Below are 115343 nucleotides of genomic sequence, written 5' to 3'. Positions count from 1 at the left end.
GGGCTGCGCGGATGAAACCTGACGGCGCCGCGCCGGCGCTGATCAAGGGATCGCTGACCGTCACCGGTGTGCTGTCTTTCCTGCGCGAGAACGGCCGGCGCATTCTGACGCTGGCGGTGGCGCTGTTCGCCCTCGGCGTCGTCGTTCTGATGATTCTGCCGGTCCGGTACGCCGCGACCGCCCTGGTCGTGCTCGATCCCCGGGAGCTGCGCGTGACCTCGGATCAGGAGGTGCTGCCGGGCATCGGCCAGGACGCCGCGGCGCTTCAGAGCCAGATCGAGATCGCCAAATCGGACGGCTTTCTCCGCCCCCTGATCGAGCAGCTCAAGATCGCCGATGACGATGACATCGCGGGCGGTCATACCGACATGACGCGCCTGCTCGAGAAATTCCGTAACCGCCTCGAGATCACGCGGCGCGGGCTCACTTACGTCATTGCCATTTCCTTCACCTCGAACCGCTCCGAGCGGGCCGCTTACTACGCCAACGCCATCGCCGCGGCGTTCGTTGCCAGCCAGGGCCGCGTCCGCACCGAGGCCACGGACGAGGCGGCCGATTGGCTCAAGGACCGGCTGAAGACGCTGAACGAGCGGCTGCGCGCATCGGAAGACGCCGTCGCCGCCTTCAGGCTCGAGCACAAGATCCTCAATGCCGGCAAGGATTCAACCACGCAGCAATTGCGGGTGACCGATCTCAATCAGCAGGTCTCCGCCGCCCGTCTTCGCACCGAGGAAGCCAAGGCGCGCTACGAGCAGGTGCAACGCGATCTCAAGGCCAATGTCGAAGGTCCCGTGAAGCAGGACCTGCTGAGCATGCTGCGCGCGCAGCGCTCGACCCTAAATGACCAGATCGCGCAGAAGAAGGCGGTGTACGGCGAGCGCCATCCCGACCTCGCGATCTCCTACAGCCAGCTGGCCGATATCAACCGGCAGATCGAGGTCGAGCGGAAGAAGAACATCGACACCGCCAAGTCCGAATATGAGGCTCAGCTGGAGCAGCAGAACGCGCTGGAAAAGCAGCTCAAGGCGGTCGAGACGCAGATGCTGGTCGACGGCCAGGCGCTGGTGAAGCTGCAGGAGCTGCAGCGGGACGCCGATGCCAACAGGAACATTTACGAACAGTTCCTGTCGCGGTTCAAGACGACCAATGAGCAGCGTCAGCTGCAAAACTCCCAGACCAAGATCGCTTCGCCCGCCATTCCGCCGTTGCGCTCGACCCGTCCGCCGCTCGCTTTGCTGCTGGCGGCGCTGGGGATCGGCTCGCTGCTGACATCGACCGCCGCCACAGCGGCGATGACGAGCATGTCCGGCGGGCCTGGGCCTGCCGAGGCCGCCGTGCATGCGGGGGCGCAGGACACGCAAGTCCAGCAGCAAGCCCAAACTCAAGTCCAGCCTTCCGCCGCTGCCGCGCCCCGGCCCGAGGCGATGCCGCGCCTTCCCGTCTGGGCCCGCATTCCTGATCTGGCGTCCGGGACTGCGACCAACACCGTCTGGCAAAGTCCGATCGCCGCCTCGGTCGAGCTCGATCTCGGCGCCTATCTGCGGCCGCTGCTCGAGCGGATCGATCGCGTGCCGGTGCGCGGTTGCAAGGTCGCCCTCGTGCTGTCGGTCGGCAAGAGTGCTGGCGGCAACACCGTTGCGCGCTCGCTCAATCGCGCCGCCGTGAACCGCGGCATGATGAGCGTATTGATCCGGCTGCAGCCGGAATTCGCAGGTCACCAGCCGCCGGTGACCGAATGGAACGACGGCTCGACCACGGCGGGACTTCAGTCGATCGACGAGCTTCTCAGTGCCGGCCGAAAGGCAGACGCGAGGCCCGAGGACGATATTCGTTCGGAGTTCGATCTGATCATCGTCCATGCCGGCAATCTCGCCTTGCAGCCCGACGCCATCGCGCTGGCGGCGCATGCGGACCTGATCGTCCTCGTGGCGCGCGCCGGCGAGCTCGGTTCGGCGGCGATGCGCCGGGTGACCGCGGCGTTGTCGCGGTATGAGGCCGTGCCGACGGGTCTGGTCGTCAATCACGCGCCTGCGGGTTCGCAGGCGCCGCACCCCGAGGACGGCGCATTGGGTCTTGCGGTTTGACGATGACAGCGTCGCGCCGTCGTTGGCTGACTGCTGCGATGCTGCTGTCGATCTCATTCGGAGCGCCGGCCTTCGCCGACACTTGCGTGCCCGTGCCGCAGACGGTTGCGCCGGAGAGGCTCGCTGCACTGTCGCGCGGCTTCAATGCCGACGGCTGGATCAACGGTGAGGTGCCAAGCCGCGAATTGCTGCAGCAATTGCGCCGCGCTGGAATGACTCACGTCCGGTTGCCGGTGCCGGCAGAGCGCGTGATGCCTCGTTTCGCTGCAAAGGCCGAGCGCGACGAGACGCTGCGTGTGCTCGACAAGGCGCTGAAGCAGCTCACCGCACTCGGCTACGTTACGTCAGTCGATCTTCATCCCGGCGAGCGCTTCAATCGCCTGCACAAGGAGGATCCGGACGCGGCGCTGCGCGAGATGCAGGACGCCTGGAGCGGTCTTGCAGAGGTCATTCGCTCCTATCCGGCCGACCGCGTCTTCGCCGAGCTGCTCAACGAGCCCGATATCGACGCCGACACATGGCAAAGGCAGGTCGAGACGCTCGCCGGCTTCGTCCGCAAATTGCTTCCTGCCACGACCCTCGTCGTCGGCCCCGTCAACTGGCAGCGCGCGGATTCGCTGCCGCGGTTTCGTCCGCTGGACGATCCCGACATCGTCTATGCCATCCACTTCTATGATCCCATGGTGTTCACCCATCAGGCCCACTGGGATGCGAAGGATCCGCTGCACGACATCATCGATCTGCCTTATCCGATCAATGCCGGCGATCCCAAAGTGCAGGCGCTGCGCCAGGATCTGCAGGCGAGGGGCGCGACCCAGGCGCTCGGCATGCTCGACGTCGCAATCGCCGCCGCCAAGGACAAGCCGCAGGCCGATCGCTGGCTCGCACCGGCGCTCGCATGGCAGCAGCAATTCAAGCGACCGATCATCGTCAACGAGTTCGGCGTGCTGAAAGCCGGCGCGCCGAGACAAAGCCGGTTGCGCTGGCTGGCGGACGTCACCGCTTATGCCAGGGAGCATTGCTGGGGCTGGACGCATTGGGAGCTGGCGCAGGGCTTTGGCCTCGTCGATCGCAGCACCGGCAGGCCCGATCCCGACGTGATGCGGGCGCTGCTCGGCGCGCCCCGGCCCGGCCGGCGCTGACATCGCACCGGTTCGCTATCGTTAAGGAATCCTTTCACATCGCCCCGCTATCGTGCTCGACGCGCGCTGCCAAAGGACGATTGATGGGGGCCGGTGACTTAACCCAGGTTCAGACCGTGCCGGCCGAGCCATCGCCGCCGGCCTGGCGCGAGCTGGTTCCGACACTCTGTATCGCCGTGGCGGCGATCGGCTTTGCTCCGGTCCTGCATTTGGCCTATCCGGCCCTGGCCATCGTGGTCGAGGTCCTCATCGGTATCGCCATCGTGCTGGCGGTCCCGACCTACGCGCCGGCCATCGCCATCTTCGTCCTGTTCTTCCAGAACCTGTTCGTCTCGATCCTGTCGCCGCTGGTCCCGCTGCCGTCCGATCTCGACTTCATCAAGGGCTACAATTTCCTCGTTTGCTCCGTGATGTGGCTGGCGACGTTCGGCCTTTACGTGCTGGGCCAGAGGAATCAATCGGCTGAGGTGAACCAGATCATGCGCTGGGGTGTCGTCACCCTCGCCGTGGTGTCGCTGTATTTCGCGATCGGCTTCATCCAGGACGGACAGCCGGCTGCGGTCTATCTGCGCAATATCGTGCTGCCGCTGTTCCTGTTCCAGCTCTCGCTTCTGACGGCCGCGACCTATGAGGTGCGCATCACCCCGTTCCTGGTGACGCTCGCGGTCATCCTTCTGCTGTGCGGGTATGTCGAACTCGTCTTCCGCGATCTCTGGCTGGCCATCACCAACAGCTATACGTTCTGGGGTTTCGACGAGCTCAAGGCGACCCATTCGGGTGTCTGGGAAGCCCAGATGCGGGCCACCGGCAACGTGCCCGTCGACCTCAAGGACCGCTTCAGCTTCGATTTTCTGAACACGCCCTTGCTCGAAGGGTTCGGCCTGTCGAAGATGCTGCGCATCAACGGTCCGAACATGCACCCGATCAGCTTTGCTTACGGCGTCGGCTTTCTCGCCCTGTTCCTGTTCTCGGTGGGACGGCCGCTGCTGGCCCTCGCAGCACTGCCGCTGCTGATCTTTTGCAGCGTGAAGGGCGCACTCATCGTGGTGATCTTCGTGGTCGCGGCCTGGATCGCGACCCGTCTGATCGGCGCCGTGGTGACGTTGTTGCTCGGCTTCCTCGGCATGGCCGCCTTCGCGGTTCTGGCGATCCGCCTCGGGCTGCAGATCGGCGACTATCACGTCATTGGACTGATGGGTGGTTTGGACGGATTCGTGCAGAAACCTTTCGGCCGGGGCCTCGGCATTGGTGGCAATTTGTCGGAGAGCTACTTTTCCATCGACTGGAGTGCCGCACAGGCCGCCGGGACGATCGACGGCGCGGTCGAGAGCGCGATCGGCGTGCTCCTGTACCAGATGGGCTTTGGCGCCTTCGTGCTGCTGGCCTTCTATTTCGCGATGGCGCTTAGGGCATGGCGCCTCTACGCCTCATCGGGCTATCTGACGCAGGGTCTCGCCGGCTTCGGCGTCATGGTCGTGCTGCTCAACGGATTGTTCCAGGAAGAGGCCTTGTTCGCGCCACTCGCGCTCGGGCTCATGCTCTCGCTCACCGGCCTCGTCATCGGCAGCCATGTGAGAATGCAGGCCGTCGCCCGCGAGGGTGCGGCAGTCGAGCAGCTCACCGGCTACCAGTCCGTGGCGTAGCTCAGCGTCAGGCGCGCGCACCTGAACGCTCTGACGCAGGAACTTCCACTTTTTCCCGGCGTTGGTCTCGCGGGTCGCAGCACAAACGGCCGGCTCCGCACGATGAAGAACTTCTCCAACGCTGAATTTTCACCCGAGGTGATCGCGATCATGACGGGCGCCCTGGAAGCCGCGGTTGCGAGCCTGCCGGAGCCCGTGCAAGCTTCGCACGTCAACATGCTCGCCGAATCCATCCTGCGCACGGCCGCCTCGGGCGAGCGCAACGTCGCCAACCTGCAAAGGATCGCCTTGATGGAGCTGCAACTGGTGCCGCGCGAGTGATGAGGTGGACATGAAGACGACATTCGCAGCTGTCGCAGCGCTCCTTGCCACGCTGTCTGCCGCCCAGGCAGAGAGCTGGACGGCCTACCGCATCGCCGAGTCCGGAACATCGGTGGACATTCCCGTTTCGCTCTTCACGGAGTTGGCAGGCAAGCCCGACGGCTTCGGCCAGCAATTTCGCACCTCCGACGGCAGAGCTGATCTCACCGTACAGGCCGTTTCCAACAGCCAGGGTCTTTCGCCGGCTGCATTCCTGGCCACGAAGAGTCCGCCGTCCGGCATCATCTACAAGCGTGTCGCCCCGAATTTCTTCGTCGTCTCCAGCATCAAGCGCGACAAGATCTGGTACGACCGCTGCAACTTTTCGCGCGGCTATGTGCACTGCGTGCTGATCAATTATCCCGCGGCCGAAAAGCGGCAATGGGACCGCGTTGTCACGCGGATCAGCCACAGCCTCAGCGGCGGTTGAACTCATCTGGAAAAGAGCTGCCCGAAACGAGCTCGTGCCCAAGTCACGAGGCGCCAGCTTGACGCGCTCTGATCGGCCCGGCTCTTGTGAATCGTCCTGATGGTTAGACTGCCGCCCGACTCACCGCCACCCCAGCGCCGGTGCGACATGTTTCAGGATCGCCTCGATCGCATGCGCGCAGTAATCGACCCCTAACTGGTTCGGGATCGTCAACAGCAGCGTGTCTGCCTCCGCGATCGCCTCGTCCTGGCGCAGCTGCTCGATCAGCGCATCGGGCTCGGCAGCATAACTCCGGCCGAAGATCGCCCGGGTCTGCGGGTCGATGAAGCCGATCTGGTCCTCGCCTTCGCCGCCCCGGCCAAAATAGGCACGATCGCGATCGTCCATCAGCGCAAAGATGCTGCGGCTGACGGAGACGCGGGGCTCACGGGTGTGGCCGGCCTCCTTCCACGCCGCGCGATAGGCGCGAATCTGCGCGGCCTGCTGCACGTGAAAGGCCTCGCCGGTCTCGTCGTTCTTCAGCGTCGAGCTCTGCAGATTCATGCCGAGCTTCGCCGCCCACACCGCGGTGGCGTTGGAGCCGGCGCCCCACCAGATCCGCTCGCGCAGGCCTTGCGCATGCGGCTCGATCCGCAAGAGCCCCGGCGGGTTGGGAAACATCGGCTGCGGATTGGGCTCGGCAAAGCCTTCACCACGGAGCAGGTCGAGAAAGACTTCCGCGTGGCGCCGGCCCATGTCGGCATCGCTCTGGCCGTCAGCGGGCCGATAGCCGAAGTAGCGCCATCCGTCGATCACCTGCTCGGGCGAGCCGCGGCTGATGCCGAGCTGCAGCCGGCCGCCGGCGATGAGATCGGCGCTGCCTGCGTCCTCCACCATGTAGAGCGGGTTCTCATAGCGCATGTCGATCACGGCCGTGCCGATCTCGATCCTGCTCGTCCTGGCGCCGACCGCCGCGAGCAGCGGAAAGGGCGAGGCGAGCTGGCGCGCGAAATGATGCACCCGGAAATAGGCGCCGTCCGCGCCCAGTTGCTCGGCCGCGACCGCAAGCTCGATCGATTGCAGCAGGGTGTCTGCGGCCGAGCGGGTCTGCGATTGCGACGAGGGGGTCCAGTGTCCGAAGGAGAGAAAGCCGATTTTCTTCATGAGGGCTAGGTATGCATGACCGGAAGAATTTGCGAGACGTTGGCCCGAGGGAAAAATGGCGGCGAGGCGTGTGGCCGTAAGTGCTGGGAGGAAGCAGGCCCGGGTTCGCACCACGACGTCAGGTCGTTCGACTTTGATCTGACGTGCCCGGAAGCGGCCTCAGATTTCGCAACCGGTCAAATTCAATGCCTTGAGTAGGCCACCGAACGCCTTCAGTCGACAGGGCTCGGTCTCGCTGGCGGCCTTTGCACGCTGAGCATTGGCAGCTCGCTTGGCAACAATTGCCTTTGGCTTCGGCTTGGGACGTTCGGCGGTCGCGATCGTCTTCGCATCGCGCCGATGACGGACGATCGGTTTCGGCGCGGTCGAATCGACTTGGATGTCTTGCGGAGCAACGGGGTTCTCGACCGGAGCAATTTGTGTCGGCATCGCGCTGCTCACAGCGGCAACCTCGAGGCGATCGGCCTTCGGCAACGTGTCAGGTGACGCAGAGACGGTTGCGCTCTGCTCGGCAAGGGGCGGGGCGATCGCGACGGCGCGACGCGGTGGAGCGCTCAGCTCCATTGCGGACAGCACCCCTGCACTCAACAGGATGAGGAGGCCCAACAACGCCATTTTCAGCATAAAGCGCCTCTAACCCGGGGTTAGTGCCGCTGAAAATTCTCCGCTGCAATAAGGCAACTTGTCGGCGATTGCCGACCTACGGCGAATCATTTGCCGACAGGGTTAACGTCGGTGCTGCTTCTGCAGACCGTACGTCGTCGTCGGAAAATGGTGTGTTCGCGGCCGCGACCTAAGCACAAAGAGAGCCAAAGAGAGCCATCGTCATGTCTCCTGCTTGAGGGAAGCCGGACGCCGCCTGACCAAATAGGCGGGCGCTGCTTGTGACCCAAAGCGGTCCTTCGCCGCGCCCTTGAAAGGCGCCCGGGAGCATCTAGATAACATCCATAGACCATCCATATGGATGGTAATAATGGATGTACCCATGGCCGATAATGTGCGCGAGCTGCGACCCAAGGCCCCCGACACCGAGAAGATCACGATCAACCTTGGCTATGTCGACCTCGGTCATGTCGATCTCATGGTGCAGGAAGGGTTCTATTCGAACCGGACCGATTTTATCCGGACAGCAATCCGGAACCAGCTCGAGCGCCACGTAGAGGTCGTCAGACGATCCACGGCCCGGAAGAACCTGGACCTCGGGCTGCGCAACTACACTCGCGAGGATCTCGAAGCGGCGCGGCGCGCCGGCGAAATGCTGCAGATCAATGTTTTGGGCTTAGCCACCATCGCCCAGGACGTCACTCCCGAGTTGGCTCGCGCCACAATCGCGTCGGTCTCGGTGCTGGGGGCCCTTCACGCCACTCCCGCGGTCAAGGCCGCTCTCGCCGACAGAACGAGGTGAACGATGCTGAATCAAGTCATAATCCGCGAAGCAACCCGCCTCACGCGTGCCGGCCAACTGGTCGAGGCCACCGCGCTCCTGCAGCGCATGCTCCGCGGCGGTAGCGCTCCAAAACCAGAGCATCGCAACGCCGCTCAGGCTCGGCTCCCGGGGCTCGATCCGCTTACCATCGACGCTACGGCCGACGTCGTCGAGGAGCGGGAAGCTCCGCAGATCTCGCCGGCCCGCTCTGATCAGCGACGCAGGCGCTCCTCACCGCTCGACGGCATGCGGGATTTTTCCGGGCTCGGCCTGCGAAGTCCGATCGCACGCGCTCCTCTGTCCCCGTCGGACATGGTGCCCGAGGGCACACGGTTTATCGCCGGTACCTTCAATAACGCCGCGGGAAGCCGGACCTACAAGCTGTTCATCCCAAGCCGCTGTGAGGGACGACGGCTTCCGCTGATCGTCATGCTTCATGGATGCACCCAGTCGCCCGACGATTTCGCGGCCGGCACCCGGATGAACTTCCTGGCGGAAGAGCAGAATTGCTTCGTGGTCTATCCTGAGCAACCGAACGGAGCCAACCCATCGAAGTGCTGGAACTGGTTTCGCACGGGCGACCAGCGCCGCGGCGGGGGCGAGCCCTCGATGATCGCCGGCATTACCCGCCAGATCATGCGCGACCATGCGATCGATCCGAAGCGCGTATATGTCGCGGGTCTGTCGGCCGGCGGGGCCGCCGCCGCCATCATGGGCGCAACGTATAGCGACCTGTACGCGGCGGTCGGTATTCATTCAGGCCTCGCGTGCGGAGCCGCGAGCGATCTTCCCTCCGCGTTCGTCGCCATGCGGCAGGGAGGCGGCTCCAAGGCAATTGCGGACGGCAAAACTTCTGTGCCGACCATCGTTTTCCATGGCGATCGCGACACCACGGTGCATCCAAAGAATGGCGATCAGATAATCGAGCAGTCCACCAGGGCAACGAGGCCGACGACGAAGGTACTTCGCGGACGCGTACCCCACGGCCATGCCTATACTCGCACCGTCCTGATCGACGGGGCCGGTCGGGCGATCTCCGAACACTGGAACATCGATGGCGCTGGACACGCGTGGTCAGGCGGCAGTCCCGCCGGGACCTACACTGATCCGCAGGGGCCGGATGCGACGAGGGAAATGCTGCGCTTCTTCCTCGAGCATTCGCTCGGTGGGTAATCTGGCTTCACCGCCCGATCCGAAGCTACCGGCACCGACAACGTCCTCCGGACGATAGGGCTGCTGCAACATCAGGGGGTACCGGGCGGGGCGCGACGGGCGAGAAATCGGTCTCAAAGATCACCGGGAGTTTGGGATCATCCTCCCGGCAACGTTCGGCGATCTGCCATCCGTCAATGCCCCATTTAGCTTGAGGTCCGTGATGAGACGTCGGCGACTCGCCGCGCGCACCATGCCCTCGCCGTCAGTCACACGGATGACGTCGTGCCCTTCCTCTCGCCTTCACCACGAACTGCTAGTGACCAGAGCATTCAAATTGCTCCAGCGATGCGGTCTATCAAGGGCCGATGCTGACCTCCGAAGGCTCGCTTCGAGGAAGTCTCGCGATCAAGGCATGACTGCTTGCGTAGTTGCCGCAACTTAAAGCGGTCTTTGGAGAGCACAACGAGCGAAGAGCTCATTGTTCTCAGGCCAACGCCCGTCGAACATAGGTCTGGAAGATCGCCAGCTAGACGTTTGTTGGTTGGAGTTGCTACCTGAAATCATCGTCCAGTCGCAGAACGTGCGATTGATCTCAGTTCATGCGGGTCTCCAACAATGCGCGGGTTTGGAACGCCACATCACGAAGCCTGTTGTCCGTTCAGAAATGACCGTTGTGGTCGCACCCTCATGTTCTTGGAGCGCCAGATGAGCAAACGCAAACCGGCACCAGCGTCAAAGCGCGCCCGCAATCCGAAAATGGCCGCGCGGGCCCAACGGAACAAGCAGGCCATTGTTAGAAGCCCGAAAGAGGAATTTCTTCGCTCTGCTGCGGCAGCCTCGATTGAACCGCCTCCTAAGCTTCATGATGATCCTGGACACGAGGTTCCTGTCATTGAGCCTCGGGTGGATGCCTTGCCAGGTGACCTCAGTCAGAGAATGATCGGCAGCGATCCAATGAAAGGCTTCGCTTTAGCCACGGCAAACATGCAGGCGTACCAAGCAAAGCTTCTTGAGATAGCCCAGGCCAACGTGCAGTTCACTTTTGATTTCGGCCTGAGACTTGCGACGATCGGGTCACCAACTGAATTTTTCGCCGTCATTACCGAGTTTACAAGCAGACGGGCCGAGATGTTCGGGCAGCATTCGAAAGAATTGGCGGCATATCCGTTCTGGCGCATCAAGCCGGCCCCAGAGCTCGCGGCTCTGCCGGGACGATAACTGCAAGCCGTACCCGCTGCGGCAAAGGATGGACGCAAACGCGAATCACGCACGCGCCGATCACGGTTGCTTGCTTTCGGCTGGGGAGCGCGGCTCACAACAACCCAGAGCGGGCTCGGTGCCGCCGATCCGAGGGACCCGCGATCAGGAATGTAGGTTGACACGATGTCCACAACAGAAGCCGTTCTGCTGATCGTTTTGGCGGGACTTGTCGTTCTGATCCTCGGCAACATCGCGTTTCAGGTGACAGCGGAGCGAAAGAATCCGCCTATCGGCGTCTTTACCGATTGCGACGGAGTGCGCCTTCACTATATCGAACGGGGCGATGCCGCTGCGCCTTGCGTGGTCCTGTTTCACGGGAACGGCACCATGATTCAGGATCTCGTCCTGAGCGGTTTGGTCGACCGCCTGGCCCACGACCATCGCGTCGTTTGCTTCGACCGGCCAGGGTTTGGCTACAGCGACCGTCCGCGCACGCGCATCTGGACGCCTACGACGCAAGCTTCCTTGTTCGCGAAGGCTCTTGATCAGCTTGGAGTGCGCAATCCCGTGGTGCTCGGCCACTCCTGGGGAACGCTGGTGGCAATCGCGCTGGCGCTGCGAAGCGGTTATGCCGTGAGTGGGCTCGTGCTTGTGTCCGGCTACTATTTTCCAACCTCACGGATGGACTTTTGGCTCATGTCAGGTCCGGCACTGCCGCTGCTCGGGGATCTGATGCGCTACACGATCTCGCCGATCATATCGTGGGCTATTGCGCCGAAGCTGATGCGCACGCTGTTCGCGCCGCGTGCCATTCCGCCGAAATTCAAGAATGAATTTCCGATCTCGTTGGCTCTCCGGCCCAAGCAGTTGAGGGCGGCCGCCGAGGAGAGCGCGTTCCTTATTCCTGCTGCCGCGCAATTGCAGCTTCAGTATCAGGGCATCCGGTGTCCCGTTAGGATCCTGCACGGAAAGGGTGACCGGCTCATCGAGGCCGACCAGTCGCGCCGCCTGCACGAGGCGTTGCCCCGCTCCTTGCTACATCTGGTCGAGGATGCCGGTCACATGGTTACCTATGCAGATTCGCCGGGAATAGCGGATGCCGTGGCTGCGCTGGCGCTCGCCGCACCGCTGAGGACCGCATAGGGTTTCCTTTTGCGATGCGGGCGTCCGGAAGTGGCCAGTGCATGACTTCAGCCCAGCGCGCGGGGGTCCGCTTCCCGAGTCAGACTGGACCGATGGGCCATGGTGGTCCGATGGTAGCTTTGACCCTGAAAGCGAAGTGACGCCGCTGGGCGCTGAGGTCAGTTCATGTTGGCACAGCGGACGGGATTTGCTCGGCCAGAGTTCTTCGCAGTTTGACCCAAACCGGTCATTTCCCTAGACAGGCTGCCTCGCCGGGGGAATGATGGAGCTCTAGGCGAACTGGGGCCGCCGTCATGGACCTGGGAGGTTGGCTACGGAGGCTTGGCCTCGAACAATATGAGGCGGCATTCCGCGAGAATGAGATCGACGATACGGTCCTGCCGAACCTGACGGCGGAGGACTTGAAGGACCTTGGTGTCGGAATTGTCGGGCATCGCCGCAAGCTGCTCGACGCCATCGCCGCCTTGCGTGCTGAAGCGGGCGCACGGGCGCCCCTATCCGACGCTTCTTCGGCAACCTGTAAAACCACTAAGGACACCGCCGAGCGCCGCCAAGTCACCGTGATGTTCTCGGACCTAGTCGGTTCGACGTCGCTCTCCGCACGTATGGACCCAGAGGACCTGCGCGAGATCATTTCGGCGTATCAAACGTGCATCGCCGATACGGTACGCCGCTTCGGGGGCTTCGTTGCGAAGTATATGGGCGACGGCGTGCTGATCTATTTCGGCTACCCGCAGGCTCACGAGGACGACGCTGAGCGAGCCGTTCGCGCAGGATTGGAAGCGATTGGCGCGGTTGGTGCGCTCGAGTTTTCAGTTCCGCTGCAAACCCGCATCGGTATCGCGACGGGCCTGGTCGTCGTCGGCGACTTGATCGGCACGGGATCGGCACAGGAGCGGGCGATCGTCGGCGAGACCCCAAATCTTGCTGCACGGCTTCAGAGCGTCGCCAAAGCGAACGCGGTGGTCATAGCTGAGAGCACGCGGAGACTGCTAGGGAACCTGTTCGATTTGGCGGACCTCGGATTGCACGATCTCAAGGGCATCGATGCGCCGACGCGAGCCTGGGCAGTGCTACAAGTGAGTTCGGTGGAAAGCCGTTTCGAGGCGTTCCACGGAAGTGGGCTGACCGAGCTAGTCGGACGGCAAGAAGAACTCGATTTTCTGCTACGGCGATGGCGGCGGGCGGCGAGCGGTGAAGGTCAGGTCGTACTGCTTGCTGGTGAGCCAGGTATCGGCAAGTCGCGATTGATAGCGGCGCTTCAGGAGCGCCTTCAAATCGAGCTGCACACCAGCCTTAGGTACTTTTGCTCACCGCAGCGCGTCGACAGTGCGTTCTATCCGATCGTTACACAGCTGGAGCGCGCTGCCGGATTTTTGCGCGAACATACGCCGGAGGAGCAGCTTGACAAATTGGCGGCGCTGTTAGCGCCGGCCTCACCTCCGCAAGAGGATCAGGCCTTGCTGGCTGAGCTGCTATCGATCCCGTTCAAAGGCCGTTTTCTGCCTTTCCAGTTAACGCCTAGGGGCAAAAAGGAAAAAACTTTCGAGGCGCTGCTTCGGCAGCTCCATGGTCTAGCGCTGCAACGACCGGTGTTGATGCTCTTTGAGGACGTGCACTGGATCGATCCCAGCTCGCGCGAACTGCTCGACCTTGTAGTCGAGCGGGTCCAGCATCTACCGGTGTTGCTGGTTATTACATTCCGTCCCGAGTTCGAGCGCATCTGGGCGGGGCAGGCGCACGTCACAATGCTGTCCCTCGACCGGCTCGACCGGCGCGAGGGCGCTGCGTTGGTTCAGCAGCTCATCGGCGAAGGGACGCTAACGAGTGATGTCGTTTCGGAGATTGTCGCGCGCACGGATGGGGTGCCGCTATTTCTCGAGGAGCTGACGAAGGCGGTGCTGGAGGCAGATGACCGCGGCGCCAAAACCGCACTCTCGCGTGTTTCAGCGACGGCGCTTGCAATTCCGGCCACTCTGCACGCCTCGCTGATGGCGCGCCTTGATCGGCTCGGATCACCCGTGAAAGAGGTGGCGCAGGTGAGTGCTGCCATCGGTCGAGAGTTCTCCTACGAACTATTACAGGCCGTAGCGCAGCGGAACTCAGCTGAACTGGATAAAGCGCTCCATCAGCTGGTATCTGCCGAATTGATTTTCCGGCGCGGAATGCCACCAGACGCGGAATACAGCTTTAAGCACGCCTTAGTGCAGGATGCGGCCTATAGCACATTGCTGCGCGGAGCCCGTCACAAGCTGCATGCACGGATTGGCAAAGCGCTCGAACAGCTCTTTCCTGAGCTTGGCAGCATCGAACCCGAGCTGCTGGCGCACCATTTCACGGAGGCCGGAGAGGCAGAGATCGCGATTTCATATTGGTTGAAGGCCGGGCGGCGTGCGGCGGGGCGCTCCGCCGACGAGGAGGCCGTGCGTCATCTCAGACGGGGCCTGGAGATGTTAATGATGCTGCCGCATTCGACACAGAAGGATCAGCAGGAACTCGAATTCCAGCTCGCCTTGGGCACGCCCTTGGCGGCTCAGCATGGCTATGGCAACCCACTCGTGGGGGCTGCACGCGATCGCGCGATCGCCTTGTGTGAAAAGTTGGGCGACACGGAGCACCTGTTGCCGAGCCTCTACGGGCAGTATGCCTATTGCATAGCGAGCGGCAGGATCCCGAAGGCACTTGAGTATTCGCAGCGCTGCCAATCGCTGGCCGCGCACACCGGTGACCGCGCGGCGCGACTGATCGCGCACCGCGCCATGGGCGCGTCGCTGCTTGAAATGGGCGAGTTCGAGGCCGCGAAAGCACAGCTGGAACAGATCCTTGCAATCGACAGGATCGAAATGGACCAAGCTCTTTCGGTGCTTTACCTCGCGGATCCGCACTCGTCAGGCCTTGCCTATCTGGCACTGAGCCTATGGGCCTTGGGATACCCCGACCAGGCAGTCGCAGCACGCCAGAAGGCAATTAAACATGCCCTTGACGCAAACCACGCGAATACGAGCGGTATCGTTGGCATCTATGCTGGCGCACAGTTGTCCGTGTTGCTCGGCAAGATGGCCGACGTCAAGAACTACGTTGAAAACCTGAACGCACAACTTGGATCGCGCGTGCCGCTCTGGGCCATTAGTTGCGGTCAAATACTGAGCGGTTGGGCAATCGGGTGTGCAGAGCGGCTGGAAGACGGCATTGCTCTAATGAAACACGGAATACATGCCGCCGAACAACAGGTTCGGTTTCATTCTCCGCACTACCATTCACTCCTTGCGGTCCTGCAAGCACGCGCAGGAGATATGCAGGGTAGCCTGAGCGCGATCAGAAAAGCCACCGAGCTGATAGCCGACACAGGCGAATATCTCTGGCAGGCCGACGTGCTCAGAATTGAAGGCGAACTCCGATTGCTTTTCGGAGCATCCATGGAAGCGGAAGCAATCCTTGTTCAAGCTCTCGAACTCGCCCGCAAGCAGCGGGGAAGATCGTTCGAGCTGCGCGTCGCTATGAGCATGGCGCGGCTCTGGCGCGATCGAGGCAAGCGAAACGAGGCTCGCGAACTGCTCGCGCCGATCTACGACTGGTTCACCGAAGGCTTCGATACCCGCGATTTGAAGGAAGCGAAGGCCCTGCTCGAGGAACTCACGTGAAAGGCGAAGACCTGCGACTTCCGGTGATGGCCCATCGGCGAAGTTGCGCCTCGGCGGTCGGTAGTCCGCTCGTTGAGCCAGAGCGGACCAGATTTGCTCAACCTGAGTTCTTCGCGTTTTGACCCTAAGCGGACCTGCGCCCATACCGCCTAATCGATCCCCTGCAAGTGCAACAACCATCGAGACGTGATACTCTGCGTCCCGTCGTCCTCAATCTGCGATGAGGATTGAATGAAGCGGCGAGAGTTCCTGGCGGGCACTGGGGCGCTGCTCGTTCAGCCGGGACATTTGCACGCGCAAGGGAAGCCTCGGCGGATGGGTTTCCTTGGCCTCTGGGCGGATGATCCGACTCGCGACCCCATTCACGCCGCATGGCTCAGCGGGTTGCGGGAGAAGGGTTGGATCGAGGGCAAGAACCTGCTTGTAGAATATCGTTACGCCCCGGATCGTTTGCCAGCTTTAGCCGCCGAGCTGGTCGGCTTAACTCCCGATGTGCTCGTCGCCCCTGGGCCGCTGGCAGTGCAAGTCCTGAAATCAGTAACCTCCACCATTCCGATTGTTTTCGTGGCTGTCGCCGATCCCCTGGGGCTGGGCCTCGTGCAAAGCCTTGCGCGACCAGGCGGCAACATCACGGGTGTTGCGACCATGGTTCCCGATGACTTCGGCGCGAAACGCCTCGAAATCCTCCGCGAGCTCGTCCCCAGTGCCTCGAAAATTGCTATCTTGATCAACCCGAACAACCCGATGCACAGACTTAACTTCGGAGAATTTTTGGCTCGCACCGCCCAGAGGCTCGGTGTCACTTTGCTGACAGTTGAGGCTACGGCGCCCGACGAACTTGACGTTGGATTTGCGTCGGCCGCCGCCCAACATGCCGACGCCGTGCTGGATATGGGTGACAGTCTGACCTTTTTCCAAGCTCCCCGAGTGGTCGCGCTCGCCGCGAAGTATCATCTGCCGACAAGCTACTTGTTCCGACGATGCGCCGACCTCGGGGGGTTGATCGTCTACGGCCCCGACTTTGTCGATCTGTACCGCCGTGCAACCGGATATGTCGATAAAATCCTCAGAGGCGCCAAGCCCGCCGATCTGCCGGTAGAACAGCCGACCAAATTCGCGCTGGTGATCAACTTGAAGACGGCAAAGGCGCTCGGCCTCACCGTGCCGCCCTCGTTGCTCGTTCGCGCCGACCACGTCATCGAATAGAGATGCCGTTCGCTGCGGTGCATGAGTCTGCTCCTGGCCCTTTTCGTCCGCGTTCGACGCTTGGCTCGACGTCAGCTCTCAGGGGCATGGCGGACTAGATTTGCTCATACCAAGTTCTTCGCAGTTTGGTGCGCATGGGTCTGCGTCTAGCTCAAAATTTCCGGGAACCATTTCCGTTCCGACCCATCCAACGGGAGCGCCGCAATCACCGGCAGCGCCTCCGGACGGCAACGCGCGCACGGCGGCAGTTGCGCGGGATGTTGGCTGCAATGCCTCAGGAAACCGATGTAAGGAGGTACCCATGGCAAGGCCTCGTTCGACTTCCATCAGCAGACGAAGTGTGGTCGCAGGACTGGCGCTGACAGCCGCCCCCGTCGCTTTGGCTGGAGCCAATCAAGCGCGTGCGCAGGCCCAGCAAACCACTCCGGATCAAAGCCTGTATGAACGACTTGGCGGCGTCTTCGCCATTGCAGCGGTCGTGGATCACTTCAGCGACGCTGTCGTAAAGAACGCCGTCGTCGGTCAGAAGTCAAAAAATCCGCAGTTGAGGGAATGGCACACCAAAAATCTGAAACGCTTGCCTGGTCTCAAGTTCATGCGAACACTTTGGGTCTGTGACGTTTCGGGTGGGCCGTTCCAGTTCAAGGCCACCAGGCCGGGGACGACGCCCCTTGGCCTTGAGGAGGCGCACCGGGCCTTGCGGATCTCCCCGGCGGAATTCGACGAGGTCGCTGCTGAACTCGGGCGGACACTTGACTTCGCCAAGGTCCCGAAGCGCGAGAAGACCGAAGTGCTGGCTGCGTTCGCCAGCCACAAAGATGAGGTCACCGCCGGTTACGTATCGAGAGCCAAGCGCGGTTGAAGCATCCCGTGGTGCCGAACGACGAATTGCGACCTCACGCGTAGGCGACCCAGCCGCGGAAGGCGAAGCCGGTATAGAACAGGGTTGGGTCCGAGAAGCCTGCCTCGCGCAAGATCACCTCATCCTGCGCGGGGGCGAGAATCTCCAGATGGTTGGTGACGGCGTTCCGCGCGGCCGCCGCCTGCTCGGGCTCGACGCCGGACGCAGCCAGGAACGCGGAGTAGCGCGACAGCCACAGCGGGCGCTCCTGCTCGCCGTCGGGCGCGCTCAAATGCGCGACCACGAACGGCGCGCGCGGCTTGAGCCGGCGGCGGATCTCCGAGGCGATGCGGCGCCGCTCGGCGACATCGACGAAGTGCAGGGTCAGCAGGCAGGTGGCACCGTCGAACGGTCCCTCCGGGGCATCGTCGATATAGCCTTGATGAAGGCGCGCACGGGGTGCGAGCGATCCCAGGGTTTGCCCGGCCAGCGCCAGCATCGCCGCGGACGGATCGACGCCGTCGAAGCGCCAACCGGGATGCGCTTGCGCAAACGCTTTCAACTCCAGGCCGCCACCCGCGCCGAGGACGAGCACCTGCCCATCGCTGGGGACGCTTTCGGCGAGCAGAATCGCCGTCATGGACTGCATGGCGTCATAGCCCGGCACGAAGCGCCGCGGCCCCTCCGTGTATCTCGCCACGAATTGCGGATCGGAGAATGCGGCTTGAATGTCGGTCATGATGTTGTCCCCGTGAATGGAGCCGTTCAGGCGCGATGCGCGCTGATGTCGTGGATCTTTCGAGACCCGATCCGCTTGCGCAGGTCCTCGCCCAGCATCGCCAGCGTCACCTCGCCGAGCCGCGCCAGCAGCAGCGCCTCGGCATCGTCAAAGGCCTGATCGAGCGCGGCATTGACGGCCTGCTCGACCAGGCAGCCGGGCGCCTCGGTCCGGTTGCCCATCGCCAGAAGCGGGGGATTGCCGAGCGCGGCATAGACGTCGCGCAGCGTCACCTTCGACAGGTCGCAGACGATCGTCCAGCCGCCGCCATGCCCCTTCTCGGAGCGCACGTAACCGATCTCCCGCAGGCCCGCCATGGTGCGGCGGATCACCACCGGGTTGGTGTCCATGGCCTTCGCCAGAGTTTCGGACGTGAAGGGACCGGGCTGCTGCGCCATGTGGAGGAGAACGTGCAGCACGCCGGAGAGTCGGGAATCTCGTTTCATGTAACTTTATATGTTACGTGATGACGAAAAGGTCAAGCGACTCTGCTGACGCCGACGCACGTAGCTCCCCGATGATCCCGCCATGCCCCTGTTTTGCCCGACGGAGCAACCTGTCCTTGCTCCGCACATCGAGCGTTTGCACGTCTCCTAAGCCATTGATCCCGCTCATGCCGTCTACTGTGCATGGGGTTGTTTTCGACATTTTTGTTCTGGCAGTCCCAAACAACCGAGGTCGCCATGCCGATTTGTCACGGTGACGCCCCTGCGTGCGAGGAGCACCATCTGGCCCGGGCGACCGTATGGAATTTTCGTCCTGTCCCTCGCGCGGCGCCGTTTTTCATCAGTCCATTTTTGGGAGGCGCATCATGCACGTCTATAATGTAGTCAGGTTCAAGGTGAAGCCGGGTGAGGAAGCCGCCTTCCTCGACGCGCACCGGAACGGCAAGGCGAAATGGCCTGGCCTGGAGCACGGCGTCATCATCAAGACCGGCGAGCGGACCTTCTGCCTGATCGGCACCTGGGCCAGCCAGGAGGCAATGGTCGCGGCACGATCGGCCATGATCAAGACCCTCGACAGTTTCAGGTCGGTGCTCGAAGACCAGGGCAACGGACGCGGTGTGACTGATGCCGTGTCAGGGGCAGTGGTGCTCGCGCTGTAGCAGGCGAGCGGCGCCCGCTACTTCATCACCCGCAGACCCTTGGTCGTGAAGCGCTGCGTCTTCTCGCCCGGCCGGACCGGGCGCCGCGTGCCGGCGGCCTTGCCGGTGCCGGGCGGCTGGTGCGCGGGGACGAGCTGGTGCGGCTGCGAGCCGATCAGATCGCGGCGGCCCATCTCGATCAAGGCCTCGCGCAGCACCGGCCAATTGTCGGGATCGTGGTAGCGCAGGAAGGCCTTGTGCAGGCGGCGCTGGCGCAGGCCCTTGATCGCCTCGACCTTGTCGCTGCCGCCGTGGCGGACGCCGCGCAGCGGGTTGACGCCGGTGTGGTACATCGCGGTCGCGGTCGCCATCGGCGAGGGCAGGAAGGTCTGCACCTGATCGGCGCGATAGCGGTTCTTCTTGAGCCACAGCGCGAGGTTCATCATGTCCTCGTCGGTCGTGCCCGGATGCGCCGCGATGAAATAGGGGATCAGGTAATATTTCTTGCCGGCCCGTTCGGCCGCTTCGTCGAACATCCGCTTGAACTTGTTGTAGGCGCCGATGCCCGGCTTCATCATCTTGTCGAGCGGACCGCGCTCGGTATGCTCGGGGGCGATCTTCAAGTAGCCGCCGACGTGATGGGTGACGAGCTCCTTGATGTATTCCGGGCTCTCGACCGCAAGGTCGTAGCGCACGCCGGATGCGACCATCACCTTCTTGATGCCCTTGGTCTCGCGCACCTTGCGATAGAGCCGGATCAGGTCGTCATGCGAGGTGTTGAGGTTCGGGCAGATCTCGGGGAAGACGCAGGACGGCCGCCGGCACGCCGCTTCGACCTTCGGGTCCTTGCAGGCCATCCGGTACATGTTGGCGGTGGGGCCGCCGATGTCGGAGATCACGCCGGTGAAGCCCGGGGTCTTGTCGCGGATCTTTTCGATCTCGCGCAGGATCGAGCCTTCCGAGCGGTTCTGGATGATGCGGCCTTCGTGCTCGGTGATGGAGCAGAAGGTGCAGCCGCCAAAGCAGCCGCGCATGATCGTCACCGAGAACTTGATCATGTCCCAGGCGGGGATTTTTGCTTCGCCGTAGGACGGATGCGGCGCGCGCGCGTAGGGGAGGTCGTAGACCGCGTCCATCTCTTCGCTGGTCAGCGGGATCGGCGGCGGGTTGAGCCAGAGGTCGCGATCGCCGTGACGCTGCACCAGCGGCCGCGCATTGCCGGGATTGCTCTCCCGGTGCAGCACGCGCGATGCGCGGGCATAGGCTTCCTTGTCCTGTTCGACCTGCTCGAGCGCCGGCAGCCGGATCACGGTCGCACCCTTCTGGCGCGTCGCGCCCTCGTCGGCGGAATCGAGATCGTCGGCGTGCAGCTCGGTGTAGTCCTCGGGCACCTTGCGGAACAGCGCGACGCCCCTGATGTCGTCGAGCGCGCGCGGCGCCTCGCCGGCCGCGAGCCGCTGCGCCACCTCGACCACCGCCCGCTCGGCATTGCCGTACAGCAGGAGATCGGCTTTGGCGTCGGCCAGCACCGAGCGACGCACCTTGTCCGACCAGTAATCGTAATGCGCGATCCGGCGCAGCGAGGCCTCGATGCCGCCGAGCACGATCGGCACGTCCTTGAACGCCTCGCGGCAGCGTTGCGCATAGACGACGGTGCAGCGGTCCGGCCGCTTGCCGCCTTCGCCGCCCGCCGTGTAGGCGTCGTCGCTGCGCAGGCGGCGGTCGGCGGTGTAGCGGTTCACCATGGAATCCATGTTGCCGCCGGTGACGCCGAAGAACACTTTTGGCTTGCCTAATACCCTGAACGGCTCGGCCGAATGCCAGTCCGGCTGCGAGATGATGCCGACCCGGAAGCCTTGCGCTTCCAGTAGCCGTCCGATGATGGCCATGCCGAAGCTCGGATGGTCGACATAGGCGTCCCCGGTCACCAGCACGATGTCGCAGGCGTCCCAGCCGAGCGCATCCATCTCGGCGCGGCTCATCGGGAGGAACGGTGCCGGCTTGCGCGGCTGCGCCTTGGCCATCAGCGGCTTTGCGGCGGTGATCATCTGGGTGTCCATGGCGCCTACGCATAGGACTCCACGCTCCTGAATACAACCGACGGACGCGTGAAAGATCGAGGTTCCCGGGCCGCAGTCCGGGCGCGTTAACGGGTCACGAGCGCGTGCCGCTTCGTCCTCTCCCAGCGTGACCCGCGTCAGCCATGGGGGTGTGACGCCCTCCACATACCGACCGGTGCCGTCGCGTCATGCTCTCTCCAGTCTTGAAGGAGAGCCCCATGTTTCTGGTCGATGCGCTGCTGATCCTGGCGATGTTGTTCTTCCTCTTTCTGCCGATCACCGATCGCCGGACGGTGCGGATGAGGCTCTGCATGCTGTGCGCGCTGCTGGCGGTGTTCTCGGTCTCGCTCAGCCGCACCCCTGTCGTGCCGGTGCTGCTCGCGAGCATCGCCGCGCCTCCCGGAATGCTGCGCGTGCCGCATATGCATGCCAGTGAGCCGTCGTCGGGGTTCTCACCGCGGCCGTCATCGGATATCCGATTGATCCATGGGCAAGGAAACGGGCAAGGAAACCTCTTGACGGCGGTCATGATGCGGTGACCGGCGTATCGCCGTCCACGAATGTCTGGCTCGGCGTGATTGCGCTGGTCGGCTTCATCCTGGTGGCGACCGCGCAGGCCTCCAATCAGATTCTGGCGCGCGGACTGGCCGGCTCCGTCCCGCCCTTCGCGCTCGCCTTCTTCCGCTGGAGCATCGTCGCAATCGGGCTCGCGCCGATCGCGCTCAAGGAGATTCTCGATGGCCGCGTGCCGCTGGCCGGGAACATCTGGTCGATCCTCGCCGCCGGCTTCATGGGCATGTTCCTGTGCGGCGGTCCGGTCTACGCCGCGGGCGTCTCGACGACGGCGATCCACATCGCGCTGATCATGGCGCTGTCGCCGATCACGGTGCTGCTGATCTCGGCCCTGCGCGGCATGGAGCATGTCGGCCCCTTGCAATGGCTCGGCACGGCGCTGGCGCTCGCCGGCGCGCTGCTCATCATCTCCGGCGGCCATCCCCAGACACTGATCGAACTTCAGACTGCAGCGGGCGACGGCCTCGTCGTGATCGCGATGCTCGGTTGGTCCGGCTACACGCTGCTGCAATCGCGCGCCGCGCCAAAGGCGTCGCTGCTGGCACGCATCAGCCTGTTCTCGGGCGCCGGCGCCCTGTTCTCGCTGCCGCTCGCGGCCATGGAGATGTGGGCGACGCCGGGGGTGGTCTTCAGCACCAAGGCGCTGTCGGCCTATGTCTTCGCCGGGATCGTTCCCGGCCTGCTCGCCTATGCCGGCTTTGCCTGGCTCGGCGGCAAGTTCGGCTCGGTGCGGACCTCGCTCGTGCTCTATCTCGGGCCGATCGCCAGCGCGCTGCTGTCTTTCGCCATCCTCGGCGAACCGCCGCAGCTGATCCATCTTCTCGGCGGTTTGCTGATTTTGGGTGGCGTCTGGGCCAGTTTGCGCCGCTAGTTCCATCCGCATGCGTCCGGGTTCACCCGCAGGAACCATCCGCCTTCGCGAACATTCTGATGGAGGGTTGCCGCGAGCCCGCCTCGCGCGCGCTCGCGATGTTCGCCTCTGGCGATGGGGGAGCTGTGAGTACAGTCATAGAGAACCTGCTGTTGCGAAAGCAGAAGCTCGTGGAGCAGCTCGAAAAGGTGCCATCGGTCGAGGACCGCGACAGGATCGAGCACCAGCTCGAGCAGATCAATACCGCGCTGGATTTTCTGGACAGGCCGGGACCGAGGGAAGGGCGCTAGAAGCGCTCATTCCACCTTCAGCGAGTCCACCTTCAACGCCCTGGCGTAGACCACGCCCGAATTGGTGATATGCGTGGTCATCAATTCTTGGAAGGCGGCGAACTCGCTGCGCGCGAACAAATCGAGCAGCCTGCGATGCTCGTCGAACGACGTGCGGGTCCGCACGTCGATCGGTGAGGTCAGATTGGTGCGGAGCGCCGCGACGCGGCCGGAGACCAGCTGATAGGATTCGGCGAGGTAGCGATTGCCGCAATGAGTGAACAGCGCCTCGTGAAATGCTGCATCGGCGCGGCCATAGGCGATGTTGTCCTTTGCCGCGACCGCCGGCTCCATCGCCGCGATCGCCTCGCTCATTGCGGCGATTGCACCGTCGCGATCGCAACGATAGGCGAGCTCGGCGGCCTTGGGTTCGAGTGCGATCCGGAAGGTGCAGAGCGCGTTGATGTCGTCCGCGCTCGGCGTGAAGACAAAGCTGCCGACCTGCGGGCGGATCACCACGAGGCCCTGCGCCTGCAGCTGGCCCATCGCCTCGCGCACCGGCGTGCGGCTGACGCCGAAGGAATTGGCCACCATCTCCTCGGAGATGGCAGCGCCGAGCGCGAACTCGCCGTCGATAATTGCCTGCCGCAGCCGCTGCATCACCCGCTGCGACAGCGATTTCGGCGTATCGAGCTTGAGCGAGCGCATTTGCGTTTCTCAGACCACCTTGCCGGGATTGAGCAGATGATCGGGATCGAGCGCCGCTTTCAGCGTCCGCATCAGCGCGATCTCGGCCTCGCTCCTGGCATGGCCCAGCCATTTCTTCTTCAGCGTGCCGATGCCGTGCTCGGCCGAGATGCTGCCGCCCATCTCGCGAACGAGACCGTAGATGATCGTGTCCATCTCTTCCTTCGGCTGCTGCTCGACGGAGAGGCCGGTGACCCATGAGACCAGGTGCAGATTGCCGTCGCCGATATGGCCGTAATAGACGCTCTCGCATCCCTCGATGCCGGAAGCGAGCGCCGCCTTGCAGCGCGTGACGAACTCGTCCATTCGCGCCACCGCAAGGCCGATGTCGTAGGAGATGTGCGGGCCCAGCACCTGGCCGAATTCGGCGCAGATGTCGCGCACGCGCCAGAAGCTCTGCGTCTGCGCCAGCGATTGCGCCACCGCGGCATCGGCCAGCAGCCCGCGTTCCATCAGCTCTTCGAGCCAGGCCTGGAAGCGCGGCGCGTCCAGGCTCTCGTCGGTGCCTTGCGCCTCGACCAGCACGTAGAGGCCGTGACCTGCGGCGACCGGCGGCTTCACGCCGGCGCGAGTCGTGATCACGTCCCAATAGTCCGGCCACATCACCTCGAACGCCGACAGCAGCGGCCCGAGCCCGCTGCGCGCCGCAGCGAGCAGCGCGATCACCGCGGCATAGTCCTTCAGCGCGCAGAGCGCGGCCATGGTCGAGCGCGGCTTCGGGAACAGCCGCAGCACCACGCGGGTGATGATGCCGAGCGTGCCTTCCGAGCCGATGAACAGATGCTTGAGATCGTAGCCGGCATTGTTCTTCATCAGCTTGTTGAGGCCAGTGATGATGGTGCCGTCGGGCAGCACGACTTCGAGACCGAGCACAAGCTCGCGCGTCATGCCGTAGCGGATCACGCGGTTGCCGCCGGCATTGGTCGAGAGATTGCCGCCGATGGCGCAGGAGCCGCGCGAGCCGAGGTCGAGCGGAAAGAAGAAGCCGGCTTCGTCCGCCGCCTTCTGGATCGTCTCCAGCGGCGTGCCCGCCTTCACCGTCATCGTCGCGGAAGCGCGGTCGATCTCCTCGATGCCGCTCATGCGCTCGAGCGAGATCGCGACCCAGCCGGCTTCGGGCGAGGCGCCTCGGCACAGCCCGGTCAGCCCGCCCTGCGGCACGAACGGCAGCTGCGCCTGCCGGCAGGTCGCAATCGCATCGGCCACGCCTTGCGCATCGACGGGACGGATCACCGCAAGCGGCGTCTGCGGCAGGCTGGCGCTCCAGTCGTTGCAGTTGCGCGCCGGCACGTCGGTGCCGATCAGGACGCCGGCTGCGCCAAGCTTGTCGCGAAGTGCGCCGAGCAATTGGTCGGGCCGCTTCACCGGGGTCACCATGTTCATGCGAGACCTCCCTAAATCTGGCTGCGCCCATGCGAGCCGTGACGGGGGAAAATATTTGCGTCTTTCTTGTATGTAAGGTACAAGACAGAAAGTAAAGCAAAAACAAGCTCGGAAGCCCCTTGGAGACCATTGGGAGATCAGAGGCTTGATCCGAGATCGCAGCTGAGAGGGCGGTGTGATGACAGAGGCAATTCGCGGGTTCTGGGTGGCATCGGCGACGCCGCTGGCGGCCGACGGCAGCGTGGACGCCGCCAAGCTTGCGGCTCACGCCAAGCAGCTGTTCGGCAAGGGTGTCGACGGCGTCGTGCTGTTCGGCACCACCGGCGAAGGCACCTCGTTCAATGTCACCGAGCGCGTTGCGACCATCGAAGCCGTGCTCAAGGCCGGTGTTGCGCCGGAACGCATCGGCATCGGTGGTGGCTTTCCCGCCATCACCGACAGTATCGCACTCTCGCGCGCGGCGCTCGGCCTCGGCCTGCGCCACGTGCTGGTGCTGCCGCCTTACTTCGACCGCAGCGTCGCGCCTGAAGGCATCGAGGATGCCTTTGCCGCGATCATCGACGGCGTCGCCGACGATCGGCTGCGTGCTTATCTCTATCACATCCCGCAGATGTCGGGCGTTGCTATCCCCACCGCCGTCGCCGCGAGCCTGCGCAAGCGTTACGGCAAGGTGATTGCCGGCCTGAAGGACTCCAGCGGTGACTTCAAGCAGTTCCAGGCATTCCGTGCGGCGGCTCCCGAGCTCGCCATCACCGTCGGCAATGAAGCCGATATCACCCGCGCGATCGCCGCCGGCGGCGCCGGCACCATCTGCGGCATGGCCAATGTCGTGCCCGAGCTGGTCAAGGGCATGGTCGAGGGCAAGGATGTCGAGGCGCGCATGCAGGCTGCGATCGAAATCGTGCTGAAGACGCCCTCGTTCACCGCGACGCTGAAAGCGATCCTGTCGGCACAGACCGGCGATGCGGCCTGGCAGCGCGTGCGCCCGCCGCTCCGCGCCTCGTCCGACGGCCCCGCGTTCAAGCGGAAGCTCGACGAGTTGACGGCTCCTGCCATCGCCTGAGACCGCACAAAATCGTGATACGCCGCCGCGAATTCGCGCGCTGCGTGTCGCGGCCGGCACGACGGCAATCGAAGATTGCCGTTCGATGCTGCTCCGTCCTTAGAACGATTCAACACTAGAGCGATTCAACTCTGCCTGCGGTTCTCTTCAATCGCTGCGGCTGTTAGACGCGCCAGCTTCAAGGCTACGTCTGACCGGGAAGTGAATCGAACGTGCGTGCTCATCTGGATGGCCAGCGCATCTGCGGCCATCGAACTCATGCCGGCAAGAGCCGTGCGGGTCTTCTCATCGGAGCGGCCGTGCTGCTCGCCGAATGCCCCTCCAACACGACGACCGCGCAGGCGCAATCGGCACTGCCGCCGGTGACGGTGGAGGCGCCGGCGCAGCGGCCGAAGCCGGTGCGGGGATCGGATCAGACGTCACGCCGCACGCAGGCCGCCGCGCGCCAGCGCAATCGTAACTCCGCGCCCGCCGCACCGACGCTCTCGGAGCGCGCGGCTGCGGAAGCCGCCGCGCAGCAGGCCGCAAAGCTCGGCTACCGCGCGATGCCGAGCGCGACGACGCTGCGCAGCGGCGCCTCGCCACTCGACACCTCTCAGTCCGTCAACGTCGTGCCCGAGCAGGTGTTGAAGGACCAACTGCCGCGCAACATCGACGACGCGCTGATCAATATCAGCGGCATCACCCAGACCAACACGCTTGCCGGCACCCAGGATGCCGTGATCCGCCGTGGCTTCGGCGACAATCGCGACGGCTCGATCATGCGCAACGGCATGCCGCTGGTGCAGGGCCGCAGCCTCAATGCCGCCGTCGAAAGCGTCGAGGTGCTGAAGGGACCGGCCTCGCTGCTCTATGGCATCATGGACCCCGGCGGCATCGTCAACACCATCAGCAAGCGTCCGGAACTCTATCAGCACGGTTCGATCACGCTGCTCGGCTCGGCCTATAGCTCGTCCAAGAGAGGCGCCGACGGCACGCTCGACATCACGGGCCCGATCGGCGACGGCGGTCTCGCCTATCGCTTCGTCGGCTACGGCGTCAGCGAGGATTACTGGCGTAATTTCGGCCGGCACAGGGAAATGCTGGTGAACCCGTCGCTGGCCTGGTACGGCGACACCACGACGGTTCAGCTCACCTATGAGCACCGTGAGTTCATCACTCCGTTCGACCGCGGCACGTCCTTCGTCAAGGGGGCGCCGCTGGCAATCCCGGCGACGCGCCGTCTCGACGAGCCCTTCAACAATATGTGGGGCACCTCCGACCTGGTGCAGGCTTCGGTCGAGCAGAAGCTCGACGACAATTGGAAGGTCACCGCGGCTTACAGCTACAACACCGAGACCTTCAGCGCCAATCAGCTCCGCATCACAGGCGTCAACGCCGCGACCGGCGTCGAGACCCGCAGCAACGATGGCACCCGTAACTCGCTGAGCAATGCCAGTTACGGCACCTCGTTTCTGCAGGGCGACGTCTGGGTCGGCGGCTTCCGCAACGAGATCCTGTTCGGAGGCGAGGCGCTCTATCGCACGATCGATCGCCACGATCTGATCCGCCAGGCGACGCCAAGCTTCAATTTCTACAACCCGGTCTACGGGCTGGTCGTGCCGGGCACGACCGTTTCGGCAACCGACAGCGAGCAGACCGACAAGCTCGGCACCCGCGGCTTCTTTGCTCAGGACACCTTCCATCTGACCAACTGGCTGTCCGTGGTTGGGGGCGTGCGCTGGATGGAATACGAGCAACTCGCAGGAAAGGGCCGGCCAGTTTTCGTCACGAACACCAATCTCGCAGGCGACAAGGTGTTGCCGCTCGGCGGCGTCATCGTCAAGCTGAACGACCAGCTCTCCTATTACGTGAGCTATACGCAGTCGCTGAAGCCGACCTCGACCATCGCGGCTTTCACCACCGGCTTCGTCGTCGACTCCACCATTGCGCCCGAAGAGGGAACGCAGTGGGAGACCGGGCTGAAGTTCGATGTCAACAAGCGGCTGTCGGGCACCCTGGCGGTCTACGACATCGAAAAGAAGAACGTGCTGGTGCTCGATGACATCGGCAACGGCAAGTCGGCGGCGCGCACCTCCGGAGCGGCCCGGTCGCGCGGCGTCGAATTGGACGTGACCGGCAAGCTGACCGACCACTGGAGCATGATTGGAAGTTACGGCTATACCGATGCGCGCCTGATCAATGATCCCGTCGTCGGCAACGCAAAATTGCTGAATGTCGCGATGAACACGGCCTCACTCTATCTCGTCTACGATTTCGGTGTCGCGCTCGCCGGACATCTGCGACTCGGCGGCGGCGCGCGCTATGTCGGTGACCGGCCGGGCGACGCCGCCAACACGTTCTTCATGCCGGCCTATACCGTCGCGGACATCTTTGCGACCTACGACACGAAGGTCGATAATCTGCCCGTGACCTATCAGTTCAACGTCAAGAACCTGTTCGACAAGGTCTACTATACATCCACCACCGGTAACGCCCTGAACGTCGCGATCGGCGATGCGCGGCGCGTCTCGCTGTCGGCCACAGTGAAGTTCTAGCCATGGCCGCGCGGCTCGGACACACCATCAAGGCGGTCCTGTTCCAGGTCCATTCCATCGCGGGCCTGGGCCTTGCTCTGCTGGTGTCCCTGATCGCGCTGACCGGCGCGATCATGAGTTTCGAGGACGAGATCGTCGATCATCTCAACGCCGGCATCATGCAGGTCGCGCCGCGTCAGGCGCCGGCGCTGATGCCTGATGTGCTGGTTGCCCGGCTGAAGGCCTCGCAGGACCTCGGCAAGGTCGCCGCCGTCACACTGTCGAGCGATCCATCTGCGGCGGTTCATGTCCGCTTTGCCCGTGACCACCGGGGCGACCGGCCGACTTCGCTCTATGTCGATCCCTATGACGCCCGTGTGCTCGGCTCGCCGCGCGGCGAAGCGTTTTTCGCGACCGTGCGCCGGCTGCATCGCTGGCTGCTCATTCCCGGCGACGGCAAGGGCTGGGGACGTCCGATCACCGGCACGGTCGCGCTCGGCCTGATCCTCATGCTGGTCTCGGGCCTCGTGCTGCGCTGGCCGCGTCGTGCAGGCAGCGTGAAGATGTGGCTGAAGCCGAATCTTGGGCTCGGTGGCCGCGCTCTGCACCGGTCGTTGCATACCGTGATCGGCACCTGGGTCCTTCCGGTCTATCTGACGATGACGCTCACCGGCCTGTATTTCTCATTCGAATGGTACAAGGACGGCGTGACCTGGCTGCTCGCGCGTCCGCACGTCACGGCAGTGAAAATGCCCGCAAAGCTGCCGCGTGCGGCCAACTCCGAACCGGCGCCGCCAATCGGATTTGATCAGGCCTGGATGACGTTCCAGCGTGAGGAGGGCGACCGATTCTCCAGGGTCTTGCTGACGCTGCCTGCGCAGGGTACGACGTTGCGCATCCGGTCGTGGGGGAAAGCCTCGTTGCTGGAAACCACGCGCGACGAATTCCGCATCGACGCCGTCACCGGGCAGTTGGTCTCAGCGGAGCGCTTTGCTGACAAGACGTTCGGCGAAAAGAGCATCGCGGCCATCTACGACATCCATCGCGGCGAGATCCTGGGCTGGCCGGGCAAGCTCGCATTCATGATTGCCGCGATGTCGATGCCGTTATTCGCGGTCACCGGCATCCTGCTCTATCTGTCGCGCCGCAAGCTGCGCCGTCCGGCACAGCAGCCGCTCGGGCGACTCGTTCCCGGCGAGTGAGCCGACGAGGCTAGCCAACGCGCTTCTAATCGGTCAAAAGCTCATGGCCCTCTTCTCAAGGTCCGCGCCATGAAGCTTCCGACCGTCACCCCCGCCGATATCCGCCGCGCACTGCTGCTGCGCGAAGAAATCGCGCTGCTCGATCTCAGATACGAGGCAGGCTTTGCGACGGGGCATCCCCTGTTCGCGGCCAACATGGCCGTGGATCGGATCGCGATCGAGGCCGAGGTGCGGCTGCCGCGCAAGGACGTGGCGATCGTGCTTTTCGATGACGGCGAGGGGCTGGTCGCGGCCGGCGCCGAACGCCTCTTCGCGCTCGGATATACCCATATCAGCGCGCTCGACGGCGGGCTGAAGGCCTGGCGTGCAGCGGGCTATGAGGTTTTCGAGGACGTCAATTCCTATTCGAAGGCGTTCGGCGAACTGGTCGAGGCGCGACGGCACACGCCGTCGTTCAGCGCCGACGAGGTGGCAAAACTCATCGCGGACAAGGCCAACATCGCCATCCTCGACGTCCGCCGCTTCGACGAATATGCGACGATGAACATTCCGGGCTCGGTCAGCGTGCCCGGCGCGGAGCTGGTGCTGCGGGCGGCGCAGGCCGCGCCCGATCCTGAAACCACCATCATCGTCAATTGCGCCGGCCGTACCCGCTCGATCATCGGCACCCAGTCGCTGATCAATGCCGGCGTGCCCAACAAGGTGCGGGCGCTGCGCAACGGCACCATCGGCTGGACGCTGGCGCGGCACACGCTTGGCCACGGCGCCGACAGGCGCGGCGCGATCGGCTCGTTCGAGGGCGGTCCGGCCAATGCGCGCGACGTCGCCTATCGCGCCGGTGTTCGCCATATCGGCGCAAGCGAGATGGCTGCACTCGTCGCGCAAACGGACCGCACCCTCTACCGTTTCGACGTGCGCGATGCCGAGGAATATGCGGCAGGTCACCTTGCGGGCTTCCGCCATTATCCCGGCGGCCAGCTGGTCCAGGAGACCGACATGGCCGCGCCCGTGCGTGGCGCGCGCATTCTCCTGACCGACGACAAGGGTGTCCGCGCCGATATGACCGCATCATGGCTCGCCCAGATGGGTTGGGAGGTTTATGTGCTGGAAGGAGGCTATGATGGCGCGCTCGAGATCGGCCCGCCGCGCGTGCTGCCCAAGCCCGATCCGGCCCACCGTTACCGCCGGCCCTATGAAGGCACCGACGTCGCGCAAGCCGCGATGCAGGCCTATCTCGATTGGGAATATGGGCTGGTCGAGCAACTCCGCCGTGACGGCACGCACGGATTTTATGTGATTTGACGGTGTTATCCGTCACCCTGAGGCGCTCGCCTCTTCGGCGAGCCTCGAAGGGCGACGGCCCGGCTCCCTCCGCGCGGCTGTATCGGGGCCGTCCATCCTTCGAAGCTCCCCGTGCGGTGCTTGGCACCGCACGTCTCGCACCTCAGGATGACAGGACGGCCGCCGCGGCCCGGCGCTGTAAACGTCTACCTCCCCGCCATTTTCTCCCCGTATCCGACCCCTATTGTGCCGCGCACCGTCCGCGGTCTATGAGCTGCGACAAAGCTCATCATCTATGGAGACACCATGCCAGCCCCAGGCCAAAGCCCTGAGCGGAGTGCCAAGGCCCTGCTGCTCGAAGGCGTCAACGACAGCGCTGTCGACCTTTTCAAGGGCGCGGGCTTCACCAATGTCGAGCGGCTGACCAAGGCGCTGGACGGTGACGATCTGCGGCGCGCGCTCCAGGGCGTGTCGCTGCTCGGCATCCGCTCGCGCACCCAGATCACCGATGACGTGCTCGCGGCCGCCGACCAGCTTCTCGCGGTCGGCTGCTTCAGCGTCGGCACCAACCAGGTCGATCTTGCGGCGGCGCGCAAGCGCGGCATTCCCGTCTTCAACGCGCCGTTCTCCAACACGCGCAGCGTCGCCGAGCTCGTGATCGGCGAGATCGTGATGCTGCTGCGGCGGATCTTTCCGCGCTCGGTGTCGGCGCATGACGGCGGCTGGGATAAATCGGCGACCGGCAGCCGCGAGGTGCGCGGCCGCACGCTCGGCATCGTCGGCTACGGCAACATCGGCTCGCAGCTGTCGACGCTGGCCGAAGCCATCGGCATGCGCGTGATCTATTTCGACCGCACCGACAAGCTCCGCCACGGCAACACCGAGCCGGTCGAGAGGCTGGAGGAGCTGCTGGCGCAGAGCGACGTCGTCAGCCTGCACGTGCCGGAGACGCCGGAAACCGCGGGCATGATCGGCGAGAAGGAGCTACGGACGATGAAACCCGGCTCGTTCCTCATCAACAACAGCCGCGGCACCGTGGTCGATCTCGACGCGCTCGCTCGCTCTTTGCGCGACGGTCATCTCGCCGGCGCGGCCGTCGACGTGTTTCCGGTCGAGCCGTCGTCGAATTCTGATCGCTTCAAAAGCCCCATACAGGGCCTCGAGAACGTCATCCTCACCCCGCATATCGGCGGTTCGACCGAAGAGGCGCAGGAGCGCATCGGCGGCGAAGTCGCGCGCAAGCTGGTCGACTATTTCATCACGGGCTCGACCATGGGCGCGGTGAACTTTCCGGAAGTGCAGCTGCATCTGCGTCCCTCCGGCGCGCGCTTCAGTCATGTCCATCGCAACGTGCCCGGCATGCTGCGCCGGCTCAACGAGGTCTTCCTCCAGCGCGACATCAACATCGCCGCGCAATATCTGGAGACCGCCGGCGATCTCGGTTACGTCGTGCTCGATGCCGATCTGGCGGGGCAGGATTCCGCGGCGCTGCTCCAGCAGATCCGCGCCCTCGACGGCACGGTCGGCGCGCGGCTGGTGTTCGAGCACTAAAGCATGATCCGGAAAAGTGCGCAGCGGTTTTCCGAAAAGATCATGCTTAAACAACGACCTAAAGCGCGATGACGATTCATCCTCATCGCATCGCGCTTTAGACGGCGCGGGGCCCACGTTCCGGTTGCATTTCTCCGCCAAGGCTCTCTAAACTACGCCATCGACTTCGACGCCCACGTACAAGTCGCGTCGAATTGAGCTTCAGTTGCGTGAGTGCCGCGATGGAACCGGACAGCGTACTGATTGATCTCGCGCTTCAAGGCGGCGGTTCGCATGGCGCCTTCACCTGGGGCGTGCTCGATCGCCTGCTGGAAGAGAAGCGGCTTACGATCGCCGCGATCTCCGGGACGTCTGCGGGCGCGATGAACGCAGCGGTGCTGGCGGATGGGTGGACGGCCGGTGGGGCCGAGGGTGCGCGTGACGCGCTCGAACGATACTGGCGCCGCGTTTCGAAGGCGGCGGCCTTCAGCCCGCTCCAGCGCTCGCCGCTCGACCGGCTGATGGGGCGCTGGACGCTCGATACGTCGCCGGCCTACATCCTGACCGACCTGATGTCGCGGGTGCTCTCCCCCTACGACCTCAATCCGACCGGCTACAATCCGCTGCATGCGGTGCTGGCTGAGAGCATCGATTTCGAGCGCCTCGCGCGCTCGCCGATCAAGCTGTTCATCACTGCGACGCGGGTGCGCACTGGGCGAGGACGCATCTTCCGCAACGCGGAGATCACGGTTGACGTGTTGCTCGCGTCGGCCTGCCTGCCAACCATGTTCCGCGCGATCGAGATCGACGGCGAACCGTATTGGGATGGCGGCTATGCCGGCAACCCGACCATCACACCGCTCATTCGCGAAAGCGACGCGCACGACACCATCCTGGTGCAGATCAATCCGACTGAAAAGCCGGAAGAGCCGCGGACGGCTGCGGAGATACTCAATCGGCTGAACGAGATTTCGTTCAACTCGCCGCTGATGAAGGAGTTGCGTATGATCGCGTTGCTGCGTCAGGCGGCCGACCCGGGAAGCGGCGAGGGCGCGCGCTGGGCGAAGATGCGGACCCACCGCGTCAAGAGCGACATGCTGGCGAAGTTCGGCGCCTCGTCCAAGCTCAACGCCGAATGGGAGTTCGTCTCGATGCTGCACGGCGAAGGACGTCAGGCGGCCGAAACCTTCCTCGACGAGCACGGCCCGGATATCGGTCGGCGCTCGACCGCCGATCTCGACATCCTGCTGTCGGAGTGCTGAGAGGTGGGGCTTCTCGGCATTCTCGTCGGGCTTGGCCTTCTCGTCCTATTCGCCTTTCGCGGCTGGAGCGTTCTTCTGCTGGCGCCGTTCGCCGCGCTCGTCGCGGCGCTGTTCGGCGGCGAGCCGCTGCTTGCGAACCTGACGCAGATCTTCATGGTGAATGCTGCTGCATTCCTGGCGCAGTTCTTCCCGATCTTCCTGCTTGGCGCCGTATTCGGGAAACTGATGGACGACAGCGGGGCGGTCGCGTCGGTTGCCACCTTCATGGCGAGACGTCTTGGCGAGCGCCGCGTGATCCTGGCGGTCGTGCTCGCCGGTGCGATGGTCACCTATGGCGGCGTCAGCCTGTTCGTCGCGTTCTTCGTGATCGTCCCCATGGCCCGCTCGCTGTTTCGTGCCGCCGCGATTCCGCGGCGATTGATTCCGGCCGCGATCGTGCTGGGCACATCGACCTTCACGATGTCGGCCTTGCCGGGCACGCCATCGATCCAGAACGCGATCCCGATGCCGTTCTTCGGAACGACGCCGTTTGCCGCACCCGGACTCGGCATCATCGCCTCCCTGATCATGGCTGGCGCGGGATTGTGGTGGCTGCGCCGCGCTGAAGCCGCGGCCCGCCGTGCGGGGGAAGGCTATGGCGAGGACATGGAGGGTGCGGCCGAACGTGCCGTCGACGACGAACTGGTCCGCGAATACGCGACCACCGCGCGAGAGTTCGATCCGGCCGAGATCCGGCATGGACGGCGCGGTGAACCTTCGGCTCCGGTGGTGAGTGCCATCCTGCCGCTGGCCGTCGTCGTGGCCGTCAATCTCGTGATGTCGCTGCTGGTGTTGCCGCGGCTCGATGTCTCGTATCTGAGCGAGCAGCGCTTCGGCGGTACATCGTTGGCGGCGGTCGCTGGTGTGTGGTCGGTCAGCACCGCCCTGGGCGCTGCCATCGTCACGACCATCCTTCTCAATTGGGCCCGGCTTCCCTCTCTGCGGCAGACCATGGACGCCGGTGCCAATGCATCGGTTCTGCCGGCGCTCAGCGTCGCCAGCCTCGTCGGATTCGGCGCGGTCATCGCGGCGCTGCCGGCTTTCGAAACGGTGCGAGACTGGGTGCTTGCGATCGAAGGTGGCCCGTTGGTTTCGCTCGCGGTTGCGACCAATATTCTGGCCGCGCTGACCGGCTCGGCATCCGGCGGCTTGACGATCGCGCTCGACGCGCTCGGCCAGACCTATGTCGAGATCGCCGCGCGCAGCGGCATCGACCTTGCGCTGATGCATCGCGTCGCGGTGATCGGTTCGGGGACGCTGGACATCCTGCCGCACAACGGTGCGGTGGTCAGCCTGCTCGCGATCTGCGGCCTGACCCATCGCGACAGCTATCTCGACATTGTGATGGTGGGCATCGTGACGTCGCTATTGGCGCTGGTGGCCGTGATCGCCTTGGGGAGCGCGCTCGGATCATTCTGATGAGCGGCTCGGCGTGAGCGATTGACGGGAGGACGAAGGTTGCATTGAATGCGGCCAGCCGTCGACGCAACAAATCGAGAAAGCCGGGTGGAAACGATGACGCGAAAGAAAGCGAAGCTGTGTGCGTTGCTTGTAAGCTCGATGGCGACACTGGGTGCGTGCACGGCGTCGGCGGCAACGCTGGCAGAGGACGCCGATGCGGTCTGCAAGGGTCTCGTCGGCGCTGCCGATGCCGTGAAGATCGATTCCGCGACCTTGCAGGCGCCCTCGCCGATCGCCGTCGCCGACCGCGGACCGACGCCGTCCGGGCGCATCACGCCGGCCAATCCCGGCTTCTGCAAGGTGCTCGGCCATATCGACCCTGCCGATCCCAAGGCCCCGCCGATCAAATTCCAGGTCAACCTTCCCGTCGAATGGAACGGCCGCTCGCTGCAGTATGGCGGCGGTGGTTTCAACGGTGTGCTGATCACCGGCCTTGCGCTGCCGCCGGCCTATCCGTTCGACAAGCCGTCGCCGCTGGCGCGCGGTTTTGTTACCTACGGCACCGATTCGGGCCACGAGACCAGGCAAGGCGAGCCGCCGCAGGTCTTTGCACTGAATGACGAAGCCTTCGTGAATTTTGCTCACCGCGCCTACAAGAAGGTGCGCGATGCGGCCGTTGGGCTGATGGAGCGCGCCTACGGCAAGAAGCCGGACAAGATGTATTTCATGGGTTCGTCCGAGGGCGGCCGCGAAGGCCTGACCATGGCGCAGCGCTACCCCGACGATTTCGACGGCATCTTCGCACGCGTGCCCGTGATCAACTGGGTCGGCCTGCAGCACGCCGGCACGCGCTCGGGTCTCGTCACCATGGGGGCGGGCTGGATCAATCCGGCGCAGGTCAAGCTCGTCGGCGAGGCCGTGCGGGCGGCCTGTGACAAGGCCGACGGCTCCGACGATGCGCTGGTGCAGGACCCCGTCGCCTGCAAGGCGGCATTCAAGGTCGAGACGCTGCGCTGTGAGGCCGGAAAGAGCGGCGATCAGTGCCTGACCGATGCGCAGATCAAGGCGATCGATACCTTGTACGGGACCTACAAATTCCCGTTCGCGCTCGCCAACGGTCTCGACGACTATCCCGGCTGGGGCGTGTCGGGCGAGGACACGCCGGCGATAGGTCCGACCGGCGGTTGGGTGGCGTGGTGGCTCGGCACCGCGCCGCCGGCGCAACCGCCCGCGCCCAACAACGGCATCGCCTGGATCTACGGCGCCGGCGGCATTCAATATGTCTTTGCGCGCGACCCCAAGCTCGATGTCACCACCTATAAGGTGGAGGAGCACAAGGCGCGGCTGCTCGAGGTCTCGAGCCTGATGGACTCGACCGATCCCGATCTCAGCCGCTTCCGCGCCCGCGGCGGCCGTCTGATCATGCTCGAGCACATGGCCGACTACGCGCAGAGCCCCTATGCCGGCATCCGCTATTTCGAGAGCGTCGAGCGCAAGCTCGGCAAGGGCGAAACCGCGGAGTTCGCGCGGCTCTACACCGCACCCGGCGTCGACCATGTCGGCTCCGGCGCACCGGCGAACGTCGACATGTTGAGCGTGCTGGTCGACTGGGTCGAGAAGGGCAAGGCGCCCGCCGATCTCGAAGTTGCCGAGCAGAAGGTCGAGGCGCCCTCATTCGCAACATTGCGCGCGCTGCCGCTGTGCCGCTGGCCGGCCTGGCCGCACTACAAGACGGGTGCGGTGACGGAGGCGGCGAGCTTCACCTGCGCGCCGTAACGAGGTGGCCCGTTTGACAACAAGCTTGCGTCCGGCTATCTATTTCGCATGCGAAATAAACCGACCGACGGGCGGCATCATCGACTGATCTACCTGCTGAGCGTCGCGCAACGCCGCTTGCAGCGCTGGATGGCGGCGCGGCCGGAGAACGAGGTGACGCCGGCGCAGGCGGGGCTGTTGTTCATCCTCGGCAAGCAGGACGGCGTCCTGATGGGCGAGGCGGGCGCAGCGCTCGACATGGGGCCGGCCGGCATTTCCGGCCTCGTCGACCGCACGGAGGCGGCGAAATTGATCGAGCGGCGGGCCGATCGCGAGGACGGCCGCGCCTGGCGCATCTGGCTGACGCTGAAGGGGCGGACCGCGTTGGCGCAAGCAAAGGCAGGCGCGGCAGAGGTCAACGCCGCGCTGACGGACGGATTCACGGCTGCGGAGATCGACATCGTCGCGCGCTGGCTGACCAGCATTCAGGACAAGTTTCCAAGACCTTCAGAAACAAGACCTTCCGAAACAAGACCTTCAGACGAATCCAGGGAGTAGAGCAATGACCGAGCACGTCCGGATCGAGAACAATGGCGGAATTCTCACCCTCACGCTGGCGCGCCCCGACAAGAAGAACGCGCTGACCGATGCGATGTACGGCATGCTCGCCGATGCCATCGAATCCGCCGAGTTCGATCCGTCGGCCCGCGTGATCCTGATCCGCGGCGAGGGCGACATGTTCACCGCCGGCAACGACGTCGGCGAATTCGCCGCGGTCGCAGCCGGCAAGTCCGAAGGCAGCCGTAACGTCGTGCGCTTCATCCAGTCGCTGGCCCGCTGCACCCGGCCGCTGGTCGCCGCCGTGCAGGGCCGCGCCGTCGGCGTCGGCACCACGATGCTGCTGCATTGCGATCTCGTCGTGCTCGCCGACAACGCGCAATTGTCGACGCCCTTCGTCAGCCTCGCATTGGTGCCGGAGGCCGCATCGAGCCTGCTGATGCCGGCGCGTATCGGCCATGCCCGTGCCTACGAGATGTTCGCGCTGGGCGAGACCGTGCCGGCGAAGGCCGCGCTGGAATGGGGCCTCGCCAACCGGGTGGTGCCGCTCGACAAGCTCGATGCCGAGGCGCTTGCGCTGGCGCAGCGTCTTGCCCGCCAGCCGGCCGGCGCGCTGACCGCCACAAAGAAGCTGATGCGCAACGGCGAGGCGCTGGTCGCGCAGATGCAGGCCGAAGGCGAGCAGTTCGCGCAGCGCCTGCGCACCGCCGAGGCGCGCGAGGCGTTTACGGCCTTTGCCGAGCGCCGTCCGCCGGATTTCACCAAGGTCGCGTGAGGGGATGCGGCCAGCCCAGGAGGCGCGGCCGCGCACAACCGCAGGTATTTGATTAAAGTCTTAACCAAACCTTGGCATGTCGCGATGCAAGGTGGCCGCTCGTGAAGAGTAGGCCCCCGACCCATGGCAATGTTTAAGAAATCGGTAAGCTCGCTTCTCCTGACGCTGATGGCCCTGCTGGCCGTCGGCGCGCTGGCCTCGACGGCGTTCCAGATGGCGGGGGCCTTGGGCCGCTACAGCGAGAGTCTCGAGACGGAACGTCTCGCGAATGCCGACAAGGCGATCTTCCACGGCGTGCTCGCGCTGCGTAACAATCGCGGCGATGCTCAGAGCGCGCTGCTTGGCGAGGACGATCCGCGCGCCAAGCTCGGTGCTGCCGAGAAGGCCGAGCAGGCCGGCCATGATTCCATCGTCGCGGCGCTCTCGACCGTCGACTTTGCCCGCCGCGACGAACTCGCAAGCACGCTGAAGCAGCGCTGGAGCGAGGCCGCCCCGAAATTCCAGCTGTTCTACGACGAGGCCAAGCTGCCGCGTGCCGAACGCAAGATGGAACGCACCGCACCCTGGTACGATGCCGTCACCAAGGTGATCGATACCGCCAACCTGGCGTCCACCGCGGTGTCGAACCGCGCCTGGATGAACGACCCCTTCATCGCACGCATGATCCAGGCCCGCCGCCTTGCCTGGCAGGTGCGCGACCGTTACGGCATCCAGTGCTCGACGCTGCGCCCGAACGTCAATGCCAGCAAGCCGCTCGACGAGACCCAGAAGCAGACCGTGGCGAGCTGGAACGGCATCGTTACCGCCGGCTGGACCGGGATGGAGGAGCTGCTGGCTGCGCCCGACGTGACGGCCGACCTCGTCAATGCGGCGAAGGAGGCGCGGGCCAAGACCGACGGCGTGCTCAAGCAGATCGGCGATCTCACCCGGAATTTCGACGGCAGCGGCAAGCCGGCGATGCCCGCCGCGGAATGGAACGCGCTGTGCCAGTCGCCCTTCGCGCCCATCGTCGCAGTCGCCAACAAGGCCCTCGACCAGTCGATCGCTCGTGCCGAGATGGTTCAGGCGAAAGCCCTCACCAACCTCATCGTCCAATCGCTCGCGTTTCTGCTCGCGCTTGCCGTGACGCTGACCGGTGTGTTCGTGGTGCGCAATCGCCTGATGCGCCCGGTGCGCGCCATTCTCGACGCCATCGCCCGCATCAGCGCGCGCGACTACGCGACGCCGGTGCCGCAATCCCGGCATCCCGACGAATTCGGCACCATGGCCGCGGCGCTCGAAAGCCTGCGCGAGAGCGCGGCGACCGCAGAGCGCCTGGGCCGGGAGCGCGAATCGCAGCAGGCCTTGCAACTGGCCCGCTCCGGCACCGTCGACGAGGCCTGCCGCAGTTTCGACGACACCGTGCAGGCGGTGATTCATAGCGTTGTGGCCTCGACGCGGGAGCTCGATGCCACCGCAACCGGCGTGCGCTCGCTGGTGTCGGAATCGAGCAGCCAGACCGCCGCGGTCTCCTCCGCCGCCGAGCAGGCCACCAATAATCTGGAGACCATCGCGGCGGCGACCGAGGAACTCTCCGCATCGGTCGGCGAGATCTCCGCGCAGGTGCAGTCGAGTGCGCGAGAGGCTCGCGAAGCCGTGTCGCAGGCCGAGCAGACCAATGCGACGGTCGAGATCCTCGACCAGACCGCAAGCCGCATCGGCGAGGTCGTGAAGATGATCAACGCCATCGCCGGCCAGACCAACCTTCTGGCCTTGAACGCCACCATCGAAGCCGCGCGCGCCGGCGAAGCGGGCCGGGGCTTTGCCGTGGTCGCGGGCGAGGTCAAGAACCTCGCCGCACAGACGGCGACGGCGACGGAAGAGATCTCGCGTCAGGTCGAGGAGATCCAGGGCGCCACCGGCCAGGCCGTGACCGCGATCCGCGCCATCGGCGGCGCCATCAGCGGCATTGACGAGAAGATGACGGCGATCGCCGCCGCCGTCGAGCAGCAGCGCGCGGCCACCACCGAGATCTCGCGCAACTTCCAGCAGGCCGCTCAGGGCACGCGGGAAGTCACCGACACCATCGGCAGCGTCGCCAGGCTCAATCAGGAGACCGGCAACGCCGGCACGGTCTTGTCGGAATCCGTCAAGAAGATGTCGGCCGACGCCGACCGCCTCCGCGTCGCGGTCGAGGGCTTTTTGGGCGCGGTCAAGACCGCGTAGTTTCGCTTCAGTTTCTCCATCTGACGTCGCGCGTTCGGCATTGCCGCAGGTCCCTCCGGCGGCTACATCTGTGCCGCCGCGTCACCTATGCGGCGCCAGACGTAAGACAGATCAGGGATGGAGAGTTCGATGCCGGTCACCCCACACAAGGCCCAGCGCCCCTATCGCGGCGTGTTCCCGGTCGCGCCCACCATCTTCGATGAGCGCGGCGAGCTCGACCTCGAGGGCCAGCGCCGCTGCATCGATTTCATGATCGATGCCGGCTCGAACGGCCTCTGCATCCTCGCCAATTTCTCCGAGCAGTTCGTGCTCACTGATGCCGAGCGGGAAACCGTGATGCATGCGGTGCTGGAGCATGTCGCGGGCCGGGTTCCCGTGATCGTCACCACCACGCATTTCAGCTCGGCCGTCTGCGCCGCGCGCAGCCAGCAGGCCGAAGCCGCCGGCGCCGCGATGGTGATGGTGATGCCGCCCTATCATGGCGCGACCTTCCGCGTCCCTGAGAAGGGCATTGTCGAATTCTTCAAGGTGCTCTCCGGCGCCATCACCATTCCGATCATGATCCAGGATGCGCCGGTCGCGGGCACGCCGCTGTCGGTCGAGCTGCTGGCGCGGCTGGCGCGCGACTTCGCCAACATCCGCTATTTCAAGATCGAGGTGCCGGGCGCGGCCTCAAAGCTCCGCAGCCTGATCGAGGCGGGCGGCAAGGACATCGAGGGCCCCTGGGACGGCGAGGAGGCGATCACGCTGCTCGCCGATCTCGACGCCGGCGCCACCGGCGCGATGACCGGCGGCGGCTATCCCGACGGCATCCGCCAGATCGTCGATCCCTATTTCGCCGGGAAGCGCGAGGAAGCGAAGGCCGCCTACGAGCGCTGGCTGCCGCTGATCAACTACGAGAACCGCCAATGCGGCCTGATCGCCTGCAAGGCGATGATGCAGGCCGGCGGCGTGATCAAGTCGGACGCGGTGCGCCACCCCTTGCAGCCGCTGCATCCGGCCACGCGCGCGGGCCTGCTGGAACTCGCCAAGGAGCGCGACGCGCTGGCGCTGCGGTGGGGGAAGTAGCGGTACCAAACACTCAGTGTCGTCCCGGACAAGCGCGCCTCAAGCGCGCGTAGATCCGGGACCCATAGCCACAGAGAGAAGTGTGGCGAAGACTCGGAGTTGGCAGCTCGCTTGATAACCACTCCCTGGGATTATGGGTCCCCGCGTTCGCGGGGACGACATCGAGTGTGAGGCCCGCCCTCCAGCCTCACTCGCCAGCTTCCCCAGTTGGCTGAAGGCGTCGAATTAGCGCGGTTCGGCCGTTTCCCGCAGCCCGGCGATGAAGTAGGGTACGTTCGCCAACCAGGCCCCGCGGAGCATCTCGAGACATCGTGTAACACCTCTTCATAATGCCGTTATCCCGAGCCAGGTTGGCGCGAACCGACAGAACAGGGAGGCAGTGCCATGACGATGAGGCCGGATCCCACATTTCACGCATCGCCCAGGCTTGCGATGGAAGCACCTGCGGAGAACTTCGCCTACACGTTGCTGCTCAGTCCGGATTTCTCGAAGCCGGATGCTCTCGCGGTCATCGACGTCAAGCCGGGATCGCCGACCTACAGCCAGATCGTCCACACCGTGACGATGCCCAACAAGGGTGATGAGTTTCACCACTTCGGCTGGAATGCCTGCTCCTCCGCTCTGTCGCCGCTCGCCGGACATGCCTTCATCGAGCGGCGCTATCTCATCATCCCCGGAATCCGTTCGTCGCGGATCTACATCATCGATACCAAGCCAGATCCGACCAAAGCCAAGATCCACAAGATCATCGAGCCCGAGGAAATCTTCAAGAAGACCGGCTATTCGCGGCCGCACACCATCCATTGCGGGCCGGACGGCATTTACGTGAGCACGCTGGGTGGTGGCGGTAAGGACGGCACCAACGGGCCACCAGGCGTCTTCATCATGGATTGCGAGACGTTCGAGGTCCTCGGACGATGGGAGATCGACCGCGGTCCGCAGGCGCTGCATTATGACTTCTGGTGGAATCTGCCGCGCGATTACATGGTGACGAGCGAATGGGCCTTGCCGCCGCAGTTCGAGAACGGGATCGTCCCGGAGGATCTGCTGGCGAATAAATATGGCCATCGTCTCCACTTCTGGGATCTTCGCGCCCGGCGCAACGTGCAGACCATCGACCTTGGCGCCAATCATCAGATGGCGCTCGAGGTGCGGCCTGCGCACGATCCGGTTCGCGAATACGGCTTCGTGGGCGTCGTGGTCGACACCACCAATCTCGAAGCATCGATCTGGACCTGGTGGCGCGAAGGCGGGAAATTCCACGCCGAGAAGACGGCAACGATCCCGCCCGAACCCGCGCCAAAGGAGAATCTCCCGCCGCTGCTGCAGGGATTTGGCGCCGTGCCGCCGCTCGTGACCGACATCGACCTGTCGATGGATGACCGGTTTCTCTATGTGTCGTGCTGGGGCACCGGTGAAATGCGCCAGTACGACGTCACCGATCCCAGAAAGCCGAAGCTTGCGGGCTCCGTCCACATCGGCGGCATCGCACGCCGTACAGCGCATCCGAATGGCAAGTCCTTTGCGGCCGGCCCGCAAATGGTCGAGATCAGCCGCGACGGCAGGCGCGTGTACTGGACCAATTCGCTCTATTCCACCTGGGACGACCAGTTCTATCCCGATGGGGTTCCGGGCGTGGAGGTGATGGCCAATGTCGGTCGCAACGGCGGCCTCGAGCTCGACAAGGACTATTTCGTGAGCTTCCCGGACGGCTATCGTGCGCACCAGATCAGGCTGGAGGGCGGCGATTGTTCGACGGACTCCTTTTGCTACCCGTCGGTCTAGATGGTGGGCACGCGAGCCCGGCGCTTGGCTGGCTGTGGCTCGCCCTTGTCGCGAGCGGCCTCTATCACGGAGTCAATCCGGGGATGGGATGGCCGCTTGCCGTTTCGGCCGGGCTCATGGACAAGAGCCCGCGCGCGCTCTTTCGTGCGTTGTGGGCCCTGTCGGCCGGGCATCTCCTGGCAACATTTCTCGTGCTGCTGCCATTCGCGTTCCTGCTCGTGCTGGCCGAGTGGCAGCGTTCGATCCAGATTGGCGCGAGCCTTCTCGTCATCGGCTTCGGCGTTTATCGGCTGATCGCGCGGCGTCATCCCCGCGCGCTGGCACGAATTCCGCCGACGCAATTGGCGCTCTGGTCATTTGCCGTCGCCATCGCTCACGGCGCCGCCTTGATGCTCGTGCCGATCTATCTCGGGCTCTGCCAGGCCTTCGAATTCGATGCCGGCCATGAAGCGGCGGGCGCGCTGATGAAGACAAGTCTGGGGATGGCGGTGCTGGTGTCCCTGGTGCATGTTGCCGCCATGGTCGGCGCCGGCGGATGTCTGGCGTGGCTGGTCTACCGCCATCTTGGATTGAGGTTCGTCTCGCGAAGCTGGTTCAATCTGGATGCAGTCTGGGCGGCCAGCCTCGTTCTGGTTGGCGCGGTGGCGCTCGCCTTGAATCTTGCGAGCTGGCGCTGAGGTCTATCGCGCCAGAGGCCACTCGTCGACGATGTGGAATCTTGCCGCCGCATCATCCTGCCGAAATAGCGCGATGCGGTCGATCGCCAGCGTATCGAGACCGAGCGTCGCAAACCGCGGCCTCAGCATCTCCAGGATCGGTCCGCGGCGCTCGGCATCCAGCCGCCCCGTCAGCGTCATGTGGAAGCGGAATTCTTCCATCACGTAAGGGTAGCCCCAACGGTCGAGATAGTCGCGCTGCCGCTCGCTGAGTTTCTCGGGTTTGCGCCGCGCCCGATCGCCCGCCGACAGCGCGGCGCGAAACGAGTCGAATTCGCGGACGCAATCGGCGGCGAGCTGCTGGAGCGCCTCGACCGGCTCGGCCGGAATGACGGCGATGAAGCCGCTGATGGCATCGACCACGGGCCGGATCACGGCAAGCGGCCGCGATTTGCCGGCGAATGCGGCGCAGGCGGCCATCAGTTCCGCTTCGGTCCTGTCTGATACGAGCGCCATCGGCGCCTTCAGCGTGGCGTGAAAGCCGTATTTGCGTGGATCGGCGCTGACGTCGCGCCAGTCCGGCGCGACATGCAGCGCATCACGCGGGAACGGCAATTCGTTGCCGGTGTAGGCATCGTAGCCGAGCAACTCGGCGCCGAAGCGGGACAGCGCGCTGTCACTGCCGGCGGCAAAATAGATCGCGTAGCGGGGAAAACCTGTCATCGCCTCAGCATAACCAATTTAGGCCGCGACGACAGCCTCGCGGGGCGTCGCCACAGCAGTGAGCAGCCGCGTCGCATCGGTGAGATGGACGAGCTTTCCGCCTGCGATCACCGCGATCAGCCGCGGCCGCAGCTTCACGCTGTCGTCGACCAACAGAATGTCGGCGCGGCGGCCTTCGGCGAGCACGCCGCGATCGGCAAGGCCGGTGGCGCGCGCCGGGCCGGCGGAGACCAGATTCCAGGCTTCCGTCAGCGGCAGCACGCCATCGGCGGCGAGGCGGAACGCGGCGAGCAGCTGCGCGGGATAATAATAGTCCGACGCCAGCACCGAGCAGAGCCCCTTGGCGATCATGTCGGAGGCCTTCGTCCAGCCTGTGTGGCTGCCGCCGCGCACGACGTTCGGCGCGCCGTAGACGATGGCATCGCCGTGGCTTGCTGCCGCCCGTGCCGTCTCCTCGTTGATCGGAAACTCCGCGATGTCAGCGCCGAGCTCGCGAAACTCCTGGCGCATCGCCGGCGTCGCATCGTCGTGCGAGAGCATCCGCACCTCGGCTGCGCGCGCCACAGCGGCCAGCCGCGCAACCGAAGCCGGCACTTCGTCGGCGCGCGAGACCACGCGTTCGACCAGCCGGTCGAATTCCTCAGCTGACAGCCCGGTGCGCTCCACCATGCGGTTGCGCTTGCGCGGCTTGGCCATGTCGGCGACCGTGCCGTCCATGTGGTCGTTGAAAGCGAACAGGTCGACCCGGCCTTCGTCGAGCCACTCGCTGATCTCGGCCTCGGCGCCGAGATTGTAGGTCTCGTGCCGCAGATGGAAGCGGGTGTCCGCGGCGAATTGCGGACGCTGCCGCTCGATGGCCTCCATCAGGCCGCGCGCGTTATCGGCGCTGCGCAGGCCCGGCTCCCACGAGCAGGTGGTGGCGTGAAAGACGGTGGTGATGCCGTTGCTGATCGCCTGGCGATCGCTGTCGGCGAGCGCGACGTCGATCGGGAAGTCGACACCGGCGCGCGGCATCATCTGCCGCTCGAAGGCATCGCCATGCAGATCGACGATGCCGGGCAGCACCAGCAGGTTGCGTGAATCGATTATCAGCCGCGCCCGGCCCCGTGAGGCATCGACCTGCGCGATGTCCTGTCCCGACACCGCCAATGACGTTTCGACGAGTTCGGCGCCGATCAGGGCCCGGCCGCCTTCAAGGAAAATGTCTGTCACGCGACCGCGTTTCGTTTGCTGGTAAGGGATCTGGTCAGGGGAGCCGCCCCTGCTTCGTATGTCGCAAGAAAATCTTCAATCCCGAGCTTGCGGAAATCGGGCAGCGCTTCACGCAACTTGTCGTGATCCCAGTCCCACCAGGCGAGCCGCGCGAGCCTTCCGGCGATCTCCTCGGAGAAACGCCGCCGCACGATGCGGGCCGGATTGCCGGCGACGATGGCGTAGGCCGGCACGTCCTTGGTGACGATGGCGCCGGCCGCGATCACCGCGCCGGTGCCGATGTTGCGGCCCGGCAGCACGATCGCGCCGTGGCCGATCCAGACATCGTGGCCGATATGGACGTGATGCTGGCGCCGCCAGTCGAAGAATTCGGCGTCGTCGCTCTCGCCTTCGAAGTAGGCGCTCGAGCGATAGGTGAAATGCGCCTGGGTCGCGCGGTGCATCGGATGATTGCCGGGATTGATGCGCGTCATGGCCGCGATCGAGCAGAACTTTCCGATGGTGGTGTAGGTGATCTGGGAATCGTTCACGACATAGGAGTAATCGCCCATCGCCACTTCATGCAGGATGGTGCGCGCGCCGACCTCGGTATAGGCGCCGAGCCTGGTCTCATGCAGCTTGGCCGAGGGATCGATGGTCGGCTGGACCGAAAGAGTTTTGGCGGCCATGTTGCATCCGGAAGTGCGAGGGCGGGCGTTCCTCTTCGAGCGGCTTGATGACGATGTCATGACGCGGTGATGACAGGGGATGAGGTGTGTAGCATCGCCGCACTGCAACGCCCGTGTCACACAAGTGTCAAGCGCGGGCGTTAGCGGTTGGCTCCAGCTAATCTGGAGTCCTGCATGCTGGTGGTGGAAGGTCTGACGTGTCGCTTCGGCGCGAAAGCCGCGGTGGACGACGCTTCGTTTCAAGTCTCCCCCGGCGGCTTCGTCGGTGTGATCGGACGGTCCGGCGCCGGCAAGTCGACGCTGCTGCGAACCATCAATCGTCTCGCGACGCCGACGCAGGGCCGCATCCTGTTCGACGGCATCGACGTCACCGCGCTGCGCGGCAAGGAGCTGCGGCAGTGGCGGGCGCGCTCAGCCATGATCTTCCAGCAATTCAACCTGGTCGGCCGGCTCGACGTCCTCACCAACGTCCTGATGGGACGGCTTGCGACGATGCCGGCCTGGCGCTCGCTGTCGCAAGTGTGGCCCGAGCAGGACAAGGCGCTGGCGATGTCCGCGCTCGAACAGTTCGACATCGCGTCGCTCGCGGCCCAGCGCGCCGACCAGCTTTCCGGCGGCCAGCAGCAGCGCGTCGCGATCGCGCGTGCGCTGGTGCAGCAGCCCGACATCATCCTCGCCGACGAGCCGATCGCATCGCTCGATCCGCGCAACACCAAGATCGTGATGGATGCGCTGCTGCGCATCAACAAGCATTTCGGCATCACCGTGATCTGCAATCTGCATTCGCTCGATCTGGCGCGCAGCTATTGCGACCGCCTGATCGGCATGGCGCAGGGCCGGGTGGTGTTCGACGGCGCGCCGGCCGCACTGACCGACCACGTCGCGCGCGAGCTATACGATCTCGAAGCCGCCGACGTCATGGGCACCATGCCTGACCCGGCGCCCGCGGGCGTCCCGGCACTTGGAACGGCGGCCGCCGCCTGAGCCGCGTCGCGCCTGTTTGAGTTGCAAGTTTTGCGTCAACCGACCCCAACCGATGAAGAGGGTATCATGATCACTCGTAGACTCGTTCTTGCCGGCGCCGCGGCGCTCGCCTTCGCCTCGTCGGCTTCCGCCGAAGACTGGAAAGCCAAATATCCCGAGCTGACCTTTGCGGTCGTCCCGGCCGAGAACGCCTCCGGCGTCACCGAGCGCTGGGCGCCTTTCGTGAGCTATCTCTCCAAGGAACTGGGCGTGAAGGTCACGCTGCGCATCGCCAACGACTACGCCGCCGTCATCGAGGGCCAGCGCGCCGGCAACATCCATATCGCCAGCTATGGCTCGGCCTCGTTCGCCCGCGCCCGCCTGACCGGCGTCAAGTCCGACGCCTTCGCCAACGACATCAACGCCGACGGCTCGACCGGCTATTATTCGGTGTTCTTCGTCAAGGCGAGCAGCGCCTACAAGAGCGTCGACCAGCTCAAGGGCAAGAACCTCGGCCTCGTCGATCCGAACTCGACCTCCGGCAACAATGTGCCGCGCTTCGAGCTGGACAAGATGGGCATCCCCGATGCCGACGGCTATTTCGGCAAGGTCGTCTTCACCGGCAGTCACGAGAACGCGATGCTGGCGCTGTCGCAGGGCACCGTCGACGTTGCCGCCAACCAGTGGACCAGCGACGACGATTCCACGCTGGCGCAGATGCTGACCAAGGGCATGCTGAAGAATGCCGACGGCTCGGCGATGAAGAAGGACGACTTCCGAATCATCCATAAGTCGGCGCCGATCATCAACGGCCCCTATGCCTACAATTCCGACCTGCCGGAAGACGCCAAGGCCGCTATCGCCAAGGCGTTCTTCGACGCGCCGGCCAAGGACAAGGCCGCGTTCGACCGCCTCTCCGACGGCCAGAAGAAGGGCTTTCATCCCGCCACCACCAAGGATTGGGATGGCACGATCGAGCTGATCAAGTTCGTCGATGCGCTGCGTAAGAAGAAGGCGTCCTGATCTCAGGGCGATGTAACTGGAGCCGGGTCCTTGGACCCGGCTCTTTCTTTGACGGAACTTGGCTCAGGCCGATGACAACAGCGGTTTCGATCCTCCCCGAGCAGCAGCTTGCCGTGCTCAACGCCGCTTATCGCCAGGCGGTCGGGCGCAGGCGGCTCCGCCTGCTGTTGGGGATCGCGGTCTTCGCCGCCGCGCTGCTTCTCGCCGCGGTCGGCGCGGAAGTGAATCTGCGCACGCTGTTCACCTATTTCGGCAATTTCATCAGCTATTTCGACCGCATCCTCACGCTCGACAACGGCCAGCGCGTCTGGACCGATGTCGGCGAGTGGCTCTGGGGCTGGCGCAAATGGCTGAAGATGCTCGGCGAGACGCTGCTGATCTCCTATGTCGGCACGCTGATCGGCGCGACCTTGGCATTTTGTCTGAACTTCTTCGCGGCTGAAAACACCTCGCCCGCACCCTGGCTGCGCTTCGTCGTCCGGCGCCTGCTCGAATTCGCCCGCACCGTTCCGGGCATCGTGTTCGCGCTGATCTTCGTGATCGCCTTCGGGCTCGGACCGATGGCGGGTGTGCTCGCGATCGCGATCCACTCCACCGGCGCGCTCGGAAAGCTGTTCTCGGAAATCGTCGAGAACGCCGATATGAAGCCGGTCGAAGGCATCCGCTCGACCGGCGCGAGCTGGCTGTCCTGCATGCGGTTCGCCGTCGTGCCGCAGGTGACCGCGGGCTATGCGAGCTACGCGCTGCTGCGCTTCGAGATCAACGTCCGTGAAGCCTCCGTGATGGGCTTCGTCGGCGCCGGCGGCATCGGCCAGGAGCTCGTCGTCGCCATCCGCAAGTTCTACTACTCTGACGTCAGCGCGATCCTGCTCACCATCATCGTCACCGTGTTCATCATCGACATCAGCACCGGTTGGCTGCGCGGCCGCCTGTTCGGCAAGGGGGCGCGGACGTGACGAGGCAGCAGGCGGTCGACACGCGAGAGCTTCGCGCGCGCTATCCCGATGTGTTCGACCGTCCGGCCTCGGCGCGGCTTGCCACGCCGGCGATGATCGTCGCGGCGTTCGCGATCCTCATTTACGGCCTGGTCGATCTCGATTTCTCGCCGTCGCGATTCTTCGCAGGTCTCAGCCAGCTCGGCTGGATCAGCCTGATGATGATCCCGCCTGACCCCGGATCGTCGCTCCCGATCTATCTGAAGGCGCTCGGCGAGACGCTGTCGATCGCGCTGCTCGGCACCACGCTGGCCGCGATATTCGCGCTTCCGGTCAGCCTGCTCGCGGCGCGCAACGTGGTGCCGTCGAAGCTCCTGCGCTTTCCCGTGCGCCGCGTGCTGGATTCGATCCGCGGCGTCGACACGCTGATCTGGGCGCTGGTGTGGATCAACGTCGTCGGGCTTGGCCCGTTCGCCGGCGTGCTTGCCATTGCGGTATCGGATTTCGGCGCCTTCGGAAAGCTGTTCTCGGAGGCGATCGAGGCCGCCGACCAGAAGCAGGTCGAGGGCATCCGCGCCTCCGGCGGCAGCCCGCTGCACGAGATCCGCTTCGGCCTGTTGCCGCAGGTCCTGCCCGTGATCGCCGGGCAGGTGCTCTATTTCATCGAATCCAACACCCGCTCGGCCACCATCATCGGCATCGTCGGCGCCGGCGGCATCGGCCTCCAGCTCGCCGAGCAGATCCGCGTGCTGGAATGGCAGAAGGTGTCGTTCCTGATCCTGATGATCCTGGTCGCGGTCGCCGCGATCGATTTCATCTCGGGCAAGCTGCGCTTTGCGATTATCGGGCGGCGGGCTGTCGCCTGATCAAAGGTGCCGTAGGGTGGGCAAAGCGCAGCGTGCCCACGTCCTCTGACGATCGAGAATGATCGTGGGCACGGCGCAAGTGCGCCTTTGCCCACCCTAGGATTCCGGCTCTCGTGGAGAGAGAAGCCCCTACGACTCCACCAGAAACTCCACCCGCTCCGCCGCAAAGCGCGAATGCTTGGTCATCAGCGGCTTGCCGTCGAGATCGTGGTCGGTCGCATCGACCACCAGGATCGGCCGTCCCAGCGCCAGATCGAGCCGGGCCGCGTCGGTTGCGTCGACGATGCCGGCGGTGATCCGGGTCGCGCCGCGGCGATAGTCGCGGACGCCGTAATGTTCCAGCAGCTTCGTCATCGAGCGCGTCGCTGCGAACACGGCGCCGGCACCCGGAAATAATTCCGCCGACAGCCAGGTGGTGGAGACGCAGATCGGCGTGCGGTCGGCGAGGCGAATCGCCTCGATCCGCACCAGCGGCGCGCCGGCCTTCAAGCCGAGCTCGCGCGCCAGCTCACGGGTCGCGACATCGTCGGTCGCCTCGATCAGCTGCCCGCGCGGCTCGCGGCCGCCGGCGCCGACGATCTCGGAGAAGCGGGTGCGTGAGCGCAGGGGATAAGCGAGCTTCTGTGCCTCGACATAGGTTCCGCTGCCGCGCTCGGCGCGCACGAGGCCGCGCTCGGCAAGGGCTGCCAGCGCGCGCCGCACGGTGTGGCGGTTCACCCGATAGGTTTCGGCGATTTCCATCTCGCCCGGCAATTTGTCGCCGGCCGCGAAGCGGCCATCGGCGATGCCGCGCTCGATGCCGTCGGCAACGAGGCGCCATAGCGCGACGCCGGAGGAGGCGGTGTCCTGCATGCTCATGTTGCGGCAACCTACTCCAGAAATCACAGCTTTGTCACGAAACAGTCATGGCGCTCCCGTATGAAGTTGTCTATTATCATAGACAACTTCGATGCGGCAAGTTCTGTCAAAGGTTCGGTGGATCAGGTGACCCAGCACAACAACCAGCAAGCCCAGCGCCAGGCCGCCATGGCCGTGCTGGCGCATGCGGAGGCGGGCGAGATCGCCGCCCGCCTCCGCAACTTGGCTGTCCCGGCCCATCAGGATTTGCGTGCGCCCGAAAACGGCCTCGTCATGCTGCGTGGCCGGGTCGGCGGCGACGGCGCGCCGTTCAATCTCGGCGAAGCCACGGTGTCGCGCGTTGCGGTCCGGCTGGCGAGCGGCGAGGTCGGGTTCGGCTACACGCTCGGGCGCGACGGCGAGAAAGCGCGGCTGATCGCGCTGTGCGACGCGCTGGTTCAGTCCCGGGATTTCGGCGGAGCGGTGGAGCGGGACGTAATCGCGCCGTTGCGTGAGCAGCTTATGATTCGCCGGAAGCAGGCGGCGGCCGAGACCGCCGCGACGAAGGTTGATTTCTACACCATGGTGCGCGGTGAGGGGTGAGATCATGACCACGATTGCGGAACTGCCCCCGGGCTTCGCCGACAAGGTGCTGTCGGCGCAATCGACCTTTCGCTCGGTGATGGACGCGATGGCGCGGCCGGGCTCGGTCCAGCGCATCGTGCCGATGGCTGGCAAGCCGGAAACGATGATGCGCGGCACCGCCGCGATCGCGCTGACGCTGTTCGACCACGACACGCCGCTCTGGCTCGACGCGCGGATGGCGGAGAGCCCGGACGTGGTGAAATGGCTGAAGTTCCACACCGGCGCGCCGGTGGTGCAGGATTCCTCCATCGCGAGCTTTGCGCTGATCAGTGACGGCGGTGCGCTGCCGCCGCTCGAACGCTTCGCGCTCGGCACCAGCGAATATCCGGATCGGTCCACCACATTGATCCTCCAGGTCGACAGCCTCGACGCAGGACGCAGCTTCGAGCTGCGCGGTCCCGGCATCGACGGCGCCGCGATGCTCCAGGCGTCGGTCAAGCCGTTCGATCTGTTCGAGCGCCTGCGCGTCAACGAAGCACTGTTTCCGCGCGGCATCGATGTGGTGCTGGTCGCCGATGACGCCGTGGCCGCGATCCCCCGCACCACGCGCATCGTGAGCAAGGGAAGCTAGAAGCATGTATGTCGCAGTCAAAGGCGGCGAACGCGCCATCGAGAACGCCCATCGCCTGCTCGCAGATAAGCGGCGCGGCGACCGAGGCGTTCCGGAGCTCACGCTCGACCAGATCTCGGAGCAGCTTGGGCTCGCCGTCGACCGTGTCATGAGCGAAGGCTCGCTCTATGATCGCGAGCTCGCGGCGCTCGCGATCAAGCAGGCGCGCGGCGACCTGATCGAGGCGATCTTCCTGGTTCGCGCCTTCCGCGCCACGATGCCGCGTTTCGGCGCCAGCGAGCCGGTCGATACCGGCGCGATGCGGGTGCAGCGGCGGGTGTCCTCGACCTTCAAGGACATTCCGGGCGGCCAGATCCTCGGGCCGACCTTCGACTACACCCACCGCCTGCTCGATCCCGCGCTCGCGCAAGGCTTTGTGCCGGAAGCGCCGGCAACGGCTGATGCGTCGACGGCGCCAACGCCGCGCGTGACCGACATTCTCGGCCGCGACGGGCTGATCGAATCTTCGCCGCAGGCCGAAGAGGGCGCCAGCGTCGGCGATCTCACCCGCGAGCCGCTGAATTTCCCGGCGGATCGCGATCTGCGCCTGCAAAACCTCGCGCGCGGCGACGAAGGATTTTTGCTGGCGATGGGCTATTCCACCCAGCGCGGCTATGGCCGCAACCATCCTTTCGCCGGCGAGATCCGCTTCGGCGAGGTCGAGGTGGAATTCCTGGCGGAGGACGTCGGCTTCGCCGTGCCGCTCGGCTCGATCGAGCTCACGGAGTGCCAGATGGTCAACCAGTTCAAGGGCTCCGCGACCGAAGCGCCGTGCTTCACCCGCGGCTATGGCCTCGCCTTCGGCCAGAGCGAGCGCAAGACGATGTCGATGGCGCTGGTCGATCGCGCGCTACGCGCCCGCGAGCTCGGCGAGGAGGCACTCGCCCCCGCGCAAGATGAAGAATTCGTGATGTCGCATTCGGACAACGTCCAGGCCACCGGCTTTGTCGAGCATCTGAAGCTGCCGCATTATGTCGACTTCCAGTCCGAGCTCGGCCTGCTCCGCAAGCTGCGCCAAGAATTTTCCGATGCCCAGGCGCCTGACGCCATGAAGGAAGCCGCGGAATGAACGCGCCCGCCTACAATTTCGCCTATCTCGACGAGCAGACCAAGCGGATGATCCGCCGCGCGATCCTGAAGGCGATCGCCATTCCCGGCTATCAGGTGCCGTTCGCCAGCCGCGAGATGCCGATGCCCTACGGCTGGGGCACCGGCGGCGTGCAGGTCACCGCTGCGATCCTCGGTCCCGCCGACGTGCTGAAGGTGATCGATCAAGGCTCCGACGACACCACCAACGCGATCTCGATCCGAAAATTCTTCGCCAAGACCGCGGGCGTTGCCACGACCACGGCGACGGATGAGGCGACCGTGATCCAGACCCGCCACCGCATCCCCGAGGCGACGCTGAGCGAGCACCAGGTGCTGGTCTATCAGGTGCCGATCCCGGAGCCGTTGCGCTTCCTCGAGCCGCGCGAGACCGAGACGCGGCGCATGCATGCGCTCGCCGAATACGGCCTGATGCATGTGAAGCTCTATGAGGACATCGCCCGCTTCGGCCACATCGCCACCGCCTACGCCTATCCGGTCAAGGTCAACGCGCGCTACGTGATGGATCCGTCGCCGACGCCGAAATTCGACAATCCCAAGATGGACAATTGCCCGGCGTTGCAATTGTTCGGCGCCGGCCGCGAGAAGCGCATCTATGCGATCCCGCCTTATACGCAGGTGGTGTCGCTCGATTTCGAGGATCACCCGTTCGAACCCTACCGCTTCAACGCGCCCTGCGCGCTGTGCGGCGCGGAGAATTCCTATCTCGACGAGATCGTCACCGACGACAAGGGCGGGCGGATGTTCGTGTGCTCGGACACCGATTATTGCGAGGGCCGTCAGGCCGCCGGCCATCACGGCAGCCTCAGTGCCGCGCCGTACAAGGAGAAGGCGCAAGGAGGCACCAATGGTTGATCAGGCCGCGCTCGAAAACGACCAGCCGCTGCTGGTCGCGACCTCCCTCAGCAAATCCTTCGGCCGCATCGCCGCCTGCCGCGACGTCTCCTTCTCGCTCTATCCCGGCGAGGTGCTGGCGATCGTCGGCGAATCAGGTTCGGGCAAGTCGACGCTGCTGCAACTGCTGTCGGGCCAGCTTGCGGCCAGCGGCGGCCATGTGTCCTATCGGATGCGCGACGGTGTCGCCCGCGATCTCGCCTCGCTCGGCGAAGCCGAGCGGCGCTTCCTGTACCGCACCGACTGGGGTTTTGTGCATCAGGATCCCGCCCAGGGCTTGCGCATGGCGGTCTCGGCCGGCGCCAATGTCGGCGAGCGGCTGATGGCGGTGGGGTGGAATCACTATGGCCGCATCCGCGAGACTGCCTCCGACTGGCTCACCCGCGTCGAGATCGACACCGCGCGCATCGACGATGCGCCGCGCACCTATTCCGGCGGCATGCGCCAGCGCCTCCAGATCGCGCGCAACCTCGTCACCGAGCCGCGGCTGGTGTTCATGGACGAGCCGACCGGCGGCCTCGACGTGTCCGTGCAGGCGCGCCTGCTCGACCTCCTGCGCAGCCTCGTCGCCGAGCTGCATCTCGCCGTCATCATCGTCACCCACGACCTCGCGGTCGCCCGGCTCTTGTCGCACCGCGTGATGGTGATGAAGGGCGGCCGGGTCATCGAAACCGGTCTCACCGATCAGGTGCTCGACGATCCGCGCGAGCCCTATACGCAACTCCTCGTCTCCTCGATTCTGCCGCCATGAGATTTCTCAGATGAGCCGCCCAATGACCGCCATGATCGACGTTGCCGACGCCAACAAGACCTTCACCATGCACCTGCAGGGCGGCATCGAATTGCCGGTCGTCAGCGGCGTGACCTTCCAGGTCAATCCCGGCGAGTGCGTCGTGCTCTCCGGGCCATCAGGCGCCGGCAAGTCCTCGATCCTGAAAATGATCTTCGGCAACTACCGCTGCGATAGCGGCCGCATCGGCATCCGCCATCGAGGCGCGGTGATTGATCTGGCCAGCGCCGAGCCGCGGCAGATCCTCAACGTCCGCCGCTCCACCATCGGCTATGTCAGCCAGTTCCTGCGCGCGGTGCCGCGCGTGGCCACCATCGACGTCGTCGCCGAGCCGCTGATCGTCAACGGCATGGCCCGCACTGAGGCGCAGGCCCGCGCCGGCGAGCTGCTGCACCGCCTCAACATCCCCGAGCGCCTCTGGCAGCTTCCGCCCGCGACCTTCTCCGGCGGCGAGCAGCAGCGCGTCAACATCGCGCGCGGCTTCATCTCGGACCTGCCGATCCTGCTGCTGGACGAGCCGACCGCCTCGCTCGATGCCGCCAACCGCGCCGTCGTGGTCGAGCTGGTCGCCGAGAAGAAACGCCAGGGCGTCGCCATGGTCGCCATTGTCCATGACGACGAAATCCGTCATCTGATTGCCGACCGCATCGTCGACGTCACCAGCTTCGCCGCCGCGGCCTGAGGGACATGGAAATGAACGCCAAGCCGAAGGACATTGTGATCGCCAACGCCAGGATCGTGCTGGCCGACCGGGTGATCGAGCAGGGCTGGCTCGCTCTTGCCGACGGGCGCATTGCCGAGATCGGCGATGGGACTGCGCCTGCGGGCGCCGAGGATGCCGGCGGCGATTTGATCATGCCGGGGCTGATCGAGCTGCACACCGACCATCTCGAAGCCCATTACGTGCCGCGGCCAAAGGTGTTCTGGAATCCGGTTGCCGCCGTCATCTCCTACGACGGCCAACTCGCGACTTCGGGCATCACCACCGTGTTCGATTCGCTTCGGGTCTGGCGCGAGGACGGCGCCGAGGAAGTGGACGGCCGGGCCGGCGTGCTCGCCGCCGCGATCACGACCGCGCGCGACGCCAGCCTGCTGCGCGCCGACCACTTCCTGCATCTGCGCTGCGAAATCCCGATGCCGAGCGTGGTCGAGGAGGCCAGGGAGCTGATCGACCGTCCCGACGTCAAGCTGATGTCGCTGATGGACCACACCCCCGGTCAGCGTCAGTTCCGCGACGAGGTCAAGCTGCGTGACTATTACCGCGGCAAGGGCGGCGGCAAGACCGATGCCGAGCTCGACGAACTGTTCGCAAAGCGCTTCGAATATCAGAAGCTCTATGCCGCCACCAACATGCGCGAGATCGTGTCGCTGGCGCATCAGTACAAGATCCCGCTCGCGAGCCACGACGACACCACCGAGGAGAACGTCGCGGACGCCGTGCGCGACCGCGTGTCGGTGGCGGAATTCCCGACCACGCTCGAGGCCGCGCGCGGCTTGCACGAGGCTGGCATCGACATCCTGATGGGCGCGCCGAATGTCGTGCGCGGCGGCTCGCATTCCGGCAACATCGCCGCGGTCGATCTCGCCCGCGAAGGCCTGCTCGACATCCTGTCGTCGGACTACATCCCGTCGAGCCTCCTGATGGGAGCGCTGCAATTGCCCGAGCATGTGCCCGCGATCGGCCTTCCCGCGGCGATCCGCACCGTGACGAAGGCGCCCGCGGAAGCGGTGGGCCTCACCGACCGCGGCGAGGTCGCGATCGGCAAGCGCGCCGACCTCATTCGCGTGCATGTTGCCGGCAGTGTTCCCGTCGTCCGCAGCGTCTGGCGTGAAGGAAGCCGCGTCGCATGAGCGAGATCCCGGCCATGGCGCAGGACGACGCGGGCGCGATCGGTCCCGGCCGGCTCGTGCTCGTGGTCGGTCCCAGCGGCGCCGGCAAGGACACGCTGCTGCGGCTGGCGCAGGCGGCCTGCGTTGACGATCACGACATTGTCTTCCCGCGCCGAATCGTGACGCGTGAATCCTCCGCCGACGAAGACAATGTCGCGCTCGGCTTCGACCAATTCCGCGGCGCGTGCGAGCATGGCGACTTCGCCGTGCATTGGGACGCGCACGGGCATTCCTATGCGTTGCCGCTCGACATCAACGAGGATATCCGCGCCGGCCGCACGGTCGTCGCCAATGTCTCGCGCACGGTGATCGGTGCGCTGCGCCAGGCCTACGCCGACGTCGTGGTGGTCGCGATCACGGCGCCGCCGGATGTGCTGGCCGCGCGGCTGGCCGCGCGCGCGCGACAGAGCGACGGCAATATCGCCGAGCGCCTCACTCGCAGCGTCGACGACAGGTCGGCGCAGGCGGATGTCACCATCCTCAATGCCGGCAGCGCCGAGTATCACGCCCGCCAGCTCGTGCGCGTGATCAGGAACGAAGGCTGGCACGATTAGCCACTACAGCAGGGAGAACGGAATGTCGGTGATTGAAACGATCGAACAGCTGGAGGCCATCTACGGCGCCACCAACGACGCCTCGACCGTGAAAGTCGCCGACCACGTCACGCCGCTCTACCGCATCTTCATCGAGAAGGCGCCGTTCGCCGCGCTTGCCACCATCGGACCGGAAGGCATCGACTGCTCGCCGCGTGGTGACTTGCCCGGCTTTGTCCGGATTCATGATCCCAACACGCTGATGCTGCCGGACCGCCGCGGCAACAATCGTGTCGACTCCTTGCGCAACATCGTGCGCGATCCCAGGGTGTCGTTGATGTTCCTGATCCCCGGCTCCGGCAATGCGGTTCGTGCCAACGGTCGCGCACATCTATCCATCGATCCCGAGCTGCTGGCCTCGTTCAAGGTGGAAGGCAAGGCGCCGCGCAGCGTCATGGTGATGAAGGTCGACGAGATCTACTTCCAGTGCGCCCGCGCCATCGTCCGCTCCGACCTCTGGAATCCCGACAAGCGTATCGATCCGAAGACGCTGCCGACGCCGGGCCAGATCCTCGCCGAGATGAGCGACAACCAGGTCGGCGGCGCGGAGTACGATCGCATCTGGCCGGAGCGCGCCGCCGCGACGATGTGGTGAACGTCAGTGCTCCCTCGCCCCGCTCTTGCGGGGAGAGGGGCCTCTCTCCGCAAGCACGAATCGTAGGGTGGGCAAAGGCGCACTTGCGCCGTGCCCACGAATTCTCTCCAATTACAAGCAAATCGTGGGCACGCTTCGCTTTGCCCACCCTACAGGAGCGCGGCCTATCGACGATCGCTGGGCGCACGAGACGAATCTGCCTGCCGGCACTTGCGCCGGGAGAAGCACCCCCGCGCGCGGCCCGCAAATATGGATAGCCATTTCATTGACCAATCGCGGCAATCGCCGGATATTTGCGGCATCGAAACTGCTCCTCGAGTCCACGCCGCACCATGAGAACCGATCGCCCGCGCACTTCCAATGACATGCATGCGTGCATGACGCGGCGCTGTTTCTCGGCTGCGACGGGCGCCTGTTGTTGTTGCTGACCTCGTCCTAGCAACATCCACACCGCAAATTTGCAAGTCAGGAGCGCCGGAATTCCGGCGAACGAGCAGTCATGTCTCAGGCCCAGTCCAACGCCTACATCATCGAGATCCACGACCGTGCCGCCGGCATCGTCACGAGGGATGCCCGCGGCTTCCGCTTCTTCTCCTCCGAGCGCCTGTTCGACAGCCTCGAAGGCCGTCAGTTCCGCTCGGCGCGAGAGGCCGAGCGCGCGGCCCGCGCGGTGCTCTCCGAGCGGAGCCGGCGCGCGAATTCTCCGTTCTTCGCCAACTGAATCCAACGCAAAGGAACGCAACATGATTGCACGACGCCATTTTCTGACCGCAGCGCTGCTCGTCGCGACCGCATTCAATGTGTCCGCGCACGCCGAGGACAAGCCCGCGGAGATCCGGATCGGCACGCAGAAGGGTGGCTTCTTCCCGGCCGTGCGCCAGCGTCAGACACTCGAAAACGCCTTCAGGCCGCTCGGCATCGAGGTCAAATGGGTCGACTTCCAGTTCGGTCCGCCGCTGCTGGAGGCCATCAATGTCGGTAGCGTCGATTTCGGCTTCGTCGGCGATACGCCGCCGATTTTCGCGCAAGCGGGCGGCGCCAGGATCCGCTACGTCGCGGCTGTGAAGTCCGAAGGCGACAATCAGGCGATCATCGTGCCGAAGGATTCACCGATCAAGACGCTCGCCGACCTCAAGGGCAAGCGCGTCGCCTTCGGCAAGGGATCGAGCGCGCACAATCTGCTGGTCGCATCGCTCGACAAGGCCGGGCTGTCCTGGTCTGATATCACGCCGGCGCCGCTCGCGCCGGCTGATGCGACCGCGGCTTTCGTCAAGGGCTCGGTCGACGCCTGGTCGATCTGGGATCCGTATCTGGCGCTCGCCGAACTGAAGGAGGGCGCGCGGGTGATCGCGTTCGACAAGGACGTGCACAGGCCGAACGCCTACTACATCGCCAACACGGATTTCGTCGAGAAATATCCGTCGCTGGTCGCCCGGCTCAACACCACCTTCGCCTCGGAAGGCGCCTGGGCGAACTCACATCACGAGGAGGTCGCGAAGGCGCAGTCCGAGGCGACCGGTGTCGACATCGAGGCCGTCCGCCGCTTCGTCAATCGATCGACTTACAGCGTGGTGCCGCTCGACGCCGAGGTGATCAAGACCCAGCAGGCCGTCGCCGACCGTTTTGCGAAGCTCGGCCTGATCCCGAAGCCGGTCAACGTCTCCGACATCGTCTGGAAGTGGACGCCGGGGTCTTGAGATAACGCGACGGCGTCATGCCCGGGCTTGTCCCGGGCATCCACGTTCTTTGTGTTGCAAGAAAGATCGTTGATGGCCGGGACAAGCCCGGCCATGACGCCGTGGAAGTTCTTGCGGCTGAACTCTCAGCCCCTCAGCGCCGCCAGCAATTCATCCGGGCGCTCGGCCATGATCATGTGGCCGGCGCCCGGCACAACGACGGTCTTCGCATGCGGGATGGCGGCCGCAAGCGTCTTGCCCGCCTTCGCCGGCGTCATCATGTCGCGTTCGCCGAGAATCAATGTCGTCGGCACCTTCACACTCGCGGCAGCGGTCAGCGCATTCGCGTAGGCATTGCAGGCCGACAGATCCCTGAACAGCACGCCCGGCTCGCAAGACTTCAGCACCGCCTGCGCGCCGCCATGCATCCACAGGCCCGGCGCGAGACTGCCGCCGAGCTCGGCGTTGAATCCGAGGCCCCAGATCGAGACCATGTCGTTGGCGTCCTGCGAGTTGGCCTCGGCGGCCTTCAACAAATCCGGGCCGACCGTCATGGTCGCGGCGGTGCCGATCAGGCTCAGCGCGGAAACCTTGTCGGGGTGACGGGCCGCCGTCTCCAGCGAGATCAGCGATCCCATGGAATGGCCGATCAGATGCGCCTTCGCAGCTCCCGCCGCATCGAGCAGCGCCGCGGTCCAGTCGGCCATCTCGGCGATGCTGCCGAGCGAAGGCCCGCTAGAGCGGCCGTGGCCGGGCATATCAGGCGCCAGCACGGAAAAATCGTGATGGGCGAACCAGCGCGTATGCAGCGCCCAGGTCGAATGGTCGAAGCCGGCGCCGTGGATGAAGACGACCGCGGGCAGGGACTTGTCGAAGTCGCGGCCGCCGGTTGCGGCAAACACATCAAGGTCGTTGACGGAGAGCTTCATGGTGTCAGACCTTCTGCGAGATGCGCAGCGCCTGCGCGAGATCGTCGATGATGTCGGCAGCGGTCTCGATGCCGACCGAGAGCCGCACCAGCTCTTCCCCGATGCCGGCCGCCTTGAGCTGTTCGGCGTCCATCTGCTGATGGGTGGTCGAGGCCGGGTGGATCACCAGCGTCTTGGCGTCGCCGACATTGGCGAGATGGCTGATCATGCGCAGGCTTTCGATGAACTTGCGGCCCGCGGGCCGCCCGCCCTTGATGCCGAAGGAGATGATCGAGCCGGCACCGCGCGGCAGTAGTTGCTTGGCGAGCTGATAGTCCGTGTGCGTCTCCAGCGAGGGATGCAGCACCCAGTCGACGGCCTTGTTGGACTTCAGGGCCTCCAGCACGAGGTGCGTGTTCTGCATGTGACGGTCCATGCGCACGCCCAGCGTCTCGACGCCCTGCAGAAGCTGGAACGCGTTGGTCGGCGACAGGCAGGCTCCGAAATCGCGCAAGCCTTCGGTGCGCGCACGCATGATGAAGGCGGCGGTGCCGAACTGCTCGTCGAAGACGATGCCGTGATAGCCGCCATAGGGCTCGGTCAGCACGCCGAACTTGCCCGATGCGCGCCAGTCGAAGCGGCCGCCGTCGACGATGGCGCCGCCGATCGCGATGCCGTGGCCGCCGATCCATTTGGTCGCCGAATGCATGACGATGTCGGCCCCGAGCTCGATGGGCCGGCTGAGATAGGGCGTGGCAAAGGTGTTGTCGATCAGCAGCGGAATTTTTGCGTCATGGGCGATCTGAGCGACCTTGGGAATGTCGAGTACTTCCAGCCCGGGATTGCCGATGGTCTCGCCGATCACGAGCTTGGTGTTGGGCCTGATTGCCGCGCGGAACGCATCGAGATCGCGCGGTTTCACGAAAGTGGTGGTGATGTCGAAGCGCGGCAGCGTGTGTGCCAGCAGGTTGATGGTGCCGCCATAGAGCGAGCTCGACGCCACGATGTGATCGCCGGCGCTCAGCAGCGTCGCGATCGCCAGATGCAGCGCGGCCATGCCGCTCGCGGTGCAGATCGCGCCGACGCCGCCCTCCAGCGCCGCCAGCCGCTCCTCCAGCACGCCCGTGGTCGGATTGGAGATGCGCGTATAGATGTGGCCGGCGCGCTCCAGATTGAACAGTGCGGCGGCGTGGTCGGAATCCTGGAACACGTAGGACGTGGTCTGGTAGATCGGGACCGCGCGGGCTCCGGTCACGGGATCCGGATGCTGGCCCGCATGCAGGCTCAGGGTCTCGAAGGCAGGCGGTTTTGGCGCGGGCATGCGGGGGCCTCGTTGGTCGGTCGGCGGAGGGGGCGTTGTGCCATAAAAATGCGCACGAAGTCAGCCCATTCGCAGAGAAGGTGCGCCCCCTCGCCCCGCTTGCGGCTGGGCTATCGTATATGGTGTGCACGATGCGGCGGCATTGGCAGTCGGCTCCCTCTCCCGCTTGCGGGGGAGGGCTGGGGTGGGGGCTGCCTCCGCATTGGGATTGTTGAGAATTGCGGAGGATGTCCCCAAGTGGTGAGAACCCTCACCCGCCGCGCTCTGCGAGCGCGTCGGCCTCTCCCGCAAGCGGGAGAGGCGGAGCAAGCCCGCGGTCCTCGTGAAATCCATATGCGATAGCCCTGCCGCGAGCGGGGCGAGGTGAAACGGCGCCGTCCGCGCTTCAACCCCCGATCGCCTGCTCGATACTCCGCGCCTCCCGTAACAAGATCTCCGCGACCTCCTGCTCGCGGCGGGGGCCGAGCCTCGTTCGAACGGCGGAGACGGTGATGGCCGCGGCCGGTCGCCCATCCGGGGTCTTGATCCAGGTCGAGATCGATTTCGTGCCCTGCACGAGGCCGATTTCCCTCAGGCCGTATCCGAGCCGCCGCGCGGCGGTGACCTCGCCGAGGACCGTCGCCACATCGGTCTTGTAAGCCTCGAACCGCTTCTCGTTCGCTGCGACGATCTTTCGCGCCTCCGGCGCCGGCATCGCGGCGAGGATGGCGACGCCGGCACTGGAGACGCCGAGCGGCCGGCGCGCGCCGACCTCGATCGACAGCACCTGGATCGGATAGATTCCGATCCTGCGATCGACGCACAGCGTGTCGTTGCCGGTGCGCACCGTCAGGAACATCGTGTCGCCGATTTCGGTGGAAGCACGTTGCAGCGATGGATTGGCGGCGATCAGCAGCCGCGACGGCCGCGGCCGTGCCAGCGCCAGCTCCGGCACCTGGTTGCCGATCGCGTAGCGGCCGGTCCGCTCGTGTCGCTCGACGATGCCTTCCTCGATCAGCACATGGATGATGCGATGCACGGTCGGACGGGTGAGACCGGTCGCCCGGATCACCTCGGCCAATGGCACACCGTCCTCGCGACCCGCGGCAAGAATGCGTAGCACGGCGAGGGCGCGCCGGATCGCCTGCGCGCCCTGCCGCGGTGATATCGCGTTGCGGGCGATTCGCGTCTTGTCCATAATATGGACAAGAACGCCACAATTCACTCGACAGGACAAGCGCGCATCTGGAGATTGCGCCCCGATCGAGCTGCCGCGCGCATCGCCGCACGCGACATGGAATTGGAAGCGCTGCCGGGAGGTTAACATGAGATTAATCTGGATTGCCATAGCTGCCGCCACCGCGATGCTGGCAGGGCCCGCGTCGGGCCAGCAATGGCCGGCCCGCAGCGTCAAGCTGATCGTGCCTTATCCGGCCGGCGGCAATGTCGACAGCGCCGCGCGCATCGTCGCCGACAAGCTTCAGGAAAAGCTCGGCCAGCCCTTCATCATCGAGAACAAGGCCGGCGCCGGCGGCATGATCGCGGGCGAGGCGTTCGCGAAATCCGCGCCCGACGGCTACACGCTGTTCGTCGGCGCCAACGGCCCGGTGCTGTTCGCAACCGAGATCAACAAGCGCGAAGCCTATAATTGGAAAAAGGACTTCATGCCGATCTCGACCATCTCGATGACCCCGCTGGTGCTCGAGGTGCATCCGTCGGTTCAGGCGACGACGCTGAAGGAATTCCTCGATCTCGCCAAACGCGAGCCCGGCAAGTTGACCATGGCCTCGCCCGGCCCCGGCACCACCAACCATCTGCTCAGCGAGCTGATGCAGTCGAACCTCGAGCTGCAATGGGTCACCGCGCATTATCGCGGCAATGCGCCGGCGATCAACGATCTGCTCGGCGGCCAGGTGCAGTTCGCGTTCGACCAGCTCACGGTCAGCCTCCAGCACATCAAGGCCGGCCTGTTTCGCGCGCTCGCCGTCACCAGCCCGCACCGGCTGAAATCGCTGCCCGACGTGCCGACCTTCGCCGAGCTCGGCTACAAGGATTTCGATGGCCAGACGTTTACGGGCCTGTTCGCGCCCGCGGGCACGCCGGCGCCCGTCATCGACAAGCTGCACGAGACGCTGGTCGCGATCCTGAAGGATCCTGCCGTGGTCGACAAATTCGAAAAGCTCGGCGGCGAAGCCACGCCGATGACGCCGGACGAGTTCAAGGCCTACCTAGAGCGCGAGGACGCCAAGTGGATTCCGGTGGTGCGCAAGGCCAACATCAGGGCGGATTGATCGATGCGGATCGATCCCACCGAGCTCGGCGCCGAGCGCATCTACCGCCTGATGACCGGCATCGTGGTGCCGCGTCCGATCGCCTGGGTGACCAGTCTGTCAGCCACGGGCGTGCTCAACCTCGCGCCGTTCAGCGCCTTCACCTTCGTCTCGCAGAAGCCGCCGATGCTCGCCATCAGCGTCGGCCGCAAGGGCGCCGACTACAAGGACACCGCGCACAACATCCTCGACACCGAGGAATACGTCATCCACATCGCCGATACGCCGCTGATGTCGGCGGTGCACGACTCATCGGTCGAGCATCCGCCTGAAATCAGTGAGGTCGAGCATCTCGGCCTGGAGACGATTCCGAGCGAGCGCATCAAGGTGCCGCGGCTTGCCGCCGCGCCGGCGGCGATGGAATGCCGCTTCCGCCAGTGCCTCGAGTTCGGCGAGGCCAAGAGCCGGCTGATCGTCGGTGAGGTCGTGATGTTCCATTTGCGCGACGGCCTCGTGAACGACGGCAAGGTCGAGACCAAGGCGCTCGACCCGATCGCGCGCATCGGCGGTCCCCGTTACGCCCGCCTCGGCGAGATCGTGACGCTGAACACCGTATTTCAGACGCCCAAATCGAAAGACTGAGCGCGCCGCCAGCCGCGCTGCCCGATACAAATTGGAGAACGACCATGCGACTCCTGAGCTATCTCGTGGACGGAGAGCCGCGCTACGGCGCGGCCGTCGCTGACGGCGTGATCGATCTGACCAGGCGGATCGGCCGCGACTTCTCCGACGTGAAGGCGCTGATCGCGGCCAACGCGCTGTCCGATGCGCAGGAAGCGATCGCGGGCGCGACGCCGGACTATGCGCTCGACGATCTCGTCCTGCTGCCGCCGGTGCTGGCGCCGGAAAAGCTCTGGTGCATCGGCGTCAACTACGCCGAGCGCAATGCGGAATATAAAGACAATTCGGACCTGCCCAAATATCCGAGCCTGTTCGTGCGCAGTATGTCGTCGATGACGGGCTCCGGCCAGCCGCTCGAGAAGCCCAAGGTTTCGGATCAGCTCGACTATGAAGGCGAGCTCGTCATCGTGATCGGGCAGGGCGGTCGTCATATCCCGCGCGAGAAGGCGTGGGGGCACATCTTCGGCATGACGCTGTGCAACGAGGGCACGATTCGCGACTGGCTGCGGCACGGCAAGTTCAATGTCACGCAAGGCAAGAATTTCGACCGCTCCGGCAGCATCGGCCCGTGGATCGTCACGTCGGACGAACTCGACCCGCGCGGCCCGCATGACATCACCACGCGCGTCAATGGCGAGGTGCGGCAGCAGGACACCACCGAGCGGCTGATGTTCCCGTTCGATTATCTGATCTCCTATCTCTCGACCTTCGCGACGCTGAAGCCCGGCGACATGATCGTGACCGGCACGCCGACGGGGGCGGGTGTTCGCTTCGATCCGCCGCGCTGGCTGAAGGTTGGCGACGTCGTCGAGGTCGAGTCCAGCCGCATCGGCATGCTGCGCAACACCGTCGCGGCGGAGCAGTAGACCATGCTCGATGCCGCCACGATCGAACGGCTCGCCGCGCGCCTGGATGAAGCCGAGCGCACCAAGACGCTGATCCCGATGTTCACGAAGGACTATCCCGATTTCGCCATCGAGGATGCCTACGCCGTCCAGCGCGCCTGGACCAAGCTGCAGCTCGGCCGCGGCCGCATCATCAAGGGCCACAAGATCGGCCTGACCTCGAAGGCGATGCAGAATGCGGTCGGCATCAGCGAGCCGGATTACGGCGTGCTGTTCGCCGACATGTTCTATGCCGACGCCACGCCGATTCCGTTCGATCGCTTCCACGCGCCGCGGATCGAGGTCGAGCTCGCCTTCGTGCTGAAGGCGCCGCTGCGCGGTCCCGACTGCACCATCTTCGACGTGCTCAACGCCACCGACTACGTCACGCCGGCGCTGGAGATTCTTGAAACGCGCATGCACCGCGTCGATCCCGAGACCGGCAAGACGCGAAAGGTCATGGACACGATCTCGGACAACGCGGCGAATGCGGCGCTGGTGCTCGGCGGCCGGCCGTTCCGCCCGCTCGATGCGGATCTGCGCTGGATCGGCGCGCTTCTGTTCCGCAACGGCGAGGTCGAGGAAACCGGGCTTGCTGCCGGCGTGCTCAATCACCCCGCCAACGGCATCGCCTGGCTCGCCAACCGCCTCGCGCCGCATGACGAGCATCTCAAGGCCGGCGAAGTCGTGTTGGCGGGCTCGTTCACGCGCCCCGTCGACATCCGCCGCGGCGACACCTTCCATGCCGACTACGGTCCGTTCGGCTCGGTGTCGTGCCAGTTCGTCTGAAGCAGTAAGCAAAAGGGAGCGCAGCATGACACGGCGCAAGAGCATCCACATCGGCGGCTTCAAGCACGTCAATCCGATTCCGAACGCCTGCCGCATCGGCAATCTCGTGATGTCCGGCGTCATCCTCGGCCGCGATCCCGCGACCAACGCGATGCCCGAGAGCCTGGATGCCCAATGCGCCAACATGTTCGCGCATATGAAGGCGATCGTGGAAGCCGCCGGCGGCAGCACCGACGACATCATCAAGATGACGGTCTGGCTGAAGGACCGCGGCAACCGCGGGCCCATCAATGTCGAGTGGCTGAAGATGTTTCCGGACGAGCATTCGCGCCCGGCACGTCACGCGCTGCCGATGGACAATATGGACGGCGGCGCGCTGGTGCAGTGCGACTTCACCGCCGTGATCGACTGAAGGAGCATCGCATGCCGACCTATTTGCCGTTCGATCCCAATCCGTGCCGCCCGGTCAAGGCCCCGCCGCCAAAGACCGTCGACAGCCAGTTTCATGTGCTGGGGCCCATCGACAAATATCCGGAGCGCCCCGGTGCGGCCTATCGGATGCCGACTGCGACCTGGGAGGCTGCGCTGCGCGTGCACAAGACGCTCGGCATCGAGCGCGGCATCATCGTGCAGACCACGACCTACGGTGCCGACCACGCCGTCGTGCTCGACGGGCTCAAAGCGATGGGTCCGAACTATCGCGGCTGTGCCAATGCGCTGGTGTTCGCGGAAGCGAGCGACTCCTATCTTTCCAAGCTGCATGATGCCGGCGTGCGCGGCGCGCGCTTCAGCTTCCGCCAGGAGCTCGGCGCCGTGCTGTCGGAAGCCGATTTCGCCCGTGCGATCGCCCGCATCCGCGAGCTCGGCTGGTACGTCAAGATCCAGCCGGAGAAGGACGGCATCGTCTCCAGCGTCGCCAAATACGAGAATCTCGACGTGCCCGTGCTGATCGATCACATGGCGCGCCCTGACCCCGAGGCCGGCAAGAACGATCCGAACCTGCGCAAGATGCTGGAGCTGCTCGAGAAGGGCAACTTCTGGGTCATGCTGTCACTCGGCGAGAAGACCTCGAAGGCCGGCCCGCCCTACGACGACGTGATCCCGATCGCGCGCGCCTATATCGAGGCCGCCGTCGACCGCTGCGTCTGGGCCAGCGACTGGCCGCACCCGGTCTCCGTGAAGCAGCCGCCCAACGACGCCGATCTGCTCGAGCTGATGTACCGCTACGCGCCCGACCAGACGGAGCTGGAGAAGATTCTCGTCCACAATCCGGCAATGCTGTTCGGCTTTTCGGATTAGAATTCGAGTTGTCGCCACAAACGCGGTGCACTCCCTCCCCCGCCGGCGGGAGAGGGCGCACTTCTGGCGGGGGCGCTCGATCGCGCTCACGCCGCCGGCTGTTGCGCCAGCCGATCGCGCACCTGCGCCGCGATCTCGAACGAGCGCAGCCGCGCGGTGTGGTCGTAGATCTGCCCGGTGGTGATCAGCTCGTCCGCGCCGGTATCAGTGATCAGCGCCTTCAGCTTCGCTTCGACCACATCAGGCGAGCCGACCGCGGAGCAGGACAGCGATTGGCCGACCATGGCCTTTTCCGCCGGCGACCACAGCGCATCCATGTCGTCCACAGGCGGCGGCAGCGGGCCGGGCGTGCCGCGGCGCAAATTGATGAACTGCTGCTGCAGCGAGGAGAACATCCGCTGCGCCTCCGCGTCGCTATCGGCCGCGAACACGTTGACGCCGACCATCGCATAGGGCTTGTCGAGCTGCGCTGACGGCTCGAAGCGCGCGCGATATTCGCGCAGCGCCGGCATCATCATCTGCGGCGCGAAATGCGAGGCGAAGGCGAACGGCAGCCCGAGCATTGCGGCAAGCTGCGCGCCAAACGTGCTCGATCCCAAAATCCAGAGCGGCACCTTCGTTCCCATGCCGGGCACGGCGCGGATCGCCTGGTTCGGCTGCACATCGCCAAGCAGCGCCTGCAATTCCAGCACGTCATGCGGAAAATTCTCCGATGCCGTCGCAAGGTCGCGCCGCATCGCCCGCGCGGTGAACTGGTCGGTGCCCGGCGCCCGCCCGAGCCCGAGATCGATCCGCCCGGGATAGAGCGATTCCAGCGTGCCGAACTGCTCGGCGATGACCAGCGGCGAATGGTTCGGCAGCATGACCCCGCCGGAGCCGACGCGGATCGTCTTCGTTCCGCCCGCGATATGCCCGATCACCACCGACGTCGCCGCGCTCGCGATGCCCGTCATGTTGTGATGCTCGGCGAGCCAGAACCGCTTGAAGCCCCAGCCCTCCGCATGCCGGGCGAGATCGAGCGAATTGCGGAACGCCTGCGCGGCGTCGCTGCCCTGGCAGATCGGCGCGAGGTCGAGCACGGAGAAGGGGATCATGGGGAGGGTACCGGTGGGAAGAAGCTGTGCCACCACATGTAGTGTCCGTGGGCAGGAAGGGTAGAGCACTTGCGAAACCCATCATCCTTCGCCGTCGAACGAGCCAGATGGGTTTCGCTCCGCTTGACCCATTCTGCGAAGCTGTTCGAGCGGCCGCGCGCTCGTTCACAACACTGTTATTGCGACCCGTTGCGCCCTTCGCCGCAACTGGGCGTTTCAGGCCTGGTGTTATATGGTTTGCGCAGCCATTGCCCGGTAGTCGCGTGTCCCGGACGCGGTGCAGCGTGAAACGCTGCTCCGCAGAGCCGGAACCGATCTGGCCAGGCCCGGCTCTGCAGCTCATCACTGCGTGCTGCACCGCGTCCGGGGCACGAGAAATCATCGCACGGCGCGCGATCGCGCCGACCGCCCGGAGGAACTGACATGACCACGGTCGTATTCAATCGCCGCAATCTCCTCGTCGCCGGTGGCTCCGTTCTGGCGGCCGGCGCTTCCGGCCTCCTGCTGCCGGCCCGTGCGGCAGGCCTCGCGCCGACCGAAACGATGTCGGGCGGCGCCAACAACTACCGCAAGGGCGCGGCGATCGTGGATCGGATCGGCAAGGGTGGTTTCTGGATGAGCGGCACCGTGCGCCGCGCCGGCGACGGCGCTCCGCTCGCGGGGCAGCGTATCCAGATCTGGGCGCACACGACCGAAGGCCAGGAGCACGAGCCGCAGAGCCACGGCGCCACGCTCACCGACAAGGACGGCAAGTTCCGGCTCGAGATGCCGCAGATCATTCCGATCTTCGGCCAGCCGCATGGTCACCTCGCCTATGACAGCGGCGAATTCAAAACCGTCTTTCTGCGGCCGGTGATGCGCAGCGCCAAGGAAACCAGCCTCGAGGCGCACTTCGTCCTGCAGCCGGCCTGATCGGGCCAGCGAATGACGGGGTGGAGATCGGCCCGGGCGATCCTGATCTGGGTTGCCCTCGCCTTGGCCATCGGCGTGCCGATCGCTGCCGCTGCGACAAGCGAGCAGCTCGCATGGCGCGGTCCGGTCTACATTCTCGCCGGCTTCGCCGGGATCATCGCGCTCGGTCTCGTGCTGGTTCAGCCTCTGCTGATCGGCGGATATCTGCCTCCACTGTCGGCCTATCGCGGACGGCGTGCCCATCACTGGATCGGCGGCGCGCTGGCCTTCGCGGTGCTGATCCACGTCGCCGGCCTCTGGATCACCAGTCCGCCCGACATGATCGACGCGCTGACCTTCTCATCGCCGACGCCATTCTCGCCCTTCGGCGTGACCGCGATGTGGGCCATCTTCATCGTTGCGCTGCTGGCGTCCCTGCGCCGGCGGTTGGAGCTGCGACCGCGCACCTGGCGCATCATTCATATTCCCCTCGCGATCGTCATCGTCGCGGGCAGCGTGGTCCACTGCCTCCTGATCGAGGGAACGATGGAGACGATCTCGAAGGCCGTGCTGTGCGCGGCCGTCCTCGCGGCGACGATCAAAGCCATGATCGACCTGCAGGTGTGGCGAAAGCGAAGGGAACTGCGCGGGGAGAGCGCTGCGCGGCAGTGAGCGGCGGATTTGCGAGGCATTGCGAGGAGCTCGCGACAAAATTGCGAAGCAATTTTGCGCCGATGCGACCAAGCAATCCAGACTGTCGCTGCGGACCGATTCTGGATTGCTTCGCTACACTCGCAATGACGGAACACGCCGCACTGCTTGCCGCAGATAGCGGCGGGGCGTATCCTAGCGCAATGGTTGTCACGGCCCCCGATCTGGAAGCGTTCCTGCTCGCGACGCCGTTCTTCGGCGGTCTTCCGGAGCCAGGTCTCGACCTGCTGATGTCGATGCTGGTCGAGCGCCGATTCGACGCGGGCGCAACCGTCGTGGCGGAGGGCGAGCCGGGCCGCTCGCTGTTCATCGTCAAATCCGGTCGGCTCGCGGTGAACAAACGGACGAATGCAGGCAGCGTCATCCCGATTTCCGTGCTGGAGCGCGGCGACTTCTTCGGCGAGATGACGCTGATCGAAATGCAAAATCGCTCGGCAACGGTTGTCGCGGAGGCACCGACGGTGCTGTACGAACTGACCGCCCAAAATCTCTACGCCTGCTACAAGGCCGACATCCACGCCTATGTGATCGTGCTGCAGAACATCAACCGCGAACTGTGTCGACGGCTGCGTCGGGCAGATGATCGGTTTGCGAGGCGTGCTGCGGGTAACGACAATTGATCGTGCGTAGGATGGGTAGAGCCCTTGCGAAACCCATCATGTTTCGTCACCGCCTCGAAAGGACTTGATGGGTTTGGCTTCCGCCTTCGCTGATTGAGCCACGGCGCCGGCTACAGCAACGCCATCGCGTGCAGCGAGTTTCTATGAAAGCCGAAGGCAACGATGCCGGAGAGAAGCAACGCAATCCCAGTCACGATCAGGCAACACGCAAACACTATCCAAGCCTCTGGTTCGTCATCCACGGCAAACACGATAATAGATAAAACTTTACCGACAATCGAAAGGAAGGATTAACCTTACCAGCGCGCCCAATCGCGACCCGTCGGGCAAAACACCCCAGACCCCGTCAACCCCTCCTCGCAAAAATATTCCACTTTACCGAAATTCGGATTCGCGGCATATTCCCGCCATCCCGACCCGATGGAGAGGGGCGATCGTACGTCGCAACGAACGTGGGCTGGGGTGCGGTGGACGCGGCTGCGTCGGGCACGGGAAGGCGGGACCAGGGCGGGTGAACCTCGTGAGGTCCTTCTCCGTGTGACGAACGGCGCTGCTGCGTACGGCTAAACCATGTGGTCCTGGCTGTCGTTGCTACAGCCAAGCTTTCGCGAAGATGCATCGGCCAACCGGACGCGGTGCGTCGGTTTTCGCGAGGTGACGGAGGCCAGAGGGAACTCGGCTCCGGGGAGAGCAGGCATAGGCCGTCAACCCATCGCGCAGGGAAGGCCGGGTGTTTTCCGGCCCACCTGTTTTCCGCCTGCGCATTTGCGTGTGCAAATTCTTCGCGCAGCGGGTCATGGGTGCCAGCCGGCACCCGGTCTTCCCTGCGCCCTCTTCAAGGAAGAGGGTCAAGGAATACAGCAAAACTCGGACGCTTCGCGCCGCGAGAACGTTGCTTGATGTGCGAACACTGGAATGACCGAGCGCTCTCGCCTCGCCCGTGTAGATCAGCGGCGGGCGGCGATCGCCGTCAGCTCCAGCTTGACGCCCGGGCCGAGATCCGCAACGCCAACGGCCGCACGTGCCGGCAGGTGGTCCGCGGTGAAATTGCGCTTCCACACCTGATTGAACGCCGCCTTGTCGGCGAGATCAGCCATAAAGATCGTCACCTGCAGAACGCAGGAGAGATCGGAGCCGGCCCCATCGAGCAGAGTCTTCAACTGGCGCAGCACATCGTCGGCCTGGCCCGCCATATCGAGCCCCGCATTTTCAGGGACGATGCCGCCGAGATAGAGCACGCCATTATGCTCGACGATTTCGTGGAGCAGTCCTTCATAGGGCAGGGAACGTGTGATCACGATCGCATCCGTGGGTGTTGCGGGCTCGCTGCCAAATGGGGCTGCCAAGTGGAGGGCTCGCTTCAATGGGGAAAAATGGTGCTGCCAGACAGGATTGAACTGTCGACCTCTCCATTACCAAAAGTGTGCTTGATCTACTAGTGATTCCGCGCAAGCCCGCGCATCTCCGAAAGCGCTGGGCAATCAGTGACTTCCGTGAGACACTAGCCCGACGTAGCCCGCTTGAGCCCGCAATTGCGTGATTCCGGGGTGCTTCCGGTGGATAGGGGCAAAGAAAATGCAGAACCGCGTCAATCTCACGGAAGAGCGCATCAAGGCGCTCAAGCCAGAAGAGGGCCGGGAAGTCGTTCTTTGGGACTCTGAGGTGCGTGGCTTTGGAGTTCGCTGCTGGCCATCGGGCCGCAAGCTTTTCATCCTGCTGTACCGGGCCGGCGGCGGAGGTCGGAAGGCGCCGCAACGGCGCATGACGCTGGGTGAGGTCGGCTCCGTGCGATTGGCCGATGCCAGGACGGCCGCGCGCAAGTTTGCCGGCCAGATTGCTGGCGGCCTCGACCCCCAAAGTCAACGTAAAGAGGCCTTGCGCCGCGATGCGGCGCGCCTGGACCGGGCCATCGATGCATACGAAGAGCATCTTAAAGGCCGGCATGTCGTCAACACCGTGCACATAATCTCGCTTCTCCGGCGCGAGCTCCTAGGACCGCTGGGGAAGGTTGACGTCCAGACGATAGATAGACAATCCGTTGCGAACCAGGTTGCCAAGCTCGAGGAGCGAAAGAAGCCCGGGGCCGCGCAAGATCTTCGTTCCAAAGCCGCGACGTTCCTGAACTGGTGCGTCAATCGGGGCCTGCTGCACGCAAACCCGCTGGCCGGGTGGCGCCGCGATCGCAAGACGCGAGCTCAGTTCACGTCGCGGACCGGTCGGGCGATTCCCGAGGCCGAGCTCAAACATATCTGGCGAGGCTGTAGCGCGGTTTCGGCGCCGTACGGTGACTATGTGCGGATCCTGTTGCTGTTGGGCCAGAGGCGGAAAGAAACCGCCTTGATGAGGAGATCCGACGTCGACTTCGTCAAAGGCGTGTGGACCATTCCAGGCCCCCAAACTAAAAACGGTCGAGAGCATCGCGTCCCGCTACCGCCGTTCGCCATGGCGATTCTGCAGCGTCAAAAGAAGTGGGCGAAGAGCGACTACGTTTTTGCGGGCGCCGGCGGCAAGCGCATGACGGGCTGGTCAAAAAGGCAGCCCGACCTAGTCAAAAAGTGCGGGGTGCCGTTTCATCTGCACGATTGCCGGCGCACTTTCCGATCGGGACTTTCCGCCGCCGGCGTAGAGGAGGAGGTCGCTGAAATGATGCTCAACCACACGCGCGAAGAGCTCTTAGAAACATACGATCGCGAACCGCGATGGAAAGAGCGCGTCGATGCGGCAGACCGCTGGGCCAAATACGTCGCGCGAGTTGTTGACGACGCGATGGTCACAGATCTCGCCGCGAGTGCGTGACGTTGAATTCCACGCTCGGGCGCTGAATTCCGAGTTCAAAAGTCCCCTTGTCGATCGTGTTTTGTCGATATTGTCGATTTTAGCGAGGTGACGTTTTCAACATCGCAGGGGATATTCCCGCCATATCACCTCTTTAGGAGAAACTGGCCCCATGGATGCGACAAATGACCCCCGCTTCTGATCCCGTCACTGGAAAGCTGACACTCGAGGCCGCGCGTCGGCTAGGACGCGACGCGCTTCTGACCAGAGTAGAGGCCGCCGAAGTTCTCCGGATAAGTTATCGAACGCTTGAGCGATATGACTCGCTGGGAAGCGGCCCCAAGCCTACCAAGATTGGGCCGCGTCGCGTTGCCTACACCGTCGGCGCCCTGCTTGATTTCGCGGGCGTCGCGGCCTGAGTGGTCGCCGCGATCTGCAACGTAATCTGCCCGCGGCCTCGGTCGCGCTCATTCCAGTCTCACATTTCATTCGGCAGTCCTCCCCAACCAAGTCCCTCGCGGTTCGGTCGAAGCACTTCGGCCCCCGCACAGCGTGTCCAGCGCTGAACGAGGGCCGAAGGAATGCTTTGAATGAGCGTACAGTCTACCACGCGACGCGTGGGTTTTCCAGCGCATCTGATGTCGACGGATGAAGGCAACTACCACGCGCCTTGGCGCGACCAGGCGCCCTGGCCCGGCCGATCAATGCTGAAAGTTTACGAGCCGCCGCCGGACGCATGTTCGTCGGATTTGGACGAGCACGCAAGCAGCGTCATTCTTTACCTGGGACCTGGGGTGCGCGTCACCACTGCGACGAAGCGCCTTTTCCATCAGTACGTCGCCAAGGCGCTTCCCGACCGCGTCGAAATCGAATTCTCGAGCCCAGCCTGCGGGCTATCCACCCCAAGCGCTTTCAAATCGTCGGCCGTAGAGTGGGCTCTTGGCGAATGCGACGAAGTCTTGATTGCTGTCGATCATGAGCGCGGGCTGGCAACGGGCGAGGCGCACCGCGTTCTGGCACTAAAGCAAGTCGTGTTTCGTTGTCGGGAGCGGGAAGTCGACGTCTGGGTCGGCTATCTGAAACCACGCCTTAAGGGAAGGCATCGGCTTACCGTCATCCATCTCGCCGCGGGCCGCGCATGACGGCTGACAACGTGACGGTTCTAACCTCGCTTAGCCGGCCGCTGACAAAGACGATCGTCAGAGGCAGCGCCGGCGCGATCGAGACGCGCACTCAGCAGAACGTCAAGTTTTATAGGGGCGAGGAGTTCAGCGTTTCGGGCTTGCGCGCTTTGGCCGATCTTCTCGAAAGCGTCTCGGCGGATCCGCACAAGTGCGTTGTCCGTGGGGCAATCGGCCCCGGCATCGACCGCGAGCGGATGCTGCGCCGCAAGTTTCCAAAGGATGATGGGCCAGCAACATTGGTCGAGGAGCCCCGCCGGTGGATCCTGTTCGATATCGATGGCGTTGCATTGCCTGACGATTTCGATCCGTTGGCAAGCCCTGCGGATACCGTGAAATTGGTGCGCGCCAAGCTGCCGCGCTGTTTTCACGATGTTGGTTGTTGGTACCAATTCACTGGCAGCGCGGGCATCAAGCCTGGCCTTCACATTCGGCTAGGTTTTTGGCTCGATCGCCGGCTCGGTGAAACAGAATTGAAGCGCTGGCTCGGTCAAAAAGTGCCAGAGCCCGGGAAGGCCGCAAAAGCATGGTTTCGTGAATTTCCCGTCGATCCGGCGGTATTCACCACCGTTCAGCCGATCTATGTAGCGGCGCCGATAGTTGAGGAAGGCGCTCAAGATCCATTGGCCGGTCGATGTGCGCGATCCGGTCTGATCGAGGGCACTTCGGACACTGTAGCCGTCCCGCGCTTCGACGACGCGCGCCCGGTTGAACGGAACGTTGCCTTGGGCGCGCCGGGCGGGGCCGTCGGTGCGACGTTTTCGGAGTGTTTGGCGGCAATCGGCGACCACGAAGGCGGCGCCGGCTGCCATGGCGCTCTGAAACACTGCGTGGCGGTGTATTGGCGCCGGCACGGGTCCAACGCGAGCGCCGAGAAGCTGAAGCGGCTGCTTTCTGATAGGGTTGCCGCCGCGGAGTGGGACGCTGCAACTCATCCGCCGGCCTATCTCCGAATGGAGCTCGATCGCATCGACACGCTTATCGATTCGGTGCGAGGCCAACAGCGCGTGTCGGAAGAAGCCGAGGAGGAGCGCCGCTCGCGAGCGTCGTGTCCTTGGCCGGACAAGGGAATGCCCCTGGCGGAGGCGCAGCCGTCTCTGCAAGCGGCCGTCGCGCGCTTTTTCGACGAGGCCGTGCCAAAGGGGCTCGCCGACGGCGGGGCATACGAAGACGCCCTTGAGGCGCACCGCGCGGCTGCGGGGGAGCTTTCGGCCGAGGTCGATTTTGGTGAATTAGACCCGGAGAGTATCTTTGCATCCGATGCCGAACCCACACCGCCAGAATACGCTCAGTGGGGCATCAAGATAACGCCCGGCGCTGGAAAGACTCACACCACGATCGGGCGGATTGTCCGCTATGTGAAGGAAACCGGCAGCGGCGTTGTTTTTGCCGTGCCGACGCACTCCAAAGCCGAAGAGATCGAAGCCGACATCAACCGGCTCGCAGGAGAAACGTTGGCGGCCACATGGCGCGGCATCGATCGAGAAGATCCAGCGCGGCCCGGCGTGAAGCTCTGTCGGCGCGGCGAATTGGTCAAGGCGGTGGTCAAGTCGTCCGGCTCAATAAACGACGTCTGCGGTTCTCCGAGCCGGGGCTTCTGCCCCTTCCGTGGCGATTGTGGCTACCGACAGCAAGCCGACATGACGCCGCGCGTGTGGGTCACGACGCATGCGGCCCTGGCGACGAAACCTCAAGGTTCGATGAAAGAAGCCGTTGCCTTGATCGTCGACGAGGCTCTGACCTTGGGTAGCGCTCGCGAAGATGACTTGCCGCTCTCCGACTTCTCCACGTCTCGTGCGAAACATGCGCGCCTTGAGGGCTGGTTACAGCGGGCCGTGGCCGCCGTGGAGCGGGTAGCGCCCGGCAGCTACCTGCCGCGGGCCTCGTTCGAGGCCGAAGGGTTTGGTGACGCCACTTGCGCGGCCGTGAGAGCTGGGGAAGCCTACGGTTACACCCCCGTAGCCAAGGCTTTCGACCCTCGCGCGGACGACGACACGATCCAGGCGATTATTGAGCCAGTCACCGCTTCAAACGGATTGGTACGCGTCCGACAGGCCTTCTGGCAAAACCTTGGCGAATTGCTGGTGGGCGAAGAAATCTCTTCAGCACGCATGAAGCTGTTGGCGGGCGACACGCAGGCAATCCGTATCGTGACCCCGCCGCGGCCGCATCCCGATTGGCTCGAGCGGCCAGTTCTCCATTTGGACGCAACGCTCAACGAAACGGTCGCCTCGAATTGGCTTCCCCGGTTCGAATTGATTGCGGACATCCGGGTCGAGAGGGGAGAAGGCGTTTCTGTCCATCAGGTCGTCGACCAAGCGGTGAGCTACGGCAAAGTAGTTCCTGGCGCCGGCGGCGATCAAAGCCCGCAAAAGCGATCTTCCCAAGAGACTTACGCGCAAAAGATCATGCGCGCGCTCGAAGTGAAGGCCGCGGAAGACCGTGTGTCGGGCGGGAAGACGGGTGTAATCGCTCCAAAGAGCCTAGAGGAGTACCTGGAACAGACCTGGAGCGAGTGGAAAACGCGCCCTTCTAATTTGATCCTGAATCACTACGGAAACATTCGAGGGATGAACAACCTTGAGGACTGCTTGCGCGCGATCTTGATTTCGCGCACTGAGCCGCAGCCGCGAGAGGTTGAGCGCGCGGCGCGCGTGGAATTCGGGCGAAATCCCGCCACGTCAATAGGCACCGGTTTCTATCCCACCCGCGTCATCGCGTTGCGAAGCACTGGCAACGCCGTCGCCTCAATCGAGCAACCGTATCATCCAGACCGGCGGGCCGACGCCATCCTCGAGCAAGTCCGCGACGCTGAGGTGACCCAGGCCGTACACCGCGCGCGGCCGGTGCGGCGCTGCAAAGACCGCCCCCTAACCATCGAGATTGTGGCAGGGGTTCCGGTCGACATCACGGTCGACAGCACCAGGACGTTTGACGAGTGGCTGGAGATCGCTCCGACCCGGCTTTTGGCAGCGCGTGGGTTCTGGCCGGTCAGCTGGGAAGGAAAACAGGCGGCTTTGGCGGATCTTTTTCCGACCCCCACAGCCGTCCGCCGCTGGTTTGAGAAGAATCCGACCGAAATGGCCCCGCGCGAGGCGGTCGATGCCATGCTGGCGGCGAAAGGTGCCCTTCTTCCTTATAGAGAGATTCTTATAAGGGCGGAGGGCACGTTACGGCTGGTCGAGTTCTGGCCCCTGTACAGGTACAAAATCAAAGGCTCAAGGCGGTCGCATCTGATCGCGGTCGATCCAGCTTTGCATCCCGACGCTGCGCTGGCGTGGTCGGCTAAGCTCGGCAAGGTCCTGGAGCTATTCGAGCCGGCGGGCACCGAGATCGAACCTCCCGCCGCCGAAACCTGCCCTGCGCTCCTCCTGCGCTTGCCCCGGGCTCCGTCGATCGTGTCCGACATCTTCGGCACCGATCGCCGTGACCCTGCCGCGGCGCCGTTCCCTGCGGCTCCCCTGCATGTGAGAACGGCAGCCGGAGACGTCCGCTTCTGGCCGGCTGCGGACGATGGCCGCCCCCTCCTGGCGCGCACGCTTCCCCTGCCCCGACCGGCGCCCCGGGCTGAGCCTGTCCTTACTGTCGAGAGCATCTGCGATCACCTCGGCATCTCACGATTCGCGTTGCGGAACCACATGGGTAAATCGCGCTTTCGGCGGCTAATCGGTCCCGACCGCGAGCGCGCGGCTATTCAATGGATGACCCTCAAGGTAGGTCGCGAGCAGTTCATCACCGCCGTAAGGAAGCTGGCCGAGCAAATGCGCGAAGGCGAACGAGGGTGAGCACCGCGGACGGGAAGGCAGGAGCACTCCTCTCGTTGCGCGCTACCCGGTGGACGCCATGCTGGAGCGATCAGAGTGGGGAGGCAGACGATGCAGCGCAATATTGCAAGGGTAGTTGCCGCGGTTACAGCAGCATGGACGCTGTGCACGACGCCGGCGATGTCGAACGAGAAGGCCGGCGCTGTGGTTCGCCGGCTCACAGATGCCTGCGTTGGCACGATCATCGCCAATGGCGGCCTTGAAAAGCTCGTCCGGTCCGGGATGACTGCGACGGTCGTTTGCAGTTGCGCGGCCGAGATCGAGGTTGCCCGCGGCACCTTCGCTAGGGAAGGGCTCGACGCCTGGGCAGTGCAACCGCAGTTCAAGGAAACGTTGGTGCGTTGTGCGGGAGCTCAGTGAAAAGTTACAGCCACAGCGGCGCCAATCCGAAGTAGCCCGCATCGCCAAACTCAGTTCCGCGAATGCAGCCTGAAGCGTCGCAGTAAACCCAACAAAATCGCGCAAATCGATAAACGGATCATCTCGAATGACCTCTGACAATTCAGCTGCTGTCATCTCGCTCCATCAAGATCCACCGAAGTCAAAGGCGATGACCGGCGCCGAGCGGGCAAAGGCTTACCGGGATCGAAAAAGAACGAAGGCCCCCGCCGGCGCCGTCGCGCCCCGAATGCCCGCACGGGCTGCCGCGAACGTCCAATCCAAGGTCTCGCCGCCGGACGCGCTTCCGGCGCCCGCTGAGGCCCTGACGCCGCCGACCGTAACGACCGATCGCGCAACGCCCGTGACGCCGGCGGCCGCGACACCGCTCATTTCCCCGCCCGTCACGCCGTCACGGCTTAACCTTGCATCCGCAATCCTCATGGTAGCAGCTGTGGCTCTGGCTGGCGTGGGAGTGGCGGTCAACGGATGGTTTGCTCGGTCTCTTGGCTCGAGCGATGCCGCGGGTTGGCTCTTCCTGGCCCTTGGCATGGCCGCCGATCTCATAGCGCTCGGGATGCCGTCTTGTGCCGCCAACCTATGGCAGATCGGGCGCCGCGGGAGCGCACTGCTCGGCTGGGCTCTTTGGCTCCTGACGTTCGTCTTTGTCGTAACGGCGGGCCTCGGCTTCGCGTCGACGAACATCAGTGACGTGACGCTTGCGCGCGCGTCGCGCGTCACGCCGGTCGTTACTGGCGCGCAGGCCGCGCTTTCTGATGCGATGGCCGCCCGAGACCGCGAATGCAAAGGTGGGGTGGGGAAGTTTTGCCGCGAGCGCGAAGCGACCGTCTTGGAGCGACGGCAAGCCCTGGAGACCGCGGTCGCAGCCATTGGTCGGGCAGCAGATCCACAAACGGATGCCGCAGTAAAACTCGTCGCGTGGGCAACCTTCGGTTCGCTCCGGCCCGCCTCGGAGGACTTTGCCATGCTTCGGCTCGTGCTCCTGGCGCTACTCCCGCAAGTCGGAGGGTTGCTGATGCTGGTCGCGCGCCGCTCTGTGCGGTGATGACTTCCGCGCAAAAGAAGACTCGCTGACCTTAGTCGTAAGCCGAAAGCACCGCGGGTTGCCGAACCACAATGGCTTTGAGACCTGAGCAAGGTTTAGAGCCCAGCACTGCTCCGCCGGGTGTCCCCCAGATCCCAACGCAGATAATTGGTCGAGCCTCGACCAAGCTGTGGCGATCGTCAGGGACGTTGGACAAGCCATTACACCGTCCCGTGCGCATGATGCAGAGCAATAGAAGGTGTCTCACTGGCGATTGGGTCAGTTAGGAACGAGCGCTCGCATTCCACATTGCTTGTGATGTGCAATCGGGAGTCTGAGCATGGCAGTGCAAATCGTGATGGATCATAGCGGCGACAGCCGGCACTTCTTCGACAACTCCAATGCAGAAGCGTTGGTAGAGGCGGAGAGGCTTTTTGTGCAATTTACCAACAAAGGCTATACCGCGGCGGTGCGGAAGGGGCCCGGTGAGGTAACCAGGATCACCGCGTTCGATCCGGCCGCCGAAGAGACATTGTTTTTCCCGCGGCTCGTGGGCGGGTGAGGACCAGTGAAGAGAGGGTTTGGTCGCATCGGCCCGCGGACTTTTCGGAGCATGGCTGTTGGTACGCTTTATCAAGCAGCAAAGGAGGAGAAAACGGTTCAGGCTCGCGCGCTGCGACTGCTGCGTTCTTGGCTTTCGCCCCAGCAAAGGCTCGAGTTCGAGAGGAAGGGGTACTTCGACGTCGTGGGGTGCGATACCGGAAAGCGGTACCGCATCCGGCGGGGCACGTCCGGCAACGTCAACGAGATCGACGAATATGGGCGGCTCGGCACAGGCTGGTGCTTCGTCCCGTTGGGTAGCTTGGTCGAGGGCGATGTCATGTTAGCTCAGAAAGTAGCTCTTGAGACGGACGAGGAACGCGCCTTGAGCATCGCCAATCGCTTCCCCGGGCCGATCAGATGGCGCCGACCCGGTACTCGCCCCTCAGAGGGGAGAATTGCGCTCGGACGCCCTGAATAGTTGAGGGCGCCCGACCGTGCAGTAGGACGGCTGTCTCCAAGGGCGCCCCTTGCAGGAGACAAATGTCAGGCGGGTATTGCGGCGACGGGTGGGCTGGAAGCATTCTTTTGATCTGCTGCGGTCGAGACCGCTAAAGCTCGCGCCCCGTCGCGGGATGGCACCTGTTCTTCACTTTGATCCAGTGCTTCTGCCGACCTCCGCGGTATGGCCGATCGCGATGTTTGGACACGAGCCCTTCGAGACCCATGCGGCATGCCGCGCGGAATAAATCAGGCCCGATCTCGCCGCGTTCGAACGGCGCCAGCGTGATCTCGTCTGGGCGCCGCGCCAATAGGCGCTCGAGGCTTGCCTTGCGGAGGTGCAGAGGCAGGCCGCGCAGGTCGTCGCCGCCCATCGCAAGAATATCGAAGGCGTAGAGTTGGACTTCGTGATCGTGCTTGCGAGAGTGCAGCGCGTTGAAGTCCGAAACGCCGTCAACGCCGAGAATCACGGCCTCGCCATCGATCACGAAGCGCTTCTGCCGGTTCTTCAGCGCCGCCTCAGCAATCCAACGATAACGCTTCGTCCAGTCGGTGCCGTTTCGGGAGAGAAGGCGCACGCGTTCGTCCTCCCGGATAACCAGCATCCGGTAGCCGTCGTGCTTCACTTCATGAATCCAGTCCGGCCCGTTCGGGACCTGCTTGCTGGCGGTAGCCAGGCAGAGCTCGTACGCCATACGCATCGGCCGAAGATAAGATTTCGCGTAGCGTTTACGAGTCGGGAACAAGCGGCAATTCTCTGCTCCGGTGTCCCAAGAGCCCCCTGAAACCGGAGCAAACCCCAACGGCCTCAGCTCCCGCCGAGCTGAGGCCGTTCATTATAATTTACGCTGGCAACTGTCCCGCGCGTCTCGAAGTAGAACGCTGCCGGGCTCGAAATGAATGTCCCGGCAGCATTTATTCTCCAACTGAGCGCTGAAATCCCAGTGCACCTAGCCTAGCAATGACCGTGCCATAGGTTTGTGACAGGAAATAGCAAACGGCCTCGAGCAGTCCGGGGCTGGCTCGGATGCTGAGGCCGTTCGGCGCAGCCCGCAACCAAGCGCGCGTTGCATATTTTCCCAATCGTGGCCGGATTCGCAAGGAATACTTGGACCAACTGTACATTATTGCTGCCGGTTCACGCTGGCGGGCCTTAGTCGGATTTAGAGGGCGGCTTATCCGAGGGCGAAGAAGCAAGCGAACGTAGCACTTGTTCGGCTTGCTCCTTGGTCAAACCGGCCGCCCAGGCGCTCCCCATCAGTGCGGGGCCTCTGCGTTCTCGATCGTAGACCATCCAACCCCTACCTCCCATTCGAATGAAAAATCGGCTGGGCGACGGTATTTCGTCAGGCAATTGAAGTTGCTCCCGATGTGCTCTGCACCTAGGGAGCGTATCAACTTCATTCGCGCGTGTCGGGAAAATATTGCAACGCAACCAAGATCCCCGGTCACGATTGAGTGCGAACTAGTGGCTTCGAGGCCCACAAAAATGGCCCCAGCTCCGGGGGGCAGGGTGCCGGAGCTGGGGCCTGCCGGGGTGCCCTAAGGGAAAGGGCGTCGGGAAAACTAGGCAGTCTGCCAAGCGTTCCCGGCCCTGCCTCAGGTCACCGGTCCTTGTCGGGTTTGCCGTTGGGGCTGCCGTCCCCGCCGCCATTGCCCCAGCCATTGTTGCCACGAGGGCCATGCTTCAAGCCGCCGCCGGAATGGGCGATGGCTGTGCTGGTCAGAGAAGTCGAAAGCAAGGCTGTTATCACAGGTGGCGTCACCACCGCGAATTTTCCGCAGGTCTTCAGAAATTCCCGCCGATCGTCATCTTCTTGGTCTGGCATCGCACCCTCCACGCGGATTTAATTATTTAATCCCATATTTAATAATTAAACAAGATAGTAGTTCAATCACGAAGTGTGACTGAGGGCGTCGCTAGCGGTCGGTTGAGTGCACTTGTGGACAGAACTCCCAACCGCGCGCGTGCGTTAAATGAGAACCAATTTTACCGGTCGGAGGATGTCATGACCGAGAGGCGCCGGGTCAAACAGACCCACTCTCTTGAAGACCGCCTAGCCGAAGAGGCCAAGAAACTTCGCGAGGATGCCAGACTGCTTCCACCAGGACCCGTAAGAGAGGAGATGTTGCGCCGGGCACGCCAATGCGAGACCGGGTCTCACATGAGCGAGTGGCTTCGTTCGCCTGGCTTACAGCCGCCGGAATAGTCTTCGGAACAACTGTTTAGTTTGATACTTAGGAACATCGACACGGCACGCAGTGATTCGATGCTCCAAATGATTTTGATAATGTCTGGGTTGGGGACCATGCTGCTCAGTAGCATAGTCCTCATATTCGAATGGCGCGCTAGTCGGCTACTGGCGCCTCAAGAGGCGATCAACCGTCAATTTGCCAATGGACGATAAGTAAGGGGCCACAGTTGGCAGCCTGGCTTCCTAGGAACTAGCAACAAGCATCAGGCTTGGTGCTGTGCTCCGGCTCCATGCCCCCGTGGGCCGGAGTAGTCCAACGGCCCCAGCCGCCGCCAAACTGCTGGGGCCGTTTTTTTGTGCAGGAACTATAAGCGCGCGAATGAATCGAGTGTGCAGCTTCCCTCAAATGGGGACTGCAATGCGTTACGTTGCATTCGCGGTAGATCTATCCGGTGTTGCTCGTGCAGTCTACGAGATCGATTGCCCGACCGACAAAGACGCGCAAGCTCGAGCCGAGAAATTCTTAGACGCCCATCCGTCCGTTGAGGTGTGGGACGGGCCTCGCAGAGTTGCCCGCCTGGTGCGTGAGAGTTCAGCTGATAACGGCGGCAGGGGATTGTCCGCAGTGCCTTGATTATCTCGGAATCAGCTTCTCGCTGTCGGTTTCAATCGCACATATGTCCCGCTCTCGTGAGTTCTTTCGGAATGGGCGTCAGTGGTCGCTTTGGCGGCTCTAGATGTCGACCATCAATTGGTTCGCCATTTCCTGTAAGCGGTCACGATCTCGCTCGGTGAACTCCCGCGGCTGAGGATCGATTACACAAAGGCAGCCTACAACGTGTCCGCAGCGGAACTCCTGCGTAGAAGCGAATCCCTCTCTCGAGCACACGTGGATCATCGGCGAAGCGCGGATCCTCCGTCACATTCTCACAAATCAGAATATCTCCTGCAGCGATCACATGCGCATCGAGGGACCCCTCGTGGTTGCCCTGGAGACCAGCTTGGACTTCCTGAGGAAGGCTGTCAGGCGCAGTTGGATGAGTATCATCGACCAAGGACACCAGCGCGATCGGAACGTTGAAGGCTTGCGCAACCTTTCTGGACGCCTCATCCAGGGCCTGAAGTTTCGAGGCATCCAAGCCAAGGCTGCGTAGCGCGCTGAGCTGCGCCCGCTCGGCATCAGCCGTAACCAGGGGCGCATCGCCGCGAGCTGCCGCCCGACCGATCCATGCTTCTACCTGCTCGGTGCAGGCTTGCAGAGATGCGAATGCGGCGTCGGCCGCCATCTGCCTCTTGAGATCTTCCGCCTGCTCCATTCCGGCAATCAAATTCCAGAAGCAGACGACAAGCTTTCACTTGGGGTGCCCGGCGACGCAGGCGACGAAAGACATAGCGGGCATAGACCTGCGGCTGGGGATGAACGAACACTTGGAGTGTCTGGGATATGCCCACCGAGGCGCTTCCTGAATGGCCCGGCCTCATACAGTACAGCAATCGCCCAGCCCCTTACCCTCCGGATCGCCGGCCGTCTTTGCTCCGTCAGGGATTTGCAATCCGCGGATATAGGATTTGTCCGCGATTCCGCAGCGTGCAAAAGGCTACCTCGCTGGTGCAGGATCCTCCTTCACGCCGCGGGCGACGATCCGCAGCGCCCCGTCCGGAAGCGGCCGCTGCAGCTTCAGGGCGTCGTCTGCAGGCGCGGTCATCCAAGTCTCTACCTCGTCGGGCGTCGTCAGGATCACCGGCATCGCCTTCGGGTGGACGGCGCCGACTTCGGCGTTCGGCTCTGTCGTCAGGAATGCGTAGAGGTCGTTGGTGGTCTCACCCTCCTTGACCTTCCGGACCGACGTCCAGTTAGTCCAGATGCCGGCAAAGCATAGGAGTGGCCGGGCCTCGTCTAGCGCGAACCAGATGTCGCCGCCTTCGGCCTTGTTGAACTCGCTGAAGCTATTGAAGGGCACCACGCAGCGGTTCTCCGGACCTAACCAACGCGTCCAATGCTTGGACTTCACGTTGCGAATGTTGGTCGTGCCGCTGTCCGGCTCCATCCGGAGCAATTCCTTGAAATCGACTGTCTTGCCCTTGGCGTGCAGCTTGTCGGCCCGCTTCTTCGTCGCGTCCATAAGCGCCTTCGACGATGACGGCATGCCCCAACGTGCAAGTGCGAGCTCGCGGCCATCGGCGCCGTTCCGGACGATCGGGGCCTCATAGTCAGGAAAAACACCTGGCATCGGCGCGAGGTTGCCGGCGTATCGATTGACGACGCGGAATACTGCCGAGATCGCGGCCTGGTTGGTCGTGATGCTGTAAAGATTGCACATTCTTCAAAAGGCCACTCAAGTGATGCTACGGATAGACGGCTGATATTCAGATTGGCGCGTTAGGCGCCGATACTCGATCCCTGTGCGTGCAGCTTGGTACGGTCGCCGGTCATTTCTTCAACGTAGTCGTCAATAGCCTTCATCAACTTATCGCGGTCGGCGCGGCCGTCTTTCCTGCCGAACACAAGATAGTGGCGCAGCCGACCCAGCTCGGCGAGGTCTGCTGCAACTGCCTCGGCCCGGGCGTCTTCCACGCGCAAGCGCATGCGCTCCCTGTGCCACGCCTTCGCTGCCGCCCTGTTCTCTGCTTTGGTCATGACGCAAGAATAGGAGCGAGTTGGAGAGGTGACCAGCCGCTGGGGCTTGCGTGTACACGCGGGTGGATCGCAATTGCTTGGTCAATACCGACAAAAGGGCAGTGGCGAAATTTTTTGAAATACCGAAATTCTGCTTGCTCCGTCGGGCAAAACAGTGGTTCATAAGGCGCTGGCTTTAATAGTGAGGACCAGCGTCAATGGCCGATGAGATCGACACATCTTCCGAGCTGTCAAAGATTGCAAAGCTCAACGGTGACTTTAAGAGGAACTACGGCACAGCTCTCGGTGCGTTCCTTTATTTGCGGTCTATCAGCGCTGTGCGTGGCCGCTCTTGGATTTGGGCGGGGTTACTCTCGGTTGCTTGCTCATCGGCGTTGGCGTGGCTCGGGAAAGCGTTTTCCTGGTTAGCCTCCTGGTGATCGCGCGAACGAGGGCGTCAGCCGTTTTGAAGCAAGTGATCTCGTGACGTTCGCGCGCCGCCTCTGAGAACCTTATGGTTCTCTTGACCTTGCCATCGGTAGGCAACAACACGTAATCGAGGATGTCCTTATTTTGTTCCGATAGTCGTATCGCGGCAATCCATCCTGCGGGCACATGCGAGTCGCACTGAATGGTCCAGTGTGGAGAATGCGTTTCCTCCTTTCGTGGTGTCCAGCGCGCCGCTCTGACAGAAACGCACGTGGTGCCGTTTACGCGCATTGAGTCTGTCCATCCTCCGGTGCTCGTCCGGCAGCCTGCGCGCCTAGCGGCACTTCTAATACGAGACGCGAGCATCGTCTTTTGCTCAGACCAGAGCGAACGCGATTCCAGAAATTCGTAGTTCCGTTTCGGAGTGTAGCCGAGCAACCGGTAAAGGTTGCGAATGCTGCCGAAATGGGTCTGACACGTTGCGACACAGGGTAAGCCCGGCGTGCGGTCTATGATGCTTATGCTTAGGCGACCCTTTTCAAGCAAAGTCCGGCGCAAACGAAGGATCATTTCTTCTTCAGATAAATCAACACGCCGTTCGTCGATGAATTTGTTGGCTCGCAAAAAGAGGTCGCGATCAACTATCGGCTCGAGGCAACCCTCCGCCCGGATCCATTGCTCAGGAGGATTATACGTGCGGGTTTGACGCAGCTTCCACGAGCGCCGGTTGAAGACCAGGTTACCTATGTAAGTTTCGTCCCTGAGAATGGATCCGACCATGACCCGGGTCCACGGTTTCCCTGTTCTGGTCGGCACCGCATTCTTGTTGAGCTCCCAGGCCACCACGGTTTCGCTTTTCACTTCCAGGAAGCGAGCGAATATCCATCTTACGATTGCCGCCTCTCGCGGGTCGCCTGGGCGCACTCGAATGTGGTCGGTCGTTAGATACTTGCGGTCACCGTTCTTCATGATTCCCTTTGATTGGTCCTTCTCATCAACAAGCTCTCGGACCAGCCCATAACCAACCTTGCCGCAAGGCTTGAAGCCGAGACGTGCGTACCGACACTGTCCGGCGTAGACCTTGGCGGAAAGTTCTCGGCTGTACTCGGCAGCCATTACTCTTTTGATGTTTTTGACGATGCTCGCCAGCATGCTGCCGTCGTTATCGAATTGTTCGGCACAGTAAGCGATCTTGATGCCGCTACGCTTACAGACAAATTCGTAATGTGCGCTTTCGTCCACGTCCTGAAAGCGGCCCCAGCGGCTCACATCGTAAACCAGGACGAAGCCAAAATCGGTCTCACCCGCCTGGACGTCTTCTAGGAGCTGGATGAGACCAGCTCGATTCTTGATGAGGAGGCCACTTTCCCCTTCGTCGCGATAGGTGCGGACGATCGTCAAGTTGTGCGCGTGGGCATAGGCGGCAATGACCGCCGCCTGGTTCTGAATTGAGTATTGCTGCCGCTCTGTCGACATCCGAACGTACTGAGCAGCTCGACGCATCTTTTGTGCCGTCGGAAACGTCGATTTTCGAACGACGAGTTCGTTGCCCATGGATGCCTCGGTCGGCAGGTAGCAGACCATCATGGTCTATGTGCGAGGAAGCCGATAGTCCGAATTGTTTCCAAATATGTCTGATTGTGATACGGCTGGATAACCTATTAGAAGGTGTGCCGGGGCTTTACCCTTATGAACATCGTCCAGAGAATAAGACGCAGGTTGTTTCAGCCCCGGGAAGTCATTGAAGGGTATGAGAACCCGGAATTGGTTGAAACGATTTTCCTCAAGACAATGAACTACGAAACTAACAGTGAGCCTTGGCCATTGGTTGATGGTGTCAGAACGGTCGTCGATTTCGGCGGAGGCGCCGGCGTTCACTACAAGACCGCCCGCCGGCAATCGCCAGAAATCCGATGGGCGGTTGTCGAGACGCCGGCCATGGTGCGGCGCGCCAAAGAACTCGCGACGGACAGGCTCAGGTTTTTCGAACGCATTGATGAAGCGGCCGAATGGCTCCGCAATGTCGATCTTGTCCACTCGAACGGAGCCATACAGTACGTGCCTGACGCTTTCGGGACCATTCAGGCGCTCTGCGCAGTTCGGGCGGCCAAGTTGGTCTGGCATCGCGTTCCGATCAGCGACGGAGAGGCGCGACGAGAGATCCAGACTTCGTACCTAAGCGATAATGGACCTGGGCGGCTCTCCTCACCCTCGGAAAAGCTGGTGAGATATGAGCGGACGTGGATCCCCGAGCAACCTTTCATCAGGGCCCATGAGGGTTACCGGATGGCGGAACGCAGCCCGGATCCCCGCGAGCACGGAACACATCAGTTCAGATTTGTGCCAGACTAACGGGCCGGGCGGGGCATATTTCGGCCTTCCTGCAACTAAGAAATAGTAGAGCGCGATACATTTTCAGTCTGAATCTGTCGGAACTCGGTCGGCCTGTTCGTCTTGAATCGGAGCCGACCAAACGGAGTTCCGCGTCAATGGCCCCCCGCGCCAACTGGAAAGGCTTTCTGCGCCTATCCCTGGTCACCTGTCCCGTAGCGCTCTACCCGGCGACGTCGGAGAGCGAGAAGATCGCCTTTAATCAGCTGAACCGGGCCACGGGCCATCGCATAAAGTACCTGAAAGTCGACGCGGACACCGGCGACGAGGTGTCCAACGAAGACATCGTCAAGGGCTATGAGCTCGAAAAGGGACAGTACATCGAAGTCTCGAAAGAGGAGCTCGAAGAGATCGCACTGGAGTCAACCCGGACCATCGAGATAGACGAGTTTGTCGACAAGGCCGATATCGACCCGCGCTACCTGATCCGCCCCTATTACATCCGCCCCGACGGCAAGGTCGGCCACGATGCCTTTGCGGTCATCCGGGAGACAATCCGGGAGATGAACAAGGTTGCGATCGGCCGGGTGGTGCTGACCAACCGCGAGCATATCATCGCGTTGGAGCCGATGGACAAGGGTCTTGTCGGCACCCTGCTGCGCTACCCCTACGAGATCCGCAGCGAGCAGGAATACTTCGACGAGATCCAGAACGTGAAGGTTACCAAGGACATGCTGGACCTCGCCAAGCACATCGTGAATCAGAAGGCGGGGCGTTTCGATCCGGAGAAGTTTGAGGACCATTACGAAACCGCGCTGATCGACCTCATCAACCAGAAACGGGCCGGGAAGGTCATCCGGCCGAAGGAGCGGCCGAGGGGCGAGAACGTGGTCGACCTGATGGAAGCGCTGCGGCAGAGTGTCGGTCGGGAAGCTGCGCCGGCGAAGGAGACAAAGCCCGCCAAGAAGCCAAAGAAGGCATCAGCTGGCCAGAAGGAAATGCTGATGCCCATCGCCGGCAAGAAGCCCGCGAAGGAAGCTGCGGCGAAGAAGCCTGCAGCGGGGGCGCGGCGGAAGTTGGCTTAAGCGTGAAGCATCCAGTGACGCCCGATAGCCGGTACTTCGTCGGCCCGCAGTTCAATGCAGCCTCACCCCCTCCATCCGGCCTTACCTAGACCGTCGACGAGATGCGCGTGGTCTTCTGGACGAAACCACGGAGCTCTGTTGCGGACATACATATCTAATGCCCCCGGTGCGCGCGAGACGGCCTTTTCCAGTTCTTCCTTCGCTTCCGCTATGCGCCCAAGCTGGCCCAGCGCCGCCGCGGACCAGCGGTAGATCATCGGAAAATTCGGATACGACCGGATCAGGCGTTTTGCGGCCTGGATCGAAGCTTCGTATTCGCCGCAGAAATATAAACCGCACGCAATGTGCAACAAGCGGACTGCCAGATAGGGATCGCGGGGATCGAGCCTGATACACACGTTGAGAGACGTGACCCCCTCCTTGTGCCGTCCGGCAAAGATCAGCGTCGCGCCTCGATGGCCGTGCGCGATCGCCAGATTTGGACTCATAGAGAGAGCTCGCTCGATCTCCGCCAACGCATCGTCAGCCTCGCCGCGTGCTTGCAAGGCCCAGCCAAGGCACGAACGGGCTTCGGCATCGGCACCATCGAGCGCGACCGCCCGGCGGGCTAGGGCCTCCGCCGAATGTTGCGCGTCTCGCAGGCCTATCTTCTGGTAGAGCGCGGCCGCTTGCAGCTGGTACAGAGCGAGCGCGCTGTAGCTGCCGCTGAAGGTCGGGTCGAGATCGATCGCCTGTCTGAAGAATTTCTCGGCGCTCTCATCGTCCTCTGCGGTCGCTTTGCTCAGATGCCACAGGCCGCGCTGATAGGCGGCCCAGGCATCAAGGCTGCCCGGCGGCCTGCGCATGGCGCGTCGGAGCTCGGCGTCTGCAATGGCGGGGGCGAGCGCAGTCGTCAACGCCTCGGTGAGCTCATCCTGCACGGCGAAAATATCTGCGAGATCGCGGTCGTAGCGCTCGGCCCATACATGATTGCTGGTCGCCGCCTCTATGAGCTGCGCGGTCACGCGGATCCGGCTGCCGGCCTTGCGCACGCTACCTTCAAGCACGTAGCGGACGCCGAGCTCACGCCCGACCTGTCTCACATCAACCGCTCGCCCTTTGTAAGTGAACGACGAGTTCCGTGCGATGACGAACAATGAGGGATAACGCGATAACGCCGTGATCGCATCTTCGGCGATACCGTCGGAGACGAATTCCTGCTCGGAGTCGCCGCTCATATTGGTCAGCGGCAAAACGGCGACAGATGGCTTGTCAGGCAACGCGAACGCCGGAATCTCGCGTTTGGGAGTCGCAGTCCGCAGGTCCGGGTCGATGATGATGCGGTAAACGTGGACGGGCCGGGCGATGTTCTTCAGAGTTTGCTCACCCGCTTCCTCAACGTCGAACGGCACCTTGTCGCGCGCGTGATTGAAGACAGTCTGAGAGATACAGATGCCGCCGGGTTCGGCGATGCTCTCGAGCCGGGCCGCAATGTTGACGCCGTCTCCAAAGATGTCATGGGCTTCGACGATGATATCACCGATATTGAGCCCCACACGGAAGAGAATGCGCCTGTCTTCCGCGTCGTCGCAGGTAAGTTCGTTGATGCGGGACTGAAACTGCATGGCAGCCCGCACCGCTTCGACCGCACTTGGAAACTCAGCCAAAAACCCGTCGCCGGTGTTCTTTACGATGCGGCCGCCGTGCTGCGCAATTGCGGGCTCGACACCCCCGGCGAGAAGGGCCGTCAGCTTGGCGTGTGTCGCCTCTTCGTCATTGTGCATGAGCCGAGAATAGCCGGCCACGTCGGCGGCCAAGATCGCTGATAATCTTCGCTCGACCCGGACCCGCTCTTGCACCATGGCCGCACCAGGCCCCACCAACCCACCATACTCTAAACGGATCAGAGCGCAGCGCCAAACGCGCTTGCGCACCAAATAGAGATCGAGTCCGGACCGCCAATGTCGCCTTCTGGCCCATAGCCGACCTCGCAAGTGCCTGCCGCTGAGCGCTTCTGACCCTTACCGGACCTGCCGTGGGCCACGTTCCCGAATCTGTATTCCAGTTGGTGGTCAATATTGACCAGATGTCGGTTACCGGACATGCCAGACTTCCATGATCACCGCACGGCCCTTGGCTTTCATCGGTGATGAGAACGCCACTAGCGCTCCCGCCTCCTCTAGAAAGGAGCAGCGCCATGCAGCGACGCCGTTTCAAGCAAACCACGTCCCTTGAAGAGCGCCTTGCCGAACAAGCCCAACGCCTCCGTCAGGAAGCCAAATCGCTTCCACCTGGTATCGAGCGGGAACGCGCGATCCGCAAAGCCCGGCAAGCCGAGACCGGCGCTCACATCAGCGAATGGCTAAATTCGCCCGGATTGCAGCCGCCGAGGTGAACGTTGAAAAAGCCAGCCTCCTGCGTTGCGTCTCCCGGCAGCCACTCTGGGAGCGTTAGAAACATGACTAAGTCCGAACAGCAGAGCGACGTAAAGCAACTTACGCCTCCCGCGTGGAGGAAGCGCAGCGAGTGATTTCCGAGTACATGAGCGACCTCCGCGAGATCATCTGGAAGCTGCGTCGCAAAATGAATTAAGGCCGCCTGGCGGCCTCTTTCACTTAAAGACGAACCGCATGCCGTCTTGGCCCATCAGCGAAGTGGGCGTTTCGTTGAGGTCCGCTCAGTAACTCAGGTTGAGTTGTTTGCATTTTGACCCTCACCGGACGTTCCCGGTGCTTGAACGATGGCTTCTGTCCGTCGTCGGACCCCTTGTCACACGTCTGAGCAAACGCGGAACTTGCGACAGTTGCATGGTGATCTTATCACCATTCACTTATCGGCAACTACCGGTGACTGAGAGTTCTGTAGCGCTCCCGCCTGATGAAGGCAAAGCACATGATCACGGTTCACGAGCCACGATGTCCAAAGTGCAAGAGAGCAATTACAATGCTGGCACGGATTACCTCCGGTGCCTCCGGCTTTGACATCCGAACATTCAAGTGCCCCGCTTGCGATCACGTTCATCAGCGCGTGGTCGAGCTTTTCGATCCGATGAAGTCCGGCGAACTTGCAGGATGGCTCCGGGGTGAATTGCGAGCGCCGACGTAAGGCTTCGTGCCATTTCGACGAGCAAACGCGGCGTTGTGATCGAGCCCGCAGATCGGGGCGTGATTTTCGGCACCCCCTAGGCAGCGAAGACGTAAGTGACATGTCGGCGCTCAACCGCTATAACGATGAGAACGCGCTCATCGGAGTAAAGGAGACTCCTGTGGGGAAATCGACCAAGAAGGCGTTCGATCCCCAAGCCTTTCTCGCAAAGGTAGGGGCAGGCAAGGCAATCCTGAAATTTGAGAGAAGTCAGCACGTCTTCACGCAAGGAGACGTGGCAGATGCAGTTTTTTACATTCAAGAAGGCCGCGTCAAGCTCACCGTCGTGTCCGAGCAAGGAAAGGAAGCGGTCGTCGGGATTTTGGAACCGGGCCAGTTCTTCGGCGAAGGGTGCCTCAATGGTCATCCACTGCGGATCGCGACCGCAACCGCGGTGGAGGAATGCATGATCACTTCAATAAGCAAAGAAGCGATGATCCACACCGTTCAGTCCGAGCCGAAATTTTCCGAGCTGTTCATGGCCTATCTCCTGACGCGAAACAGCCGCATCGAAGAGGATTTGATCGACCAGCTTTTCAATTCAAGCGAGAAGCGACTTGCACGCCTTCTTCTTCTGCTCGCGCATTTCGGAACGGAAGGCACAACTCAGCCTATTTTGATCGATATCAGCCAGGAAACGTTGGCAGAGATGATCGGCACGACGCGATCCCGGGTGAGCTTCTTCATGAACAAATTCCGCAAACTTGGGCTCATCAGCTATAATGGGAAGATAGAAGTTCACAATTCGCTGCTGGATGCCGTTTTGCACGAAAAGCCCGAAATAGAGCGGGATGACGATCTATAGCCTAGCCCGACATGCTCGATGAGAAGATGTTCTCAGAGCGGCTTGCGTCGGCGATTTCTGCTCTTGGCCCATCTGCGAAGTTGCGCCTCGGCGGTCGGAAGTCCGCTCGTTGAGGCAGAGCGGACCAGATTTGCTCAGTTCGAGGTCTTCGCATTTTGACCCGCACCGGACCTCGTCAAAATTTCAATGCCCGCGGCGGCGGGTCTCCGATACGACATGGGATATAGTTACATTTCATAATTGAGCTGCTTAACTCTCTAATCGACTAGTAAATATTTCAAACAAATCACAGGAAGCCGCAATGTCCTCTCCAGAAGAAGACGATCGGCGCGAGTTTTTAAGATCCTGCGGCAGGTTCGCCTCCGTAACACCTCCGAAGATCACAGCCTTGCTTTCGACCTCACTTACTAGCAGCGCAATTACCACCACCGAAGGCTGGGGTCGTGTATGCCTAATAACCGGCGAACTTGCTTCGGCAGGACGATCGGATCAATGCATTGCTGAAGCAAAGCGATACCGCGACCACGCTGCCGAGGCAGAACAACTGGCTGAACTCGCGGTGACGGCGGCCCGTCGCCAAACACTGACCATCATCGCTCGCACTTATCTCCGGGCGGCGGCGCAGCTGGAGAGCATCGCGGAGCGATTGCTTGAAGCGATTGCAGAAGTAAAGTCAGGTAGCTGACGATAGCTGCGGGCGCATCTGCGAAGTTGCGTCGCGTCTGTCGAAGGTCCGCTCGGCGCGGCAGCTAGGCGCTGCCATATTTTTTGGCGAAAGGACGGTCAGATCGGCGTAGCTTTCGACGAGTAACGCCGCATCAGCTAGAGACCCTCATCCTTTCGAATGTCGCCTTGTGGTCCCTAGCTGCCCTCTTGCGTGATAGCCGGCGTCTGCTGTTGAGAGGAGACCGGACGAGCGGGCTGCTGGCCTCCACAGCCGCTCGTGACCCAACCCGGACATCGGGGGCTGCGCAGCCTCTACCGAGGGGGCCCACGATAAACGAAATATGCCCCCGGATACGCCTTTGGACTCATCTCGGGCTGACGGTTATTTCACCGGCTCACCCATTCAAAATTCCGAGTTGCGGGCGCATATTGTAGCGGTAGCGCGCCGCGAGGTGACTTAATGAAACGCCGCGATTTTGTCACTCTTCTCAGCGCTGCGGTAGTCGCCTTGCCCCTCGCAGCCCACGCGCAGCAACCAGCGGTGCCGCGGGTCGGTTACGTCTGGAGCGGCGTTCGCGGGACGGACGTGTACTACCAAACCGGATTCCGTCAAGGACTAGCAGACCTTGGATATGTAGTGGGGCGCAACCTACTGCTCGAAGAACGTTACGCCGACGGAAAGCCGGAGCGCGTTCCTGCGCTGATCGCTGAACTCCTCAAGCTCAACGTCGATGTTCTCGTGACTCCAGGCACACCCACTTCGCAAACTGCGCAACGTGCAACATCCACCGTGCCGATCGTCTGCATGAGCGGAGATCCCGTCAGAGCCGGTCTTGTGGCAAGCCTTGCCCGGCCAGGCGGCAACATCACTGGGCTGTCGCAGTTCTCCGGCGATTACGGCGTCAAGTGGCTGGAGCTGCTGAAGGAGGCGGCACCGAAAATGCGTCGTGTCGCCGTGTTGTGGAATCCTGACAATCCGACGACCGCCAACCAAGTCGAACTCATGCAAAACGCGGCACCCGGGCTCGGTCTCGAGTTGAAAGCCCTCTCGGTGCGGCTCGCGGAAATCGAGAACAGCTTCACCGCGCTGGGAGAGAGCGGTCTCGATGGCGTCGTCGTCACCGACGATCCCTCGCTGATACCTCTCGTTCCCCAGCTGATCGCGCTCACGGCAGAGCGGCGCTTACCGGCGATCTATCCATTCCGCGATTCGGCTCAGAGAGGAGGACTGATATCGTACTCGGCCAATCTTTTCAAACTATGGCAACGCGCCGCAGCCTATGTTGATCGCATTCTCAAAGGGGCGCGTCCGGCGGAGCTTCCCGTCGAGCAGACGACGGAGGTGACCCTGAATATCAACCTCAAGACCGCTAAGGCGCTCGGTCTCGACATCCCAATCACGCTGCTCGCCCGCGCCGACGAGGTGATCGAATAAATGATTGCGGCGGTGCATGAGTCCGTTCTTGGCCCAAAGCAGAGATGTGTCTTTGCGGCCTTTACTTCGGCAATTAAGTCACAAGCGGACGAGGCTGGTTGCCTCTAGGCCCCGCTTTTCCTAACGCTCCTCGTCAGGCAGGCACTCAGGACAAGTATCGCCGGTCTCATCAAGAATTTCGGCTACAGCCACAGTTGCTGCCTCCGGCGAAACTCCCGCCGGAGGATGTTGGCGAGCTATGACGAACGCTCGGTCACGGGCGTGAGGGTCCGCCCGGTCCTTTGCCCAGCCATGCTCCTCACATTCGTGGATGGCGCCGGCTTCCCGCAGCACGCTCAATGCCCATCCGCGCAGCGTGCGGACCGCTGGCCGTCTTTCCTTCGTCATCAGCATCGAGATTGCTCCTGCCGGGACGAATCCTTCCGCCCTTCTGTTCGTTCCGAGCGGTTAGCACAGGGCAGGGATTCGCAAATGTGCAGGGTCGGTCTTGTCCACCTGTTCCAGGGCGGTCTGTGGACAGCTACCGGTTGGATTTTAGCAGCTGCCGGGGAAGCACGAGCACTACATTGATCGGACGCTCGAGATCAGTCCTTTGCCGGTGTCGAAGTTGGACGCTGGTGCGCCCGGAATACGGATGAGGCCTTGCATGCTTGGGCCCTTTGTGCGGATGGCGATCTTGATCTGAGGCGCATTCCGGCGGGACGGTTGTGAATACGGGAAGTCGATCCTTTGCCACTGAAAAAGGTCGCCGGAGGCGCGACCCACGTGCATGGAGTCGGCCATAGGCTCGATTGCCGCCGTCGCCGGCGCGACGAGTGCAAACAGGCCAATGAGAACGAGCCGCGATGTTCGGCGCATAGCAAACTTCATCAGGCGACCTTCATCAGAAAGGGGGTGCAACGCCTTCGGTCGGGCCGCGGGACGCAGCCTTTGCTACCGCCTCATTCAAAGTTGCTCAGCAGCAAACGCAGCCAAGCTCGACGGAGTGGGCCAGGGACGCCAGCAAGGGGCCACAAGCGGGCATTGCAAAACTCGTGATTTCCCTATGTTATGTGAAATGTCTCACACTAATCCCGAACTGATCAGTCCTAGTCTTCTAGATTAGCATGCAAGCTATTAGCGCCGAATGGCCCACTTCTTTTTGGGATTGGATGCGAAATCTATGCGCAGATTTCTCCGGAGTGCGGTAGTTTTTTTTAGCGCAACTTTAGGCGGCACCTGCCAAGGCGGCGTATTGGACTTTATCGTTCGCGGAGTCGAACACGGGGTCGAGAGTAGTGTTGAACGAGGGGCCGGCAAAGCCGTTAGTGGGGCTACCCGGGCAGCTGGCCATGGAGTTGCGAGAACCGTTCCGCTGCTAAAGAACCCGTTACTACGAAGATCAATTAATAATGCAGGTGTCGTCGCTTCTGCAACTTTTGCTGTCGTAGAGTACGCGACGCTGAACACTGGGCCTAAGTTCGTTCTGAGCTTATCCGAAAATAAAATTGTGCTTACGAAAGGTGGCTCATTCTTCGGATACATAGGGGGCAACTCGCAAGTTCTAGGTCGGGAAACTTGGCGTGCTGAACTAAGCAACGCTCTTGAGAAGGAAAATTTGGCAAATTCGATGCGCCCCTCCTTGAGGGCGGACTCTGAGATAATCACGAAGAGTCCCGACGTATTCGCAGAGATTTCCGACAGAACCTCTGTCTTAGTAAATGTTGGATCGTACGGAGTTCGACCGGTTCGTGTTGTTACCGTCGCCGGCAAGAAGGAGGCAATGATAGAACTCACCCCTAGCATGTTACTTCCGGTGCGTGACGTTGGAACGGTGGATGATTTCATTTGGCTAATGAAGCAGCCGGTGCGACGCGAGGATTTGCGGATTGTTAGCTTCTTTTCAACCGACGAGGTCGATGTAATTCAACGTTTGCGGTCAGCCGCTGGGGATCAATTGCTGGAAGCTATACCGGGTCAAAGCACTGAGAAAATAACCAAGTTTGTAGAGGGAAAGGTTGCCGTCTTCATAGGTCACATAGAAGGGGAATCCTACGTCGCCCGAGATGCAGCCTCTCAGATAGTGGGGCAAATCCAACTTGAAGGCATTGCGGAGATTGGCCTTCGAGAAAGTGGAATGCCATTGATGCTTGGCTGCACATCGTTCAAAGCTTGTCAGTTGCCAAGCGGCTTGCTTTCTCCAATTCGCGACACGACGATTGCTAGTCAGCTATCGGATTTCTTTAGGGCCTCCACATACGGGGACATGCTCCTCGCGCTCGGTAGCTCGGCCAATCCACTAGTAGTTACGCGAGAGCTTATTAAAGGAGAGGTGAATCAGCTTCGAATCCGGCTACAAACGCTGAGCGAGCTGGAGCAGGGTACCAAACCGGTTGCTTTCGGCGGAAGACTCGCAGTTATGGTGACGTCCGCGCCGGAAATGATAAAATTCGCGGAGGCCATGGTTTTTTGGTATGTGATTGCTGCAATGTTTGGACCGTGGCTCTGGTCGGGCCTAAAGCGCCAGCTTCCGATACTGCCTAACCCAAGGGGCTCTTTTATCAGGTATATAAGTGCTTGGACGGGCAGAGCGCTGTTCTTTGCTATATTCGCACCATTCGTTTTTCTTTACGTCGCGTTCGTGGTTCTGTCAGGGTACTGGAAAGATCTTGACAGCTGTTTGGAAGGACTTTGGGGAAGTCCTGTCGTAATGGGTTCACTGGTTAGCTCGACCTTTAAGGGCTTTTACACGCGTGGTTTCAATTCACCGGACCGACACTCAATCACGCTTGCTTCGGTGCTCGTTGTCTCTATCATTCTGGTTGTTTCGCTGTTCGTGTACGGCGTCTGGGATCCGATGGTAGCCACGCCATTCGTGTACTTGATCAACGATTTCGACTACAGCAACGTTTCTATCACCTGGCATATGTTGGTGATGTTGCAATTATTCTTATCCCTGCTTCTCTTTGGGTGGTGCCTCTTGGCGAGTATCGCACTAGCAGGAGCTATGAAAATTCGCCTTTTGTCCTGAGCAATCCAGCATGAATGAGCCGGTAGACACTAGTTCTATCAAATATAACTCTATCCTTGAGCTAATAGGCGCTTGTTCACCAAACGCTATGCGAGAGCTCACGTCCCGTTTTCCGGAGGCAAGAGCTTTTTTGCAACGTGGTTTAGTGCTGGGTGGTACAGCTCAGATTGGCCGTGATTTCCTGATTGCGATAGCTCAATCAGGAATCGATGCGGCCGGGCCGCAAGTTGCAAACCTGTTGAGAGTCGCGCCCGCGCGGCTTTCTCGGGCGAGAACCTGGAGACTCTTTGCTTCGGTAGCAACAGCCGTAACAAGTACTGGAGTTGCTTCTGCAGCGATTGTCGAGGCAAAGATTGCCACAATAGTGGGTAGTTTGTTGACCCTAGCGTCGAGTTTGTGCGGCTTGGTTGCGCAACACTTGGAAAGCCCACTATTTGGAGGAACCTCTGGTCTCGTGGAAACTGTTGAACTCATGTTGAAAGCCGAGTCGGAATTGGCCGCGCTGAGAATACAGATGGTAACAGTGCAAAATGACCCCAGCGCCGACGTGGAGGGGTTACTCAAGTCGGTCAACAGCGTATGCGCGGCTGTTCGCCGTGCCCAGGTACAACTCGGCGCCAAGGAATTCGCCACGTAGCCATGAAAGCTGCTCTGCCCAGCTGAACGCATTCGGCGCTGAGGTGCTCACCCGACGCTCGCGTCTAAGGGCTCTCGGACGGGCCTTTAGGCCTTCGGCCTCATGCTTAAAGTCTGCTCTGAGTCAGACCCCGACACCGACAGGGAAGGGCGTTCCGGTTTTGGAGTCCGCTAAGGGCCGTTATCGGATCGCAAGCGTGAGCGGCCAGGAGGTCGGCAAAGTTCGACGACATCCGCCACTCGCGAGCGCAGAGGCGGTCAGCGATAACCCGCTTCGGGTTAATGGTGCCTTGGATTTTCCTCAGCGAGCTGAACCTTCTCTCTCAGTCTCTCAAGGTCCTCCATTGCTCTGAGCAATTTCACCAGATCGGAGACCATGTGTGCCAGAGTGGGCTTGCGCGGCTTTAAGACCCGCGATTTCTGTTTCATCGCGAAACGTCTCCCTGCCAGGACCGACGGATCCGCAAGGACCATGCCACCGCAGTGCAACCGGGGTTTCAGGGAGATGGCGCTGAAGGCGCGAGAACTATCGGGTGGGCGACCCCTTCCATCCATCGAACTGGCGCGAGGTCTGGCCAGTGATGTCGACGTCCTTTCCGTCAGAGAGGCGCCAGGCCGCCACTCCGAAGCAGACGGTCAGAATGACGGCTGCTGTTAGCAGCAGCATCGACAGAAAGTGGCTCACACCTGCACCCCTGAACGCGACGCATGAGCGAGCGACCACGGAACGTCGATTCGGAAAATGCAGATGCGTTGACCTAATGCCTGAATGTCCCCAAGCTTTTGAACGATTGCGCAAATAACCCAAGTCGCATTCGCTATCCGTCAAAACCACGCCGCCGGCCGCGGTAAATTGGTATTCGGCTTCGCCTGAGAAATTGCAAGCAACCGCCCTGGCTCATCCGGCCGCGGCCGGCGGGCCTAGGTGCTAGGGGGGACCTTTATTGCCGGTGCGAACCGTTCTGAAAAGTTGCGGCCTTCGCATCTCGTGCTGCAGAAAGCGCCGCCGAAATAAACGATGAAGATCCGATAGTCGCCAGAGCTACGAGCAACACGCCGAAAATCAGGCTACGCATTCAACCCTCCTTCAGGGCGATACATCTCCTCAATATCGGATTGCATAGTTTCAACATCGCTTCGTGCGACGACCAAAATGGCTTCGTGGGGGCGGTCGGCAAAAGGGGGATTTCATGGATCGTCTAAAGCAAGCCCGCAACGCGGAGCTCAGCGTTTGCGCATTGCAGCAAAACTCACCTCCTCCATCTTGCTATTTTAGCAATGGATTGCCTTGTCCGGTGATCGGATTCCATCCGGTCAGCATCTCGCGCGTCCAATTGAGGATTTCGAGTGCTCCGGTCACCGGTCGCGGCTTGCCATCGGTTCCGATGGCCGCAGAGTCATCACGGAAGTGGCGGTAGGCTGCCTCCAAGTTCTTTAGAAATCGCTCCTGAAAAGTCGGATCCGACTCTCCCAGCGTCTTGACCAGACAAGTAGCAAGCGCGGCCGCCCCGGCGCGCACGTTCCATTCTTCATCAGTCATCGCCATTGATCCCCTCCTAGGGCGGCAAAAATGGCCGATCAATGCGACCGCTCCAGCGGGCACCCACCAACCAATGTTGAAGCGAAATACGATCAAGGCTGGCGCGCCGACCCCAAGGTCCGGCGAGCTCAACTATCCTTTGCTACTTCGGGGATCGGCGCCGTAAGTTCGCTCCTCCCGGATCGTACCATCGGACTTGTGCAATACTGCTTGTCCGAGGCCCCCTTGGTCTTCCGCTTTGTGCCCCGCGCGGATGGCGGCACTCTCAGCCGCTTTCTGAGTTTGATGGTTTGAAACCACTTCACCCTTGTGTTTGACGGCCCAGCCTTCCTTCGAAGGAACGGAGTGAAAGACTTGTCGTTTGGCCATGGCTGGACTCAATACCGAGGCGTGCGATGGCCGGTCTGGCCTGTATACGGATTGATGTTTCCGCTGGTACCGAAATTGTCCCGCTGTGTGCCGTTTGGATTAGTCGCGACATAGGGCGCGACGTAAGTGCCGTTGCTGCGGGTGTAGCCCGATGACGAGTGGGTACTCGGATTGGAGCCGGTCCCGGTCACATACTGCGCGTTTGCCGCGGATGCAGTCAGCAAAAAGGCTGCGACTAGAAAAAGCTGCTTCATCCCATTGTCCTCCCAAATGGCCATATTAATTTGAGGATGCAACCACAGCACCGGCCAACAGTCCAGTCCAACCTACGGATGAGACTCATCCTTTTACCGGCCTGATGTAGCTTGAATGGTAGAATGGGCACCGGCGCACACAACAAGGATGCGCCATGCTTGGTCACATCATCCCGTCATTGCGTGCATGAGGTCTCGCCATTGCTGGCTGTTAATTACCGCCGTGGTGTCAGTCACACTGCCTACGAATCAATTCGTGCACACGTTGTCTGGCAACACGAACCCGACAGCGCAGTTGCCGCCTTAAAGTGGCTGAAGTCTTTCTGCCCAAAAGACCCGCAAGTCCCACAATTTGACAGACAGTATTGGACCATGGCCGGCTTCCTCTCGAACGAGGAGCCGCAATGTTAGATCTGCCGCCGCTCTACGAAGAGCACCAGGTGCTCAAGTGTCTGAAGCTGAGGGCCTCCGAGCTCGAGGAGCTCCTGAACATCGGCATCATAGCTCCAGTCGCGCGCAGGGGGCGCGACCCGCTGTACTGTGTGGAAGCGATCGACGCCCTAGCGACGGACTTCCACCATAAGCGCCTCGGATGCGCGATCTGGTGGGACTTCGATTCGAAGAGGCCGGGCTTCCTTCCGGACCACGCCGAGTGGTCGCCGCCAGACGTTCCCTTCTATCCCTTCGATGAAGAGGATCAGCAATTCTGGACGCGACGATATTTCAAGTTGAAGAGGGCCTACGCGCCGTTTCCCTTCCAACGCCCCGACGATCTAGCGCGCCGGCGGGCGAAACTGGAGGCGGTGGCCACCAAGGCCTTCGCTCGAAAGCATGGCATTAAGCGGCCGCGCAAGACTAGGCGCGTTGGGTTTCCGGTGCGCCACAGGTGGGTCACGATCGGTCGGGCCAAGCTCCGCGATCTCGTCTGGAGCAAGACATTGATCCGTGCGGCGAAGGACCTCGGCGTCTCTGAATTCGCGCTCCGCTCGCAATGCAAACGCTGGCTGATCCCGCTGCCAACCCGCGGGCACTTCAATCACAAGGATCCGAGGAAGCGGCCGCCACCGCCCGAATTGCCTCCGCTCAAGGGCATGCCTTCTGCTCCGCGACCAGCGGGCTAAGGACAGCAGCCGTCTTTTTTACAACCAGCGGTTTGCTGTCCCCGCGAAGTTACATTAAGGTGAAGGCAACCTCAGTGAAACCGCCGGCTGCATGTCAATCAAAATTGATCTCGCAAATCAGGTGCGACAGACCGTCCTGCCGCAGTGGAAGCCGCTACTACCGCTGTTCGAGGCGGTGATGAACTCGCTCCAAGCGATCAGAGACGCCAACCTGCCTAGGGGGGCAGGCATTGTGACAATCGCCGTTTCCCGCGAATTGGACACTTTCTTGAAGGAAGAGAACCCGCCGATTATTGGTTTCGAAATCACCGATAACGGCATCGGGCTCGACGATGACAACTTCGATTCATTCAACACAGCTTTTTCGCGGCGCAAGGTTCTCCACGGCGGTAAGGGGCTGGGCCGCTTCACATGGTTGAAAGCCTTCGACGGTGCCCACATCGACAGTACATTTCGCGCCGAAGGCGCCCTGCTTTCTCGGTCCTACCTCTTTGACGAGCGATACACCCTCGACACGCCCGGGTTGCCTATACCAGCTACTTCGGGGTGGCCCGGTACGACCGTTACGCTTACCGGGCTTAAACGCAGTTATAAAGAGAAAATCCCGCGTTCGATCGACGTGATAGTGCAGAAGCTTATCGAGCACTTCATTCTCGTATTTATTGAGCCAGATTGTCCGCGTGTCTACCTCATTGACCAAGGTCAACGGTATGACATCAACGACATCTTCGAGAAGGACTATAAGGCACACTCCTCGAAGCACGAGTTTGCTATTGGCGAGGTGAAATTCACCCTCCATGGGTTCCGCTTGCCCACGTCACGCACCACGAAGCACAAGCTTGTTTATGCCGCCGATCAGCGCGGCGTTACCAGCGACAAGCTCGAAGATTACGTACCGAACCTCGCCTCTCGGCTTGAAGATGAGAACGGCGAAGCGTTTTTCTACCTTGCGATTGTGCAGAGCCCATACCTCAGCGAGCACGTCAACATCGGCCGCACTGACTTCGACTTTAGCGCCGCCGATGATGCGGACGTCGAGCCCTCGCTCTTCGATAGCACCGACCTGATCCCCCGCGCGCAGATCCGGGAGCGTGCGCTCGAATTCATTGAGCAGGACCTCGAAAACATCATCGAGACGATCAATACGGCAAAAATGGACAAGATCCGCCGTTACGTCGCGACCGATGCGCCGCAATACAAAATTTTGCTCAAAGATCCGGGAAAATTCATCAACAAATTACCGCCGTCGCCCTCACGTAACGATATTGAGACGGCCCTGCATCGTGAGCTTCACCACCGCGAGACGGAACTTAAGCGCGAAGGTGGTCGGATCATCAGGGAAGCCGACAAGATCGATAATTATGAGGATTACCATCGCCGGTTCACGCAATTCCTCGACGAGTACAACGAGCTCGGCGTCTCTGCGCTCGCGCAGTATGTGAGCCACCGTAAGATCATCATTGAGTTCTTGGAACGCGCGATCTCGCTACCAAGAGGTGAAGGCGCAAAGTATCCGCTTGAAGAAGTCGTGCACCGGCTCGTTTTCCCGATGCAAACGACGAACCTCGACATCCCGTACAACGAACAGAACCTCTGGATGATCGACGAACGGTTAACCTACCACTCGTTCATCGCGTCGGATAAGCAGCTTCGTTCCTTGGAAATGCTACATACTAAGTCGGCTCAGCGCGGCGACATCGTTGTATTCGATGAAAAGATTTTATTTTCGGACATGAACCCGGCCGAACATCCAATCAACAGCATCACCACGATAGAGTTTAAGCGCCCAGGCCGCGACGACTATAACGAGTCGGACAATCCGCTTGCGCAGGCCTTCAAGCTCATAGAAGAGATCCGCAATGGCGAGTTTCAGATCAGGGGCCGCCCGGTGCCGGTGTCAAACAAGGATATACCCGCGAGCATTTACTGCGTTTGCGACCTGACTCCGACGTTTCGTAGGGTGCTCAAGGTGCTGGACGCGTTCGTCACGCCCGATAATCAAGGGTATTACGGCTTTCACCGCGGCTTCAATGCGTATTACGAAGTAATAGACTACACCAAGATGCTACGCGACGCGAAGAACCGAAATCGTGTATTTTTCGAGAAGCTGAATCTCGTGAATAACCATTAACCGAAGAGCACGGCGTTATGCCAACTTGCTGATGACATGAGATTTAGGAGCTGGCTGTGGCCGATTGGATAGATGTGTTGGAGTCAAATGTGGTGAGTTGGTGGGCGGTGCGCGGCAGAGCGTTCCCGATGGCCCTCGCTCCGGCTACTTTGAAAGCGGAAGGTGTAGATTACCAGGCAATTTTAAATGGCAGGAAGCTTCGCGAAGCGATTTCCACGGAAGGTGCTACCAAGCTTAGAGTTGTACAAAATCCGGCCGACAAATTGTCTTGGGGACTGGTGCCGGCCGGCGTTACACTCGATGCCGATCTCTCGAAGCTCTTCGCAACCGCACCAGAGGAGCAGCAGCCCCCTCAAATCCGGTTTATGCGCCCGGTGTGGGCTGCCTTTGCTCGGAGATTGAATACAGGGATGCGGCGCTTCTTCGTCGATTCTAATTTTCTTGATTTCGTCGATATTGGATCGGGAGAAATGCCTCCAGGTCAAGGTGTGGAGGTGCTTTCGTCGGACCTGCCGGAGGCGACGCTTTTGGATTCGCCGAATAGAGATGCAGAAATTATCAAGGCCATCACAGCCTGGGCAAAAGCACACAACATTCCGTTGGATAGCCTCGATCAACTCAAATATCGTCAAGCTTCACATGCGCCGGCTTCTAAAGGCGGGCGCCGCTTGGATTTGAGCGCGTTTTCTGAAGAAGATCTGCGGAGAATCAAGATTCCATTGGACTTGGTGCTAAAGCTTCGCTTCGAGTAAGTTCATGTTTTTCAATTTTGTGGGCATTCCAGATGTCTTCGAAGCCCGTTTTAGGAGCCGATCGCTTCGGGAGCTTAGCGGCCATCACTTTTCGTTCGTTCCGCTGCGCATGGATCACTCTAAGTCGCACAGGTTGAGCGTCGAGCACTTGCAAGCCAATATAGAAAGCATTGTTCATTATTCGAGAGGACGGCAAAATTGCTTTGATAAAGGCGCCGCGGTCGTGGTGCTCAAATACAAGTGGGACAACCTCGACAGCATTCCGTCGTTTTTCTTCCCATTCGCCCCCGTGGTTATCCTTGAGATCACAGAGCCGTTCGCTCAAACCGGCAATCGTGCGGCAGTGCAAGCTAACAAGATCATCACTGATCTTCATTCTCTGGCTCGTAAGGTTATAGCCCCGATCGATTTGATGGGCGCTGAGCTCCGCGCGAGACTTAAACGGACGCCGGTCTTGCTACCGGTCCGGCGTTTTGACGCCAAAGAGTTGGTTTTGCTGTTCGAGGAATTAGCTGTCGCGATCGGTGTCGGAGGATCCGGGACGTTTATCCGCGATGCATGTTCTCGCTTCGAGCAGGCATTTCCCTATCAACGGGATAGGAGAAATTCAGGGAAGTTTGTGAATGGCCGCGGTATCGATTTTTATATGCCCGGACGTGCCATGCACGGGAATATCTGGGATGGAGAAACGGGCAATCACACCAACGAGTGCTATTTAGGAGCTCGCCTCCGGTTGGGCGCCCCTTTTAATGACGGTTTTCACTTCGACTGCTGCCACAACGATGGGCCATACATGGGCGAACTCGAGAACTGTCATGATGAAAAGAAGAGGTATCGAGGTCATCCTCACCTCAACATTTACCCCAACGATTTTATAAGGGGCGGATAGAAAGCACAAAGGCGACAGCCTTTACGGTGTCGCCCTTTGGCATTGCTAGTGCTCGGCTTGCGAGGCTTTTGTAGCCTCTCCCATATCTTATGTCCTTGCGTCCAACTCAAGCGGGTCCCGGGACCGGTCTTGAGATCTCGACAACATGAACAAGCCTATTCAGTTACGCACGTCCTGAAAGAGGCATTCGCTTGGGGCTAGGCCGGCAGGTTCGCCAGTTGCGCCCATATGGAGCCTTCTAAAAGTTGCTCTAGATTGACCGGGAAGCCGACCTTGTCAATCCACCAAATAGACGTTTGGAGCTAATGAAAGGTTTCAGCCTTCTTCATTTTTAGCAGTCCAATTCCAGCCGTCGATCGAGAGATAGACAGAAACCTGAGGATTTGCAAGGGGTTTGGCCTTTTTTTATAGCAAAGAAAGCCTTCGGAACTGCTCTCAGGGCGTTAATCTTTTTGCCACAATCTGGTACGGGAACCTATTCTTAGGGCGACACGTCCTTCGCGCGAGCCGCGAGCTCCCCCTCGACCTTGTTGATCGCCGCTTGGTTCTCCTCGATGAACGCGGCGAGCTCGTCTCGCGACATCTCGGAGAGCGCCTTTTGCCGAGGCGCCAGGTCCTTCTTCGTCGGTGCGATATGGCCCGCCCGGTCTAGGACTTTCATGGACAAATCGGCCCGGACTCGAGCGCTGACGCGCTCGTCCTGGAGGAGCGACTTCGCCACTCGATACGCAAGCGGCGCGCCGATGGCCGCAAGATCGAGCTGGATCGACTCCGAGATCGCCGCGGCCACCGCGGGGAGCCGCAGCGTCCTATAAACCGATTTGGGGTGATATCCGGCGAGCCTCGCCGCGTCCTCAGGCGGCTTGCCTTCAACCACGATCAGGCGAACAAGCTCGCGTTGTTGGTCGTTCAAATCGAAGGCTACCAAGGCGGTCATTTGAGATCTCCAAAGGCGGTTGGCTGTTCACTCGTTCCCGCTCTCGCGGGAAGCATTCGCGGCGGCAACCAGCCGGCGCAGCGGAACACTGTTGAAAGTGACGTTCTGGTTCTTCAGCGGTCGCTCCAGCAGATACGCTGCAATGTCCGGATTAAACCAAGCAGCTTGCACGATCTGGTCGGCGCTCTCTTTGTTGTTCGGAAGCAGTTCGAGCATCAGCTTGAACCGCTTGATGATGCCGCCACCTTTCAGATCGCCCCAAATGTGACGCGCGCCTAACTGGAGTATCCCCGGGATACCCATCTTCTCCGCGGTGTCCGAGCCAACGGTCGCTCGCTTCTCTGCCTCCTTGAAGTACGACAGAATCATATGGGCCTGGCGAAGATTGTTCATCTCTTCGGGCGAATAGACCTTGGCGAGAATCTGCTCGTTGTCCTTGAACTCGCGCGCCAGCCGCGCGAAGTGCACCTCGAGCGTATCGCCAACCTGGCGCGTTCCCTGGACCTTGTCGGCTAGAACTTCGGACACGGCGGCTTTCCACCCGCGCGCCGCCTGAGGATCGCTCTTGATCAGCGCGTTGATCTCGTCGAGCTTGGCCCCGGCGTTGTACTTTCCACCGAGCAGCTTTTGCGCGACGTCACGGGGATCTTCGCGGAACAGCGTCCCGACCGCAGACCGATCAATCTCGGCTTCGGTTGCCTGGCGGTTTGCACGCGCGGCGTCGAGGTCCGCACGTGCTTGCGTGGACATCTGCTCTCCGCGGCGCGCAGTCGCGACGATGTCATCGAACTCACCGCGCACCGCGGGAAATTGCGCCAGCACGTCCGCGTTGTTTCGCGCCCACGCATTCGCTCGGATCGAGTTCACCGTGCCGTCGGCGTTGAGGGCGGATTTGGCGAAGTCGGATCGTAGATAGTCGCGCAGCGCCGCGTGAGCATCCGGCGCCGCCGGCGTCCCTTCCAGCGTACGTGTCAAGCTAGCCGCCTTCTCCTGCTCGGCCAAGAAGCGGCCCGCGGTTGCGCTCGGGGGCGTGCCGCCGCGATTGAGCTCGCCGTCGGCGTTCTGACCGCCGCGATCCAATTCGCGGGTGAAACGCGCCATCTCGTCGTTCCGCTCGGGGCGGAAACGATCCGCGAAGCGCTGATAGTTCGCGTTGGCTTCCGAGTAGCCGGGTGCCTCCTCGAGGGTTTGATTGATCGCGCTACGCAATCGGCCGAGGTTGTCGGCCAGGTCGAAGTTGCCGGACGCCTGCGCGCGTTCCAGCGCAGGGCCGATAAATTTCCGGAGGTCCGCCAAGTCGCCACCAAGCGCCGTGCCGGGGCCGCCGAGGTTCTGACCGGTGTCGGGGTCGATGCGCGGCCGCAGCGCGTCCAGCCGCCGCATGAAGTCGTTGGGCAGGGTACCCGGGGCGAGGCCATTCGCACCGGTCCGAATCCGGTCAATAGCGCCAAAAATGTCGTCGGCGGGCAGCTCGTCGTTGCGGCCGGGCGCGGTGTCGAACAAACGGTTCTTTTCGGCGCGCGCCGGAATGTAGGTCCGATCGACGAGCGCCTCGTCCAGTCGACGTGAAGCGTTGGCCTTGACGTCGCTATTGGCCAATGCGCCGAATGGCTGCCCCTGATCGGCCCGGATGCGATCAACAGACCGGTCCGCTTCCTCTCGCTGGAGGATATCGTTCTCCGCAGCGCCGATCCGCTCCTCTCGCGCTTTCGCGGCGCGGCGCATGACCGCACCTAGGTCTGCCTCCGGGTCGCGCACGGCTTCGACGCGCTCGGCGGCAGCGCTCTTTACATTCTGGTCCCGCTTGATGAAGTCGGGGGCCGACTTGAGGCGCGCGCCCTGCTCGGCTGCAATCAGGCCGGGATCACCCGACAGCAGGCCGGAAGTCGGCATAGCCGAGCTCTGCAAAGGTGTGGCGCCTTCTTCTGGAGGTCGCGACAAGGCCGCGGCGTTCTCGCGGATGTCTTGCGCCAACGCCCGCGGCGATCCGGACGCGGCGCCCTGAATCTTCGCTGCCGCCCGATCGACATCAGCGGCGCTGTAAGGCGCCCTGGTGTTCGGGTTGAGCGGGATCGGCGCTGGAGCGGAGCTGAAAGACCGTGCTGCAATGCTCTTGATTGCGCCGGCAATGCCTTCCGCAGTGCCCTGTATGGAGTTGGCGCCGACGGCGCCGGCCAGAGGCGCGACAATGTTCGCCACTTGCTTCGGTATCGTGTCCCCGACAACGGCGTGCTCGGGAACGTAGTCGTCGGCTGCATTCACCGCGACGCCGGAGCCCATGCCGCCGATCGTGTCGCCGACTAGCGTCCGCGCCGGCGCATCGGTGTAGGGCCGGGACAGGTGGTCGAGGACGCGCCCGACGGCGGTATCTGCCCGCGATGTCGCAGCGGCGACGCTCGGAGCTCGAGCGGCGAGCATGGCGCCCGTGCCGAGAGCCTGGGTACCGAAGCGGTTGACGTTGTAGCCAAGCTTCTCGCCCGGAGACATCTCGCTCTCCGGAATGGAGAACGGCCCGGTGGCCTTCTCAACCAGCTTGGACGCCGGCGTCGCCATGGGGATGTTCGTACCGAACAGCTTGTTGACGCCCCCGACAACGAGATTCTGTGCTCCAGCGACGAGGTCGAACGGCCCCGTTACGATGTCGGTGAGCCCCTTGCCGACGCCCTGCGCGCCGACGGCCAGGCTGTGGATTGAGCTCGGAGTTGTGTTTGGCTTGGGCGTCCCATCTGCGGGCGAGACGTAGATACGGCCTTGGGGCGTGGTGACACTAGAAGATGGTGCGGCGACGGGCGTCGTGACGGGAGCCGCAGGCGCGGCGAAGGGATCGTGATCCACGGGCACGAGTTTCGGCTGTGGCGCTGCGGGAGCCGGCTGCGGCCCCACGACCTGGAATGGCTTCGTGGGATCGAATGGCGGCTTGTCGACGACTTGATAGGGCTTTGAAGGATCAAACGGCGGCTTCGCGTCGGGAAAAGCGGCCCAAGGATCGTGATCGACCGGCACAAGCGTGGGTTGCCGGCCTGCCCCCTGCGCCGGGATGAGATCGTCGAACATTCCAGGCTTCGCGGCGGATGGTACGACTTCAAGCTGCGCGATGAGCGCTGGATCCGTGACGGGTCGATCCAGCTTGTAACCCGGCGGCAGTGGCGGGACGGTAGCCGGCGGATCGAGTTTGTAGCCAGGAGGCAGCGGAGGAAGTGTCTGACCCGGACCGCCGTAGTGCTTCTGTAGCGCTGTGGTCATTTCCTCGTTGGAGGTCCCAGCCGGAAATTCGACGATCGAACCGTCAGGCCCCTGCACTCGAATCGGTGGGTTCAAGCCCGGCCTGCCGGGCCTCGAGCTCAACGCGCGCTGAATATCCGCCCGCGTGAAGTCGTCGGGGAATTCGTGCTGTTGGCCTTCGAAGTCGATGATTTGCGGCATCGTCAGTGCGCCTCGAAGGCCAAGTTGAAATCCTCCAAGACCAAGTTCGATCGGCCCGCGCTCCGTGCATGCGCCGTGAGTTCGCCGAACGACGTTTCTACGTCGACGGGCGCGGGAATCCGCAGTCCTATGTTGAGGTCGGTCACCGCTGCACCCATCAACTCAGCCCCGTTCCGGAGATAATCCACTTCGTCGAGGAAATCTTCATGGCAGTAGCGATGCCCGCAGCCGAGAGCGACCGGCTGCCCGTCGCGCCCGTGCCGGCGAGCATGAGCGTGTCGGAGGTGATCGCGATCGTCAGGTTTCCGGAGCCGGTTTCATTCACGAACATCAGCCTCGTCCCGATCGGGTACGGCACGCTCGCGTTTGCCGGGATCGTGTAGGTGTGCGCACTTAACGCGTTGTGATAAACGTGCTTCTGCGCGTCCGTCGACACGCATGTATAGCTTCCGCTCTGAGGATTCTGCGGAACGTCGCTGAACAGTTGCGCGTCGTACGCCTGTACGGTCGAACCTATCGCCGACGGCGCCAGATAGTCCGTACCGGCGACAGCGGCGCTCGCCACACCCGATGTCAATTTCAAAACACCGGAGATCGAAACCGAACGTTTGACACTCTTTCCCGTCGTTCCGCTGAACAGCATGATCTCGCCGTCGCCGGAAGCCACCGCGCCGATGACCGCATTGGCCAGGGTGGCCGCCGCATTCGTCGCCGACGTCGCCGCTGCGCTCGCGCTCGACGCAGCATTCGTCGCAGACGTGGACGCGGCACTTGCACTTGACGCCGCCGCAGTCGCCGAGCTCGTGGCGTTGGTTTCGCTTGTGGCCGCGTCGGAAGCGGCCGCCACGGCGTCGTCCCGCGCAGCCAGGATTTCATCGGCCGACGTCGTGTCGCCGATGCTGGCTTTCACGCTGGTCGTAAGCTGGTCGAAACTGATCGATTCATTCGCGATGCCGCCGTCCGCCCGGATCGACGTCTTCAGGAAATCGATCGTTTCAGCCAGAGATGCCGCCACCGCGTTGTAATCGGCGTGGATCTGCCCGGCCGGCAACGGACGCGACGGGTTCGCGTTCTGATAGCTGACATAATCGTATTGGCGCGTGTATTTTGTCGGGTAGCTCATCAGTGCGCCTTGATGATGTAGTTGAGCACGATGCCTGGCGGAGGCGTCTGGATCGGAGTGCTGGTGCCGCCTTGTGGATTCATGACGATACTCGCGGTACCGTTGGAAACCACACTGGCTGGGCGGTTTCGCGGGAAGTCCGTCGACCCGCCCGGAGGATTCAGGGAAGAGGTGCCGAAGTCGTTGACCTGAACGAGACTGCTCGTGGACGTCACAGACACAGTCGCCGAAGCAACCGATGGCGTGTACGGCGGCAAGTTAGCCGTCAAGAGCGTACGGCTTTGTTGGCCGCCAGACGCGCCAATGGTCGTGCCGTCGACGCCTCCTCCGGCGCTCGTCAATCGGCCCGTAGCGCCGCCGGGATCCAAGCCGAAGGCCACACGCCCGCGCATGTCAGGCACGTTGAAGTGCGTGCCGTCCGCAGCGCCATGCGCTGTACCTATCGCGGCGAACAAGAGTGGATACTCGGCTCGCACCAACGACTGGCCGTTGCAGAGCAGCCAGCCGCTGGGAGCGGCGCTTCCTGCGAAAGGCACGACCATGCCCGCGGGAAAAAGCAAATTGGCCAATGGTGTCGCGATGTCCGCAGGCGCCAGTTTCGCGAACGTGACGTTCTGATCCGCGATCTTGTTGGTCGAGACAGCGCCTGTCGCGATCTTCGCGTTCGCCACAACGCCGTCGGCCAGTTTGTCGCCGGCGACGGCGCCGTTGGCCAGCTTGGCAGAGGTGATCGAACCGTCGGGAATGGCGGCTGCCGCCGACAAGTCGGCGATTTCGTCCCACTTGCTGGCATCGAAGCTGACGCCGGACGTGTGCGTGGTGTTCGCGATGTAGAAAATCGAGTTGTAGAAGACGGTGTTGACGTTCTCTGTGTAGAGAACGCCGCTTTCCCACTGCGCGGGCGCGGCGAAGCCGAGGCTCACGCTGCTGTCGAACTGCGCCTGGCCGACCGAGCCGCGCTTCAGCGCGCCGTCGTCGTCCTGGATGAGCGCGAGATTCTGCTGGGTGTCGTCGATCGCGATCTTGACGGCGTTGAACTCGGCGTCGAGCGACGTGCCAGACTGCTGCGCCGTCGGGTTTTCGGCGCTGAACAGCGCAAAGGAATTCTGACGGTCGTAGGGGGTTGAGGACATTGATCGCCGACGGGGTGAGAGCAAGTGCGCGGGATTGCGCGGTGGGTGCCGTCGGCGAAGCGGCGTTGCGTCCGTGGGATAAAGTGTAACTCAGAAACTGTTTTTGAAAAGTGAATCGAACTTGTGTTGCGATCAAGTCCCCCGCTGCAACTTTTGAAAAGCGGCAAAACGCTCAGTGTCATCGGCGTTTGGGAGAGCCCATTCGCCACACCACTGCGAGTTCTTCGTCAGCGGCCAGCATTCGATCGGATTCCATTCTTGATCAGAGACGTAAGGTGAGACGCTGCCACGCTCTTTCCAAATGAGTCTTGCCGCCTCGGTGTTCACTAGAGGCGTGGGCGGAAAGCGCCGACATTGTGCGTACGACTCGGGCGTCCCGGCTGCCGGCATCCCCTGTTCAGTGGTCCAGAAGCGGCAATTTACGCACCACTTTAGGCTTGGCTTCGTTGAACGTTTGAACATGATCATCTCTTCAAATAAGCGATGCTGGCTTCCTTTGAACTTCTCAGAAAACTGAAATTAGCCGAGTGGCTTTGCGGCCTTTGGACTACAGACGGCGGGCTCCCCCCCTAGGGGTCGGGGGTGGGCCGGGGGTATAGGCCGGCTGGGATCGGCGCTTGCGCATCGCCTCGCGGGTCAATCGAGCCAGTCCATCGTCAATCGTGTGAGCCAGGTGCTCCATCATCATGCGGCCTTGTGCGGTGAAGACGTCGCCGCGATTCAAGGCCGATATGCGCGACCGCTCGAGATTGCGCTTCGCTCTGACGCCTTGCGCTGTCAACGCACGACAAGTCTCGAGCTCAACTATCGCGACGAGGTATCTGCTGTCGTCTTCCCTGGCGGCAGCAACTCGGTTCAATGCGATCACTGCGGGATCTTGTGAAGGCGTGACTTGCTTTTTCATGGACGCGCTCCCTTTGGTCGCGCCTAGTTCTAGCTAAGTCACTGAAGCAACGCGAATCTCGGAGTCACAAAAACAACGGCGAGATAGCCATTTCTTGTATGGTAGTGCGCGATTTCAAAACCCGACAAAAGCGCGCAAATCGACAAATGCGCAAAACCATCAACGTCTAAGCTGTCGGGTTTTACGTATTAGACTTTTATCGACAAAATATTCGTTGCTGAATTTTCAACAGAGCGCATCCTGATCGCGGGTCGAAAGCCCGTAACACTAGCCGATAGCCATTCCGGTGAGCGGCGAACACAAATCAAGTCCAGGGGCCGCGCGCGTATGTCCAAGGCGCACGCCCAAAGGTGCGCGGGGCCGTCTAGTGTCGGTCATTTCGCCCCTGGATTGTCATCTTGCTCGAAAGGCAAAACACTATGCGCTCATCCCTCGCTCAGAA

At 62.7% G+C, this 115343-nt stretch carries 107 protein-coding genes and 1 pseudogene (2 of these 108 cut by a window edge); 74 read left to right on the top strand and 34 right to left on the bottom strand.

The annotated features are described in order from the left end of the window. The 5 genes from XI04_RS34045 to XI04_RS34025 form a co-directional block, all read left to right on the top strand. On the top strand, nt 1-2084 hold the 3' portion of the coding sequence (locus XI04_RS34045; protein WP_271610226.1) for an exopolysaccharide transport family protein. The gene continues 73 nt to the left of window position 1, outside the view; 2084 of the gene's 2157 nt are visible here — the last part of the coding sequence; the start codon falls outside the window, past its left edge; its stop codon occupies nt 2082-2084. Between the two features lie 2 nt (nt 2085-2086). Next, nucleotides 2087-3226, top strand: coding sequence for a glycoside hydrolase family 5 protein (locus tag XI04_RS34040; protein WP_028140812.1), 1140 nt, complete (start codon nt 2087-2089; stop codon nt 3224-3226). Nucleotides 3227-3309: 83 nt separating this feature from the next. Continuing rightward, nucleotides 3310-4869 carry a hypothetical protein gene (locus XI04_RS34035; RefSeq protein WP_271610225.1) on the top strand — a complete coding sequence of 520 codons (1560 nt, stop codon included), beginning with the start codon at nt 3310-3312 and terminating at the stop codon, nt 4867-4869. A 102-nt stretch (nt 4870-4971) separates the two neighbouring features. Next, nucleotides 4972-5190: a hypothetical protein gene (locus XI04_RS34030; protein ID WP_271610224.1), complete on the top strand. Its 219-nt coding sequence runs from the start codon at nt 4972-4974 to the stop codon at nt 5188-5190. Nucleotides 5191-5200: 10 nt separating this feature from the next. After that, nucleotides 5201-5659, top strand: a complete 459-nt coding sequence (locus XI04_RS34025; RefSeq protein WP_038972252.1) for a hypothetical protein — start codon at nt 5201-5203, stop codon at nt 5657-5659. Between the two features lie 120 nt (nt 5660-5779). Here XI04_RS34025 and XI04_RS34020 read toward each other — a convergent pair whose 3' ends face one another. Both XI04_RS34020 and XI04_RS34015 read right to left on the bottom strand, forming a co-directional pair. After that, nucleotides 5780-6802, bottom strand: a complete 1023-nt coding sequence (locus XI04_RS34020) for an LLM class flavin-dependent oxidoreductase (RefSeq protein ID WP_038972251.1) — start codon at nt 6800-6802, stop codon at nt 5780-5782. A 159-nt stretch (nt 6803-6961) separates the two neighbouring features. Next, nucleotides 6962-7426, bottom strand: a complete 465-nt coding sequence (locus XI04_RS34015; protein WP_028140807.1) for a hypothetical protein — start codon at nt 7424-7426, stop codon at nt 6962-6964. Nucleotides 7427-7787: 361 nt separating this feature from the next. Between XI04_RS34015 and XI04_RS34010 the strand changes: the two genes are divergently transcribed. From XI04_RS34010 to XI04_RS33980, 7 genes are all read left to right on the top strand, one after another. Continuing rightward, entirely contained in the window at nt 7788-8207 is a 420-nt protein-coding gene (locus XI04_RS34010; RefSeq protein ID WP_038947367.1) for a CopG family transcriptional regulator, read from the top strand. A gap of 3 nt (nt 8208-8210) precedes the next feature. Beyond that, complete coding sequence (locus XI04_RS34005; RefSeq protein ID WP_271610223.1) at nt 8211-9401, top strand: extracellular catalytic domain type 1 short-chain-length polyhydroxyalkanoate depolymerase; 1191 nt, start codon at nt 8211-8213, stop codon at nt 9399-9401. A gap of 687 nt (nt 9402-10088) precedes the next feature. After that, nucleotides 10089-10601 carry a phasin family protein gene (locus XI04_RS34000; protein WP_038972264.1) on the top strand — a complete coding sequence of 171 codons (513 nt, stop codon included), beginning with the start codon at nt 10089-10091 and terminating at the stop codon, nt 10599-10601. A 165-nt stretch (nt 10602-10766) separates the two neighbouring features. Continuing rightward, nucleotides 10767-11726, top strand: coding sequence for an alpha/beta fold hydrolase (locus tag XI04_RS33995; RefSeq protein WP_038947369.1), 960 nt, complete (start codon nt 10767-10769; stop codon nt 11724-11726). A gap of 293 nt (nt 11727-12019) precedes the next feature. Continuing rightward, nucleotides 12020-15367 (top strand): adenylate/guanylate cyclase domain-containing protein, encoded by a 3348-nt coding sequence (locus XI04_RS33990; RefSeq protein ID WP_095425083.1) that lies wholly within the window; start codon nt 12020-12022, stop codon nt 15365-15367. 315 nt (nt 15368-15682) lie between these two features. Then, a complete protein-coding gene (locus XI04_RS33985; RefSeq protein WP_244439211.1) occupies nt 15683-16573 on the top strand; it encodes an ABC transporter substrate-binding protein in 891 nt (296 codons plus the stop codon). Nucleotides 16574-16874: 301 nt separating this feature from the next. Further along, nucleotides 16875-17435 carry a group I truncated hemoglobin gene (locus tag XI04_RS33980; protein ID WP_038947372.1) on the top strand — a complete coding sequence of 187 codons (561 nt, stop codon included), beginning with the start codon at nt 16875-16877 and terminating at the stop codon, nt 17433-17435. 34 nt (nt 17436-17469) lie between these two features. On the opposite strand, the gene XI04_RS33975 is transcribed toward XI04_RS33980, so the two are convergent. Continuing rightward, a complete protein-coding gene (locus tag XI04_RS33975; RefSeq protein ID WP_271610221.1) occupies nt 17470-18153 on the bottom strand; it encodes a class I SAM-dependent methyltransferase in 684 nt (227 codons plus the stop codon). Between the two features lie 26 nt (nt 18154-18179). After that, complete coding sequence (locus XI04_RS33970; RefSeq protein WP_271610220.1) at nt 18180-18638, bottom strand: Rrf2 family transcriptional regulator; 459 nt, start codon at nt 18636-18638, stop codon at nt 18180-18182. A gap of 365 nt (nt 18639-19003) precedes the next feature. Between XI04_RS33970 and XI04_RS33965 the strand changes: the two genes are divergently transcribed. Then, on the top strand, nt 19004-19297 hold the full coding sequence (locus XI04_RS33965) for a hypothetical protein (protein ID WP_028140797.1): 294 nt from the start codon (nt 19004-19006) through the stop codon (nt 19295-19297). Between the two features lie 17 nt (nt 19298-19314). Here XI04_RS33965 and XI04_RS33960 read toward each other — a convergent pair whose 3' ends face one another. Further along, nucleotides 19315-21336, bottom strand: a complete 2022-nt coding sequence (locus XI04_RS33960; RefSeq protein ID WP_271610219.1) for a YgiQ family radical SAM protein — start codon at nt 21334-21336, stop codon at nt 19315-19317. 218 nt (nt 21337-21554) lie between these two features. Here XI04_RS33960 and XI04_RS33955 point away from each other — a divergent pair, with 218 nt between their 5' ends. From XI04_RS33955 to XI04_RS33945, 3 genes are all read left to right on the top strand, one after another. Next, complete coding sequence (locus tag XI04_RS33955; RefSeq protein ID WP_271610218.1) at nt 21555-21875, top strand: hypothetical protein; 321 nt, start codon at nt 21555-21557, stop codon at nt 21873-21875. Next, nucleotides 21872-22780: a DMT family transporter gene (locus XI04_RS33950; protein ID WP_049801945.1), complete on the top strand. Its 909-nt coding sequence runs from the start codon at nt 21872-21874 to the stop codon at nt 22778-22780. The genes XI04_RS33955 and XI04_RS33950 overlap by 4 nt, the downstream gene beginning before the upstream one ends. Nucleotides 22781-22905: 125 nt before the next feature. Then, nucleotides 22906-23070, top strand: coding sequence for a hypothetical protein (locus tag XI04_RS33945; RefSeq protein ID WP_162832268.1), 165 nt, complete (start codon nt 22906-22908; stop codon nt 23068-23070). A gap of 6 nt (nt 23071-23076) precedes the next feature. Here the strand turns inward: XI04_RS33945 and XI04_RS33940 are convergent, their stop codons facing one another. Together XI04_RS33940 and XI04_RS33935 are read right to left on the bottom strand one after the other, a co-directional pair. Then, nucleotides 23077-23757 (bottom strand): GntR family transcriptional regulator, encoded by a 681-nt coding sequence (locus XI04_RS33940; RefSeq protein WP_271610217.1) that lies wholly within the window; start codon nt 23755-23757, stop codon nt 23077-23079. Between the two features lie 9 nt (nt 23758-23766). Beyond that, entirely contained in the window at nt 23767-25179 is a 1413-nt protein-coding gene (locus XI04_RS33935) for an FAD-binding oxidoreductase (protein WP_271610216.1), read from the bottom strand. Nucleotides 25180-25357: 178 nt separating this feature from the next. Here XI04_RS33935 and XI04_RS33930 point away from each other — a divergent pair, with 178 nt between their 5' ends. The 14 genes from XI04_RS33930 (at nt 25358) to XI04_RS33865 (ending at nt 44296) form a co-directional block, all read left to right on the top strand. After that, complete coding sequence (locus XI04_RS33930; RefSeq protein WP_271610215.1) at nt 25358-26242, top strand: dihydrodipicolinate synthase family protein; 885 nt, start codon at nt 25358-25360, stop codon at nt 26240-26242. A gap of 212 nt (nt 26243-26454) precedes the next feature. Next, nucleotides 26455-28779: a TonB-dependent siderophore receptor gene (locus XI04_RS33925; protein WP_271610214.1), complete on the top strand. Its 2325-nt coding sequence runs from the start codon at nt 26455-26457 to the stop codon at nt 28777-28779. Nucleotides 28780-28781: 2 nt separating this feature from the next. Next, nucleotides 28782-29960, top strand: coding sequence for a PepSY-associated TM helix domain-containing protein (locus XI04_RS33920; RefSeq protein WP_271611427.1), 1179 nt, complete (start codon nt 28782-28784; stop codon nt 29958-29960). A 69-nt stretch (nt 29961-30029) separates the two neighbouring features. Further along, nucleotides 30030-31262 (top strand): rhodanese-like domain-containing protein, encoded by a 1233-nt coding sequence (locus XI04_RS33915; protein WP_271610213.1) that lies wholly within the window; start codon nt 30030-30032, stop codon nt 31260-31262. 285 nt (nt 31263-31547) lie between these two features. Further along, nucleotides 31548-32792, top strand: a complete 1245-nt coding sequence (gene serA / locus XI04_RS33910) for a phosphoglycerate dehydrogenase (RefSeq protein WP_271610212.1) — start codon at nt 31548-31550, stop codon at nt 32790-32792. A gap of 221 nt (nt 32793-33013) precedes the next feature. Continuing rightward, nucleotides 33014-34033, top strand: coding sequence for a patatin-like phospholipase family protein (locus tag XI04_RS33905; protein WP_028140786.1), 1020 nt, complete (start codon nt 33014-33016; stop codon nt 34031-34033). Between the two features lie 3 nt (nt 34034-34036). After that, nucleotides 34037-35491 (top strand): GntP family permease, encoded by a 1455-nt coding sequence (locus tag XI04_RS33900; RefSeq protein ID WP_271610211.1) that lies wholly within the window; start codon nt 34037-34039, stop codon nt 35489-35491. Nucleotides 35492-35587: 96 nt separating this feature from the next. Beyond that, nucleotides 35588-37249, top strand: coding sequence for a tannase/feruloyl esterase family alpha/beta hydrolase (locus tag XI04_RS33895; protein WP_271610210.1), 1662 nt, complete (start codon nt 35588-35590; stop codon nt 37247-37249). A gap of 48 nt (nt 37250-37297) precedes the next feature. Further along, the gene (locus XI04_RS33890) at nt 37298-37786 is read left to right on the top strand and encodes a MarR family winged helix-turn-helix transcriptional regulator (protein WP_271610209.1); all 489 of its coding nucleotides are present in this window, start codon (nt 37298-37300) and stop codon (nt 37784-37786) included. A 4-nt stretch (nt 37787-37790) separates the two neighbouring features. Next, complete coding sequence (locus XI04_RS33885) at nt 37791-38561, top strand: enoyl-CoA hydratase (protein ID WP_152102293.1); 771 nt, start codon at nt 37791-37793, stop codon at nt 38559-38561. A gap of 123 nt (nt 38562-38684) precedes the next feature. Further along, a complete protein-coding gene (locus XI04_RS33880; protein WP_212475063.1) occupies nt 38685-40766 on the top strand; it encodes a methyl-accepting chemotaxis protein in 2082 nt (693 codons plus the stop codon). Between the two features lie 129 nt (nt 40767-40895). Further along, a complete protein-coding gene (locus XI04_RS33875; RefSeq protein WP_028140780.1) occupies nt 40896-41834 on the top strand; it encodes a dihydrodipicolinate synthase family protein in 939 nt (312 codons plus the stop codon). A 384-nt stretch (nt 41835-42218) separates the two neighbouring features. After that, entirely contained in the window at nt 42219-43619 is a 1401-nt protein-coding gene (locus XI04_RS33870; RefSeq protein WP_038950652.1) for a selenium-binding protein SBP56-related protein, read from the top strand. A gap of 83 nt (nt 43620-43702) precedes the next feature. Then, complete coding sequence (locus XI04_RS33865; protein ID WP_028140778.1) at nt 43703-44296, top strand: hypothetical protein; 594 nt, start codon at nt 43703-43705, stop codon at nt 44294-44296. Nucleotides 44297-44299: 3 nt separating this feature from the next. On the opposite strand, the gene XI04_RS33860 is transcribed toward XI04_RS33865, so the two are convergent. Genes XI04_RS33860 through XI04_RS33850 form a run of 3 tightly spaced genes read right to left on the bottom strand, consistent with a single transcriptional unit; the run spans nt 44300 to nt 46878 of the window. Next, nucleotides 44300-44998 (bottom strand): DUF1045 domain-containing protein, encoded by a 699-nt coding sequence (locus XI04_RS33860; protein ID WP_038950654.1) that lies wholly within the window; start codon nt 44996-44998, stop codon nt 44300-44302. A gap of 18 nt (nt 44999-45016) precedes the next feature. Then, complete coding sequence (locus XI04_RS33855; RefSeq protein WP_271610208.1) at nt 45017-46210, bottom strand: alpha-D-ribose 1-methylphosphonate 5-triphosphate diphosphatase; 1194 nt, start codon at nt 46208-46210, stop codon at nt 45017-45019. Further along, nucleotides 46207-46878, bottom strand: coding sequence for a transferase hexapeptide repeat family protein (locus XI04_RS33850; protein ID WP_028140775.1), 672 nt, complete (start codon nt 46876-46878; stop codon nt 46207-46209). The genes XI04_RS33855 and XI04_RS33850 overlap by 4 nt, the downstream gene beginning before the upstream one ends. A 174-nt stretch (nt 46879-47052) precedes the next feature. On the opposite strand from XI04_RS33850, the gene phnC reads away from it, so the two are divergent. The 4 genes from phnC (at nt 47053) to phnE (XI04_RS33830) (ending at nt 50665) form a co-directional block, all read left to right on the top strand. Beyond that, a complete protein-coding gene (phnC, locus tag XI04_RS33845; protein ID WP_028140774.1) occupies nt 47053-47862 on the top strand; it encodes a phosphonate ABC transporter ATP-binding protein in 810 nt (269 codons plus the stop codon). Nucleotides 47863-47928: 66 nt separating this feature from the next. Continuing rightward, the gene (gene phnD, locus XI04_RS33840) at nt 47929-48864 is read left to right on the top strand and encodes a phosphonate ABC transporter substrate-binding protein (protein WP_028140773.1); all 936 of its coding nucleotides are present in this window, start codon (nt 47929-47931) and stop codon (nt 48862-48864) included. A 71-nt stretch (nt 48865-48935) separates the two neighbouring features. Further along, nucleotides 48936-49820: a phosphonate ABC transporter, permease protein PhnE gene (gene phnE, locus XI04_RS33835; protein WP_038972223.1), complete on the top strand. Its 885-nt coding sequence runs from the start codon at nt 48936-48938 to the stop codon at nt 49818-49820. Then, complete coding sequence (gene phnE, locus XI04_RS33830) at nt 49817-50665, top strand: phosphonate ABC transporter, permease protein PhnE (protein ID WP_038972222.1); 849 nt, start codon at nt 49817-49819, stop codon at nt 50663-50665. The genes phnE (XI04_RS33835) and phnE (XI04_RS33830) overlap by 4 nt, the downstream gene beginning before the upstream one ends. 129 nt (nt 50666-50794) lie before the next feature. On the opposite strand, the gene phnF is transcribed toward phnE (XI04_RS33830), so the two are convergent. Continuing rightward, nucleotides 50795-51523, bottom strand: coding sequence for a phosphonate metabolism transcriptional regulator PhnF (gene phnF, locus XI04_RS33825; protein WP_018321223.1), 729 nt, complete (start codon nt 51521-51523; stop codon nt 50795-50797). A gap of 117 nt (nt 51524-51640) precedes the next feature. Here phnF and phnG point away from each other — a divergent pair, with 117 nt between their 5' ends. From phnG to XI04_RS33770, 11 genes are all read left to right on the top strand, one after another. Next, the gene (gene phnG / locus XI04_RS33820) at nt 51641-52105 is read left to right on the top strand and encodes a phosphonate C-P lyase system protein PhnG (RefSeq protein ID WP_271610236.1); all 465 of its coding nucleotides are present in this window, start codon (nt 51641-51643) and stop codon (nt 52103-52105) included. A gap of 4 nt (nt 52106-52109) precedes the next feature. After that, nucleotides 52110-52718: a phosphonate C-P lyase system protein PhnH gene (gene phnH, locus XI04_RS33815; RefSeq protein WP_028140768.1), complete on the top strand. Its 609-nt coding sequence runs from the start codon at nt 52110-52112 to the stop codon at nt 52716-52718. A gap of 4 nt (nt 52719-52722) precedes the next feature. Further along, on the top strand, nt 52723-53826 hold the full coding sequence (locus tag XI04_RS33810) for a carbon-phosphorus lyase complex subunit PhnI (protein WP_271610207.1): 1104 nt from the start codon (nt 52723-52725) through the stop codon (nt 53824-53826). Further along, nucleotides 53823-54719 carry an alpha-D-ribose 1-methylphosphonate 5-phosphate C-P-lyase PhnJ gene (locus XI04_RS33805; RefSeq protein ID WP_271610206.1) on the top strand — a complete coding sequence of 299 codons (897 nt, stop codon included), beginning with the start codon at nt 53823-53825 and terminating at the stop codon, nt 54717-54719. The genes XI04_RS33810 and XI04_RS33805 overlap by 4 nt, the downstream gene beginning before the upstream one ends. After that, nucleotides 54712-55509 (top strand): phosphonate C-P lyase system protein PhnK, encoded by a 798-nt coding sequence (gene phnK, locus XI04_RS33800; protein ID WP_038950664.1) that lies wholly within the window; start codon nt 54712-54714, stop codon nt 55507-55509. The genes XI04_RS33805 and phnK overlap by 8 nt, the downstream gene beginning before the upstream one ends. Before the next feature lie 22 nt (nt 55510-55531). Further along, the gene (phnL, locus tag XI04_RS33795; RefSeq protein ID WP_173015762.1) at nt 55532-56230 is read left to right on the top strand and encodes a phosphonate C-P lyase system protein PhnL; all 699 of its coding nucleotides are present in this window, start codon (nt 55532-55534) and stop codon (nt 56228-56230) included. Between the two features lie 11 nt (nt 56231-56241). Beyond that, entirely contained in the window at nt 56242-57399 is a 1158-nt protein-coding gene (locus XI04_RS33790) for an alpha-D-ribose 1-methylphosphonate 5-triphosphate diphosphatase (protein ID WP_038972216.1), read from the top strand. Then, nucleotides 57396-57992 (top strand): phosphonate metabolism protein/1,5-bisphosphokinase (PRPP-forming) PhnN, encoded by a 597-nt coding sequence (gene phnN, locus XI04_RS33785; protein WP_271610205.1) that lies wholly within the window; start codon nt 57396-57398, stop codon nt 57990-57992. The genes XI04_RS33790 and phnN overlap by 4 nt, the downstream gene beginning before the upstream one ends. A gap of 22 nt (nt 57993-58014) precedes the next feature. Next, the gene (locus tag XI04_RS33780) at nt 58015-58626 is read left to right on the top strand and encodes a pyridoxamine 5'-phosphate oxidase family protein (RefSeq protein ID WP_038972214.1); all 612 of its coding nucleotides are present in this window, start codon (nt 58015-58017) and stop codon (nt 58624-58626) included. Between the two features lie 499 nt (nt 58627-59125). Then, a complete protein-coding gene (locus tag XI04_RS33775) occupies nt 59126-59347 on the top strand; it encodes a hypothetical protein (protein ID WP_028140760.1) in 222 nt (73 codons plus the stop codon). A 22-nt stretch (nt 59348-59369) separates the two neighbouring features. Then, entirely contained in the window at nt 59370-60323 is a 954-nt protein-coding gene (locus tag XI04_RS33770; RefSeq protein ID WP_028140759.1) for an aliphatic sulfonate ABC transporter substrate-binding protein, read from the top strand. 125 nt (nt 60324-60448) lie between these two features. Here XI04_RS33770 and XI04_RS33765 read toward each other — a convergent pair whose 3' ends face one another. The 3 genes from XI04_RS33765 to XI04_RS33755 all read right to left on the bottom strand — a co-directional run bounded on the left by XI04_RS33765 (nt 60449) and on the right by XI04_RS33755 (nt 63708). Continuing rightward, complete coding sequence (locus tag XI04_RS33765; RefSeq protein ID WP_271610204.1) at nt 60449-61231, bottom strand: alpha/beta fold hydrolase; 783 nt, start codon at nt 61229-61231, stop codon at nt 60449-60451. A gap of 4 nt (nt 61232-61235) precedes the next feature. Continuing rightward, on the bottom strand, nt 61236-62531 hold the full coding sequence (locus tag XI04_RS33760; protein WP_271610203.1) for an O-acetylhomoserine aminocarboxypropyltransferase: 1296 nt from the start codon (nt 62529-62531) through the stop codon (nt 61236-61238). A gap of 385 nt (nt 62532-62916) precedes the next feature. Further along, on the bottom strand, nt 62917-63708 hold the full coding sequence (locus tag XI04_RS33755; RefSeq protein ID WP_028140756.1) for an IclR family transcriptional regulator: 792 nt from the start codon (nt 63706-63708) through the stop codon (nt 62917-62919). A 127-nt stretch (nt 63709-63835) separates the two neighbouring features. On the opposite strand from XI04_RS33755, the gene XI04_RS33750 reads away from it, so the two are divergent. Genes XI04_RS33750 through XI04_RS33725 form a run of 6 tightly spaced genes read left to right on the top strand, consistent with a single transcriptional unit; the run spans nt 63836 to nt 68433 of the window. After that, on the top strand, nt 63836-64801 hold the full coding sequence (locus XI04_RS33750; RefSeq protein WP_152102303.1) for a Bug family tripartite tricarboxylate transporter substrate binding protein: 966 nt from the start codon (nt 63836-63838) through the stop codon (nt 64799-64801). A gap of 3 nt (nt 64802-64804) precedes the next feature. Then, nucleotides 64805-65422, top strand: coding sequence for a flavin reductase family protein (locus XI04_RS33745; RefSeq protein WP_028140754.1), 618 nt, complete (start codon nt 64805-64807; stop codon nt 65420-65422). 44 nt (nt 65423-65466) lie between these two features. Further along, nucleotides 65467-66327 (top strand): fumarylacetoacetate hydrolase family protein, encoded by an 861-nt coding sequence (locus tag XI04_RS33740; RefSeq protein WP_271610202.1) that lies wholly within the window; start codon nt 65467-65469, stop codon nt 66325-66327. A 3-nt stretch (nt 66328-66330) separates the two neighbouring features. After that, a complete protein-coding gene (gene hpaH, locus XI04_RS33735) occupies nt 66331-67134 on the top strand; it encodes a 2-oxo-hept-4-ene-1,7-dioate hydratase (RefSeq protein ID WP_271610201.1) in 804 nt (267 codons plus the stop codon). 25 nt (nt 67135-67159) lie between these two features. Continuing rightward, entirely contained in the window at nt 67160-67546 is a 387-nt protein-coding gene (locus tag XI04_RS33730) for a RidA family protein (protein ID WP_028140751.1), read from the top strand. 11 nt (nt 67547-67557) lie between these two features. Beyond that, the gene (locus tag XI04_RS33725) at nt 67558-68433 is read left to right on the top strand and encodes an amidohydrolase family protein (RefSeq protein ID WP_271610200.1); all 876 of its coding nucleotides are present in this window, start codon (nt 67558-67560) and stop codon (nt 68431-68433) included. Nucleotides 68434-68519: 86 nt separating this feature from the next. Here the strand turns inward: XI04_RS33725 and XI04_RS33720 are convergent, their stop codons facing one another. Further along, entirely contained in the window at nt 68520-69527 is a 1008-nt protein-coding gene (locus tag XI04_RS33720; protein WP_038972209.1) for an LLM class flavin-dependent oxidoreductase, read from the bottom strand. Between the two features lie 423 nt (nt 69528-69950). Here XI04_RS33720 and XI04_RS33715 point away from each other — a divergent pair, with 423 nt between their 5' ends. The 3 genes from XI04_RS33715 (at nt 69951) to XI04_RS33705 (ending at nt 71749) form a co-directional block, all read left to right on the top strand. Then, entirely contained in the window at nt 69951-70439 is a 489-nt protein-coding gene (locus XI04_RS33715; RefSeq protein WP_028140748.1) for a twin-arginine translocation pathway signal, read from the top strand. Nucleotides 70440-70451: 12 nt separating this feature from the next. Beyond that, on the top strand, nt 70452-71090 hold the full coding sequence (locus XI04_RS33710) for a ferric reductase-like transmembrane domain-containing protein (RefSeq protein WP_038972207.1): 639 nt from the start codon (nt 70452-70454) through the stop codon (nt 71088-71090). A 182-nt stretch (nt 71091-71272) separates the two neighbouring features. Next, the gene (locus tag XI04_RS33705) at nt 71273-71749 is read left to right on the top strand and encodes a cyclic nucleotide-binding domain-containing protein (RefSeq protein ID WP_038972206.1); all 477 of its coding nucleotides are present in this window, start codon (nt 71273-71275) and stop codon (nt 71747-71749) included. A 947-nt stretch (nt 71750-72696) separates the two neighbouring features. Here the strand turns inward: XI04_RS33705 and XI04_RS33700 are convergent. Beyond that, nucleotides 72697-73047: a RidA family protein gene (locus XI04_RS33700; RefSeq protein WP_028140745.1), complete on the bottom strand. Its 351-nt coding sequence runs from the start codon at nt 73045-73047 to the stop codon at nt 72697-72699. Between the two features lie 277 nt (nt 73048-73324). Between XI04_RS33700 and XI04_RS33695 the strand changes: the two genes are divergently transcribed. The 7 genes from XI04_RS33695 to XI04_RS33665 all read left to right on the top strand — a co-directional run bounded on the left by XI04_RS33695 (nt 73325) and on the right by XI04_RS33665 (nt 81973). Beyond that, nucleotides 73325-74545, top strand: coding sequence for a tyrosine-type recombinase/integrase (locus tag XI04_RS33695; RefSeq protein ID WP_271610199.1), 1221 nt, complete (start codon nt 73325-73327; stop codon nt 74543-74545). A gap of 569 nt (nt 74546-75114) precedes the next feature. Beyond that, on the top strand, nt 75115-75666 hold the full coding sequence (locus XI04_RS33690) for a hypothetical protein (protein ID WP_271593807.1): 552 nt from the start codon (nt 75115-75117) through the stop codon (nt 75664-75666). Continuing rightward, complete coding sequence (locus XI04_RS33685; RefSeq protein WP_271610198.1) at nt 75663-79490, top strand: hypothetical protein; 3828 nt, start codon at nt 75663-75665, stop codon at nt 79488-79490. Before XI04_RS33690 ends, XI04_RS33685 begins: the two co-directional genes overlap by 4 nt. Before the next feature lie 90 nt (nt 79491-79580). Continuing rightward, on the top strand, nt 79581-79889 hold the full coding sequence (locus XI04_RS33680) for a hypothetical protein (protein WP_271611425.1): 309 nt from the start codon (nt 79581-79583) through the stop codon (nt 79887-79889). A gap of 127 nt (nt 79890-80016) precedes the next feature. Continuing rightward, nucleotides 80017-80973, top strand: a complete 957-nt coding sequence (locus tag XI04_RS33675) for a hypothetical protein (RefSeq protein WP_271610196.1) — start codon at nt 80017-80019, stop codon at nt 80971-80973. 319 nt (nt 80974-81292) lie between these two features. Further along, the gene (locus XI04_RS33670) at nt 81293-81514 is read left to right on the top strand and encodes a hypothetical protein (RefSeq protein WP_271610195.1); all 222 of its coding nucleotides are present in this window, start codon (nt 81293-81295) and stop codon (nt 81512-81514) included. Nucleotides 81515-81565: 51 nt separating this feature from the next. Then, a complete protein-coding gene (locus XI04_RS33665; RefSeq protein ID WP_271610194.1) occupies nt 81566-81973 on the top strand; it encodes a hypothetical protein in 408 nt (135 codons plus the stop codon). Nucleotides 81974-82103: 130 nt separating this feature from the next. Here the strand turns inward: XI04_RS33665 and XI04_RS33660 are convergent, their stop codons facing one another. The 6 genes and pseudogenes from XI04_RS33660 to XI04_RS33630 form a co-directional block, all read right to left on the bottom strand. Then, complete coding sequence (locus XI04_RS33660; RefSeq protein WP_442868731.1) at nt 82104-82688, bottom strand: ATP-dependent DNA ligase; 585 nt, start codon at nt 82686-82688, stop codon at nt 82104-82106. 909 nt (nt 82689-83597) lie between these two features. Beyond that, nucleotides 83598-83822, bottom strand: a complete 225-nt coding sequence (locus XI04_RS33655; RefSeq protein WP_271610193.1) for a hypothetical protein — start codon at nt 83820-83822, stop codon at nt 83598-83600. A 1099-nt stretch (nt 83823-84921) separates the two neighbouring features. Continuing rightward, nucleotides 84922-85474, bottom strand: a pseudogene (locus XI04_RS33645) (GAF domain-containing protein). A gap of 312 nt (nt 85475-85786) precedes the next feature. Next, entirely contained in the window at nt 85787-86509 is a 723-nt protein-coding gene (locus XI04_RS33640) for an SOS response-associated peptidase (RefSeq protein WP_271610190.1), read from the bottom strand. 59 nt (nt 86510-86568) lie between these two features. Continuing rightward, nucleotides 86569-86769 carry a hypothetical protein gene (locus tag XI04_RS33635; RefSeq protein ID WP_271610189.1) on the bottom strand — a complete coding sequence of 67 codons (201 nt, stop codon included), beginning with the start codon at nt 86767-86769 and terminating at the stop codon, nt 86569-86571. A gap of 366 nt (nt 86770-87135) precedes the next feature. Next, a complete protein-coding gene (locus XI04_RS33630; protein WP_271610188.1) occupies nt 87136-88788 on the bottom strand; it encodes a recombinase family protein in 1653 nt (550 codons plus the stop codon). 135 nt (nt 88789-88923) lie between these two features. On the opposite strand from XI04_RS33630, the gene XI04_RS33625 reads away from it, so the two are divergent. Then, entirely contained in the window at nt 88924-89586 is a 663-nt protein-coding gene (locus XI04_RS33625) for a hypothetical protein (protein WP_271610187.1), read from the top strand. A 137-nt stretch (nt 89587-89723) separates the two neighbouring features. Further along, a complete protein-coding gene (gene ku / locus XI04_RS33620; RefSeq protein ID WP_271610186.1) occupies nt 89724-90650 on the top strand; it encodes a non-homologous end joining protein Ku in 927 nt (308 codons plus the stop codon). Nucleotides 90651-90712: 62 nt separating this feature from the next. Here the strand turns inward: ku and XI04_RS33615 are convergent, their stop codons facing one another. After that, nucleotides 90713-92446: an adenylate/guanylate cyclase domain-containing protein gene (locus XI04_RS33615; RefSeq protein WP_271610185.1), complete on the bottom strand. Its 1734-nt coding sequence runs from the start codon at nt 92444-92446 to the stop codon at nt 90713-90715. Nucleotides 92447-92826: 380 nt separating this feature from the next. On the opposite strand from XI04_RS33615, the gene XI04_RS33610 reads away from it, so the two are divergent. The 4 genes from XI04_RS33610 to XI04_RS33595 all read left to right on the top strand — a co-directional run bounded on the left by XI04_RS33610 (nt 92827) and on the right by XI04_RS33595 (nt 96679). Beyond that, nucleotides 92827-93024 (top strand): hypothetical protein, encoded by a 198-nt coding sequence (locus tag XI04_RS33610; RefSeq protein WP_075968876.1) that lies wholly within the window; start codon nt 92827-92829, stop codon nt 93022-93024. Between the two features lie 810 nt (nt 93025-93834). Further along, a complete protein-coding gene (locus XI04_RS33605) occupies nt 93835-94578 on the top strand; it encodes a Crp/Fnr family transcriptional regulator (RefSeq protein WP_442869012.1) in 744 nt (247 codons plus the stop codon). Nucleotides 94579-94879: 301 nt separating this feature from the next. After that, nucleotides 94880-95263 (top strand): hypothetical protein, encoded by a 384-nt coding sequence (locus tag XI04_RS33600; protein WP_080670282.1) that lies wholly within the window; start codon nt 94880-94882, stop codon nt 95261-95263. A 441-nt stretch (nt 95264-95704) separates the two neighbouring features. After that, nucleotides 95705-96679, top strand: a complete 975-nt coding sequence (locus tag XI04_RS33595) for an ABC transporter substrate-binding protein (RefSeq protein ID WP_271610184.1) — start codon at nt 95705-95707, stop codon at nt 96677-96679. Between the two features lie 120 nt (nt 96680-96799). Here the strand turns inward: XI04_RS33595 and XI04_RS33590 are convergent, their stop codons facing one another. After that, nucleotides 96800-97072 (bottom strand): hypothetical protein, encoded by a 273-nt coding sequence (locus tag XI04_RS33590; RefSeq protein WP_271610183.1) that lies wholly within the window; start codon nt 97070-97072, stop codon nt 96800-96802. Between the two features lie 168 nt (nt 97073-97240). Then, on the bottom strand, nt 97241-97549 hold the full coding sequence (locus XI04_RS33585; RefSeq protein WP_271610182.1) for a hypothetical protein: 309 nt from the start codon (nt 97547-97549) through the stop codon (nt 97241-97243). 892 nt (nt 97550-98441) lie between these two features. Here XI04_RS33585 and XI04_RS33580 point away from each other — a divergent pair. Further along, nucleotides 98442-99689: a hypothetical protein gene (locus tag XI04_RS33580; RefSeq protein ID WP_271610181.1), complete on the top strand. Its 1248-nt coding sequence runs from the start codon at nt 98442-98444 to the stop codon at nt 99687-99689. 10 nt (nt 99690-99699) lie between these two features. Continuing rightward, nucleotides 99700-100326 (top strand): hypothetical protein, encoded by a 627-nt coding sequence (locus XI04_RS33575; protein WP_271610180.1) that lies wholly within the window; start codon nt 99700-99702, stop codon nt 100324-100326. Nucleotides 100327-101266: 940 nt separating this feature from the next. Here XI04_RS33575 and XI04_RS33570 read toward each other — a convergent pair. The 4 genes from XI04_RS33570 to XI04_RS33560 all read right to left on the bottom strand — a co-directional run bounded on the left by XI04_RS33570 (nt 101267) and on the right by XI04_RS33560 (nt 102488). Beyond that, on the bottom strand, nt 101267-101401 hold the full coding sequence (locus tag XI04_RS33570) for a hypothetical protein (protein WP_271593784.1): 135 nt from the start codon (nt 101399-101401) through the stop codon (nt 101267-101269). A gap of 191 nt (nt 101402-101592) precedes the next feature. Beyond that, complete coding sequence (locus tag XI04_RS33565) at nt 101593-101871, bottom strand: hypothetical protein (RefSeq protein WP_271610179.1); 279 nt, start codon at nt 101869-101871, stop codon at nt 101593-101595. Between the two features lie 126 nt (nt 101872-101997). Next, a complete protein-coding gene (locus XI04_RS38945) occupies nt 101998-102234 on the bottom strand; it encodes a DUF2188 domain-containing protein (RefSeq protein WP_442868730.1) in 237 nt (78 codons plus the stop codon). A gap of 8 nt (nt 102235-102242) precedes the next feature. Continuing rightward, a complete protein-coding gene (locus XI04_RS33560; protein WP_271610178.1) occupies nt 102243-102488 on the bottom strand; it encodes a hypothetical protein in 246 nt (81 codons plus the stop codon). A gap of 365 nt (nt 102489-102853) precedes the next feature. Between XI04_RS33560 and XI04_RS33555 the strand changes: the two genes are divergently transcribed. The 4 genes from XI04_RS33555 (at nt 102854) to XI04_RS33540 (ending at nt 107381) form a co-directional block, all read left to right on the top strand. Continuing rightward, the gene (locus XI04_RS33555) at nt 102854-103609 is read left to right on the top strand and encodes a hypothetical protein (RefSeq protein ID WP_271611424.1); all 756 of its coding nucleotides are present in this window, start codon (nt 102854-102856) and stop codon (nt 103607-103609) included. A 91-nt stretch (nt 103610-103700) separates the two neighbouring features. Further along, a complete protein-coding gene (locus XI04_RS33550) occupies nt 103701-105740 on the top strand; it encodes an ATP-binding protein (protein WP_271610176.1) in 2040 nt (679 codons plus the stop codon). A 56-nt stretch (nt 105741-105796) separates the two neighbouring features. Further along, on the top strand, nt 105797-106492 hold the full coding sequence (locus XI04_RS33545; protein ID WP_271610175.1) for a hypothetical protein: 696 nt from the start codon (nt 105797-105799) through the stop codon (nt 106490-106492). A 4-nt stretch (nt 106493-106496) separates the two neighbouring features. Continuing rightward, nucleotides 106497-107381, top strand: coding sequence for a hypothetical protein (locus XI04_RS33540; protein ID WP_271610174.1), 885 nt, complete (start codon nt 106497-106499; stop codon nt 107379-107381). A gap of 481 nt (nt 107382-107862) precedes the next feature. Here the strand turns inward: XI04_RS33540 and XI04_RS33535 are convergent, their stop codons facing one another. From XI04_RS33535 to XI04_RS33515, 5 genes are all read right to left on the bottom strand, one after another. Continuing rightward, a complete protein-coding gene (locus tag XI04_RS33535; protein WP_271610173.1) occupies nt 107863-108318 on the bottom strand; it encodes a hypothetical protein in 456 nt (151 codons plus the stop codon). 27 nt (nt 108319-108345) lie between these two features. After that, nucleotides 108346-111741 carry a hypothetical protein gene (locus XI04_RS33530; protein WP_271610172.1) on the bottom strand — a complete coding sequence of 1132 codons (3396 nt, stop codon included), beginning with the start codon at nt 111739-111741 and terminating at the stop codon, nt 108346-108348. Nucleotides 111742-111898: 157 nt separating this feature from the next. After that, on the bottom strand, nt 111899-112864 hold the full coding sequence (locus XI04_RS33525; protein ID WP_271611422.1) for a hypothetical protein: 966 nt from the start codon (nt 112862-112864) through the stop codon (nt 111899-111901). After that, nucleotides 112864-113997, bottom strand: coding sequence for a tail fiber protein (locus XI04_RS33520; protein WP_271610170.1), 1134 nt, complete (start codon nt 113995-113997; stop codon nt 112864-112866). The genes XI04_RS33525 and XI04_RS33520 overlap by 1 nt, the downstream gene beginning before the upstream one ends. A gap of 547 nt (nt 113998-114544) precedes the next feature. Further along, nucleotides 114545-114901 carry a hypothetical protein gene (locus XI04_RS33515; RefSeq protein ID WP_271623891.1) on the bottom strand — a complete coding sequence of 119 codons (357 nt, stop codon included), beginning with the start codon at nt 114899-114901 and terminating at the stop codon, nt 114545-114547. Nucleotides 114902-115299: 398 nt separating this feature from the next. On the opposite strand from XI04_RS33515, the gene XI04_RS33510 reads away from it, so the two are divergent. Continuing rightward, a protein-coding gene (locus tag XI04_RS33510; protein ID WP_271610168.1) for a hypothetical protein crosses the window boundary here: on the top strand, nt 115300-115343 show its 5' end (the start). The gene runs 280 nt beyond the window's last position; 44 of the gene's 324 nt are visible here — the first part of the coding sequence; it begins with the start codon at nt 115300-115302; its stop codon lies off the right edge, out of view.

The sequence above is a fragment of the Bradyrhizobium sp. CCBAU 11430 genome, assembly GCF_028128855.1.
Classification (GTDB): domain Bacteria; phylum Pseudomonadota; class Alphaproteobacteria; order Rhizobiales; family Xanthobacteraceae; genus Bradyrhizobium; species Bradyrhizobium ottawaense.
This window is presented reverse-complemented; position numbering and strand designations above follow the sequence as displayed.

Bases quoted from the DNA above. Each gene is read 5' to 3' on its own strand.
- XI04_RS34040 (WP_028140812.1), top strand. From the start codon at position 2,087: ATGACAGCGTCGCGCCGTCGTTGGCTGACTGCTGCGATGCTGCTGTCG.
- XI04_RS34035 (WP_271610225.1), top strand. From the start codon at position 3,310: ATGGGGGCCGGTGACTTAACCCAGGTTCAGACCGTGCCGGCCGAGCCA.
- XI04_RS34030 (WP_271610224.1), top strand. From the start codon at position 4,972: ATGAAGAACTTCTCCAACGCTGAATTTTCACCCGAGGTGATCGCGATC.
- XI04_RS34025 (WP_038972252.1), top strand. From the start codon at position 5,201: ATGAAGACGACATTCGCAGCTGTCGCAGCGCTCCTTGCCACGCTGTCT.
- XI04_RS34020 (WP_038972251.1), bottom strand. From the start codon at position 6,802: ATGAAGAAAATCGGCTTTCTCTCCTTCGGACACTGGACCCCCTCGTCG.
- XI04_RS34015 (WP_028140807.1), bottom strand. From the start codon at position 7,426: ATGCTGAAAATGGCGTTGTTGGGCCTCCTCATCCTGTTGAGTGCAGGG.
- XI04_RS34010 (WP_038947367.1), top strand. From the start codon at position 7,788: ATGGCCGATAATGTGCGCGAGCTGCGACCCAAGGCCCCCGACACCGAG.
- XI04_RS34005 (WP_271610223.1), top strand. From the start codon at position 8,211: ATGCTGAATCAAGTCATAATCCGCGAAGCAACCCGCCTCACGCGTGCC.
- XI04_RS34000 (WP_038972264.1), top strand. From the start codon at position 10,089: ATGAGCAAACGCAAACCGGCACCAGCGTCAAAGCGCGCCCGCAATCCG.
- XI04_RS33995 (WP_038947369.1), top strand. From the start codon at position 10,767: ATGTCCACAACAGAAGCCGTTCTGCTGATCGTTTTGGCGGGACTTGTC.
- XI04_RS33990 (WP_095425083.1), top strand. From the start codon at position 12,020: ATGGACCTGGGAGGTTGGCTACGGAGGCTTGGCCTCGAACAATATGAG.
- XI04_RS33985 (WP_244439211.1), top strand. From the start codon at position 15,683: ATGGGTTTCCTTGGCCTCTGGGCGGATGATCCGACTCGCGACCCCATT.
- XI04_RS33980 (WP_038947372.1), top strand. From the start codon at position 16,875: ATGGCAAGGCCTCGTTCGACTTCCATCAGCAGACGAAGTGTGGTCGCA.
- XI04_RS33975 (WP_271610221.1), bottom strand. From the start codon at position 18,153: ATGACCGACATTCAAGCCGCATTCTCCGATCCGCAATTCGTGGCGAGA.
- XI04_RS33970 (WP_271610220.1), bottom strand. From the start codon at position 18,638: ATGAAACGAGATTCCCGACTCTCCGGCGTGCTGCACGTTCTCCTCCAC.
- XI04_RS33965 (WP_028140797.1), top strand. From the start codon at position 19,004: ATGCACGTCTATAATGTAGTCAGGTTCAAGGTGAAGCCGGGTGAGGAA.
- XI04_RS33960 (WP_271610219.1), bottom strand. From the start codon at position 21,336: ATGGACACCCAGATGATCACCGCCGCAAAGCCGCTGATGGCCAAGGCG.
- XI04_RS33955 (WP_271610218.1), top strand. From the start codon at position 21,555: ATGTTTCTGGTCGATGCGCTGCTGATCCTGGCGATGTTGTTCTTCCTC.
- XI04_RS33940 (WP_271610217.1), bottom strand. From the start codon at position 23,757: ATGCGCTCGCTCAAGCTCGATACGCCGAAATCGCTGTCGCAGCGGGTG.
- XI04_RS33935 (WP_271610216.1), bottom strand. From the start codon at position 25,179: ATGAACATGGTGACCCCGGTGAAGCGGCCCGACCAATTGCTCGGCGCA.
- XI04_RS33930 (WP_271610215.1), top strand. From the start codon at position 25,358: ATGACAGAGGCAATTCGCGGGTTCTGGGTGGCATCGGCGACGCCGCTG.
- XI04_RS33920 (WP_271611427.1), top strand. From the start codon at position 28,782: ATGGCCGCGCGGCTCGGACACACCATCAAGGCGGTCCTGTTCCAGGTC.
- XI04_RS33915 (WP_271610213.1), top strand. From the start codon at position 30,030: ATGAAGCTTCCGACCGTCACCCCCGCCGATATCCGCCGCGCACTGCTG.
- serA (WP_271610212.1), top strand. From the start codon at position 31,548: ATGCCAGCCCCAGGCCAAAGCCCTGAGCGGAGTGCCAAGGCCCTGCTG.
- XI04_RS33905 (WP_028140786.1), top strand. From the start codon at position 33,014: ATGGAACCGGACAGCGTACTGATTGATCTCGCGCTTCAAGGCGGCGGT.
- XI04_RS33895 (WP_271610210.1), top strand. From the start codon at position 35,588: ATGACGCGAAAGAAAGCGAAGCTGTGTGCGTTGCTTGTAAGCTCGATG.
- XI04_RS33890 (WP_271610209.1), top strand. From the start codon at position 37,298: ATGCGAAATAAACCGACCGACGGGCGGCATCATCGACTGATCTACCTG.
- XI04_RS33885 (WP_152102293.1), top strand. From the start codon at position 37,791: ATGACCGAGCACGTCCGGATCGAGAACAATGGCGGAATTCTCACCCTC.
- XI04_RS33880 (WP_212475063.1), top strand. From the start codon at position 38,685: ATGGCAATGTTTAAGAAATCGGTAAGCTCGCTTCTCCTGACGCTGATG.
- XI04_RS33875 (WP_028140780.1), top strand. From the start codon at position 40,896: ATGCCGGTCACCCCACACAAGGCCCAGCGCCCCTATCGCGGCGTGTTC.
- XI04_RS33870 (WP_038950652.1), top strand. From the start codon at position 42,219: ATGACGATGAGGCCGGATCCCACATTTCACGCATCGCCCAGGCTTGCG.
- XI04_RS33865 (WP_028140778.1), top strand. From the start codon at position 43,703: ATGGGATGGCCGCTTGCCGTTTCGGCCGGGCTCATGGACAAGAGCCCG.
- XI04_RS33860 (WP_038950654.1), bottom strand. From the start codon at position 44,998: ATGACAGGTTTTCCCCGCTACGCGATCTATTTTGCCGCCGGCAGTGAC.
- XI04_RS33850 (WP_028140775.1), bottom strand. From the start codon at position 46,878: ATGGCCGCCAAAACTCTTTCGGTCCAGCCGACCATCGATCCCTCGGCC.
- phnC (WP_028140774.1), top strand. From the start codon at position 47,053: ATGCTGGTGGTGGAAGGTCTGACGTGTCGCTTCGGCGCGAAAGCCGCG.
- phnD (WP_028140773.1), top strand. From the start codon at position 47,929: ATGATCACTCGTAGACTCGTTCTTGCCGGCGCCGCGGCGCTCGCCTTC.
- phnE (WP_038972223.1), top strand. From the start codon at position 48,936: ATGACAACAGCGGTTTCGATCCTCCCCGAGCAGCAGCTTGCCGTGCTC.
- phnF (WP_018321223.1), bottom strand. From the start codon at position 51,523: ATGAGCATGCAGGACACCGCCTCCTCCGGCGTCGCGCTATGGCGCCTC.
- phnH (WP_028140768.1), top strand. From the start codon at position 52,110: ATGACCACGATTGCGGAACTGCCCCCGGGCTTCGCCGACAAGGTGCTG.
- XI04_RS33810 (WP_271610207.1), top strand. From the start codon at position 52,723: ATGTATGTCGCAGTCAAAGGCGGCGAACGCGCCATCGAGAACGCCCAT.
- XI04_RS33805 (WP_271610206.1), top strand. From the start codon at position 53,823: ATGAACGCGCCCGCCTACAATTTCGCCTATCTCGACGAGCAGACCAAG.
- phnK (WP_038950664.1), top strand. From the start codon at position 54,712: ATGGTTGATCAGGCCGCGCTCGAAAACGACCAGCCGCTGCTGGTCGCG.
- phnL (WP_173015762.1), top strand. From the start codon at position 55,532: ATGACCGCCATGATCGACGTTGCCGACGCCAACAAGACCTTCACCATG.
- XI04_RS33790 (WP_038972216.1), top strand. From the start codon at position 56,242: ATGAACGCCAAGCCGAAGGACATTGTGATCGCCAACGCCAGGATCGTG.
- phnN (WP_271610205.1), top strand. From the start codon at position 57,396: ATGAGCGAGATCCCGGCCATGGCGCAGGACGACGCGGGCGCGATCGGT.
- XI04_RS33780 (WP_038972214.1), top strand. From the start codon at position 58,015: ATGTCGGTGATTGAAACGATCGAACAGCTGGAGGCCATCTACGGCGCC.
- XI04_RS33775 (WP_028140760.1), top strand. From the start codon at position 59,126: ATGTCTCAGGCCCAGTCCAACGCCTACATCATCGAGATCCACGACCGT.
- XI04_RS33770 (WP_028140759.1), top strand. From the start codon at position 59,370: ATGATTGCACGACGCCATTTTCTGACCGCAGCGCTGCTCGTCGCGACC.
- XI04_RS33765 (WP_271610204.1), bottom strand. From the start codon at position 61,231: ATGAAGCTCTCCGTCAACGACCTTGATGTGTTTGCCGCAACCGGCGGC.
- XI04_RS33760 (WP_271610203.1), bottom strand. From the start codon at position 62,531: ATGCCCGCGCCAAAACCGCCTGCCTTCGAGACCCTGAGCCTGCATGCG.
- XI04_RS33755 (WP_028140756.1), bottom strand. From the start codon at position 63,708: ATGGACAAGACGCGAATCGCCCGCAACGCGATATCACCGCGGCAGGGC.
- XI04_RS33750 (WP_152102303.1), top strand. From the start codon at position 63,836: ATGAGATTAATCTGGATTGCCATAGCTGCCGCCACCGCGATGCTGGCA.
- XI04_RS33745 (WP_028140754.1), top strand. From the start codon at position 64,805: ATGCGGATCGATCCCACCGAGCTCGGCGCCGAGCGCATCTACCGCCTG.
- XI04_RS33740 (WP_271610202.1), top strand. From the start codon at position 65,467: ATGCGACTCCTGAGCTATCTCGTGGACGGAGAGCCGCGCTACGGCGCG.
- hpaH (WP_271610201.1), top strand. From the start codon at position 66,331: ATGCTCGATGCCGCCACGATCGAACGGCTCGCCGCGCGCCTGGATGAA.
- XI04_RS33730 (WP_028140751.1), top strand. From the start codon at position 67,160: ATGACACGGCGCAAGAGCATCCACATCGGCGGCTTCAAGCACGTCAAT.
- XI04_RS33725 (WP_271610200.1), top strand. From the start codon at position 67,558: ATGCCGACCTATTTGCCGTTCGATCCCAATCCGTGCCGCCCGGTCAAG.
- XI04_RS33720 (WP_038972209.1), bottom strand. From the start codon at position 69,527: ATGATCCCCTTCTCCGTGCTCGACCTCGCGCCGATCTGCCAGGGCAGC.
- XI04_RS33715 (WP_028140748.1), top strand. From the start codon at position 69,951: ATGACCACGGTCGTATTCAATCGCCGCAATCTCCTCGTCGCCGGTGGC.
- XI04_RS33710 (WP_038972207.1), top strand. From the start codon at position 70,452: ATGACGGGGTGGAGATCGGCCCGGGCGATCCTGATCTGGGTTGCCCTC.
- XI04_RS33705 (WP_038972206.1), top strand. From the start codon at position 71,273: ATGGTTGTCACGGCCCCCGATCTGGAAGCGTTCCTGCTCGCGACGCCG.
- XI04_RS33695 (WP_271610199.1), top strand. From the start codon at position 73,325: ATGCAGAACCGCGTCAATCTCACGGAAGAGCGCATCAAGGCGCTCAAG.
- XI04_RS33690 (WP_271593807.1), top strand. From the start codon at position 75,115: ATGAGCGTACAGTCTACCACGCGACGCGTGGGTTTTCCAGCGCATCTG.
- XI04_RS33685 (WP_271610198.1), top strand. From the start codon at position 75,663: ATGACGGCTGACAACGTGACGGTTCTAACCTCGCTTAGCCGGCCGCTG.
- XI04_RS33680 (WP_271611425.1), top strand. From the start codon at position 79,581: ATGCAGCGCAATATTGCAAGGGTAGTTGCCGCGGTTACAGCAGCATGG.
- XI04_RS33675 (WP_271610196.1), top strand. From the start codon at position 80,017: ATGACCTCTGACAATTCAGCTGCTGTCATCTCGCTCCATCAAGATCCA.
- XI04_RS33670 (WP_271610195.1), top strand. From the start codon at position 81,293: ATGGCAGTGCAAATCGTGATGGATCATAGCGGCGACAGCCGGCACTTC.
- XI04_RS33665 (WP_271610194.1), top strand. From the start codon at position 81,566: ATGGCTGTTGGTACGCTTTATCAAGCAGCAAAGGAGGAGAAAACGGTT.
- XI04_RS33660 (WP_442868731.1), bottom strand. From the start codon at position 82,688: ATGGCGTACGAGCTCTGCCTGGCTACCGCCAGCAAGCAGGTCCCGAAC.
- XI04_RS33655 (WP_271610193.1), bottom strand. From the start codon at position 83,822: ATGCCAGACCAAGAAGATGACGATCGGCGGGAATTTCTGAAGACCTGC.
- XI04_RS33640 (WP_271610190.1), bottom strand. From the start codon at position 86,509: ATGTGCAATCTTTACAGCATCACGACCAACCAGGCCGCGATCTCGGCA.
- XI04_RS33630 (WP_271610188.1), bottom strand. From the start codon at position 88,788: ATGGGCAACGAACTCGTCGTTCGAAAATCGACGTTTCCGACGGCACAA.
- XI04_RS33625 (WP_271610187.1), top strand. From the start codon at position 88,924: ATGAACATCGTCCAGAGAATAAGACGCAGGTTGTTTCAGCCCCGGGAA.
- ku (WP_271610186.1), top strand. From the start codon at position 89,724: ATGGCCCCCCGCGCCAACTGGAAAGGCTTTCTGCGCCTATCCCTGGTC.
- XI04_RS33610 (WP_075968876.1), top strand. From the start codon at position 92,827: ATGCAGCGACGCCGTTTCAAGCAAACCACGTCCCTTGAAGAGCGCCTT.
- XI04_RS33605 (WP_442869012.1), top strand. From the start codon at position 93,835: ATGTCGGCGCTCAACCGCTATAACGATGAGAACGCGCTCATCGGAGTA.
- XI04_RS33600 (WP_080670282.1), top strand. From the start codon at position 94,880: ATGTCCTCTCCAGAAGAAGACGATCGGCGCGAGTTTTTAAGATCCTGC.
- XI04_RS33595 (WP_271610184.1), top strand. From the start codon at position 95,705: ATGAAACGCCGCGATTTTGTCACTCTTCTCAGCGCTGCGGTAGTCGCC.
- XI04_RS33590 (WP_271610183.1), bottom strand. From the start codon at position 97,072: ATGCTGATGACGAAGGAAAGACGGCCAGCGGTCCGCACGCTGCGCGGA.
- XI04_RS33585 (WP_271610182.1), bottom strand. From the start codon at position 97,549: ATGAAGTTTGCTATGCGCCGAACATCGCGGCTCGTTCTCATTGGCCTG.
- XI04_RS33580 (WP_271610181.1), top strand. From the start codon at position 98,442: ATGATAGAACTCACCCCTAGCATGTTACTTCCGGTGCGTGACGTTGGA.
- XI04_RS33575 (WP_271610180.1), top strand. From the start codon at position 99,700: ATGAATGAGCCGGTAGACACTAGTTCTATCAAATATAACTCTATCCTT.
- XI04_RS33570 (WP_271593784.1), bottom strand. From the start codon at position 101,401: ATGCGTAGCCTGATTTTCGGCGTGTTGCTCGTAGCTCTGGCGACTATC.
- XI04_RS33565 (WP_271610179.1), bottom strand. From the start codon at position 101,871: ATGGCGATGACTGATGAAGAATGGAACGTGCGCGCCGGGGCGGCCGCG.
- XI04_RS38945 (WP_442868730.1), bottom strand. From the start codon at position 102,234: ATGGCCAAACGACAAGTCTTTCACTCCGTTCCTTCGAAGGAAGGCTGG.
- XI04_RS33560 (WP_271610178.1), bottom strand. From the start codon at position 102,488: ATGAAGCAGCTTTTTCTAGTCGCAGCCTTTTTGCTGACTGCATCCGCG.
- XI04_RS33550 (WP_271610176.1), top strand. From the start codon at position 103,701: ATGTCAATCAAAATTGATCTCGCAAATCAGGTGCGACAGACCGTCCTG.
- XI04_RS33540 (WP_271610174.1), top strand. From the start codon at position 106,497: ATGTTTTTCAATTTTGTGGGCATTCCAGATGTCTTCGAAGCCCGTTTT.
- XI04_RS33535 (WP_271610173.1), bottom strand. From the start codon at position 108,318: ATGACCGCCTTGGTAGCCTTCGATTTGAACGACCAACAACGCGAGCTT.
- XI04_RS33530 (WP_271610172.1), bottom strand. From the start codon at position 111,741: ATGCCGCAAATCATCGACTTCGAAGGCCAACAGCACGAATTCCCCGAC.
- XI04_RS33525 (WP_271611422.1), bottom strand. From the start codon at position 112,864: ATGAGCTACCCGACAAAATACACGCGCCAATACGATTATGTCAGCTAT.
- XI04_RS33520 (WP_271610170.1), bottom strand. From the start codon at position 113,997: ATGTCCTCAACCCCCTACGACCGTCAGAATTCCTTTGCGCTGTTCAGC.
- XI04_RS33515 (WP_271623891.1), bottom strand. From the start codon at position 114,901: ATGAAAAAGCAAGTCACGCCTTCACAAGATCCCGCAGTGATCGCATTG.